Origin of the sequence: Dyadobacter frigoris, assembly GCF_005280585.1 — a bacterium.
GTDB lineage: Bacteria > Bacteroidota > Bacteroidia > Cytophagales > Spirosomataceae > Dyadobacter > Dyadobacter frigoris.
The window spans coordinates 1-115,343 of sequence record NZ_SZVO01000004.1 but is presented as its reverse complement, the minus strand read 5'-3'; the positions used below and the strand labels follow the sequence as shown (position 1 = coordinate 115,343).

The following is a 115,343-nucleotide window of genomic DNA, read 5'->3' as shown; positions in this document are numbered from 1 at the left end:
CACTTTTGCATAGTTACCGCTGTTCAGATAAACTCTCGTTTTTAAAGCGATCGCCGTATTTCTGTGCGCTCTTGTGGTATTAAGCAGCGACGTCGAATAAGTTAGCGGAAGATTTGCTTCTGCCTCATCAAGATCTTTGATAATTTGTGCATAAATTTCCGCTACCGTGCTCCTTTTCAGATCATTATTCGCTGTCGTGGTTTCCGCCAGTAAACGTAAAGGCAAACCTTTTGATGCACCTTTGTCTTCATTGAAAGGACGCGCATACAAAGTTACCAGATCAAAATAACTCAAAGCCCTCAAAAATTTCGCTTCTGCAACATATTGTTTTCCAACTACATCCGTAACTTTTCCCGGATTATCAGCAATTCCTTTGATCAGAATATTGGAATTGTTGATCGTTGTATATGCCGCAGCCCAGAAACCAGCGACAAAATTCGATCCCGCGTTCAGTGTTTGGCTCCATGCTTCAAAAGCAGTGAAGGTATTGCTCGTCCGGTTTATGAATTCTTCACCCCTTGCTTCGGTATAGGTGTAATAATTCCCGCCATAAAAGTTGGCATTTTTAGCCGCTTTGTAGATTCCATTTACCAAAGCGAGAATTCTGTCCGCCGTGTCAAAAGCATTGGCTCCGCTAATGGATACTTCGGGTGCCGGGTTTAAAAGTTCTTCTTTATCGCAGGCGGTTGTACCCAGAAATAAAGCTAAACCCAAATAAACTGCGATTCGGCGTGATGATATATTTGTTTTTTTCATAATAATCTTTTCTTTAAATCGCTTTTGTTAAAACCCTACATTAAGACCAACAGTGAATGTCCTGGCCTGGCCGATCGAGTTTTTTTCAACTCCCGGTGTGGTATTTGAATTTCCGTTCACAGAAGATTCCGGATCGGTTCCCTTGTATTTAGTCCATAAAAACCCGTTGGAAACCTGCGCATAAACTCTGACAGAACTAATTCCTGTTTTGATCAAAATTGATGCAGGCAAACGGTATCCCAGCGAAGCATTTTGCAAACGAATAAAATCCGCTTTCTCTGCATTGGTGGAAACAGGGAAAGAAGAACCACTCGAAAGCTGATCATTGTAAACCACTTTTGGAACATCGGTAATATCACCCGGTTTTTGCCAGCGAGTCAAAACCTCCGTGGAATTATTGTAGGCACGCTGATCCAGCAGCGTTGCCCGGGTGCCGTTCATGACAAGATTACCACCCGAATAGGACAGGTTAATTCCCAGATCAAAGTTTCGGTATTTGAAATTATTGATAAATCCTCCATACCACCTTGGCAAGGCATTACCCAGCAGGTAATAATCTGCACCCGTAATAGCAGCGGCTTTCGTACCATCCAGATAAGACCACTGATTATCTCCGGCTCCGACAACCTGGCTGTATTGTACTTTTTCACCTTTTGCATTAATGAAAATTCTACGGCCATTTTCCGGATTTACTCCGGCTGTTTTTGCTCCGTACAAGCTACCAACCGAATTTCCAACACGAGTAACATTGGTTGTTTCATAGGATACGTGGGTCGTACCAACAATGTCCGTATTTCCATCTGCAAGGGCTGTTACCTTGTTATTCAGATTGGTATAATTTAAAGAAGCGTTCCATGAAAAATCTCCTTTACGGATCAGATTTGCATTGATACCTATTTCAATTCCGCGGTTGTACATAGAGCCTACGTTTCCAAGAATGGCATTGCCCGGTATCCCTTTTGAAACGGCCTGTGGTGCGCTCAAAATAAGACCATTTACATCATTATTGAAATACGTCAGTTCAACCTGAACGCGATCATTCAAAAAGCCCAAATCTGCGCCGATGTTGGTTTGCTCACTCGTTTCCCAGCCCAGCGCCGCATTTCCTGCCTGAGAAATCGCTGATGTTGGTACACTCCCATATAACGAACCGCTGTATAGTTCAAGCGAACTGTAAGAATTACTCAAATTACCATTTCCAACGCGTCCCCAGCTTGCCCGTAATTTAATGTTGTTCAACACAGAAGCAACCCTCGAATTCTTGTAAAATTCTTCTTCCGACAGTGCCCAGCCTCCCGAAACACCTCCAAAATTTCCGTATTTTTTCCCGGCACCCAATGCTGAGTTTCCGTCGCGTCGGAAGTTAAATGTCAGGAAATATTTTTTACTTAGATCATACGTGATCCTTGAAAAATAAGACAGATAAGCGCGCTCATTAAGATCATTATCCGAAGCAGTGATCGAACCCCAGTTTCCCTGGTAATTCTGATAAAAAGGATCAGAAGTTTGCGTTCGGGTGGCCCCCCAAGAGGAATTGTTGAATTTCTGAATGTCATAACCTGCAAGAACGGTTACCCCGTGTTTGCCCCCAAAGGTTTCTGAATAATTTAATGTATTAGTCCAGTTCCAGCTATCACGAATTGCGGAGACATTGGCTACCGAACCTTTGCTTGAATAACCATTTCCCTGAACAGGACTATCGAAACTTACATTATCGGTACGCAGACGATCCACTGCATAAGAAGTATTAAAATCCAGGTTTTTAAGAAGCTTTGCCGTAGCTCCGAAACTTGCAATCACACGATCATTTTCTGATGTATACCGATTCAGTTCCAGAAGCGCTACGGGGTTTCCAAAATTACTAACTACCTTATTGTTACCCATTCCGATAGTATTCGGACTCGCTGTGCTGATGTTGTAGCTTCCATCTTCATTGAAAGCGGGTACATTCGGCGGCAATGAAATGGCCAGACGTGCAGCACCTACCAGAAAGAAATTTGATCCTGGCAGAGACCCGTTATAGGGTGATTTATTGTAGCTGGTATTGTAAGAAACACTTCCTTTCAGCTTCAACCAGCTGTTAACGGTCTGGTCTATGTTGAAGCGTACTGCTTTCCTTTTAAATTCATTCTCTTCCAAAAATCCATTTTGTTTGGTATAATTTGCCGAGAAATAATATTTGGTCGTTTCTGTTCCACCTGAAACATTTACGTTATGATTTTGGGAAACCCCTTTCCGGTAAACGTAATCATACCAGCGGGTATCTATCGGCGAGCCGTCAGAACGGGTATTAGGGAAAAACAATGCCGAAGCTACATTATCATTATTTGCATTTCCGCCTAAAACTTTGGCATTCAAAACCGCCTCATTTTTAATGTCAATATATTGTTCTGCATTCAAAAGCTTGGGCAATCTGACCACATCTGAAACACCTGCCCAGGTTTCATACGAAATCCGTGGCTTACCGGCTTTACCTCTTTTAGTCGTAATCAACAAAACTCCGGCTGCTGCACGGGATCCATAAATGGAAGTAGAGGCAGCATCTTTCAATACGTCAATTGACTCAATATCAGCCGGATTAATATCACCCAACGGATTATTAGGCACAGCCGTGCTGGCTGAAACGTTACCGGTATTGATCGGAATTCCATCGACAACCACCAGCGGATAAGAGCTCAGTGAAATAGAATTCACACCACGGATCCTGATCACCGGCGGATTATTTAACACGCCGTTTGGCTGAGCGATGCTTACCCCGGCCGCACGGCCCGCCAGCGCCTGGTCAAAACTTTGAACGGGTTGCTCCTTTATAGCTTCTCCCGATATGCGCACGGCTGAGCCTGTAAATTCGGCTTTCGTTTGCGTTCCATACCCAACCACCATCACCTCGCTCAATTGTTTGGCATCCGTAAGCAGTTCAATATTAAAACCTGCCTTATCATTGGCCGAACGCTCAATAGGGCTATATCCGATAAAGGAGAAAACCAGCGTTGCATTTTCACTAACCGTTATCGTATACTTTCCGTTTTGATCCGTGATTGTGCCATTGGAAGTACCTTTTTCCAATACCGAAACACCGGGTAAAATATCACCGGATTCCTTGTCTTTTATGGTTCCTGAAATAACTCTCTCAGCCGCATCCTGTGAAATTGTATGATTGAAAGTTGAATTATTCCCCTTTCTGTTTTCGGAAAAAACCGGGTTAGCGGCTAGTAAAACGGCAAGCGGGACGAGTGCGTGGACAGACCTTATCTTCCAGGACTTCCGCAGTAAAGCGTAGTATTTTTTTTGCATTCTAATAGGTATAAATGATGGGTAATTTTTACGATCAAAAACAGTATAAGCGGCCATGCTCTGTCTGGTCAGGACAGATGCAGACATAGGAATTCCTACTCCGAAGTTTTCAACTCAGGAAGGAGAAAAGGCAATCGGATCAGAACTAGCGATGACTTGATTGTGAATTAAGCAAACAATTCGCAAAGCCCGGATCTAATTACAGCAACATGAATTGAGATGGAGAAATGACGTGGCGCGGTTGGCACAAAAAGGAACTGCCGAGAGTAAATGTTTTGGTTTCATAACTGCTATGATTGAAAAATTGACTCCTTACCCACAGGTGGTTTACAAGTAAAGATTATTAGTATACTTAAATGATAGACAAAGTAAATTAAAAAAAATTAAAAATACAACAATCATAGCTTTTTAATATTCATGACTTTGGGGCGAATTATTCATTCCCGCCTCTTATTAAAACATAAATATCTAACTAAAAGCTATTTAAATAATAAAATTTCTTTATTTTTAATTACAGAAGTTAATTCTTCGTTGGCGCTCATTCTTCTAATAATCGTATTAAATTCAAGTTTATCGAAGGCTTCAATGATCGATGTTCTCTCGAAATCCTTTCCTTTACAGATAAATGTAAGATGTTTTTACTTATTGTATCAATGCTCTGAAATTGCCGGCTTCTTTTTAGAACCAAAATTTAAAACAGATTTCGCAGCAGAAAATTCTTCTCCGGTATCAGGCGTTTTTGAACCTAAAAAACCTGTTCGTTCTTCCTTATTTTCATCGAGCCGTATCTCATAACGCCAGCCGCTTCCAACGATTATTTCTTTGCTTTTAAAAAAGCGCGATGAAGCCTCAATCGTATCTCCTTCCGATACTGTCAAATCAAAATACCCATCGTTTTCTGTTACTAATCCTTGATTTGAGCCTTTCACCCAAACGACAATGCCTGATAAAAGATCACGGTTTTCTGACGAAGTGATAATACCAACAACCTCTTTTTTCTGAGCCGAAACCTGAAAAGACAGTACAAGAAGCACGGCTGCGATTAGATATTTTCCGGTCATGTTGATGAATGATTAAATTGAATAAATTTTATTTTTTGAGACGGATAATAAAAACCTCATCGCTCCATTATTTTTTCCTGAACCGGTCATCGGTTAAGGCTTCGAGAAATGCGACAACATCATCAATTTCTCCGTCTGACAAATTCAGTGAACTTCCCAATGACAAGTCACGGTTAATACTGTTGGTAACAAACTTATCCGGCGTATTATAATATTCAACAACCTGACGCAATGTTTTGAACATGGCGTTATGCATATAGGGCGCCGTGACAGCTACATTTCTCAGTCCCGGAATTTTAAATACACCAATATGCGAACTATCAGAAGTTATTTTGAATCTTCCGGGATCTTTAAACTCTTTTCCGTTGAACAAACCGATGCTTTTAAAACGGTCTGCTGTAAAGTCTTCACCTGAATGACAAGTAGCACAATTGGCCTTACCGATAAACAATATACGTCCACGAATTGCAGCTTCGGTCATCGCCTTTTCATCTCCGTCCAGAAAACGGTCGTAAGGCGTGTCCGTGGTTTCCAGCGTTCTTTCAAAAGCCGCGATTGCGCTCAGAACATTTTTATTATTTACTTCGGTTTTAAATATTTTTTGAAAGGCAGTACTGTAAAACACATTCTTTTTTAGTCTTTCCACTGCTGCTTCCACAGGTAGATCCATCTCGTCGTGTGCTGACAGCGGGCCTAATATCTGTTCTTCCAGTGATTGGGCTCTTCCATCCCAAAAGAATCCGGTTCTTCCGGAAAGATTTGTCAGGGATGGACTGTTTCGCGTCAAAACTGTTCCTTTATCTCCTATACTAAAAGCGGCAGTATCCGCAAAAGCAAAAGCCGGAATGTGGCAAGAGGCACAGCTGATAGCCATACCTTTTGAAAGAATAGGGTCAAAAAAAAGTTTTTCACCGAGCTCTTCTTTTGTTAAAACTTCATTTCCCTCCCGTTGAGGTTGAAAAGCAACAGTAAAAACAAATGCTACCGCACCCAGTATTACCATACCGTATTTTCGTATCCTGAACATTGTTTTATCGGAGATTAATTAACCTGAAAAGATTCCTCAAAAGGCACACAGATACCATCTTTACTGCTGCATAAAAGTCCTTTAATGGTTCCTTTGACGATATAGTCCTTTTTTACCAACTTAATTTTCTGTCTGAATTCTGCCTTTTCAGTGAAATAAGTATAAGCCACATCCCAGGTCGGGTCGATTGTTTTTTTAGGTTTAACAGGAGTGATTTCACCTACAAGTTTGTAGGCTTCGTTTTTTTCAAAACCGAATTTTGTAGGTAGCGGGCCAATATCGCCCTTAAAATCTGAGGAATAAAGTTTCCAGTTTTCATTGATATCGGCAGAAAATATTAATTCGAGCTCCTGCCCGGGTATCGCTGTCGTATTTGAAACGGTAACTTTCCATCTGGAAATATCTTTGTCCTTTTGCCCAAGCGCAAAAGTTGATACAAAGACAAAAATGGTAATCAAAATACGGAACTTCATGGTTGTAAATTTTTAGTCTGCTTACTGATTTAACCTAATTTTGATAAGGTTAGCGATCTGTCTGCGAATTTTGATAACGTGTTAAACAACTGCAAAGAACATTGCTGTCTTCGCAGTTGTCTCAAAATACCGCGTACTTATTAGTAACCTATGGATTATTTAGAGCCCTTAGTCTCACTGGTATTCAGTGAAGTAAATGTAGCCGGTACCGGTTCTGCAAGAAGTTCATCAAGATCCTTATTCCATTTTGCTACATAGTCCTTGAAGTATTGGCCCGTGATTTCTCCGGTATATCCTGTGTGTATCTGGCGAACATCACCTTTACGATCAATCAAAATCGTCGTTGGAAAAGCCATCATGCGGTTTAGTGCCGGAAGTTTTTCAGATGCTACTTTTTTATCAGCAATACCTCCAAAAAGAATATCGTATTCGATACCATATTTCTTTTTCAGCGTGCCCAATGTATATTTTGCATATTCCAGATCATCCTTTTGTTCAAAGCCAATGGCGATTGCTTCTACCCCACGCGTCTTATTTGCTTTGTACCAAGGCGACAGAAAAGCGGTCTGATCTGTGCAGTTCGGGCACCAGGTACCAACGATCTCGACGATAACTACTTTCCCTTTGTATTTATCATCGCTTAATGAAACCTGTTTTCCATCCAGATCCGGGAGCGTAAAATCAAGTTTGCTATACCCTTCTTTCAAATGTGTCAGTTTGTAAGGATCAGGTAAAGCTGCCTGGTCATTTTTGCTTCCCTCAAATTTCGTATTGTCATAAATCCCGGAACTGATCACGCCGGTGATGGATCCATCTTCATTTATCTTTCCTTTGTAAACTCTTGGGTTAGGACCGGAAAAATGTGACAGCACAAATTCATCGCCCTGCACTACACCTTCCAGCTCGCGGCTGTCTCCAACGGTCGACATCACCACACCAGTCAGTCTGTTACCTTCCTGTTTTAGCAGGGCAACGTTGTCGGGCATTTTTGCTTTGCTGAAAACCTGTAAATCCCATTTCCCTGATAAATTATGTTTTGTAGGCTGTTCCTTACCTTTTTCTACAAAGCGGTAATCTTTTCCATATTCAGCAGAAAAAGGAAGCGAACTTCCACGGAAGCCCGGAACCAGACTTCTGTATTCTCCTGTGATCTTTCCATCTGATTCCACATTGGCAACCAGAGCGGCGTCATAGGTATTCATTTTTACAAAAATAGAATCTCCTGAAAGTTTAGTAACCTTAAAATCATCCCTGCGAGATCCGTTTAAAAGTGTAAGAACCGGATGTTCTTTATCCTTTGCGTTGTATTCAAAATTGAAAGGAATGTGGGTTTCGCTGATTACAAATTCTCCGCGCCAGATTCCTTGTTTCGGTGCTTTCGCTCCGGGGTTTTCGGCTGCATTTGCATAGCTGCTCAAAATAGTGACACCTGCCAAAGCCACCGCCTTCATCTGATTGTTGATTTTCATACAAATCGTTTTGTTAAAATAAAAAATAGTTAAAATAACCGGAAACATTTGCAGGATTTTTTCCGGTGTAAAAGTTAACTAATCAAAGGTGGTTTTTAATCAGTCGTTGTTTAAACGTGCTGCAAATATAAAACAGGAAAACATGATAACAATAATTTGTCTATTAATTTTATAGACTTTATAGATTTAATCCGTTTTCGTACCACCAGATTCCTTGCAGGGAAGTTTTATCAGGTATACTTTTGCCCAAACTCTAAATTATAATTATGTCTTTACAAGATTCTTCGCATACATCTTCCGGCTGGAAGGCGTATGAAAAAATTGCGCTCCGAACTGCCCTGATCTACGCAGTTATCAGCACCATTCCCTTCACACCTGATTTCTACACACAGGATTTCGATGCAGGCTTCAATGTAAATTCCTACACTTTTCGCTGGTTTGATGCCATTTCGCAAAACAAACCCTGGTTCTTTGCAAGTCAGGAAGGGAAAAATTATACGGGCTGGTTTATCACAGTTTTAGTTTGTGCGCTCGCCGGTTTTCTCTGGAATATTCTTGACAAAAAACGCAAAGACTATGAGCGTTTGTACTACTGGTTTTATGTGGCGGCCCGTTATGGAATCGCGTTGAGAATGTCCTGGTTTGCGTGGGCGAAAGTATTTCCGGTGCAAATGCCCTTTCCTACTATAAGCCAGCTAAATACCAATCTTGGGGATTTCACTCCGGGAAAACTTTACTGGCTCACAACAGGAGTTTCTCCCTTTTTCGAGGTATTTGCCGGCGTGTTCGAACTATTGGCCACCATCCTGATTTTGTACAGAAGAACAACCACAACGGGCGCCCTGATGATGATTGCAATTCTGGTGCCGATCTGGTTTGTAAACATTGGTTATGACGCCGGTGTTGAGCTTACGAGCATGCATATTTTAAGTCTTTCCCTGCTTCTTCTTGTACCTGACAGCAAGAAATTTTACGAAATTCTTATTGAGCATAAACCGGTTGCTTTAACTTACATTCCAAAAATTGAATTCTCAGACCGCTGGAAAAATAATGCCCGACTGGTCTTTAAATATGGTTTTATATTGATCTTTATCGTTTACCGCGGCTTTGGTTATGGCAATCTTTATGCCAACGGAAAATCCTTTAAACTTCCACTTGACGATGGTATTCCTGGCGTTAGTGGTATTTACAACGTCTCTGAATTTAAAATAAATAATCAAACCATCCCCTATTCAGCTGGTGATACAGTGCGCTGGCAAAATGTAATTTTTGAGAAATTCAACAGCATCAGCGTCAAAATTGATAAGCCATTTCAGGTTAATACTAAAAATTCCATCCGCACAACTGAGTTTTACGGCAGCATCGGCAGGTATTATTATGGCTATAAAGCAGATACGTTAAAACATGTTTTCACGCTCTCCAATCGGGCCGATACCGCGAGCAAGCTTGTGTTACATTACCAGCATCCTGACGATAATCATTTTATTTTATACGGATTAAACGAGCGTAAAGACTCTGTTTATGTGGTTTTGACCAAAATTGACAAGAAATATCCTTTGGAGCAAAAGCGTAAATAGACAGCACAAAACAAAATGATTTGGTGGCATTCTCCCCGATTCATTTCAAAATAGTTCAGGAAATCTTTCACAATCCGGAAATCTTACCCTTACCTTTGCATCGTCCCACAATGACACTCCGCTGGTAAATCAGGAAAAAAGATTGACGATTGCTCTTTTCCTGACTATAATAAAAGTCCGATAACCACCTATCCGGCTTTAATAAAAATAAATGCTGGTCACCAATGGGAAAAATGCTCCCGGGATTAAACCGATATTCTAAATCATTAATCATCTAAAATATTATTACCGCTCAGTGTACTCATTATTATAATTTATTAGTATACTAAAACTATAGATTTAATATAATTAATAATCACCTCTCAAAAAAACATAGTTATGAAAACGATTTTATTATCACTGATCTCATTAACGGCTTACAGCCTATCTTTTAGCAATCCTATCGATAAGAAAGTAAAAGAAACTTCCTATGCAGTTGATACACAACAAAGTAAACTCATCTGGAATGCCAAAAAAGTGACCGGAGAACATGCAGGAACGGCACCAATTAAAAGTGGATCACTTATTTTAAACGCTGGTAAATTAACGGGTGGAAATGTGGAAATTAATCTGAAAGATCTCCTCGTAACGGACATTAAAGATCCTGAATATAATGCTAAACTTGTTACGCATTTAAAAAATGATGACTTTTTCGCTGTTGAAAAATATCCGGTGGCAAAGTTAGAAATTGTATCTGCCAGTCCAACAGGCGCAAACAAATACACCATAAAAGGAAAGCTGACGATCAAGGGAATTACCAAAGAAATAACGTTCCCGACAGAAATTACTACCGACAGCAAAAAACTTACAGCAAATGCCAAAGCTGTTGTTGACCGAACCCAATACGGTATTAAATATAATTCAAAAAGTTTCTTTTCGTCCATCGGAGATAAAGCGATTGATGACACTTTTGACCTGAATGTAACGCTTGTTGCCTCTACATCACAATCGCCAGCCAAAGCAAGTGTCAAAGGAAAATAATTCAACACTTCATTTATTACAACACTACGCTATCGATTCGGCGATGTGCCGGCAAAGGGCAAATGCCTGATGTTTTACTGAAAGGTGTTGGCTGCTCCCGGGACTGCAGGCTCTCCGGCGTACTTTCACCAACCAGTATTAACAAGTCGGCGCATCGCCGAATTAAGACAATTCAAGCTACGTATATCTATTACCGGAATAAGGGAAATATGACCTTTTAGCGCTCAGTATTACTTTAAGGTTAATCTTTTCCTGCCGCCATCCGGCTTCCGGCTCACCCTGAATAATATTCATGTTTATGAAAAAATTTATCCTGTTATTTTATCTGCTGGCATCTTTTTCCTCATTTGCGCAGCAGCGAATTCTTTCCGGCTCAGTCCACACCTCCGAAGATGGCAGTCCGTTGCCCGGCGTTAACGTTTCCATCAAAGGCAGCAGACAAGGAACCATCACGGACGTAAACGGGCAATTCAGCCTTAATCTTGTCAAAGGAGAAACACTTGTGTTTTCTTTCATCGGTTTCACGGCGCAGGAAGTCCGCATCGGATCTGTCAATGAATATAATGTCTCGCTGGCCCCAGGCACACACACGCTGGGAGAAGTTCAGGTTGTAGGATCCAGAAATGCGAACCGTACGAAACTCGACTCACCTGTTCCGGTTGATGTAATTGACATAAAATCACTGCTCGAATCCGCTCCTCAGGTAAGTATCACACAGTTATTGCAGTATGTATCGCCCTCTTTCCATTCTGTTAATGGAAGCAATGCCGGAGATGCGGGTTCTGCTTTGAATTTATCACAGCTTCGCGGGCTGGGCGTTGACCAGGTTCTGGTTTTAGTCAATGGAAAACGAAGACACAAAAGTTCGAATATTAACTGGGGTGGATTAGGAAATGGTGCTACGGGTTATGATTTAAATTCCGTCCCGACCGCTTCAATACAACGGGTAGAAATCCTGCGGGACGGCGCAGCGGCCCAGTATGGTTCGGATGCGATTGCTGGCGTTATAAATATCGTTTTAAATAAAAATGTGGATCAGCTTACCCTTAGTTCAACGGCCAGCACCAGGCGTCGCGGTGATGGTACCACCACAAGAACGAATGCAAATTATGGATTTTCATTAGGCAAAACCGGGGGATATCTGAATACTACCGCAGAATTTGCTACGCAAGCCGTGGCACTTTTACCCGGAAATGATCAGGCAGGACTTTACCTGGGACCGATTTACGGAGGCGGCGCCAACACCAGAAGTTATGACGCAATTTACACCAAAGAAATCGATGAGAAAATTTTGGCCGACCGCGGTATAGACCGCCATTATTTCGACAGGCGCGGCGGCGGCTCCAACAAGGCAAAAGATGCGCTGTTGTTTTTTAATGCCGCCATTCCGCTGGCACAAAATGCAGAAGTTTACGCCTTTGGAGGTATAAGCCATCGTAATTCACAATTTACCGCAGTTTACCGTCTTCCCGGCTGGACTGAGCGCAATAATGCATTCTTGTATCCGGATGGCTTTTTGCCTGAAATGGAAAACGTTATCACCGATAAATCTCTTGCTGTTGGTATTAAAGGAAAAATACGAGACTGGTCGGTTGATATCTCCAATGTGTATGGAAAGAATAATTTTGGCAATGTTATTACCAATTCTTTAAACGCAAGTCTGGGTTTAAAAACGCCAACTACATTTGATGCAGGAAGTTACAACGCGAGCCAAAATACGGGCAGTATTGACATCAGCCGGTATTTTGATAAAGCACTGAAAGGAATCAATGTTGCATTTGGAGCACAGTATCGCGTTGAAACGTACCAAATTGTCGCCGGAGAAGAAGCGTCTTATTCGAAAGCTGATTTACGGACCGTTTTTGGCCTGGACACAACAGCCAGCGGAATTATTTATACTACGAAAGAAGGAAGTATCGGACTTAACGGACTTTCGCCCGGATCTCAGATTCACGCTGGTTTCCGACCGGAAAATGCTGTGAACGTGAACCGTTCTGTTTTGGCAGGTTATGCGGATGTGGAAGTGAATTTCACCCAGAACTGGCTTGTCTCCGGAGCATTAAGACTGGAAAGTTTCTCGGGTTTGGGTAATGTTACAACTTACAAAGTCGCTTCAAAATACAGCATTACGGACTGGTTGGGTATCAGAGGATCACATAATACGGGTTTCCGTGCGCCGGATCTGGCTCAGTATTACTACACCGAAACGTCGACCAGTTTTCAGCAGGGACGGGCGATTGATCAGGTAACGGCGTCCAATCAGAGTGCAGCAACACGTGCGCTTGGCATTCCGACTTTAATACCGGAAAAATCAAAAGGTTATACTCTGGGCATCACAACGCAGCCTTTCAGAAATTTTGAATTTACAGCCGATGCTTATCTTGTCGATGTCAATAATCGTGTTGGAAATACAGGAAATTTTTCTGCAACAGATGTTAATTTACCCCAGGAAGTAAGGAGCCTATTTGTACAAACCGGAACTACGCAGGCGAAATTTTTCTATAACTCATTCAGTACCCGCACAAAAGGTCTGGAATTAACGGGAAGCTACAAAACACCATTCCGCCGCGGCGCGCTTACCTTACTTTTTGGAGCGAATTTTGTAAAAACTGAAGTTACCAAAGTGAACACGCCCAAAGGACTGGAAGCATATCAATACATTATTTTTAATGATGGAGAAAAAGCAAGGGTAACGTCGAATATTCCGGGCAAAAAGATCAATCTGCAAGGAACCTATAAGATTGGGAAACTAACCTACATGGCACGGGCAATTTATTTCGGATCGGTCACCAATGCTTCCGCTTTAAATGCAACTTTCCCGAAGCCGGACTATTTCTACCAAAAACTGAAACCGATCTGGGTTGTCGATGCTTCTGTGGCTTATTCTTTCTCAAAAATATTGCAGGGCTCTATTGGTGTTAACAATGCCTTCAATCAGCTGGGAGACTATTCAGACCCGAAACTTAATGCACTTAGTAAACCCTCCATTATCGGAATCCAGAATGGAAGTGCAGGTATTCAGCCTTTCATCAGAATTACGGCGAGACTTTAATAACAAATCCCATTAACAACAATCCCAATGAATTTATATAAAACCATTCGGTCAGGTTCGCTCCTGAAACAGACCATAATCGCCGCCGTTCTGCTTACCGGATTTTCTTCCTGCAAAGACGCAGACTATCTCGATGTTGATGCGGCAGATCGTCCGCCATTGAGCGCATTCATCAGTTTTGTTAATGCAAGACCGATTAATACAGCGCTTAATTTCTGGACATTTACAGATAAAATCACCCCTGCTGCCGTCGCAATTAATGAAGCGTCGGCCTATTATCCAACTGTTTTTGGTAATGTACAGATCAATTTTACCGAAGGCACCAACACAAGTTATAAAGCTTCCTATCAGTTTGGAAACAGCGCAACATTTTCTGCCACCGGAAGGCCAAATGGCCCTATTGCAACTTTTTACCATACCGTTGTGGCGGCCAGAACAAGTAATAACAAATCGGATTCACTGATCCTTTTCTATGATGATTTGGAAGCTCCGGATGCCCAGAAAGCCAAGCTTCGTTTTGTTAATCTTTCGCCTGAAAACGGAACAATAAACGTTTTCAACGGCAAAACAGCCTTGTTCAGCAATGTTGCTTATGGCAGGGCAGCAAACTCATCTCTTGCTGGAGAGACGCTGAGTGCATGGTCTCTCGGACCGTTTCAAAATGTTAGTCCGGGTATTTACGATTTAAATTTTACCAAAGCAGACAACGGCAACACTACCGGCAGCGCAACCTCTGTAACATTGGAAGCAGGTAAAATTTATACCGTTTTTACACATGGACTTATCAGCGGCTCTCCCGGTTTTGGAGTTAAAGTGCTGGAACATCCGGTTAAGTAAAATGGCGACGGATTATGGCTGGTATCTTTTTTGCAGGAAGTGTTACGGGGCATCTGACATTGATGCATTTTTCAAAATAAAATATTGTAACTATGAAAAAGATAATTGGATTAGGCGTCGTAACCGGAATAGTTGTGTTTGCATTTCTTAGATCACTGAGCGGAAAAGTCAATCGCAGATTATACGATGGCAAAAAAGAAAATACACAGCTGACATAAGCAAAAAAGCTTACATCATCCCGTAATATTTATAGAGATTTTTATCTCACCTGCGGGCCGTTTTCTGAAATACAGAAACGGCCCGCAGGTCTAAAATTTATCAAACCTGTTATCTGCTCAATGCTTGAAAGGAAATAAAAAATTAGAATTACATGATAAATGCGGCTTAATCATTGCCGTTAATTTTATAATTGTAAATCTGGCTGGCCAATTGAGTGGCTTCTTCTATAACTTCGTTAGGGTAATCATTTAATTCTAAAATCCTTATCGCATTCGTATTGGTTAAATTACCCGGTTTGATCTTATAATCAAACACAATATTGCCATCCCGGACTATCTCGGTGAAATGAAACATAGAAAAAGTATCTTTTAATAATTCAGCCAGTTCCATATCATGCGTGGCTACAAAAGTGATATTATTTCCCTTGTTCAGGTATGTCAAAACTGCCTTACCGGCTGCGATTCGTTCAACCGTGTTTGTCCCTTTAAATATCTCATCCAGCAAGAATAAATTTCCAAAACCAGAGTTACTTTCTTTCAGTAAGTCTTTGATTGTCAACACTTCTTCAAAATAATAACTTTTATCATTTAAGAGGTCATCAGAAATCCGGATTGCAGAATGTATTTTAAAAACAGGAGTCACAAATTCCTTTGAAAAGCAAGTATTAATCGTTTGAGCAGCGATTGTATTTATACCTATTGTACGAATGAAGGTCGTCTTTCCAGACATGTTTGATCCGGTCAGCAAGGCTGATTTTTCATTTAGATCTATCGAATTCGGAACGGATTGGTAGATCAGCGGATGATAAACCCCTACTGCTGTTACTTGTTTTTTATCCGGGATCATCGTTGGGAAGCAAAAGTATGGCAAGTCTTCACGTAAAAAATTGATAGACATAGCTGCATCTATTTCTCCTATATATTCGTAGACCTGCTGTATCTGCACCCTTTTTGAATCAAGTTCTTTTAAGACATTATAAAGCACTAACGGCTCTATCAGAAATAATGCTTTTACTAATTCAACCAAATATTCTACGGCCTGGCCAACCTCACTTTGTAGTTTTACTTCAAGCTTAAATAGTGACATTTGTATCCCCAGACTATCTATTGCCTTAATCGATTCACTGATACCGGGATGCAAATCCTTCATACCTTTGAACGTTACAATTTTTTTAGCTGCCTGGTTTAATCTTAATAATTGCGGGATTGAGCTACTATACTGATACAAATTAAGCTTATTCCAGTAATGTATCCCAAAGTTAACGGCCAGTAACAAAACAAGAAAAATAAGTACCTGCGGAAAAATAAATGATAATAAAACCGAAGATACACTCACCAGAGAAAGGAGCGGAATAATCGAAAACCACTTTGGTTTTTGGATATGGTTTTCAAGAAAGAGTGACGGGATGTAGTAAGCATCTTTTTTGTTTAATGCAGATATTTCAAGTAAGACATTATCCCGGACCTCAGGATTTTCTTTCAGACTCTGGTTGATCTTTTCAAACTTTTCAGTTCTGTCATTACTGCCTGGAATAGTTCTCAGCACCTGGTACAAAAATTGCTGCCCGACTTTTGAAGTCGTTCGGTCCATGAACATAAATATCTCATTCATGTCAAGGTCCTGAAAAGTCCGGTCTGAAATGACCTGATAAAAATCCTTTTTATCACTCAAAATAAAAAACCGCTCTATTTTATTAAAGTCGAGAATTTCCTGTTTTATCTTCCCCGAATTGGCTTTTAGCAGAGCAAGCAGTTTCTTTTTTGAAATAAACATTGGGATATTTTTTTCCTTTCCAATAAAAGATATAGTTGGCTGGAAAGCCAGAGATATGTTTATTTTGGAATAAAAGATAATTTATTGATAGCCTTTTATTTTGGCTAAACTTCGGACGGATATCCAGTACAAAACAATAGAAAACGGCACCAATATGAATAGACTATTAGTAACGAACTTTGCTACCAGGCAGGCTGGTATAGCAACTATCCAAATGCCGAATAAATATTTTGCCCAGGGAAGTTTTGACATAAGTTAATCTTTTTGAACTATTAAAAGGAATTATATAAAAATATTAAAATCTTGATAGAATACCAAACCATAATAACAAATCATTGAATGTTATAAGCCAATTAGAGCCTGAAATTCTCGGTAAAGCTTTGGCGGAGAATTTAAAATCCGTCGGATAGTTATCACGGAATAGAAATCAACGCAGCAAAATCAGAAAATTTAATAAGTGTATATTTCAAAAGAGACGTTACGAAATAACTTTCACTCAGAAAAACAAAAGTATTCTTTCCGTTTTAGCCTAACAATTCGATATTGCAATACATTTTCAGAAAATTAATTGCATATCTAAATAACCAGGGCATTATCCATGAATATTGGCAAAGAACTTTTATTCTTTTTTAGTGCGTTAGGCGCTTTCAACGGACTGGTGCTAAGCCTGTATTTCTTCTTTTTTACACAAAAAAATACCTGGTTAATTATTTTCCGGGAACTTTGCTTTTTGCACTAGGCATACGTATCCTCAAATCCGTTTTTCTCTATTTTGATGGCAAACTCTCTAAAATTTATTTGCAGATCGGGCTTTCGGCCTGCTTCGGGCGCTGTGGCCAAAGATATTATCAGGATAACTCTTTATCCGCTCTTATAATGGATAATTCTTTGTGTTGTTGAGGTTTACCGAACGTTTTTTTAGTCAAAAAAATAACCTGAAAAAGGTATACAAGTTAAGTGTCGTATATGATGATAGGTTATCGACCTCACCTGGTTAAGTTCGTTTGTGAACCATGGACTCCGATGTATTGACGCATTCGCGCTCTGTGATCAAGAAAAAGACAGTCAAGGTTGGAGATAAAGCTAAAAATTGAAATAGTATAAATTATTATTTATAAAAGACTAAATTTCAGCATCAAAAATCAACAAATTAAATAAAAATTATTAGCTTTTTCAAAGTAATATTTACCTAATTAAATATTACTTTGAAAAAAAATACAAAATCCATTACCAGTTCACAATGAAAATGGCCAAATAAAATCGCTGTTTCACAAAAAATCCGTAAACGCCTATGCCCTAAACCCTCTACATCCAATCCCCACCACGAAAAGAGACCTCAGAGTTAGTACTTACCGGTTTGATAGCTTTTTAATTATCCTTCCTGGATGAACAGAGTCTCTATGTCCAAATTTTCCAACAATTAACTATCCGAAACAATGAAAAGAAAGCAGGAAGTAAAATGTCTCTTGTGGATGAAACTTGCCTTTTACCAAATTGTCGTTTTTACAGCTTCCATAAGTATATCGCTTGCAGCAGCACCGATGAAATCGGGAGGTATTTCCAGTCGTACGGTCAAATCTAAAACCGCGGTGAGACCTGTTACAGGTAAAGTAACCGACGGCAAAGGTGAGGCGATACCAGGGTCTACCGTGATTGTGAAAGGTAGCGAGACCGGTACGATCACTGATTCAGACGGCAAGTTTTCGATCGAGATTACCAATGACGCGGCCATTTTAACTATTTCATCCATTGGCTATGAAACCAAAGAGGTATCTGTCGGATCACAAAGTATATTTAATATAGTTTTGGAAACATCCTCTGCTGTCCTTAGCGAAGTAGTAGTAACTGCTCTTGGTATCCAAAGAGACAAAAAAGCACTTACCTATGCAACGCAGCAGATTGGGGCGACGAATTGCGACGTGCCTCCAACACAAACTTTGTTGACGCCCTTAACGGTAAGGCAGCAGGTATTGATATAAAAGTAAGCAGCTCGGGCGCAGGTGGTTCTACAAGGGCTGTCCTGGGATGATACAAGAATGGGTGCGCCTATGGAATCGTTTTTGATCGGCTTAAAGGACGGACGGATTTCGCAATATTATGCACCTATGGTTTCTTCGAATGCGGCATTATATGCAGATCACCCATCGATGCCTTACAAAGGTGTACGAAATGGTGCCTACATTAAAGCAAAAGCGGATCACGTACCATTCTCAAAAGTTGCCGAAAGTTTCCAGACTATTCGGACCAGAAGGAATTTTACAGCAGCGGAAGTAGCTTTTCTTAAAGCAGAAGCGGGGCTTAGAGGCTGGGCAGGAGCAGGTGACCCAAAAACCAATTATGAAAATGGTATAAAGTTGTCCTTCGCTGATTGGGGAGCCGGTGGCGTAGATGCCTATATTGCCGACGCTACAAGCAAGCCAATTAACTATGTAGATCCAATTGACGCCCGCAACAATTTTACTGCGGCTTCAACCATTACTGTGGCATGGAACGACGCAGATTCGAATGAATTGAAACTAGAGAAGATCATTACACAGAAATACCTTAACACATTCACCAATACGGTAGAAGCCTGGGTAGATTTCAGACGTACGCGCTACCCAAAAATACCGTTTGTGGCCAAGAATGACAGTAATGGCGATTGGGGGGTTATTCCAGCGAATGACTGGATCAAAAGAATGCCGTTTATAAATGCGGAGAGAACCGGCAATACGGCTGCTGTTACAGACGCTGTATCAAAAATGGGTACAGGGGCAAAAGATGATATTGCAACTCGCCTATGGTGGGATACAGGAAAAGCTTCAAACTTTTGACATCTAAGCCGACAGATCTTTTTAGAAGATAATGCTTGTATTAGCGCTTCGATTCTGTCCGAAAGCGTATAGGAAAAAGCCGCCACGATGGAAATTCGTAGCGGCTTTTTCTTTTGTGTATGTCCCGTCATGAAATCTTTAGACTGTAAAAAAGCAGTTGAATAAGAACAATAACTGGGGAGGGGCGCCTATACCGCTCCTGCCGGAATTGATGGTAATGTAGTCCACAGAAACCCAAGGTGCATTTGGCGGATTACAAGGTGCATTCTGAACATTGACTGTCCTTCCATCACTGCTGATACTGCTGCCGCAATCATTACGGACCGTGCAGGTAACCCTATAATATCCGCCCTGGTTTACGCCAATGCTTCGGTCGAAACTGTCCGTCCTTTGACACCGTTACTTCAAAAATTCTCATTCCTTATGTACGAATATTCGTACGTTTTTGCTCGGATTGTTCGTGGAATGCGCACCGTGGACAATTGGTATCGAAAGCAAGCAAAGTATTGATCAATATTTTTTAATTAATATATTGATAACCAGTGGTGTGTCATATTTAAAAGCGCCATATTGCTTTTAGATTAATAGGTACACATTAATTGGTTTTAACATCTGGATTTAAATGTTATGATAAATAGATTTTACCTTACGATTCTCTTTATCCTTCCAGGAGAAATTACATATGGACAGAGTCCTAAAATAGGGGATAAGTTACCCTATTTTACTTTGGATAGAGTTATTAATAGTAAACAGAATATAATAAAAGCAGAAGATTTACGTGGAAAGATTGCTATTATTGAATTCTGGGGTACTTGGTGTGCCCCATGCATCCCTGCTATGACTCATCTTGATGTACTTCAAAAGCATTTTTCAAATGATTTAGTTGTCATTGCAGTTTCTGATGATTCAAAAGAACGGTTACAAAAGTTTCTAACCAAAAATCCAATTTCAATACCTCTTGCATAAGATGTAGAACACACAATGCAAGCATTATTTAAATACCAGATGGTTCCACATACCATTTTAATAGATAAAGACCAAAATATTGTCGCTATCACAACTCCTGATCAAATTAATGAGACAACTATTCAATCATTATTAAATGGGCAGAATGTAAATATTGAGGTGAAAATCGATTCTGAGTTTGATCCCGAAAAGGATTATTTTTTTGCCAATCCGAATATTCAGTTTTCTGTTATGATAAAGCCATATATGCAAGGGTTTCCTTCTATGGCTAAGATTGGCCAAGGAACCTTTAAGGGCCGCAGAATAAGTTTCATTAATGTACTGCCTAGTATGATTATCCGGCGTGGTTATAATTTAACAAGTGAGGTTACAATAAATGAACAACCCAAAGAGCTCACCGAATTTGTTCCTGAAAACCTGATCTGTTTTGACATAATTGTACCCGAAAGTAAAAAAGCTGACCTGGATAAAATGATGATTATCGAAGTAGAGAAGCAATTCCCAATCCAATCAAGGTTTGTAAAACACAAATCTTCTGTTTATGTTCTTACACGAAATACAACTTATCCGGAAATTTGTGTCTCAAATTTAAAGGAGGCGATCAGTTTTAGCGGGCGTGGTATCGAAGCTACTGGTGCAAAGGTCGATGTATTGAAAAGTTATATTGAGAACATTTTGGGGCGTCCGGTAATTGACGAATCCGGTCTAGAAAAACATTATGATTTTATTTTCGAAATTTTACAAGAAGATCGTGATAATTCTATGAAAGAATCTTTAAGTAAACTAGGGTTAAAGTTGGTAGAGTCCGAACGCGATATTGATTTTTTAACTATTTCGTCCAAGTAAAGCAAGTATATAGGCAACTTGCGATGTTGCCTTTCTGTACCGTTTTATTGACGTCTTAGAGCTGTAAATTACAATCTTTGTGATGGTAAAAGATAGTTTCATTAGATAGATATTTAGAATATCCAAGGGGTAAAAAAGATTCAGAGAGTAGTTGGATGCGACAAATTTATGTTAAAGCTTTTCTTCTTTTTTAACATCATTTATTCTTAATTCACGCGTGTTTTTCTGACCTTGTTTAGTCTTCCCAAAGCTTAAAAAATAGGCAATTGAAGCAGCTCTTCCATAATAGTGTCCGACAACAGATTATACTATTAAGATGGCGCCTGTCGAACACCTTTTTTGACGGATTCACTATTGGGTAATAACTTAAATATCAATAAGTTAACTGGTATAATTTTGAAAAAAAAGGAGAAAACAATGATGTTTTCTCCTTGCGTGCACCTAGTGAGAGCCAAATCGAACAATTGACGCCACTTCTAAAGCTTTTTCGAGAGATAAAATAACTTCCGGTTAATACTAATTTGGATAAAACAATAATCAGCTTGCGTGGAGCTAAGGGGAGTGAAATCGAACAATTGACCAAGCTTTTAAAACTAATTCAGGCGATAAAGTTAGAGGAATGATAAGGGTTCAAATCCCACTCTCGGCGGAGTAAAAAAGGCCCAATTATATATGTCCTAAAAGAAATGGGGATGAATTTTGAAAAGAAGCAATGATTCGTAGAACTATGAAAGTTTAATCTATTTGTGCGTTTTCACCATAAGTGACAAAGAACCCTCATTGGTCCAGAACATCCAGCATGTCAGCGTAAAATGGATAAACATGCTATACTCACTAGCTATGGGCCTCCTCCAAAACAAAGGTATACAAATAAAGTTTTTATAGGTAAATAACACAGAATCTAGTAAATTCTTCCAACAAAAGGTTGCAATTACAGTTTACGAAAATCAGGACTTTAGAAGTTTAGACTAGTATGGCTAGGCCTAACTTCCTTCACTGATAAAATCCTTTTTCAATATTGTTAAGGCTAATTAGAATTTAACGATTCTCCATACGAAAGTTTCAGCATTTTCCAGGGTCACTTCAATATAATACGTGCCTGCTGCACCCTGCATTTCAATTTCAAGTGGACCGGTAATGTTCTTGTAGTCAGACGTCTTCACTACTTGCCCAAGGGTGTTTGTTATTTTTACAGACGCACTGCTGATAGGTTGGCGGACCATTTCCAGGTATATGTGCCCCCCGGTCAGCGGATTTGGATACAATTTACTGGTCAACTCCACTTCATTTGTAATTTTGACACTCCGTAGCCTGGAGTAGGTAAAGCTATCATCCATATCAATTATCTTCAAACGAAAATAAGACACTCCGGCGGACAAATTGGTCAACTGGCTCTGGTAATGATGATTAGCCCCCGTTGTTCCATTGCCCATAACAAAACCGACCTTTTGAAAAGTTTTACCCGTGCTTGACATTTCTATTTCAAATCCTTTATTGTTTAGCTCCGATGCGGTGCTCCATTGCAGCAACACATTGTTCTCTCCCTGCAAAGAAGCGGTAAAGCTGATGAGTGTAACCGGCAATACGCTTTGTGGTGCCTCAAAAGCACCCATGTCTATACTGGAACCTACCAGACGGGGATTGCCCGCGATATCTTTGTCTGTAGTAATACTGCCCGAATATGATTCATATAGGGCGTCACTCCCTGCATTTAAGGCCACACTGCCCGCTTTTAGTGTATAGTCTCCAAGGCTGGGATTGGTAAAAATGTCGCCAGGTGCATACTTTGAAGCGTTGATGTTGTGGGGGAAAGTCGAACCCAGCATCAGACTATAACTTGCCTCAATGCCGGTCAAAGATTCAAGGACAACTGCATTTTCTTCAGAACCAATAAGAATGCTGTTGTAAACGTGTAGTGAGCCATCTGACAAATACAGTTCGCTGGCACCGCTTGCTGCCACATTACCACTTATGGTCGTATTTCCAAGCGAGATCCCGGAAGAGTAACTATATATTCCGCCTCCATCCCCCGAGGAATTGTTTCCGCTGATAAACAAGTTGTTAAGTACGGACTGGGAATTATCATCAGCCATTCCACCTCCATGAGATACAGCATAATTGTTATTCAGCGTCGAGTTGTAAAGCCTCGGATATGCAGAATAATTCATCATTCCGCCTCCCACAATAGCGCTGTTCTGCTTGATGATCAGGTTGGCTTCTCTTGAACCCGAATTGACATTGGCCAAACCACCTCCAATGCCGCCACTAACATTTCGTCCATTCACGATGATCGAGCTAGCGAGATTGGCATTTCCACCAGTAATTGTGAATCCGTCCAGTTCCGCCGAGCCTTCATCTCCTGCGGAAACAACTACATGATAAGCGTTTTCCGTGTTTCCTGAAAAACTCAGGGTGGCACCAGATCCGGTTACCACATCATCTCCATTGAAATCGCCTCTCAAGATGCTCTTGTTGGCCGCCAGGGTTAAGTCCCTTTGGTCTAGCGTAGTTTCTTTCCCTGCAAAGCCGCCATAGACTGGTATATAGCTAACCAGCGAAAAGCTGTTGTTTCTCCCGTCGGGTTACCAAAGTTATCGTCCGCCGGGCTGTACAACGGTCTAAAAACACCGCCTGCCACCCAGATCTGGGTAACGGCAGGATTGGTTTTTGCAGCTACCAGCACATCCGCGAGTTCCGCAGACGCATTTGCCCAGTTGTTGCCCTTCACATTACCTGCGCCAGGCTGTTTTACGTAAACAATCCCATTGGCATCAGGCAAAACCGTCACATAGGGGCTTTCCTTAGCGCCCAGATCCACCGAGCCTTTGATACGTGGGTTTCCGGCCAGATCGGTTTTTACGGCTGAAAGGTCTGGTGATTGTCCGGCTGCAAAAAAAGCATTGCTGCCCGCATGGATGGCAGGGCTGCCGGCTCTAAGTGCATAACTCACCAAGGGATTGATCAAAAATATTGTTGGCATCTCCGCCGTAAACCACCATGTTGATGCCCGCAGGGTTATCCTGGACCAAACTATTCCTGTAAACAGGGTTGGATTTATCAATATTCCTGACCCCGTTGTCGGCATTGATACCTGAGACGTTGCGATAGATGATGCTATTATTGATTTTTGGTGAGGAACCACTGTTAAACATCCCACCACCGGGCCAGTCCGACACGTTATCGATGACGGTGACATTGGTCAGCACAGGCGAAGAGCCCACGTTGAACATCCCGCCACCATAAAATGCGGCGTTATTGCTAATGATCACATTGGTAAGCACCGGAGAAGAGGAGTCATTATTAGACATACCACCGGCGTAATTGGCAATATTTCCGCTGATTATCAAATTGGTAAGTATCGGTGACGAAGCGGCCAAAAACACGCCACCGCCAAAGTCAACTTCTACGGTCCTTCCGTTTATGGTTCTATATGCACCGTAGCTAAACTGGCCCTGGTTGTAATAATAATCGAAGGCCCTACCCCCGCTGATCATAAAACCGTTCAACTCGGCCGAGCCTACATTCCCCGCGGAGACGACAACGTGGTAGGCATCGCCGTCCGATGCGGAATTGTTATTATCCAGATCACCGCTTAAAGTGCATTTGTTGGCGGCCAGGGTTAAGTTGCGTTCTGCCAGGGTGTTTTCATTGCCCGCGAACCCACCGTAGATTTTCAGATTATTTACCATCAGAAATGCATTGCTTTTGTGATAGCTGACATTGGGGCTGTTGTTACCAAAATTATCATCTAGTGCGCTGTAAAGAGGTTTATAAACACCGCCTGCCACCCAAATCTGCCCAATTGCAGAATTTCGTTTGGCTGCAACCAGCGCATCGGCCAGCTCGCCTACGGCACTTGCCCAGCTACTTCCGTTGCCTGCTGACCCTTTTTTAACATACACGATGCCATTGGCAGGCGTAATTTGTGCGATGATCTGATGCGAAAAAGCTATTGCAAATAGCATTCCGATAACACGCAATTTTTTCATTGGAACGTTGAGTTGAAATTGTTAGAGTAACCTGGATGAATGAATATATTCCAGGTTGGATAAGAATTTACCAGAATGACGGACCTATGCCATTGCTGGCAGTAGCTGAGTCAAGTCCCAATATTTTATCATAAAAAAAGCCGTAGGCAATTTCTATTGTAAATAGGGGGGTGGTAAGAGGAAATTCACAAAAAGAATTGGCCTGAGGCGGCGCGGCGTTTACCTGGATACCACGAAATGGGCAAGTCCTGTTGAAAGTCATCATGAATCGTTGAGAATAGAGGGTAGTTAAGCTAAAGGTACAAAAATACTGGCAGCTTTAAAGCTCCTTTGTAATGATTGTCAGAAAAACCTGCAAGAAGTTCTTGGGCGTAACCGATTCTTGCTACGAAAGCAAATAGGAGAAAACAAATGGTTTTGCCCTGTGCAAAAAAATGTGAAAGGTCATTCTATGTTCTGATGTTTCCATTAAAAACTGACTTTTTCTCTAATTTTAGAGTCTTTTGGCCGACACACCGAAAGTGCCCTGATCAGTGCAACCCCATCCAATTCAAGAATATCACATTCACCGAAACATGTCCGTATAGTGCCCGGAAGGCAATAATACTCCTCCGCTACTGGCATAATAATGGTCATCCAGATTAAAAACGCCGTTACGAACTTGTATCCACGTTGCCCCCGCCATAGGATGATATTGCATCATAGCCTGCCAGTTTGTATAATTCATATCTCCGTTGGTCTCGATCATACCCATTCCCAGGCCCGGAAAGGGTTGCAACCGGGCTGCAAGATTTTTGTTCCAGTCAACCAGGATTGGGTTGACCGTCAGATCTGCACAAATGCAGGGGACATTACGTTCAGCAGCCAGTTTGGCTATTCTCATGGATAGGCTTAATGTTTTGGCAATTCCTTTAAGCACGAAAGCCTGATACCCCTGATCCAGCCGCTTGAGCGCATCTGCTTCAGTATGGATACTTTCGTCCGAAGCCATTCGAACGCCGATGCCTGCAACACTTTCATTATTGCGTTCCGAGAGCGGCTCTTCTACAAACAAAATCTGAGACAAAGCCCCTATTTTGTCTGCATGGTCGAGCAGCCTCAGCAGCGTTTCCTTCTTTTCGTACCTTCCATTGGAATCGAGTGTATAAATCAATTTCCCATTGGATGTCTGCCCGGTAGTCCTGTATTTTAACAACCCATGGATCTGCGTTATTCTTGCCTTATCCTTTTCCAGCATCTGTTCCTGGCTGCCGGCTTGCCCGGTTTTTATTTTGACAATAAAATAGCCCCGGTCAACGGCATGAAGTATTTCCTTTGCCGCCATCCCATAAGAAACCTGATACATCACGCCTACCCTGCTATTATGCGTTGAAAGGGCCTCTTTATAGGATCCGGGTATCATTTCATCAAAATTCCGGAAACCGTTTTCGGCTGCATAAAGCAGCCATGCCGCATTGTCGACACTGATGAGCGCATTAAAAATAAAATTAGGATTGAGCTGCCTGCTACCGGTTATTTTCACTGCCTCCATCTTTAGTTCCGGCAAAATACTTTCCAATAAATCCAGCGGTGACTCAAAACTTGTTTGCTTTACCAATTCCAGTGCTCGTTGCGTTACGGCAAACATGAACGCGTTCCCTCCTGCCTCCGAATAACGGGAGAACAGGTCGGCATCGCCATAAAGCACACTTTGAGTAGCGATGCCAACGTGGCCGCCACTTCCCGACCGTAGCAGAGAAGCGGTTTGCCAGAGCTCGGTAAGGTAGCCGCCCTTAAAACCGAAAGGTTTTGCCAGTGGCTCCCGCTCAAAATCCGAACCTGTCGTTTCTACCTGAATCTTTTTTAACGCTTTATCAGGTGAAAAAATCTGTTTATCATTCATCTTACTCGTCGCAAAACCTGTAATAAGTGCCGCTTTTGTTATAAATTCACGTCTGTTCATTATCCTTCCTGCCGTTATCGGTCCAGTCGGCGCAGAGCCACCATTGTATTTTCCGGCAGAAGTATTTCAGCAGGCTGCATTAAAATTGATTTGGAAATGTTAAAGCTAAACCTTTGGCGCCCAATAGGTACAATGCCCTTCCGGCAAAACCGGGCCGGCAAACAACAGGCAACCGCCGCAGTCCTTCCCTTCTTTTTGCGGAATCCAAAGCTTGCAACTGTCGCATTGTTTATCGGGAATGGGTGACAGGGTTACGTACCCCAGTGCTTTCCTTTTTTCAATATCAACCGGATCGACACCTGAAAGGTCTTCGCATGGATTTCCCTGTTTTTCGGGAGATGGTTTCTTTGCCACTACCGCTTTTTTGGTACCTGCACAGCCTGAGACCATCATTCCGATGCCCGAAGCACCTGAACATAAAATCAGGCATTTTTGTAAAAACACCCTTCTGCTATTTCCGTTTTCCATTATTGATTCATTTCTGCGGGAAAGAAATTAAGCCCGCCCGCCGGTGACTAACCTTTTAGTAAGCGTTTGTTAAATCGACAGGACCTTCCTTAATCCGGCAATAGCCCTTTTTAGGTCTTCTGACCCGGCTCCTTCTAACTTCTCTAAACTTTTTACAAGATTTTTATCCATGTTTACTTTATTTTTGGATCGTCTTGTCCCCTTCGTCAAACCGGTTAAAGCTGCGATCTGGTAGTCATTTCCTGTCTTCAGTATCACACCTAACAAACCGCTGATATCGTCCTTTCCATTCCGTGAGCCGGCTACGAAAGCATAATCTTCAATAAACTTAATTTTACCTGCCGAAGGGGTTGCAAAAAAAACACCGTTTTTCAAAAGAAGCTTTACCAGCTCAGGCGAACAACCACGCAAAGAGCTTAAAACCGAAAGCCGGTAAGAACTGTTCTCTGCATTTTTTTCAATAATTTCGGACAAAGCAGAAACAACTTCCTCGCTCTGAAATTGCCCCAGACTTAATGTTGCCTGGAAAGCAACCTGTGGGGAAGCGTCTTTTGTAAGATTTAAAATCTCAGGCAGAAACCCCGGATATCTTTCTGAAAGTAACAATCCATGTTCACGTACGCCCGCTTCCCTATCAGCCAACGCTTTTTTGACGAGTTCGGCTTCTAACATATTAAGGCCTTCCAGCGTATACAGCGCATGAAGCCGTCCCCGGGCATCTTTACTTTCTAAAAACATGTTCTTTAATAATGGAGCAATACTTTTGTCTTGTTTTTCCAGCAAAATCCTCTGGGCAGTTAGCCTCCACCATTGATCCGGCGATTCCAGGAAAGCCACGAGTTCTTCCGGCCTTTTTGTTGACCAGTCAGGAAATACCGTTGGACGTCTTTTACCTTCTTTAGGAGATATTTGCCAGATACGTCCATACTGCACTCCATTTGAGAAGTCCATATCCGCTTTCAGGTCTTCGGGGATGGAAACAGGTGTTTCGATATGCTGACGATAAATATCCGTTACATAGAGGTTCCCATCGGGTCCTACATAAAAATTTGCGGGACGGAACCAGGGGTCTGTTGTTGCAAGAAATTCACGATCCTTTTCCTTTTCGTCACGGGAAGCAACGAAAGCTGGCTGACCCTGAACCGATTTAAGCACATCTCTGTGAACCAGATTACCTGCGACTTCGCCGGTAAAGATCGAGCCATAAAAGGAGCGGGGGAAAACATCGCTACCATAAAATGTACCACCCGATGCCGCCGTAAAATGGTCTCTTGCATATTCTTTATAACCACTTTTGATAGAATCATAAGCAGCCTGACGGCGATCACTCCGAAGCTGCCGCCAATAAGGCGTAGCGGACTTCTGATACATTTCCAGCTCATGATCGGAAATGTTCAGCTCTGACGAATAGGTCGGCATAAACTCATGCCGATGGATGTAGCGATAGGGAATGGGTGACTGCTGAATATGTAAAGTGTTCTGTGTATAGAAACGGTGTCCCCAGTCGTCAATTGCCAGACCAAACTGCCCTGTGCCCGATTCTACCTCAAACAATCCCCTGTCCGGACGAAAACGAAAATCTCCGCCCGAAACATTTAGAGCCGGTGCTCCGGGGTTTTGTTTATAGATAATCATCCCACCCTGGCCATGGTTATTGGCATAAATCCAGTTGTCAACACCGTAACGCATACAGGTAATCTGAGCTTCCGAGTTTTTTGCAAAAAAACCGGTAAACACAACCTCTTTGATGTCTGCCTTAAAATCGCCGTCCGTATCTTTCATAAACAGGATATCAGGTGCAGCAGCAACGAGCACCCCATCTTTCCAGGGCAGCACACTTGTTGCACTGGGAAGCGACTCGGCAAAAACATAGGACTTATCCGGCTTGCCGTCCCCGTCTGTGTCTCTCAGAAGCCTGATCCTTCCCTTGTAGTTTCCAGGTTTTGCTTCGTAAGGATAGTCCCCCATTTCAATGACAAACACATTTCCATGTGTATCGAAAGCCATGTCCACCGGTGACAGCACATTGGGCTCTACGGCGAAAGGTTCGATCCGGAACTCTTCCCTGAGTTGGAAACTTTTCATCGCTTCGGTGGGAGAAAGAGCCTTGTTATACCTTTGAGCAATACCCTGCGTGCCAGCCAGAGTCAGCAAAAGCCCGATGCTAATGTTCCTGGCGTAAGAATGCATGAATAAACCAATTGTGAATCTGTTCATTTTATATTTTTTCAAATAAGATGTTCTCTTAACTTTTCTTTTCACAAAACCTTTTATTAACAAAATATCCTCTCTTATTGAGCCTGCAGCCACTTCCTCACTTTATCATTAAACGCCAGTTCGTAAACATGCATCCAGTCACTGGTATTGGTTCCGTTGGCCAGCATGTGATCATTGTTCTGATCGAGGATATAACCTTCCGGATTTCTTATAAACCGGGTTTCAGAAAACACATCCTCATATTCGGCCCTTATTTTCGAAAAGTGCTCAACATACCGGCTAATTTTTTGCCGGGCCTCCTGCTTGCCTGTCGGGGAAGCTTTATCAAACTCCTCAAGAAGCAGTAAAAGTTTTGCAGGATAGATCTGCAGTTCATTCATCTGAAAAAGATAGTCCACGGCAAAATGATTTCTCCGGGCAGCCTTTCTTGTAAGATCAATCCGCATTTTTATAACTTCGTACCTGGCTGTTTCTACTTTTGCGCGCTGTAATTTCACACTGTAAAGTTCGCTCCATGTGCTACCAACTTTGTTTTCTGCCGGCAAACCAATCAGATCTATATCCTTGGGGTAATGGCTCCGGTTTCCACTATCTTCTATCAATGCGGTATCCCAGAAATATAATGCTGTTTCCAGTGTATCCTGAAACTCATACGAAGCATCGCTGACAGCGGGTGCGTAAAACCGATGCCTGAAAACCTGATGAGATTCTTCTGCACTGATATTCTGATAATTCCAGGTGAGTGATGCAAAATCATGAAAACCCCGCATGTAGGTCTCGAAATGTGGAGACGAATCATCCCAGGCCGTGGTCAGTATTCCTTCCAGTTTCTTTTCTGTTGTTATCTCAGAGAAATCTTTGGTCGGCCCAAAAATAGAGCTTCTTCGCGGCAGCATGGCATTCATATCCTGAGAAGCCGAAGCGGCCATCACCTTAAAGTTATGCGATTTGAACCAGTCTATCGCCTTTATGTTACCGTGTAACTTTGGATTTGCATAATGCCAGCGCATATAGATACAATCCTTTGGAAAGAGATGAACGTTTTCGTCCATGATATGCTGCTTCTCTTTCCATTGCCTGTCCACTTCCTCCTTTGAAAGTGCCGGATCATGGAGTGTCATGTACAGGCCGGCCAGAGAAAAAACCATGTCATCCCAAAAAACAGGCGTCCGGTTATGCAAACGGGCAAACTCACAGACTTTATTAAGCCAGTACATCTGGAGCTCAAACGTTTTCATCCCCGATTTTTTCGACAATTCCGAACGGCCGAGGTTATATACCTCGTCGCCTCCCACATGCAGATATTTTCCGCCCGGTGTTGCTTCAATGGCATCTTCGTATAACTTGAACTGAAGCTGGTATACGTCAGGATTGAGCGGATCAAACACCCAGTCGGAAGACGGATCGTCACGTAATTTTTTATACTGATCGTGTTTTAATATAAATGAAACATGTCCAAGACCCTGAACCAGCGGGCTTATTTCTATGTGACGCTCGCTGGCATACCGACATAAGGCAGCAAATTCTTCGACCGAAACCGCATTGCCTGCGCCCACAGCGGGTGCTTTCCGGTATCTGAGTTTATCTTCAAACTCAACGATCACCGCATTAATCTTTATTTTCGCGAGCCTGTCGATCAAGTCATAATAATAGTTCTGATTATCAAGATGATATTTAAGATCCCAGTGAACCGACCTGTAAGGAACACCCGGAAAATCTGTAATCTTTAAAGCCGGGATGCCTAGATTCTGGTCATGGGCGTCTTCAAGTAGCTGGGCCAAAGTCTGACACCCATAAAACAGCCCTGCTTCTCCACGTGATCGGATCCGGACCTGTCCGTTACCTGCTTCCAGTGTGTAACCTTCCAAAGATTCGGGCACTGTATTATCCTTCACAATTTCCAGGCTCAGGATTCCTTCACCGGGAGCTGATGCCACCGGCAGAAGCGAGACAACCGGCACCTTTGGCCTTTTGATACCGCCTTTCAGATTTACGAATTTCAATTCATCATATTTCAATTCCTTTCCCTTTATCAATTCCGTTGTCTGCGGTTTTGGCAGAAGTTTGAAATTTTGCTCGAAAGCTCTTTTGTCCATTCCAAGGGTGGTTCGAAAACTACTCAGATAAAAAATGGCCAGAATTAAAAAATACCGTTTCATTATTAAAGGTTTAGGAATTTGTCATTTTTTCTTGCTTCACTCGCCCCATTTCAAAATACGCGTATTCATCGCCAGTTCAAAAACGTGCATCCAGTCACTGTGGATGGTACCGCTGGCCAGCATCGGATCGTTGTTCTGATCCGGGATGTATCCTTCGGGATTTGAAATGAATCGCGTTTGTGAAAACACGTCCTCATATTGTTTCCTGAGTTCGGGAAAAGCCTTCTGAAACATTACAACAGAATCTGAGAAAATGATGATAATATAAATAGCTGAAATACCGCCCGGAGGAACACAATAACTAACTTTCGGTTCCTTAATAGGTAGCCCTGCCCCCGGTAAGGTCAAACGTAAAACCTGTTGTAAAACTATTCTCATCCGAGACAATATACGCCGCCAGATTGGCCGCCTCCTCAAGAGTTCCGCAGCGCTTCATCGGAATTTTATCAGCCATATATTTTACCTGAGCCTCTGGCATAGCCTCGACGAGGGCTGTCCGAATAACAGCAGGGGCCATGGCATTAACCGTTATTCCGGTTTCCGCATACTCCTTGCCCTGTACCTTTGTCATCCCAATAACCGCTGCCTTGGAAGCCGAATACGCGAGCATTCCCGCATTACCCTCTTTGCCTGCGATGGAAGCGATGTGAAGTATCCGCCCATAATTCTCTTTTAACATATAAGGAATTACCGCTTTCGAAGTATAAAAGCTCCCCATAAAGTTGATTTCGAACACTTTTCTCAGGTTTTCGTCATTTACTTCATGACTTTTTATATTGGTAATGCCGGTAATACCTGCACAGTTAACAAGGATATCAATCCTGCCAAATGTCTGAAAAACCGTCTCTACGCTTGCATTTACGCTTTTTGACTTCGTGATATCAAGTGGCATAATCTGCGCGTTTGCTTCGCTCCCAAACCAGGTGTGCAGTGCATTTTTATTCAAATCGAAAAGAGCGACAAAACATCCTTCCGCCAATAATTTGAGAGAAATTGTCAAACCCAACCCAGAAGCAGCACCCGTTACAATAGCTACCTTACCTTTAAATGTACTCATACTCTATCTTATTAAGGAACCATTCAAATAACTGCATCCAGCTCTCCAACAAGCAGAAGGACCCTTTCATTGAGCTCTTTGATGTATCTTTTTGTATTAGCATCAGGAACATAAGCAGCCGAACGCACTATACTGTTGCCCAAAATGCCTCTTGCCATCAACAGTTCTTTCTCAGCATAATGGAAAAGCTCCATATTCTGTAAGGAAAAGAATATTTGCGGCATAACTTTCTCAAACATTTCAAAAGCATCACTGTTTTGGCCGCGCTTTCTAAGCAGGAATATTTTTTGAAGAATATCAGAAACAGCCAGACCGGGCATTACTCCGGTTATACCAACCGGAATAAGCTCAAGCATATACAAACCTCCCCATCCCTCAAGTAGTCCCACAGAACCCTCGGTCGTTTTAATGATGTCTTCAAATTTGGGCGAACACAAGGGTTCTTCCAGTTTAAGATATTTAAAATTTGCATGTTCGAGTCTTAATTCATTAATCAGGTTTACACTAATGGAAGATCCTCCTGGGTTGAAATCCTGTATCAGAACGGGTGTATCCGGGATTGACCTGAAAAATTCAGACAAATACGCTTTAATTGAGTCTTCCGGAAGGCTGAAAATACGCGGAACGGCAAGTGAGATAATGTCAGCGCCCGCTTGCACATTAGCCTGCGCCAACCTGATGGCGATTTTCAGCGAGGCATGGTTGGACTGCGCTACCACAGGGACTCTGCCAGCGGCGTGCTCCACTGCTACTTTTACGACATGTAGTTTTTCTTCGTCTGTGAGCTTATAAAACTCACTTGCATAGGCGGGCAGGCAAATTGCACTGACTTCACTTTTGATCGCAAAGTCAACTAATCTTCTCAGCGCATTGTCATCTATTTCTTCATCTTCTGTGAAAGGTGTGGGTATAATAGGTACGACACCGTAGAGTTCTTTGGTCTTTTTCATTTTTTAACGTTTTTATGAATTACTTTTTAGAGCTGCCGACTGATTCATCCGATAGTCCACAACGGTGATAATAAGGGTAGAGACAAGAACAAGGATGCCTCCAAATATGGCGTTTACACTCAGTTTTTCACCCAGCCATATCGCCGCGATCGGCAATCCGAAGAAGGTAATCAGGTAATTCGACAGCGCTACCTGGGTAGCATCCAACACCTTTAAAGCTTTGAAAAACAACAGCATGGACAAAAAGTTATGAAAGAATGTCAATAACAGAATGCCAGTCCAGGTTTGTGTTGTGAAGGATGGAATACGGGCAAAAACATCCGGTTCGTAAAAAATCACAAGTGGAGTCAGCAACGTTACCATGACCAGATAGGTGTAAAATACCATCTCCATTTCTGTAAACTTCTCTGCTATTTTTTTACAACCGGTGTTATAATATGCATTGCCGACAATGGCCAGAAAAATCAATAGATTTCCAACCGCATATTTCGAACCAAAGTCCATCTGTTTGAGATCATTGGCAGAACATAATACGACGCCGACCACCGCTATGACAAAACTGATCCACCGGGTCAGTGTCATTTTCTCCTTAAGTATCAAAAATGCAAATACCGCGGTAATGACTGGCAAGGCAAGCGAGATAATGGCTGCGTTATTTGCAAGGGAATATTGTGTTCCCCAGGTCATCAGAACCTGGGCAGGAAATGCGCCAAGCAGCGCAAGCTGACCAAAAACCAGCAGATCTTTAAAACTCTTTTTACTTTTTCCAAAATCCCTGATCACAAACGGAAAGAGAAAAATGGCAGCAAACAGCATTGGCCCCCAAACAGTAAAATAAGGCCCTGCCTGATCCTGCGTGAGCTTTATACAGGTGAACTGAAGCGCCCACATCAGGTTGCAGGCGATAAGCAATCCCCAGGACAAGATGGTGTTTTTCATAGCTGACCTAGTTGCATGCCCGTTTTATAGCGCGAAATGGCCTCATAATCCAGCTCGATCCCTAACCCGTTTCCGGCAGGAACAAGGGCTGCTCCGCTTTCAAATTTTATGGGATCTACTATCAAATCGTCCTCCCGTACCAACTCTCCGAAAAGATCTGATGGGATCGTACAGTTAATGCTTGCTGCTGCAATGTGCAATCCCACGGTCTCGGAAATTCCCAAATCCACCTCGGAACCTCTCCAGCATGACTTTCCTTCCATATGTGCCATTTCTGCAAGCAGTACCGAATTGTATGCCGATCCGTTGAAATTGTATCCATCCACGGCATCCGCTCGGATGAACGCGATCATATCACGGATGTCCTGAGTATAAGGAAGTGAGATGTGTCTGTACATCGAAATCCCCAGCTTTTCCTTCAGAAACCGGAAGCCTGCAATATCACCATGCAGGATAGGGTCTTCCAGGCCCAGCATGATTTCCTTTTCAACTCCCTCCATCAATTCCAGTGTTTTTTCAACAGTTGTCCACCTCTGATTCGGATCGAGAATTATTTTGATACCGTCGCCGCATCGCTTTGCTATTTCTTCGGTCCACAGGCTCACTTTATCTTCATCAGAGCATTTAAATTTGAATGCCTTGTGGCCTTTTTCCATGGCTTCAAAAGCTTTCTGAGTTGCTTCCTCCGGAGTACGCCGGCCTGTCCATCCCAGACAATCGACGCGGTCGCGATACGCTCCCCCGAGAATCTGGTAAACAGGAACCCCCAACAGTTTCCCTACCAGATCAAGGATAGCCGATTCAAAAGCTTCGTATATCCGCTGATCATTTACCGGTAGTCTCCGCCAGTTCAAACGAAGTACATCTTTTCCTATCAGTTCTTTACAGGCCGCGCCAATCAGTTCCGGGGAGGCGCTCCGGTACGTTTCGCCAAGCCCGATCAGCCCGTTTGCTAATTTTATTTCAATAATCCATTTAGGCTGATTTGCAAATTCTGTCCAGCTTTCACCCGTCATGAATTTTTTGGCAAATGATTTATCTGTGTCCAGTACCGTATCCGAGTTAAGGCTTCCAGGTTTGGCCGGCACGATCACTTCGGTTGCTCTGATATATTTTATATTGGTGTCTTTCATGTATTTAGAAGCTATTAGCAGCCAGCATTTAGCCTGATTCTCTGTCTTTCAAAAGTTATATTAGGATACTTTCTCATTCAAAATGATTTTACATCACTTTGTTGTTCCCCGATATTCTGAGAATATTTTTCGGCCAGCTTTCTAATATCATAACTGAATTCGATGAACCGCTTCTCCCACGCTTTGGCAGAATCCTCGGTGTAGGAATAAAATCCTTTGGCATTACTGACGCCACGCGCTCCCTGATCCACCAGCTTTTCAATCAACTCAGGTGCTTTGGCAGAATTGCTTAGCTCAGGAAACAAATCCTGCATAACGGTCAAATACGCAGGAATACCCGTTAAGTCCATAAAACGGAATGGTCCCGCAAACGTGATCCAGTAACCCAGGTCATTGCGAAGCGAACGATCAACGTCCTCTACGGTTGCATAGCCGTTTTCAACCAGATAAAAAGCTTCCCGCATCATGGCGTACATCACACGGTTGGTAATAAATCCTCTGATATCCTTTTTCAGAAGTGACGGTTCCTTTCCCCAGGTTTCTGCCAGTTTTATCATTTTTTCTGCATAAACCAGATCGGACTTACTTCCGCAGATGATCTCCATAAACCTGGTAATGTGGGCAGGTTCAGCCCAGTGAATTCCTAAAAAACGCTCAGGATGCTTCAAATCACTTTGTAATAAAGAAACCGGAATAGCGGATGTATTACTGCCAATGATTGCATCTGCCGCCAGTACTTCCTCAAGTTGCCGGTAAACCCGCTTTTTTTCATCTACATGCTCAATAATGGACTCTATCACCACAGAGTGCCCTGCAAGCAAAGCTATGTTATCCGTTATAGTGATGTTTTTAATGATTTCCTCAGCCGTTGCACTGAGTATTCCCTCCTGATGCAATTCTGTAAGAAAAGACAAAATACGTTCAAGCGCAGGAGCCGATTCAGAAATATCCCTCACTACCGAAGTTACCTGATGACCAGAAGCCAGTATGCAGGTAGCAATACTACTTCCCATAAGTCCCAGTCCAACCGTTCCGATTCGTATTTTTTCGCTCATATATTTTTAATGATGGCAATGGCATCTATTTCTACTTTGATTCCATCTGATAATACCGACTGAACGGTCGTCCTGGCCGGCATCACACCTGTAAAAAATGACTTGTAAACCGTATTGTAGCGATCAAAATCATTGATATCACTCAGATGCGCCGTGCATTTTACAATGTCGTCCATCTTTCCACCAGCTGCCTCCACTATCTTTTGGATATGTAATAAAGTCAGGCGGGTTTCTTCTTCAATGCTTCCCGGTACCACTTCGCCCGTTACGAGGTCTAGTGGCCCCTGCCCGCTTACAAACAGCAGCTCACCCGCCAACACCCCAGCCGAATACGCACCGGTATCTGCTATTTTGTCAGGATGACTGATCTCTTTTTTTTCCATTGTTTCGTTTTTCATACACGCACAAACCAATCAGATTTTAAATTCACTATTCCCTCAGATCCGCCATAAGCGGCCAGGATTTAAAGTCGTTCAGGAAGTTAACTACGCTTTCAACGGCATGTTCAAAAAGATACTGACCCTTTTCGGCCGTTGCAAGCTGAGGCTCTCCGCTACTGCCATTTCCGGAAACGAATTGTGTTTTTTTCACCATCGTCACGCCCCGATAAGGTTCATCATCCTCCCAGGGAATGTATCCGTTGCTCTCAGGACGCGTAGCACGCTCTATCTCATTCCTGAACACCTTATAAGGAAACAGGTGAAGCATTAGGCTTGTTTCGTATTCACAGGCGTGGCTGAGCGCAGGACTTTCCATCGGAGGCAAGCCCGCAAACACTTTTCCTGCAACCTCCCAGTAGGTCGCCAGAGCAATATTCGGAGCGACCGTATCATCATATTTGTTACTCAGTACTGCCAGAGCCTGCTTTACAGGTGTAATATTTCCGCCGTGACCGTTTAATAATACAATACGGCGGAAGCCGTTTTGCAGCAAAGATTCTACCAGTTCTACAATCACCTGCGTATAAGTGGTGATCGAAATGCTCAACGTTCCTCCAAAAGCCAAATGATGATGACTTGAACCAAAAGGCATTGTCGGGCACAAAAGAATGCGATCGGCCATCTTTCCTTCTGCGGCATAGGCGATGGCCGAAACGATATCCGTGTCAGTGGCAACAGCCAGGTGCGGCCCGTGCTGCTCGATAGCGCCAAGAGGCAATAGTACAACTATATTTTGCACTACCTCATTAAGCGCTAGATAATTTGACTCTGATAATATCATGACAACAGTAATCTCTATAATTTAGAATATTAAAGCGAGGACCAGCTTGTAATTATGTTTACAAAAATACTAAATATTTGTAAACATTAATAAGAAACTTTCTTTTAATTGGCTTAACAATACGTAATCGGTTTAATCAGTTGATTATCAGCAATAAACATCTTAACAGATCAATTCACTCGTTAACAAAGCAGGAACGAGATTTAGTAAAATGCTTTACATCAGCTTTGCAAAAAAAAATTAGATCTTCATCAGAGCAAATTCAGCTTATCTCTGTTATCATAAACCTTCATAATGGCATCAATAATATGATCTATATCCCGTCTCGATCCCAGCAGTGTTCCCGATGCCCAAAGCGATACCATTCTTGAACAAGCCAGATCACACTGAGGCAGGTGCATATCTTCTTTGTATTTTTTAAGCCTTTTGGCGGTATACATTTCTTTGTAAGAGCGCAGGCCAAGAATATGATCCACCCAGGGCTCACGATGTAAACCTTGTTCTATATAACCTCCAAATCCGATTCCTTCGGCATTGATTGCCTTAAGAAACTTACTTCTGTCTGCATTATTGAAATGCTCTTTATGATAGGTCAGCGCATAAATGTACAAACCGGCACTTTCTGTTCCCACATACCGCTTCTGAGGAACAAGACCAGGGAAATCTTTTAATCTGGCATTAAGGTAACTGGCATTTTCATTTCTTAACGCAAACCTTTCTTTTACGCCTGGCAGCTGACCCATCAAAACAGATCCTTCAAATTCGTTCATCCGGTACTTTGCACCAATCGTTTCATGTTTTCCCTCGCGTGAAGTCCCATGATTTTGCACGGTGTAACATTGCTCCATAAGCGCCTGATCATTTCCGATAATTGCACCTCCCTCACCGCAGGCTATTTGTTTGCTTGCCTGAAAACTGAAGCAACCCAGATCCCCGATAGTACCGAGTTTTTTCCCATTGTAAGAAGCCAGATGTGCCTGGCAGGAATCTTCTATCACTTTAAGACGATGCTTTTTTGCAATGGCCATAATAGCGTCCATATCACAAGGCACACCACCGATATATACCGGAATGATGGCTTTTGTATTTGGTGTAATTTTCTGTTCTACGTCAGCGGCGTCAAATTGATAGGAATCTGCATCCAGATCGGCCAGCACAGGTAACGCCCGGCTTGTAATAATAGCAGAGACCGTCCCCATATCAGTATAGGGAGAAGTGATGACCTCATCACCCGGCCCGATCCCCAGCGCTTCCACGCAAGTACTTAGTGCCTGCGTACCGGATCCTGTCGCAACACAATAAGATGCACCAAACAGCTTTGCGTATTCTTTTTCAAATGTGCCTACTGTTCCATCCGGATCGTCAATTCGGCTCCATATGCCACTTCGGGTAGTTTTTACGATCCCTTCCACCATTTTTTCGTCTATGTAAGGCCATTTCGGCCAGCTCACATTCTTTCTTACAGGTGTGCCTCCAAGGGCAGCCAGTTTATCAATTCCTCCGCCTGCACTAATACTGTAAGACGGTATCGCATAAGCCGCCATCATAGCCGCCGAACCGGCACCTAACTTACCTATAAATTTACGCCTGCTTAAATCGTTCGTATCCATTTCTCCCTGAAAAATTAACTTAAAACTCCGAAACCGACACCCAAGATGACCAGTTTCCTTTACCCAGATTCTGATGCCCCCCTCTGATTAAAGGCGGGGTTACACCGATTATATCAACAGCTAAATGTCACCATTTAACCAAATTAATTTCAATGGAAAGAATTTTCTACCCTTTCGTCAGTTTTGGCCGGTTATACGCCGGCAGATCCGCCAGACAAGGTTCAATCACTTTTAGTGCATTCCCGGCCAATATCTTTTTTTTGACTGGTAATGATAATCTGGAAAAAATAACCCATCCCAGCTGCTGCCGCGGATCGCGCATAGGGAGATCCGAACCATAAAGGATCCTGTCTTCTCCTGCACCGGCAACAAGGTATTCGATAATACCCAGATGAACCGGCGTCAGCGTAATTTCTGCATATATATTGGGAAACTTTTTCATGGCTGCAATGGCCATGTCAGCCATCTGATAACTTCCACCTGCATGGGCAATGACCCAGCGTACGTCGGGATATTTTTTTGCCAGACTTTCTGCTTCAAAAAGATCGGATCTTGAATTATGAAGTAACCCATAAAATTTTCGCTTGTTGCCATATTCCCACCATATATCATAAGACGGATCCTGATATTCCACGCCGTAATAATGATAGGGCTTCATGCCAATGAATCTCTTATCTTCATACATTTTCGGAATCATTATTTTCAACTCTTCCTGAGAGTAATGTGTCGGGTCAAAATTTGCAAGCCCCCAATATCCCGGAGGGGCCAGATCCAAAGACTTTTTTGCCGATATATTACCCCCTGCTGCATCGTGACTTACCACCCCGTTCCAGCTCATAATTCCACCGCCATCGTATCCAAGTCGCTTTAAAAGCCTGAAAACTTTATCAGGGCCACCATTTTCCATTCTGTAACCCCAGCCGGCTCCGTTCAACCCCTCATTAAGCATGTGCATGTGCATATCAATGAGCGGCACAGGAATTGGTTTCCCGTTTTTTACAGCCTCCATCAGGATGTCATCATTGGGATTATTTTTGGTTTCGGGTGGTTTTAATCCGTGTAGTAAACGCGTCAGGTTTCCACCGGTTGCTTTTGCTCTGGCTTCCGCTGGGATGTCCGCATAGTCCATGTAAGCACGATGCGCACCTGCAGACATTGTCGGGCTATTGGATCCAAAAATAGCCTGATCTATATAACCCTTCCTGTAAAAATACTCTATCCCTTCGTTGATCTGAAAATTATCGAAACCCACATGCAGGTTTCGATGACTGGCGACCATCGGAAGCACATAGCGCTGATCCGACCAGCTGGCGTTAATCAAATAGACCGGTAATGAAGGGTATTTCGTCAGGAATTCGTTGAATGGCGACATGCCGCCAAACTCACCTGCATTGACAATCGTCAGGATTTTATTTTTGGACAGCCAGTTGAGCAATTCATGGCTGGCTTGATCCTTCCAGTCCCATTCATTGGTGTGAGGGAATAAACTAACCGCGCGGACATTGTGCAGTTTCATTTGTTTTCCGAGCTCAACCGGATCTGGGAATTCGCCTGTTTGATGCGGCATGACATTCCAGATCGCGAATAAATTGGCATGGGCCCTGATTTGCCCGCTAAGTTCCAGATTTGAAAACATGGCATCGTAATTCACCGATAATGTTGAAGCTACCAGTGCTCCTGAAATTGAACAGTGGTTCATCTCCTCCTGTAAATGCCCTAGGCTCCAGCGTTCTGCCGGATGTTTGTATTTGCGGGGTCCAATACGGGTATAACCATCAAAATACACCGAATTTCCAGCATTTTCCTGAATGTCGGCCTCCGCTCCAAAAAGCGGGTTGAGATGACCTGCTGCAGCCAGCGCCAGACCAGCCAGGGTGTTTTTTTTAATAAAATCTCGCCTTGAAACAGACATAACAGAACTTTGCTAAGTTTTCAGTTTTGAACAGCTTAAAAAATAAAGTTGTCACAAGGCCTTAATGAATAAAGTTCCAGGGACCTTGCGACTATTATTTACAATCCGCAGAAAGGGCTAGATATTCTGAATGATCTCATCGACATAGGCCTCTCCGGTTGGTGAATTCATCGACTTGATTTTCAAAAGGCCCTTTTTCCCATTTTTACTTTTAAAAAAAACTACATCGCCAGGCAGAATCGGTATAACCTCCAGAGTCGGTTCCAGGTTGGCAAATGACTTGTCATCAGTGAGGATATCAAACTGATCCGCGGTTATCTCGGTTTTTGCAAACCGGATTCCGGTATCCGGCAGCCTGTTCAGGCCAGCTCCGTCGATATTCCACAGCTGACCATGATCAAAGAAAAGATCAATCATCGGTAATATATCCGGATCTGCCATCTGGCCGGATCCGTAAACATACGCTTTATCCACATCATAGCAACTTCCATAGTCGCTGTCCCAGCCGCCAAGTATCAGATCAGAAGCTCTGTTGATAGATCTTTTTGAAACATTTTCTTCCTGCTTGTCACAACTGTAAAGTCCTGTGGACAATATCAGACAAACAATGATTGCCAGCACATTTATCTTCTTCATTGGATGATTAATTTAAAAGTTGACATTATACCCTATTCCCAAAGCCTCACCACTCCGGATTCTGTTTCAATGACGGATTCAATGCCAGCTCATTCACGGGAAACGGCCACAGATAATCTCTTTTGGGATTAAAGCTTCTGACACTTGCACTCTCAGCTATAAAACAATTATCGGCCGTAAGATTAGGATTAATCACCTCACCGGTTGCGTCAAATTCTGCCTTAAAATAATAGGTGCCCAATACAGGTTTCGGCAATTCGGTTTCGGCCGTCTTCCACCGGATCAAATCCCAATATCTGAACCCTTCCATGGCCAGCTCGACACGCCGTTCTCTGCGGATCTCGTCACGCATATTAAGGTTGTTGGTTTTAACAAATGAATTGGTCAACGGAACGACCTTACCTCTGGTCCGCAGCAGATTGATTGTCTGATCCAGGTCTCCGTCGGAAATATTCCCATCCAGTTCGTATTTTGCCTCCGCGTAAGTCAGCAGTACCTCTGCGTAGCGGATAATGGGCAGATCTATATAAGAAAGACTGCTTGGCATATCCTCAATAATCACATATTTCCGGAAGCAATAACCGGTTGGCTGATAGTAAAGCGATGGATTTACATAATTTCCGGTAATACTGTACGGGTCACCCTTTTTCATCACAGAAGCACTTAACCGCGCGTCCCGGTTGTTGAATACTTCGAGTGAAGTTTTTGGTTTTTTGTATAGAGGTGACTGATCAATAGGCAAACCATCCTTCATCAGGTAAGCATCTACCAGAACTTTTGTTGGATTTATCGCACCGTTGATGATCTGCCTTGGCGCGTTATGCGCATCAACAGATTGTGTAAGATTGATACCATATTGGTGAACCATGATATTTTCCGGATTTTTTCGTCCCTCACCCGGGTAACGGAAAAGCTCATAGTAGTCCGGAAACAGGCTGTGCTCCTTGCTATCGATTACGGCTTTGGCCGCAGCGACGGCAAGGTTAAGGTGCTTCTTATAATCGCCATAATTATGAAATTTCGATCTGGTCCCTTCAAACAATGCAATTCTTGCTTTAAAAGACAATGCCGCCGTTTTTGAAATACGTCCGTAGCCCGCGTCCCCGAGGACACTCGGTGTAGAAAGTTTGGCGATTGCAAAATCCAGGTCCTGATAAATGGCATCATATACGAGCTCACGTGAACTGGCCGGCGCTGTGAGCATAGGGTCATTGTCACTCAGTGTATTCAATATAAGCGGTACATCACCATATCGCTGAACGAGCCTGTAATAACCCCAGGCACGGAAATATCTGGCCTCGCCAATGTAGCTGTCAACAGTGGACACAGCAACGCCATTGCTGGCTGCCTTAGGTGCCTTTTCTATGATATTATTTGCCGCACGGATCAGCTGATACGGATAGTTATAATCAAAATCGGTGGAGGTTGCCTGCCTGGAACCACTGCTTATGGCATTATTCTCACTCCCAAAACCATCATCCGACCAATTGTCGTCGGTGAAAGGCTGAGAAGGTAAAAATATATAAAGATAATTGGCAGCGGCTTTCAGATCACTTTCGCTCCTCCAGAAAGATTCATCGCTTAGCTGCGTTTCCGGAATCCTGTCCACATCACAGGCTGTCGCCAGGAAGAGACTCGCAAATACAAAATACTTAATATATCTCATCATTTTTATCGATTTAATGTATCTGAATATGGTTAAAATGAAATATTCAAACCCAGAGAAGCCGTCGATGCGATCGGATAATCATGGCCACCACCGGTTGCGTACTCCGGATTCAACAGCTGTTTAAAAACACCCAAAGAGCTGAGCGTAAGCAAATCCTGACCACTGAAGAAGATTCTGGCCCTGGAAATCTTAATTTTCGAAAGCATCGCTGACGGAAGAGAATAACCAACCTGAATATTCTTCAGCCTGACATACCGGCCATTAAAAATCCATTTATCGGAGGGAAGATAGTTATGGGTATCGCGCAGATAAGGCCGGGGAAATCTAGCGTTAGGATTTTCCGGAGTCCAGTAATCCATGTGCAGCTTCAAAGGCATGATCCAGCTGTCGGGCTGCGGTGCAACAGCATAATAAGTTGGAAATAGCGTACGCTTTCCTACACCCTGCAGGAAAAACGAAAAGTCAAATCCTTTGTACTCCATGCTGCCATTAAACCCAAAAGTATACCGTGGCTGATCTGTTCCCATGTACACAAGGTCGCCATGATTTTCAGGCGTTCCGTTTCCAGAGTTGATCCTGCCGTCACCGTTTACATCAATATATTTCACATCACCAGGACCGGTACGGGTATCCTGGAAAGTCCATGAATCCCTGACCTCCTCTTTGGATTTGAAATATCCATCGGTTTTATAACCCCAAATCGAATTGCGCCCATATCCTTCCAGCGTACCTATTGTGCCTGGATAAATTACCTTTTCGCCATTGTAGCTTATCAACTTATTGTTATTGTCTGATACGTTGAAACCAACCGAATAAATCAAATTGCCCGCCCGGTCATTGTATTTCGCTTCGAGCTCCCAGCCCCAGGATTTGAGCTCACCGTTATTCTTCCTTGGTGTGCTGACACCAAAAGTGGCGGGCAAAATCTGGGGAGTCAGCATATTTTTATTGTACTTGACGTAATAGTCAGCACTGACCTGCAACTTATTTTTCAGAAAGCCAAAGTCCGCCCCCCAGTTTGTTGTCTGAACTGTTTCCCAGGTCAAGTTAGCGGAGGGAACCTGGCTTTGATAAAAGTATGTACTGCGCGTTTCGGGATTACCCAATACCAGCCCCGATCCACTCGACAATACATTCATGTAGTCATAATAGCCAATCGCACCGCCGAGTGCACTACCCAGCTGGCCCCAGGATCCACGTAGTTTAAATTCAGAAAACAAAGGCAGCACATTGGCAAACCAGTCTTCCTTTTGTAAGTTCCAACCTGCTGATACGGCCGGAAATGTCTTCCTTCTCAGGTCAGGAGAAAGCCGGGAGCTTTCATCCATCCGCAGCGTAGCCTCAAACAAATACTTATCGGCAAAGCTGTAATTCAGTCTTCCGAAGTAGGATTGGTTTGCATAAGTGTAGATGGTTTCACTATTTGTTTTGGTGGTGTTGTCACCCAGGTTTAACGATGGCAGATCGTTACTGATCAGATTCTGGGCCGCCGCATAAACGGATGAGTAGCGGCTGTCTTCCCACTGATAACCCGCGAGCGCGTGAATTTTATGTCTTGTACCTAACACGACGTCATAGTCGGCAAGGAACTGAACATTCTTATTCGATGTAAGCGCCCTGTCCAGACCATAACTGTTAGGGCTGTTGAGCAGCAATCCGGGTGTGTAGCGATACCAAGTGGTTACCGTACGGTTAAAGACAGCATTGTCGCTCCGCTGATACTGCGCCCCATACACTCCTCTGAGCTGGAGACCCTTGATGGGAGTGGCCACCTTTAATGTAAACACCCCGTCAAAATTATTGTTGTTGGTATTATTGTATCCGCCCTCTTTCAGGTATGCGTACGTATCGATGCCGGATCCCACACCCGCGCCATTCAGCCGCCCTTCGGGTGTAAGTAAAGGCCAGCGCTGACGAAAACGATAAAGCTGATTAAGCAGATCGACACTTCCCACGCCACCCGCCGAGCGCGAAGAAGACTTTATTTCCTGATGGGTGTAGGCTATTCTGGTGTCGAAAGAAATGCTTTTGGTAAGCTGAACGCCCATGTTTATACGCGCATTGATACGATCAAGTTTATCAGGACCAACTTTGAAAATACCCTGCTGCCCAAAATAACCCAGAGAAGTAGCATAGTTAATCTTATCGGTACCGCCACGAGCACTGAAATTATGACTTCTTGTTGAGGAATGGTTCCGTAGGATCTGCTTCATCGGATTTTCCTGGTTGTAAAAAATATACCTGTTTGTATCGGAAGGATTGACAACATACGGAACATTATTTCTTATTCTTTCCAGATCCACGTCCGTGTATCCTCTGGCAAAACCTGCGTTGGTCTGCGAGAGGTTTACGTATTCCGCCTCCTGAAGCAGCGACAGCCTTTCGGGCAGGTTCATTGGCTTGGTCATTCCGTAAAGTGTGGAATATTCAAAAACGGTCTTACCGGATTTACCTTTTTTTGTAGTAACCAAAATCACCCCTCCGGCTGCCTGCGCTCCATAAATTGCAGCCGCAGCAGCGTCTTTAAGAATGGTTACATTCTCAACGTCATTCGGGTTCAGGGCAGTAAGGGTACCAATTGGCGCCGCAACACCATCGACAATAAGAAGTGGATTGACACCTCCGTTTGCGGAAGTCTGCCCGCGGATCTGAATCCGAATGTCTTCATTACCAGGCTGGCCTGAGCTCCGGGTTACGATAAGTCCTGCCGCGGCGCCCTGCAAAGCACTCGCCAAATTGTTGACGGGCCTGTTTTGAATCGTTTTTGAATCTACGGAAGATACGGCTCCAGTCAGATTTGCCTTCTTCTGGGTACCATAGCCAACCACAACCACCTCATCCAGATTGGCCTGGCCGGGCTCCAGCAATATTTTTAAAGAGGAACGATTTGATACTCTTACTTCATAAGCATCATAACCGACAAAAGATGCAGTGATGATACTCTCGTCACTCACCTGGATGGAAAAATTCCCATCCTTATCGGTTGAAGTGCCCGTAGTCGTTCCTTTCAGGACGATATTGGCCCCCGGAATGGGTTCCTTTGTTTTTGCGTCTGTAACAGAACCTTTCAGCTCCCTTAAATTCTGAGCCAGAACAATGTCCGGATCAATAAGTAAAAAACTGAACATTAAAAGAAGCGCTATACCGATTTGCAGACAGCTATGCTTTTTCATAGTGATTTTTTTAGATAATGTTTTTTCAAAATGGTAATGTATTGAGGTCAAAAAAATGAATACATGGAAATACTTCCCACGTAGGTCTCAAAGGAATGCTGGCAAACCAGAATGTATGCATCTGCGGCACTCCACCGACACCAAGCATTTGTATTTTAATTCACACAAAAAAGTTCCCTGAATTAAGAGGAAAAGATGAACGGATTTAAAAAAGGCAAAAAAGGGATTGACCAGCGGAAAGTTGCCGGATTAAGACGGATAGAGGCAATCAATTGTTTAATTCCTTTTCATAGGCGATACTTGTCAAGTGGAAAATATACGGTTTAGAAATTTTATGTATACAAATATATGCTATAAATGTTTATAAAAAAAGAATAACATTTTTATATAACTTAAATTTCAAAAATTTTCTTGGGGTTAAATTGAAATATGCAATCATTTACTTCGAATGAATATCATTTGGCGATAGAAAATTGACATTCAATGATGAATTTACTTTACGCAAGCACAACCCAAAGCCTTGACAATACTGGCATCGATCCCACGACCACTGCGTCCTAAGCAGGATTTACAGTTGTCGTGCAAGAAGTTTTTAAAGCATTTAAAATTACATCTTACATTTTGTATACAATTTTCATTTCAAAACTTCTGATATCGCATTCATCAAAACAGCTTCTGCGTCACCGGACACACCAGAATTCAGGTCACTGGTTTCATACCCGCCCTGGGCGTAAGATAACTTTGTACCGATGTAACCCGGACCATATTCATCGTATGCGGCTGTGCAGACATGCCCGCCCGGCTTCATTTTCTGCGCAGCCAGCTGGTATTCCACAAAACACTCCCCGGGTAGGTTCAAGAGCCACACATTCCCAATCCGCAAAGCTGAAACACTGGCTTTGAAACCTTGCTGTGTTCGCAACAACCAGGCGAGTTTTTCTGCCGCTCCGTATTTATCCAGTGGCAGCATCTTAGGATCTGACAATATCGCCCTCAGATCTTTTTCCACAATATTTTGGCCCAGAGGCAAGGAAACCTGTATACTTTTCCATGACAGATCACTCATCCTGACCGGTTTCTTTTTTGTCGCTATCCAGGCATTTTGCATGGCTGTTTCTATCCTTCCGGCCAAAACATAGCGGGTAGTATCGGCGCCATTGTTATACTTCCCAGCAGCCACATTTCCACTTGCGCCAGTAAGATAAATATTGGGAACGCCGTGCATTTTTTTTTGCCTTTCATTTCTGGCAATCCCCACAAATTCACAGCTCACATCCCCTTTTCCATAGTGGCTTTGCGGGTGTGTCGCGTAGAAACTCAACACAACGAGCGGTATATTTCCGTTCCAAAAACTTACAGATTTCAGCAGCGGATCAATCAATCCCTCAGGAGCGGTCATGGATGCAGAATCCGTTGCGCTGCTCCAGCGGACAAAGGCCACCTTGCCATCCGCCCCCATCACTCTGCGTGTGGATGCAACTTTTTCAACTTTTGCTTCTCCAAATCCTACATGGCTCACGGGCCGGGCATTCTCTTTGGCATATTTTACAGCCTTTGCTACCTGATCTATAGTTCTGTATAAAAATGAATTATCGAAATAAACCCCTCCCAGCCCGTAGTCCGCCAGGATTTTGGCAATTGTAAAGTCACTGGCCGGCCCGTCGTGCTGGTGAAGTGCATGGATAGAAACCCGGTCAGATGTTGTACCGGCTGCTTTGGCCAATGCATTTTTAAATAAATCCTGCCCTTCATTAGATATACCGATCCAGTCAACCGCACAAATAACGACCGGTTTTTCTTCCGAAAGAATTACAATACCCCTTGCGCTCAACGAATCCTGAATGGACCGCACGGCAGAGTAAGCCACGGGACTGCCGATGAGCGGTGTAACATTTGCATAAAAAACACCGACGCGCACACTCTGAGCGCTGATTTTGAATACCAAAATTAAGAGCGGGAACAGTAGAATTGTCTTTTTTATCATGGCGGGATAATTTTGTGCTTTTTTAAAAGCGATGGATCAGTTTTGAACTGGACATAGGTATCCTGAACTTATCACCCTCGGCTATGTCGTAAATATACCAGGAACTGGTTTGGTGATCATCTGCAAATCTTTGAATTAAGGTTACATTTCCTAGTGCAAGTTCAAGTTTCCGGCTGCCCGTTTTACTGACAGCCTCAATCCTATAAGTGGCATTTCTCTTGCCCTCGTTATTGATGTATATGGTTCGACCTTTAAGCGATTCGGGCAACAAAATTTTTCTATCTAGGCTAACAATCAGACAATTATCGCCCCTTAACTCTTTTGTAAAACCGGTTACTGTTCCCGTAACGGCAGGAACAGCATTCTTTACAAAGACGCCGGCCGGCTTACCGATAAAACCACCATCACTTATAAAACCCTTAACAATCTTCCCATTCCGTTCTGCCAATGCACCAAAAAATCCCTGGAAAACGTATTTTCCGTCTACCCACAGCCTCATGGCAGGATTTGTCGACTGTACCAGATAATCAGTCCGGCCATTTTTAAGGCATACCTTTACCGCCACCGCAATCGTGTCGGCAACAGGCAGATTATTGCATCTGACTGACACTTTTTCGCAGGAATTAATTTGAGAATGGTTTAGATACGGCTCCAGAACAGATATAAAGACACTTTGAAGGTCAACGCCTTTCCGATGTGCTACCATGTACCGAAGACTAGCGGGATTACGTCCGTTTACCGGAGGAATACCATCAGCAAGCGCAACATCATCGACACAATTAAGCATCGTCAGCTTTAAATGGGGCTCTTGTTGTTGTACTGATTCCCTATTCCCGACCAACAGCCAGTCCACCGAAAACGGACAAGCCGGATCAGTATCCCGTTCTGCGTTTTTCAAATAATGAAACCCACTTCCCTTATAATCCCAGCCGCCTTTACTGTCTTTACGGGTCGCATAACTTACATCGGCCCCTGCATAAGTACCTCCGGACTGAGGTGTCAGCCGGATACCAGAAGTGCTGACCGACAAGCTTTCGCCTCCGTGAAAGCTAAAATGATGGTGATTCCCTCCTGAAATCCGGAACAGATCAAGATAATAGACCTGTTCATCATCTACACTGACCATGGCAACGGTGCGGCGGTACTCGGATGTTTGCGGATAAGCCTTACTGGCATCTACGTCGATCAGCCTGATGAAATCATGGTTCTCAAAATGAAGTGGTGTACCTTCCCAGCTATCCGTTTGCATGCACTCATCAACAACTACGGTATTATGACTTATCGTGTTCCGGGTCCATTCCAGCCTGGAAGGCCACTCCCCCGTTCTTTCCGGGTAACCAAGATCAGGTGCAAGATCAAGACCAAAAGCATGCAGACCGATATTAAGTTTGTCGCTGTGCCCATGACCGCCACTTCTGCCGAAATAAAGCCACAGATCATGTTGTTCTTTTTGTATTCCACCCCGAACTTCACTTTCAGGAAACGTCTTCCGGAGCGCCGCGAATCCATAACCGGATAAATTTACACTTTCATAACTGAACGCTCCTTCTTTAAGAATCACCCTGTCTATTTCCGCACTGATCTCTAATGGATTTCGTGAAAAAATATCTCCACGCATACCCTGGCTGGTATTACCATTGAAATAATAGGCTAGCCTGGCAAGCAGCGGATCTTTGTAGACCTGGTATCCACAGGCGAAATCTTTGGGATCTACAATAATACCACGATTTCCTGTCGCGCCGGAATCTCCGATCTGCGCAGTGAAGTGATCGGACAGGATCAGATTGAAAAAGGAATAGAACATTTTACGGAACTTTGGATTTTTATACAGATCCGCCCCCGTATATCCCTTGTAATCAAGCAAAATATCTGCTACCAGCTTCAGATGGACGAACCAAAGATTATTGTAATCCGGAGAAGCCTCATAACCAAAGCCGTCCCTGTCCAGGTCATTGACAAGCACTGCCAGTAAATTTCCGCCTGTGACATGCCAGTTCGGGCTACTGAGCCTTTCCCCCGCCTGAAAATTAAAGTTAAGCCACTCTTTTGTATCGGGAAATGTATCATAAGCAACCGCTGCCAGCGCAAGTACCATCTGGTGCATACCTGTGTTTCCGTGGATCTGCGCCTTTTTTATCGCAGGAAAAATCTGTTTTATAAATCCTTCCTCGATATGAAGTTGTATGGCAGCAGCTGAATCCAACGGAATTTTCCGGTTTGCTGTAAAGGATTGGCTACGTAAAAAAGTGAGGACTGCTTCATCCTTGAAAGATAAAAAAAAAGCATCATAGGCTCGAATCATATCGGGTAAGTATTCTGTTTCCCAAATACAACCCAGGACCTTTCCCTGCCCGGTTCCGCCATGCGAATTCCGAAAGCCATCCTCCCATTTGTAGCACAACGAATCCATATCCGGGTAAACGTCCGCAATACGAACGAGCATGACGATGCCGGCTTGGGCATAAACGGGATTTCCTGTAAACACAAAAGCTTGCCTGAAAGCACTCAGAGCCCTGGAAATAAGCCCTTTGTGATCCCATAAAGCCCAGTGAACATAATACGCTACGAAGGTAAACCGGTTACCATTTTCATCCACCCATCCAAAACCATCATCTACGCCCCAGTTGACTGGTTTGTCAGGATAAAGTGTGTTTTTTAGCAGGGAACGGTCTGCCAGGGCGGGTGTAAAAATTCCGTTTACGTCGAGCCCGCTGGTGTAGTAACCGGCAAAATCATTGGAAGGATATTGTAAACCGGTACTGGGATCGGTAATTTTCCAGGGATGGGCAAAGGCATTGTAAGTATAAGGATACGTTCCGAATTCATTGATCTTCAATCCGGTTGTGGGACTTCCCCCGACTTCATTCACTGCATAACTTCTGGGTAAAGACTGGGGCGTTATCAGGCCCCACCAGTAATGCAGCCCTCGGGTAAGATAATGGTCTGCCTCCGCGACAACGCGGTCCTTCTCGCTTTTTGCCCAGTCATATCGTGCTATATTTTCACGGGCATTACTGATTTTCTCCGGCGTGTAAATCGTAGGCTTCTGTTTACCTTTAACAGTTTTTTGCGGCTCCTGTGTTGTGAAATTGCATAAAGAGGATACATTGGCAGTAGTGACAACCGTTAAAGCAGCACCTTTTACGAAATTTCGCCTGGATAATCTAACTGATCTCATTCTTTCAAATCCATAAATTCGACCTCATTTTCTATTACAAAACAATCTAAATACGACCCAATGGGGTTATCCCCGATCTCAGCCCGGAGTAAGTTCCGGACCGTGACCGGCTCCGAAAGACAGGAATGAACCAGTGAAGGATCACCCCTAAAACAGACTAACGGTTAAACATATACGGATGCGAACGTTAAACGACAGGGTTGGGTAAGGATCACTCGAACGGATTCTCAATTTTTACCAGATCCTGGATCTCTCTTCCCATTTGTGTCTGTCTTGCCAACGTATAAATATCTCCCCCGGCAGTGACCGCAATGGAATTTACATAGGTTGGCCTGGAACCGTCTTCATAAAAAACCGGCCCATGATCGCAATACAGGTGATCAGTGATATTATAAGTCACCAAATGTAAATTCTCCAAGCCTTTTGCTGCACCTTTGGCAATTTGCTGCTGACCTATAATCCTTTTTCCATCGATGTAGACTGGCCCGCCGGTAAGGTAATAGATTGTATTCTGATCAGGTCCCAGCTGAAAACCCAGGTAACCGTAGCTGAACTGATCGAACATACCACTTTTCCTGGAAGCCTCTGAGGTAATCCGGTCAATGATTTCAATCGTCTCATTCCTTGGATCAAACCGAAACAGATAACCAGAATTACCATGTACACCATAAGCTACTTCCTCCGTTGGATGCCAGAAAACCTTCCGCCAGTTATAGCTCATACTCCCGGGCTGGGTCGGGTCATATTTGCCAAAATAATCAAGGCGTAAATCAACGTTTTCCAGTTTTTTAAGCGTTTCATTTTCAAGCTTATAGCAAAATATATCACCCTCTGCAACAGAAAAGCAGACTCCACCCGTAAGCGTATCGACAAATAAGGAGCGACAAAGCGACCTGAAATCGATCCCCGGTATGCCACCTTCTCCACCTGCCGAAACCGGGCCAAGGTTTTTCAAAATGCCCGTTTCAAGATTGTAATGAATAAAATTGCCGCCGGGCCAGGAAATGCCGTACAGCTGGGCGCGTTCCACGTCCATTGTCATCGAAACCATCCCTTCTCCGCCGGGTATGGTGGCCAGGTCTTCAAATTCCCCTGTACCAAGATCGTAGGACAAAAAATGACCACCCGGGTATAAGCCGTAACCCTCCGGAGCCGTTTCGGGCAATCTGTCCATTCCATCGATCAACTGGTAGTAACCTACATGGGTAGAAAAATACAGTTTTCCTTTTCTTTCATAAAAGCGCACATGGCTTTTACCCTGGGGTATGGCATGCAGATACTTCTCACCGCAAATGGTAGTAAGGTCGCCCAGAAACTTTATACTGGCTGCCTGCGGATCAAAAACATACATTTGGCCACCGACCTCATAGCTGTCCGAGGAAAGCACATAATATATCTTCCCGTCGCTTGCAACGGATATAGCATTATAAGTATCATGGGCCTGTTCAAATCCTGAAAAAAAAGTCCTGGCTGTAAGTACTCCGTGCAGAGCTTTTTTGTCAGACACAGCTGGTCTGTCATTCATTATTCCCTGTTCCATAAAAATTATCTTTTCAAGTAAAATTTTTAGTCTACGTTTTTAACCCAGCTTAAAAAGCTTTTTTGCATTTTCATAAAATATCATTCGCTCAATCTCCCTTGACGGAGCAAGCTTTCGGATCACAGCGATGGTCTGAGCCCCCTGGCAGGCATCGCCGGACCCGGCAGAGTCGTTACAATCGCTTCCATAAAGTAGTTTTTGCTGGTGACGTTTTAAAAACGCACGGGCGTGGTCTTCGTCACGGGTCAAAGACAACAATCCCGAACCTGCCGAAAGATCACCGTACATATTGGGATAATCACTGAGCAAACGATCGGTAAGCCCCCCGGGAGTAACCTTTGTTGTTGGATACAGAACTGTCTGATCCGTATGGTTCCTGTCAATATTTGCCCACCAGGATTGTGCGTGTCCTATAAAATTGACCTTTGGGAATTTTTCCAGCATTTTATAAAATCTGTCATAACCATAGGTATACATCTGAAACTGCCAGTGAAGCAGGATTGGAACATCATATTCCTGGGCGATCCGGTACAACTGCTGCATGGGAGCGGAATCGCACTCAAGGCCAAATTTAACCTCCCCTATTACCTTGGCGCCGCGTTTTAAATATTTTTCAATTTCCTGCCCTGCTCCGGGCAGGTCGGGTACTTCGTTGGCACCGAAAGTAAATTCGCCGGGATACCTGCAGGAAAATTCATAACATACCTCATTGCCTGTACACATTGCCTGCAATCCGTTAGACACCCCTTTGTGGGTAGAAGAGCCAAACGCAGGCGTACCGGCTGGCAGCAGAATCGTGGTTGTAATGCCCATTTTGCGTTGATGAAGAAGCAAATCATCATTTAACCTGCCCGAATAATTGGTATGCTGATGGATGTCAATAATCGGCTCCGCCTTTGGTTCACCGGTTGCATCCTGGGTTATACCCAGCCAGGCACCCACAGCCAGTGCGCCAGTGGCAGCTAAGAAATCACGACGGGAATGTGTTGTGGACTTGTTCTGCATGATCAAGGGTTTAACTTTTTAATCTGCTCGGCGTTTTTAGCAATTTTTTCAATCGCATTCGCTATGGACTTCATATCATCTCTGGTACCTAAAAGAACGTTCTGAGTAAACCAAACCGCTTCCTCGTTGCACAACTTGTCATTTAAAGGACACTTGTTGTTTTCATTGTACTGATTGATATCCAGTGCACTTTTCGGATACATCTTCTGATAATTCGCTGATTTGAATGTTTCATGCAAAAAGGGCTGCGTATTCAGCGGTGTATAGCCACTTGAACACGGAAGACCTTCAGCGCTTAATGCGTTCAGAAATTGATCCCGTGAAAGCCCTTTGAAGTGCTCTTTATGATACCGGAAAGCAAACAAATGAAAAGCACCCCGGGTAACGCTTTCATAAACCCTGTATGGTAAAATACCCGGAATATCTTTGATCTGAGATTTGAGATACTCCGCATTCAGGTTCCTTGTAGTTGTTTCACTGTCGAGTCGTTTCAATTGGGCTATACCGATGGCCGCCTGATATTCCGTCATCCTGACCTTCGTGCTTTGCATAATACTTCCGTCAGAAACTGAGCCTATGGCAGTTCCATGCGGCGTGCCCAGATTATGATAGGAATAACAGCGGTCCATAAACTTTTCATCGTTGCTCACAATAGCACCGCCCTCCCCGATAGGCAGGTTTTTGGAATTCTGAAAACTAAAACAACCGGCATGCCCAAACGTGCCCACTTTTTGGTTATTAACTTCGGCAAGATGCGCCTGACAGGCATCTTCAATCACAATGAGATTGTGTTTTTTGGCAATTTCCATAATCGAAACAAGATCAGAAGGCAGTCCCAGAATATGAACAACCATGATGGCCTTTGTCCGGTTTGTGATTTTTGCCTCTATTTTGGCAGGATCCATCTGGAATGTTTCCGGATCGATATCAACAAAAACGGGCATGGCTCCATTGGACAGAATTGAAGATACCGTAGAAATAAAAGTGTACGGAGGAACCAGAACTTCGTCTCCTCCATGGATGCCAAGCTGATTAGTGGCAACTACCAGTGCATTGGTACCATTTACAACGGCCAGAGAACGCTTCGCTCCTACTGCATTTGCCCATTCTTTTTCAAATTGTGTAACCATTTTTGATCGTGACCAGACGCCGCTTCTCAGCACTTCCAAAACAAGCTTTTCATCCGTTTCAGGGTCCCAAATCGGCCATTTAGGCCATTTAGTCACATTCCAGGCCGCTGTCCCACCCAGTATGGCCGGCGCTTGCACACCATTCGAACCGAGCGCAATGAGAGGTTGTACGGCCCCGGTCGCCAGAACAGCACCCATCCCGATCACCGAATTCTTTTTTATAAACTCACGCCTCGAATAAAGTTTGAATTGTTTCATGAAATATGCTTAACAAATGAGGTAGTATGATATCTAATTACAGCTTTTCTTTTTCCATTGCCCAATCAATTCCATTGACCAGAAGGTTTTTGAAAAATGAGCTTTTAAAATCCGTCGGATAACCTAATGAAGTGTAAAACACACGACTCTTTCCTGAAAATCGCAACCAGGCGACGGGCTCGGTTTCACTTCCTGAATTACCTTTTAAAAGCACGGTTGCCAGATCATCCAGTAAGGGTGCCACCCGATATAAATTGCCCTCACTGTGAAATTTCAATCCATAGAGATTACTCAATACAGGATGAGGACTCCCCTGTACTGCTACGTCTATTCCGATATTCACCGGGCCATATCCACGGTTTTGACAACCTAATATTTCCGGCACGAACCCATCCCAGGATTCGAAACCTTCGGACAACTTTTCCCTCACAGAGAATGCATGATTGGCTGTGCGTATGGCAACAAGGGGTTTTCCCTCTTTAAAATAACGCTTAACAATGGCCATCTGATGATGTGACAGGGCGACTCGTCTCGCGAATATGACCAATAGATCAGCCCCGGAAATAACTTCAAGACCGGGAAAATGAAATGCAGTATTCTTACCATTCCCCAAAATCACGGTAACTTTATATTTCTTTGTATCCCTAAGTTCCTTTGCGAAGACCGGAATGGTTTTATGGGCCTCATAGTTCAGAGAATCCTGATTGACCAAAAAAACGATGTGAGGCTTAACTTTGGCACAGTCGGTGTTCTCATATCCCGGATTCAAGGCGAAACCGCACGTGGACATCAATAATAAGCCAAGTATACAAATACCGCTGAGGCCACATATTGCAAACGTCCTAAGTTTTTTCTTCCCAGCCATATCATCCGGATGAAGCCCGTTATTTCGTGATTAAAACAATTGCCACTAATCATACAATTCGGTAAGTACATTCTCTTCATTTGGATCCTGAATAACGCTCATCGTCCGAGATTCATTACCGTTTCGGGTACGTACCCGATAAAATCAAAATAAAAACGGCACCCTAATAATTGTATACAAAAAATATTGTTTTTATATGCAATTATATTAAAAATTAGGATACAAAACTAACATATAAATTAATTAACGAGAATAAAAAATAAAATTTGTTGAATACTCGGCAAATATAAAAAGCCTCATCCCCAATTACAGGGGATAAGGGCAACCACTTACTCAAGAAAAAAAACAAAAGCACGCTCAAAAATTAATCGAAGCGTGCTCACCTCTGATCAAATGCCTGGAAAGAGCTTCTTCTGCGCTGGGGAGGTCATTGCTTTTCAGCGCCTCAACGATTTGCCTGTGCTCGGCATCCGTTAGTTCATAATCATCCATGTGCGTCTGAGTCTGGCCAAGCTTCTGGTGAAATAACGGGATATTGCTTGTGCGGTAAAGCTCTTTTAATTTTTCATTTTTGGAACAATCGATAAGCATTTCGTGAAACTTCACATCGGCCTCGCAAGCGCCGCCAAAATAACCCCCGCGAACCATCGCGGAAAAATCATCACAAATCTCTTCGAGCTTTTTTATCTTCTCTTTGTCAATACTTTGAAAAGCAAGCCTGAGCGCACCCAGTTCCAGTACTTCCCTCAGCTGCCTGATCTCCTTTATATCATCCGCGTTTAAAGATTTCACAAAAAAACCGCCCTTTTCACCAAACACAATGAGCCCCTCACCCATTAGCCTCGTGAGTGCTTCCCTCACAGTGATACGACTAACTTCCATCTTCTGAGCCCATGTATCCTCTTTTAACCTCGAACCTGACACCAGCTGATTGGAAAGAATTTTTCTCCTTAATTCGTTATATGCCTTGCTGGCTAGCGAATCTTCTTTCATAATCAATGTAAACTAAATAGAACTCTTTTCGTAATAATTATTAAACATCAAAGTTAGAAATTTTGATGCAATAAAAATAAACGAAAAATATCGGAGAATCACAGCCGATACAAGGATTATCCTGATGGTTCCAGAACAAAGTGTAATCAATGCTTTCAAATGGCCGATCGAGTCATTTTCCGGGAAATTTCACGATGTAAAATGACGAATCCCGCCTGCTCCGCCCGGCATGAAACTGCTGGCAAATTTATCATCTACAAGATCAGGATAGGCGGCAACCACCCGGTCTATTTCCTCCGCCTGCCCGGCGGATAGCCCCTCAGTAGGATTCAGACACCATGTCCCCTCTAAAAAACCCTGCCTTCGCAACACCTCATGGATGCCGGCAATGCAACCATGAAATCCATGACCAGGATCGAATATGGCAGCGTTCATGTCAGTCACTTCAATGTTTTTAGCAAGCAGTTCTTCAATACCTTGGTAATCGTTTTGAAGACACTCCCGAATTTGTCCGAAGAGGCCTACCGCCTTACTGGTCCACACCGCCCAATGGCCTAACAATCCTCCGACAAATCTTTTTTCAATCCAATTTCCATCCACCATGAAGCGATAGGGCGTAAGCAAATCAGCCACGATGTTATCATCGTTGCCGGTATAGAGTGCTATCTCGTTTCTTCTGCCGGAAGAACAAACTGCACGGACGACATCCAGCGTCTGATAGCGATTAAAGGAAGCAATTTTAATAGCCATAACATAAGGTATTTCTGCAAATTGTTTCCAGAAATCAAAACTGAATTTTCGCCCTCCTATCGCTGTCTGCAGATAAAACCCGAAAACCGGAATAGTCTCTGAGACGATACGGATGTGTTCGATAACCTGCTCCTCGGAAAGGTGGTTTAAAGCAGCCATACTCACCAACCCAAGATCGTAACCATATTTGCGCGCAAGCGTGGCTTCATTTACGGCCTGGGTTGTCAGCCCGCAAACCCCTGCAACCTTGATAAAAGCTCCTGGCATATCAGCTTCACCTATTTCATCAGCCGTCACACGCAGTACGGTTTCATAAAGATTCACATCCGGATCACGTATCTCAAACTGGGTGGTGTGAACACCAATGGCGATACCGCCAACACCACTCGCTATATAATATCGGGTCAATGCACGATGCCGGTTCTCGTCAAATTTAAGATCTGCGTTTAACGCCAGTGGGTGAGCTGGAATAACCGTCCCCTTCTGTAAAAAAGACTGGATATCAGTTTTTAACAAATTATTTTTCATCATTAAAATTGTCCTTTCCGTTCCTGAAAATGCGTCGGTTTATTAATTGTCTCTCCGCCACCCAAAAGCCAAAGAGCTGTAATTTCGATCATCTCTCTGAGGGTTACCTTCGGATATCCGAAAAGTCGGAATGATTCCGCAGCGTTACTTAGCAATGCCGAAGATTGCTCATCGTTCACAAATTCGGGTGTTTTACCCAATAATTTCCCAAATTCATTGGCCAGCCAGCGAAGTGACACAGTTTCCGGCCCTGTTACATTCAGAAGTTTTGAGGGAGCTTCGCAATGCAGCAGCGAGCGAATAGCTATCTCGTTGGCATCACCCTGCCAGATCACATTCACATGCCCGGTACTGAGGTCGATCGGCTTGTTGTCCAAAACTGATTTCGCTACTTCCAATAACACACCATACCGGAAATCAATGGCGTAGTTCAGCCTGTAGATCAGCAGCGGTGTATTATGCAGTGCGGAAAAATACTGGAATATCCGCTCTCTTCCGAGGCATGATTGCCCATATTCACCGACTGGCCCCGGAGCAATATCCTCCGTAGCTCCCCCGGAAACCAACGAAGAAAAAGGATACACATTACCCGTGGAATAGACCACGATCCGGGAATGCTTAAATTTTTCCGCAACCCTTCCAGGTAAATAGGCATTCATCGCCCAGGTGTTGGGCTCATTATTAGACGTACCAAATTTGGTCCCGACCAGGTAGAGAACATTTTTTACATCGGGCAAAGCCTGGAGCTCCCTGTCGTTCATAATATCGGCCGATATTGTTTCAATACCTGCACTCCGAAGTTGCTCGGCCAGGCCTTCTTCGGTAAATCTGGATACACCGATCACCCTTTTGTCCAGCCCGGCTTTGGTGACGGCCAGCTTTGTTAGCTTTGCAATACTTGGTCCTATTTTCCCACCAGCACCAAGGATCAGAATATCGCCTTCTAATTTCGCGAGGTCACTGACAAGGGCTTCGGATGGTTTAAGGTACTTTTCTTCCAATAAGATCTGCGATATCATGTTATTTGAAAAGGGGATTATTAAAAAATAGTTCTTTAAAATTGACAAGGGCAAGGACGAAAATCAGGAGCAGGCCGATTCCGGCGAAAATTTTAACGAAAATACCGTTCACTCTGACGCCCATGATTTTTGCATCATTGGCAACAAAATATAGTGCCGTACCAATAAAAGGAACGATAAAAATGGTGACACTCTGAGCAAAGACGATCAGTTCGAGAGGAAGTTTTCCAAACTTAATTGCGATAGAAGCACCGACGATCATCACGGTCGCCACCAGGAAGCGAACCGCCTTGACATTGAATGAACTGCCATAGCCCAGAGCGTCTCCCAGTAATGTGCCGCCCACCGAAGCATTACCAATAAGAGATGAGAATGCAGCACCAAACAACCCGATTAGAAAAAGCGTTGACGCACCGCTCCCAAAAATGGGTTCGAGCGCTTTGGCCATATCCGTCGCCGAATTGACAGAGATACCCTTTGGATGCAAAATCGCAGCCGCGCAAATGATAACAATACTACACATCACGCCCAAAAGCACAATACCTGTGACGCTGTCTGTTTTCTCGTTTTTGATTTCGGGGCGAATACGGATACGCTCCTGGATAAGGTACGACTGATACAATGCCCCTACAATTGAAAAACATGACGCCACAAATGCAATAATCAGAAGCTGAGAGCCTTCAGGGATTGCCGGAGTGGTAAAACCTTTGGCAATTTGGGAGAAATCCGGCTTGGCCCAGAAAAATGTGGTTACAAAGGAAATTAACATGATAAAAATCAAGGCAATCATGATCTTTTCCAAAACCGGATAGAAGCTTCTGAAAAAGAGAAGGCTTATCCCAATTAGATTAAAGACGATAATCCAGGGCACAGCAGATGTATGGTATAATTCACCGATAGCTATACCAACTCCGATGGAATTCCCAGCCTGAAAAGAAGTGGTTACCAGGAAAACGCCACCGCCCATTAACAAAGAGGCCCACTTACCCCATTTTTGTTTTACCGAACCAAGTAACGACTGCTCGGTAGCAACACCAATGCGGGTAGCCATCGATGTAAAAATGGCCATAAAAAAGATAGCCACCACCACGATCCACAATAAGGAATACCCATATAAGGCACCCAGTTTCGAGGTGATGGTCAGTTTGCTCGGACCAAATACCAGAGCAGCTGTGATGATGCCCGGGCCCAATGAGCCAAGCCAACGATACAGAGGTAATTTAAGATTTTTCAAACGCCGGTTTTGAATTAAAGTACAGAAGCAAATATAATAGCAATTATTTATGTATACAAAATTAATAATTTTATGTATACTTATTTTTGCAATTAATTCGTCTGTTACATTTAATACGGCGTTTGTTTTATTCGGCAAGTCTAGTTCCTCACTGCCACAGATCAGTAAGCCATTTCAACCACAGCACCCTTGCGCTTTTTACTTTCCTGGGCGGCATTAATAAATTTAAAGATCTCTAAGATTATGTTTTGGAAACTTCTTTTGTGATTCTGTTCAAAAAGATTGATAAATAAGCAATTTCAAGAATCGATTCAGAAGATTCTATCGTTTTTTCAACATCTCTGAAGAGTCTACGCTTAAAATTGAGCCACCCAAATGACCTTTCGACTTGCCATCGATTCTTTTGTGGGACAAACCCTTGTGCAGATTCTGGTTTTTGTGCAATTTCTACTTCCCATTCGAAGTTATTTTTTATGTGTTCAACAAATGTAGTTTTATAACCGTTATCAGCAGTAATCTTTTGCAAACGCGGCACCTTTCCTTTCAGTTGTTCAAGTGCTTGGATACCTGCCTGATTATCAGAGATATTAGCAGATGTAACCTTGATTGACCATGGAATTCCGATTGTATCAACAAGGATAGTTCTTTTACGTCCATTAATCTTTTTATTGCCGTCAATACCAGAATCTAAATTAATAAACTGCATTTTCTTAACACTTTGACTATCAATTGCTAGTAGGCTTGGGGTTTGGTCTTTTTCCTGTCTTTCTCGTTCTTTAATAGCTATACTTTCAAGTAATTGAGTCCAGATTCCACGAAGTTTGAACTGCCGAAAATGATAGTAAACTGTCTGCCAGGCAGGGTATTTACTTTCCATATTACGCCATTGAGCTCCGGTTTCAACAAGCCAAAAAATAGAGTTTACAATGGTTCTTAAAGAATGTTGCCTTGCCCTTTTGTTGTCAATTATTTTTTCTACAAATTGCCATTGGGAGTCAGTCATTTCTGTGAAATTCGTTTTCATAAAACTTGTTTGAGGTGAGATTCAACAAGTTTAACGACTGGCTCTCATTATTAGTTTAATACAATTCAAAACATACTCTAAGGTCTCCGCGGGAGATACAGGAGGATTTCCCGTTTCAAAAAATGTGATAATTTTTTCTACCAGAGGCTCATAACTCGAAAATGGCCCGAGCTGACCGATTCCCTTTTCGCCAAAAGCAACTCCGGCGATATTGGATGCTCCTTTACGTATGGCTCTGACCGTACCGATGCGGCCGTCGTTCCAGACACCCACGATCAGGTCGGTACCCTCTGTATGGGTTCTGGTTACTGTCCTGCAGCCCGTACCCATCACAGTGAAAAGCATTTCTATTCCATGAATCGCGTACCAGGCCAGATCCAGGTGGTTTTTATCCATATCACCCGGCGTATAAACATCTGCACCTGTCACCGATCCTATCGAACCCAATACTACTTTCTGCACGTTGGCGTCAAATCGCAACGCCGAGGAAGAAAAAACCGGCGTATTGTATTTTTCGGCGGCCTTAAAGATCGCCTGCGCATCAGCCAGGGAACTGGCAACAGGTTTATCGATAAAGACCTTTTTACCCGCTTTGAAAACCTTCAGTGCTTGCTCAGGATGCACACGGCCATCGTTGGATTCCAGCAAAATTACATCCACTTTGTCGAGAAGTTCTTCAATGGAACCTACCAGCTCAACGCCCATTGCCTGCACGGCCTTTATGATGTCGGGCTTCATTTTAAGGGCAGATTCAATGTCCTTACTGCCGTGCGGGTAAGCGGCTATCACCTTGTAACCCTTCATGTCAGCCCCTCCGGTGTTGATCATTTTGGTAAAAACCTCACTGTGTCCCGTATCCAGACCGATAATTCCCACCCGTTTTCCGGTGTCCGAAAATTCTGCCGCAAAACTACTTTCTGGCACAAGCAACCCTGCCGCCGACAAAAGGGCGGTCTGCTGTATAAAATGGCGTCTGTTCATTATTTACGATTCAATTACATTCATTTATTTTTGAAATTTCATAAGGTCCACATGGAATAACCCCCACTGGGATGTTGGATTTTTGAAAACAATATACAGATCATGCATACCCTTTTCTGGTGATAATATAGCGATCCGCTGTTCCCATTCGCTTTTAGGATCTTTTACTTTTCCGGCTTCTACTTCCACCGATCCGACCACAGGTCCCTGCGGATTATCCAGCCTCACTTCAATCGTCCCGCCCTGGCCCTCACGCTGCACACGGAAGTCGATTTGACCGATACCGTTCAGGTCAATCTGATTGAAGCGGACAAATTTCCCGTTCGTAATGTTGCTGATATAGGAAACAAACCCAGTATTTTGGGTGGCAATCGTTACGCCTACATTACCTTCGTCATAATCTTCCATCTGGATAACGGGACTTCTGAGGACGATTTGGTCACTCGCCTGCAAAGGTTCAATCCCGTTTGCACCCTTGTCGATATACGAACCCAGGAGAACATAAGCTCCAGCATCTCCTTTCCCTATGTGGTCTGTAAGATAAAACTGTCCTTTTAAAGGAATATTGACTTGCTCTTCTGCCAGCGAGAGAATGTATTCTGAAATCTGCCGGGCATCTGCAATGGCCAGATCCTGATGAGGCGGCATCGGGTATGTTCCCCAGTTGCCGCTGCCACCTTTGATTATTTTCTCACTCAACGGATCAGCCGCATCCTTTTTACCTTTGTAGCGCATGGAAATCGCTTTAAAAGCTGGTCCGATGGATTTGGTCGCGACCGTATGGCAGGCCTTGCAGTCAAGGGAAGCGACCAGTTTTTCGGTCTGCCCAAACTGAACATTTTCGGACGACGACATAACACTTGCCAAATCCTTTCCAAAGGGAAGATAATGAAAACTGGCCTTTGTTCTTTTGGCGTCAGCTACTTTATCTTCCCGGTCTTTAATTTGAATCTGGTAGTCCAGCTTTTGATTATCCCAATAAAAACTCCTGTTCGCAGCGGTCTGAATCTTCACCTCCGGAGGCGTGTTACCCACCTTCACCTGCGTGGTCGCAGAGCCCTTTCCTCCCAGCTGATCCGTTACGGTAAGCACCACGTTGTATATTCCGGGTCTGGTAAATACATGCCCAATTCGCTCACCTTTGATCTTTTTACTCCCAATACTCCATTCGTATGTGAGCTTATCACCGGGATCATAATCTTTGGATTCACCGGCGGACAAGCTAACGCTGAGGGGAGCGGCACCAACAAGTTTACTGATTTTCAAAGACGCGATCGGGTTGCGGTTTCCTTCAGCATACTCCACGCGTATAATACCCGAATCCGTATTACGGGCAAACCAGTTGGTTCCGTAAGCCAGAAGGTAAATGGCTCCGTCAGGGGCGATCTGCATATCTATTGGTGCTACTACCTTCAGCTGAGGTAAAAATGGCTCCATCGATACGTAGTTCCCGTTCACATCCAGGGTTACGGCCATAATCCATTTCCTGATCCAGTCGTAGATAAATAATTTACCATCGTAATAATCCGGTAACTTGTAAGGCGAATCCGCAAACAAATCGCTGTAATAAACAGGCCCTGCCATGGCACTCGCTCCGCCTTTTCCAACAAGCGGCCAGCGCTTGGAAGGCCCTTTGCCGTACCAGATAAAAGCAGGCTGGGCGGCGGGCAATTCCCTGATACCGGTATTATGCGGCGATTCATTCAACGGATGAAGCGGATCTTTCCCAGGCCCTTCTTTTTTAGTCACAAAATCATATTTGGGAAACACCTCATTAGCACCTAAAAAATAAGGATAACCAAAAAAGCCCGGTTTACGAGCCTGATTAATTTCATCATAATTCAGCTTTCCTTCACTCGCATTAATTTCGGTATCCGGCCCCACATCCCCCCAGTATACGTAATTGTTTTTTGCATCAACCGAAAACCGAAATGGATTTCTAACGCCCATTACATAAATTTCGGGTTTACCCTGCGAGCCGTCCTTTGGGAAGAGATTCCCATCCGGGATACTGAAAGTACCATCAGACTCGGGCTTGATTCTCAAAATTTTACCTTTAAAACTGTTGCTGTTTGCCGTAGCCGCCTGATCATCGGACAACTCCCGCCCTGGCCTCTCGTCTGTCGGATTGTGACCCTCGATTTCCTCAGCGTTGGTGTTGTCTCCAATCGACAGATAGAGCAATCCTTTTGAGTCAAAAGTAAGATAACCAGCGGAATGGCAACAGTATTTCCGCTGGGTTGGCACTTCCAGAAGCACCTTTCTGGAAGATTCAATGAGCTTCTCCCCATCCATTTCAAACCGCGCCAGCTGACTTACCGATTTCTCACCGGCCAGGCCATAATAAAAGTAGATCCAGTGATTAATACTGAATTGCGGATCAGCGGCCACGCCTAAAAGTCCGTCCTCAATTCCGCTGAAAACATTAAAATGTGCAATGGTTTTCAGCTGCTTTGAACTTTGGCTGTAATAACGAACAGCTCCCTTTCTTTCCGCCACAACTACGTCATAACTGGGAAGGATGGCCATCTCCATCGGTTCGTCGAGCCCTGAAACCAGAGACGAATAAGTAAAACGACTTGAATCGGGACGCACAATGGAATCGCTTTTATAGCCGGATTCAAGTGTTTTTTCATTGAAGCCCCCCTTTAAAGGCAAGACTGAAGATTTGAGCGGAACTACAAAAGCAAAAGAAATTACCCCTGCTATGCATAGCCATAAAATTGTTCGTGTTTTATTCACCACGGTTCAGTATTAAAGGTTATTTTTTTATTATTTTAAGCAGTAGTTCCGGCTCATCGGTTGTAATATAATCCAGTTTTTTCCAAATGAGGTAATCCATTAAATTCTGACTGTTCACAAGCCAGACATTGGTTGTCAGTTTCAGACCCTGAGCCCTTTTGACAAGATCAATGTCGTTTACATACGTGTCTGCAATATAGTCGACTTCACTGATTTTGTCAGCCTGTATCTGCTCAGGGGTTTTATCCGAACCTACGTAGGATACTTTTGCAGCAGGCACAAGCTGTCTGATCAGCTTGCAAACGTCATAATCAAGGCTGCTATAATCTGCAATGGTCTGTAACCCCTGCGCCTGTACGGCAGAAACCGCTTTCCTGGCTAATTGTAACGAACGTTGCTTGCTAACCCTGGAAGGTTTTATTTTAAGGATCAGCCTCGTAGTGGCCTGCACTTTGCCTGCACCCAGGTAGGTTTCAATGGTAGGCAACAATTCTGAATTCGATAACTTTATTTTTGCCAGTGAATCGAAAGGTGCCTGTTCAATCAACATTTTATTTCCTTTGGGATCCTTACTGCCCAGGGTTATGGAATCAGCGGCGCTCACAAATAAAACGGAGTCTGCGGACATTTGCACATCAAATTCGCTTGCGTAAACACCCAATTTTATGGCCGCATTCAGCGAGGCCAGCGAATTCTGGGGAGCACCAGTCCTGAGCCATGCACCACGATGTGCGATCACTTTGGTAGTGACGGGCGTAGGAGCAATCGGAGTTTGGTCTTTATCCTTACAAGACCATGTCAGCAAAGCAAGAATGCCCAATGCTGCGCAGACCGTTTTTTTTATATTTTTCATAAAATTATTGATTTTGAATTCTTAAGTGAACAAATGTTTTTAATCAAACTTAGTGCTTACTGGCCTGTCTGCATATTCGAGATAATCTACCGAGACCAGTTCATAACCAGGATCGGGATTTAAAACCTTTACTTCAACCTGGTGCTTACCTGGCGGCAGCTGATACCGCCAGCACAATTCGGTTCTTCGCTGACTATAAGCAGTGGGCAGATTTATCTCTTCAATTTTTGCCCCATCGATCCACAGCGCGGCTCTGACCACCGCATCAGGTTGCTGCAATGAGGTTTTGCGCGAATGCCCGCGCAGCACAAACCCTACACCTTCCACTGTAAATTTGATCCCTGTATGGCTTACCTGGCTTAACGGCACGCGCTGCTTTGGATAATGCTGAGGAAAACTCTCTTCGAATAAAACCGGCTTTACCGGCTCGGATACGATCTCTACCATATCCCCGTTCACCCGGCCTCCGTGTCTTTGCACGTTTTCGAGCGCATGTTTCAGACCCAGCTCGTACACCTTATGCAAAGACAGGTTCGTAAAACTAAAATGGTCATTTTCCGCCTTCCTGACGGGCTCGAGCCAGTAGGCAGGAATTTTGCTATAGCCGATCATCGTACCCAAAATACCTCCGGCACTTGATGGATTGCAATCCGAATCCTGTCCGGCACGGGTAGATATCTGCATCGTCCGGGTAAAATCGCCAGCGCCATACAACAGTCCCAGCACTACGTAGGCAGCATTCAGTTTGGCATCAATATCCAGCGGATGAAAAACCCCATCCGGACAACCTACTTCCTGCGACCACTTTCTCTGGATCTCAAACCAGGTCTGCTTCCAGCCCTGCGGATACTTTTTATGCCACTGAATCACATCGGCTATACATTTATAAAACTGGCTACGGGCGGGTATGGCTTTCAAAGATTCGTTGACAATATAACTTATGTCATTACTTTTAAAGGCGTTGGCATACATGTTCGAAATAAAAACACCACCATACCAGCCATCCCCATAGTTCATAATGTGGCCTACGCGGTCGCAAATTTCGGACGAAGCATTGGGCATAGCCGGGCTCATCAGTCCGGCAAAATCGGATTCAATCTGAAAATCAATATCATCCGCATGAGGATTATTGAGCCAATGTCCGGATTTCGAAGCAGGAATACCTTGCAAAACGTTGTATCGCCCCGCCTGATTGGCATGCCACAACTCATAACCGCGATGGGCGTAAGCCTGGGCAAAAGAATCCGCTGGCGCTGAAAGTCCATTACGCTCGAAAACCTCCATGAATGTCAGATCCATATAAATATCATCGAACAAGCCCGGGAAAACGCGCATGGCCTCCGTTACATAGTCCGGATGCCATTTGATAGGCTGATAATCCTGTATGAAAGTCCCCTGGTAGACAAACTCGGTGGGCCAGCCAAAGGTGACACCAATCGTTTGTCCTGCCCAGCCACCTTTGATTTTATCCTTTAAATTTTCTTTTGAAATGGTAAAATAATCAGCCTTTACGTTTTTAGGCTGCGTAAGCTGTCCCCATGCCCCAATCGTAAGAAGCAGGCTAAGGATCGTTGAAAAAGCCAACGCTTTTCTATATTTTGTTTCTTTTAACAAATTCATAAACAAAGGCAAAACATGTTATAAAATGCTGATCTCCGAAATGCTGGTTTCTATTTCTTCTCAATCGAGCCCAATGCTCCCGGGTAAATATTTCCAGAGAAGTCATAAGGTTTGAGCGAATAGGCATATAGTCCCTTTTGATGCGTTGTCGTATCAAGCGCCGTTTGCGGAAGTCCCTTTCTCCGCCCCTGAATGTTGCCGATCAGAATATCATTCCGAAACAAATAGTATCCGGCAATGCGACTGGTATCTTTGGAAGCCTGCCATTTTAAAGTCACCTTTCCATCCTTGTTCCAACCAATTTCGAGGTTTTTGCCGGGGGCAACAGCAGATGGCCCCGGTAGTTTACCGGTATCCACATACGCTTTATAAGCTTCATGAAAACCTTTTCGCACGGTGACAGGACTGTAATAATGGCTGTATGCAAAGGATATAATCGTGCTTACATACGGCTCTGCAATGCGTAACTGTTCTACAAAGCGGTTTAAAGGCGCGCTGGTCCAGAATCTTTGCTCAAAGGTTTCAGCATCTGACCAGAACAGCAGCCCGGGTTTGGTTTTTACAGCTTGAGCAAGGTTAGCGAACCAGTCATCGAGCTGGTCCATTTCCAAACCACCCGCACCGATACAATCCTGAGGAGCGAAAATATCGCCGGGATTAAGATGAGTTTGCGCGAAAACATATTCCCAAAACTGTCGGTACTGTGCCGCTGTGCCCACCCTGTAATTCATAAAAGGACAGAACATAAAGGGCATCCCGGGTGAGAGCATGTGCAGATGGTCAAGATTTACGTTCAGCGCATGGGTCAGCATATCCATTTGCGCCGGCGTATTGAATCTGAGATTATCAATTTCCCAAACCCAGTACCATCCATAAAACGTACCTGCGTACCTCGGCCCATAGTTTTTATAAACTTCCGTAGCGACGTCATTTCCAATAAGCATCTGTTTTTCCAGCCATTCATGCGAGAAATTAGTCCACCATTTTTCATGCATATTCAGCCCGATAAAAACCTTAAATCCTGCCTTCTTCGCATTTCTAAGGCAATTCTCAACAATGTCGGACCCGGACTTACTGGTAATCCCTGCCAGTTTTGAAGGATAAACCGCCTGATAAATACCGGATCCTCCCGCTTCTGCAACGGGCGCAATGATCAGGTATTCCATTCCTACTTCCTTCAACGCACCCAGTTCTTTCTGCCAGGTGACATCGTCCCAGCCGGCAACGAGGCTATTCTGGATAAAAGTACCTTTGGCTATGGGGTGCTCAACCGGCTTCTTCGCGCCTGCTGCGCTGATCAGCAGCGCAGCAGGTGCAAGCAAAACAAATTTCAACAAATAGAAATACTTCTTCATTAGCACCTACCAGCCAGGGTTGTTGACACCAATCAATTTATTGGAATTGATCTCATCCTGGGGAATCGGAAACAGCAGATTTTTATCAGAACGGGTTTTGATCACGTTTTCGTCGGTTCCCAGATCGTTCATTACCTGAAGATATACACCCCACCTGATCAGGTCATGGCGACGGTTAACTTCCTGATAAAGCTCCTTGCCCCGCTCCTCAAAAACCAGCGACCGAAACTCCTGTTTATTGAGCCCCGAAGCGGCAGCCAGCTTGCTCCGCTCCCTGATTTTATTCAGCTGCGCATAGGCGGCCTGTGTGGGCCCGTTGATCTCGTTTTCCGCTTCTGCATAAATCAACAGAAGGTCAGCATAGCGAAGCAGTGGAAAATCGCAGTCCCTGTTTCCGGCCCGCACCGTCGTTCCAGTGGCACCAATTTCGGTGGATGCACCAAGCCAGTACTTTTTTGTAAACGGGTGCGAGTAGGCCGGATAAAATTTGGCGGTAAAGCCTCCTGAAACAGATTTGTAAAGCGTTGTATCTCGCTCCGGGTAAAGCATCCAGGCTCCGTACATATAGTATTGGTGAAAAACGCCATCCACAGCCCTTGTATCTTTGGCTGTGTAACTGTCATACAATTTGGCGGACATCCACTGATACGATGTCCCGCCATACCAGGGCGCCGAGTAATAATACTGAAGAAGGGTTCCGTAGGTATCGTTATCCTGTGTCTGCAATTCCCAGATCATTTCCGGATTATTCTTGTTGGCCCGTCCCCATACCTGCATGAAAGTCGGCATCAGGTTGAATTCTCCTCCTTGTATCACCTCCAGCGCCTTATCTCTTGCCTTTGTATATAACGCTTTACTGTCTAGGCTTTCATAGCCCTTTACGACATCCTTGGTGTAGGTTTTTCCACGCACCGTCAATTGTTCTGCATTCAATGCCGAGGATGCCATCGTTGCGTAGGTTTTAGCAAGAAGTGTTTTTGCTGCTCCCCGGTTCACCTTTCCGGCAGCACCTGCATTGGGACTGAAGCGTAGCGGAAGAAGCTGTTCGGCTTTCTGTAAATCGGCGATCACCTGATTGTACACTTCGGTAACCGGAGCACGTGCGAGGTCAATCGGAGCACCACTGGAAACGTTTTCAAGGCGTAAAGGAACAGGCCCCCAAAGGCGTGTCAGGTTATAATATGACCAGGCTCTGAAAAAATAAGCTTCTCCTAAAATACGGTTTTTCACCGAATCCGACGCCATTTTAATTCCCGGCACCTTTTCCAGTGTAATATTTGACTGGGAAACCAGACTATACCAGCCCACCCATAAAGCGGATGTACCCCAGTAATTGTTAAAATTTCCGGCCCCCATGTCACTCATGATCCACTGCGGCCCTACCACATGATCGTGGTCTACATCTTCACCAAAAAGATAAGGAGCTTTAAAGAAATTCCAGGAATGTAGATATCCGTACATGCCCGTAATAGCCGATTCAGCGTCCTCCTGGGTTTTGTAAAGGTTATTGGGTGAATAAAAGTCGTAGACCTTTTCTTCAAGCTCGTTTTTACAGCCCCATAATGCGCTGGCGAGCGTAAGCAGTATAAGTAAATATTTTATAGTCTTCATGTTCAGCAATAGGTTTTGGAATTAAAATGTACAGTTGACACCCAGAGAGAAGGTCCTGGAATTTGGATAGTTACCCAGATCGATGCCCCGGCGCGAAGGATCCTGCCCGTAAGCGTTCACTTCGGGATCATAACCGCTGTATTTGGTAAATGTCAGCACGTTATTGATACTGGTATACAACCTGATGGCCTGTACGATTTTCTTACTTTTAAAATTGAAGTTATAGCCCATATTGATATTTTTTATTCTTAGATAAGACCCATTTTCTACGAAACGGTCGGAGAATTTGAGATCCCTGAAAGAATTCAGAATCGCCTTGGGATTTACCCCTGTTGAACCAGGGCCGGTCCAGCGGTTATCATAAGCCTGCTGGGTGGTATTTGAGAAGTCCCCCAAATTGTCTGTCACGTACCGAAGCGTATTGATAATTTGCCCACCCTGAACACCCTGAAAAAAGACACTCATGTCAAATCTTTTGTAAGTGACATTGGTTGAAAAACCGTAATAGAAATCCGGATTTACATTTCCGATCACAGTACGGTCTTTATCATCTATAACCTGATCGCCGTTCAGATCTTTATACCGGATTTCACCAGGCATACGTTTGATCACCGCCGCCGGCTGTCCTTTAAAGAATCCGCTGGCTGCCACTTCTTCCTCATTTTGAAAGATCCCATCTTCCTGGTAGCCGACCACAATCCCGATTGGCTGCCCGACCCGCTGCACAAAGGGCTTATAGTTGATTGGCTCTGTACCGATCTGCGCAGCCCATTGTTCGGTCACATCACCAAGATCAAGAATCTTGTTTTTGTTGAAGGAAATGTTCCCGCTCACGCCTATGGTGAAATCCTTACGGTCAACAAGCCGTGCATTTACCGTTGCTTCGAAACCCCTGTTTTCAATTTCACCGATATTCCTGACCTGGGTGGTGTATCCTGTGCTCGAAGGAAGCGTTACATTTTGTAGTAGATCATGGGTACGTTTGTAATAATAATCAAAAACAAAGGATAATCTGTCTTTGAAAAAACCAAGATCCAGACCACCGTCAACCTGCGCGGTTGTTTCCCACTTCAAATTGTCATTACCAAGGCTGGTAACCAGATAGCCGTTGGTCAACACACCGCCGTAAGGATAATTGGCAGCAGAAATATGCGAGAGCGAGCCATAGGATCCGATTCCCTGGTTGCCGGATTGTCCGTAACTCAGCCGGAGCTTTCCGTTGCTGAGCCAGGGGCTGTTTTTTAGGAATTGTTCCTGTGAGAACCGCCATGCAAATGCGCCTGAAAGGAATCCTGCCCATTTGTTGTTTTTTGCAAACTTGCTGGATCCGTCCCGGCGGTAGGTAATCGTGGCAAGATACCGGTCGTCAAAAATGTAATTTAAACGTCCATAATACGACAAAAGCGACCACTCGGATTTTGCCGAGGATGGTGGATCCACAATTGTGCCTGCTCCCAGGTTATTGTTCTGCAGCGCATCATTCATAAATCCGCTCACTCCGATATACTTGTACTGCCAGACGCCACTTCCGTAGGACATTCCCGCAGTGGCATTTACAGCATGTTGTCCCCACTTATGATCATAGGTAAAATAACTCTCAGAGCTGACGTTCTGAGAATTATTATCGGACACATAGGCTCTGCCCTTGGCTGTGGCTCCTTCGTTGATCGACTGAGGAAAATACTGGTCTCTTCTGTCAAAAGAGGTGTTCCACCCGAATATGCTCCGAAATCTGAATCCGGGCATGAAGGTGACATCTGCAAACGCCGATGACGTAAGCCTTGAGCCGGTCACCTGATTCAGGGACTGCTTAACATACTGATAGGGATTTGACGTAATGTAAAGTTGCGAGAACTGATCTGTCAGTGTATCGCGCATGGGGATGGTTGGGTGAAAAGTCATCGCAGATTTAACCACACCGCCCTCCGGCCCGACAATACTCGCACCAGTCGAAACCATTTTATTGATTGTATTTGAATAGTTCAGCGTTGCACCTGCCTGAAGCCAGTTTTTCACCTGCCTGTTGATGTTCACTCTGAGGCTGTAACGTTTGAATTTCGAATTACTAATAATCCCGTTCTGATCGATGAGGTTTCCACCGATCAGGTAAGTATTACCCCCCGATCCCCCTGAAAAATTTAGCGTATAATCCTGTTTCAGTGCTGTACGATAAATGGCATCCTGCCAGTCGGTTGAGCGTCCACGGAAATCGGCCGGTGCTTTCAGGTAACTGTTCTGAACCAGGTCAAAGCGGCCGGGATAAGGAATAGTCTTGTCTTTACCATAAGTCGTTCCCAGATACGTGTCTGAATTCAGGTAAGCCTCGTTCTGATAAGTTGCAAATTGCTCTGCATCGAGCATATCATATTTTTTAGAGATCTGCGAAAGACTTGTCACCAGATTCAGCTCAATCCGGTCCTTTCCTTTCCCTCCTTTTTTAGTTGTAATCAGCACAACCCCGTTTGCTCCTCTTGATCCGTAGATGGCAGTCGAAGAAGCATCCTTTAATATTTCAATGGATTCGATATCACTCGTATTGAGGAATGAAAGCATATTGGTTTTCTGCTGATCGAAAGAAGAACCGGACTTAGGCGTAGCGCTCGCGTTGTCGTCTACCAGCGGTACCCCGTCCACCACATACAATGGTTCGGTTCCACCCATAAATGAGCTTGCGCCACGAATTTGAATACTCATGCCTGCGCCTGGCGCTCCGTCGGTCTGTGTTACAAAAACACCGGCTGCTTTCCCCTGAATACCCTGTTCCAGGGTTACCGGATTAGATTTCACCAGCTCATCCGACTTTATTGAAATAACCGATCCTGTAAGGTCTTTCTTTCTGGTGGTTCCATAACCTACCACTACCACTTCGTCAAAGGACTTATCATCGGTCTTCATTGAGATACTCAAATCCGTTTTTCTGCCGATAAGCACTTCCTGTGACTGGTAGCCTACAAATGAAAATATCAAACGGGTATTTTCACTTTCCACGTCTAGCTTAAAGGTTCCATCCGCGTTGCTGGTTGTGCCTCGCTGCGTACCTTTGACCAAAATACTAACGCCGGGAAGTCCGTATCCATTTTCATCGGTAACCTTGCCCCTGATATTTACAGGCGGCGGAATTACCTTATCCTCATGGTCAGGAGCAGATCCCCGGGAAACTACGATCATCTTTTCCTCAATGGTAAAGACCAGCCCCTGCTTGTGCAGCACTTTTGCCAGCACTTCTTCCAAAGATGCATTTTCCGCATTAACAGACACTCTTTCCGCTCTTTTAAGTATGCTCGAATTGCAGAATACCGTGTAACCCGTCTGTTTTTTAATGGTAGTAAAAAAGGTTTGCAGGGTGATATTGTTCCCGGCATAAGAGACAGTTTGACCATAAGTGCCCGCACTCACGCGCAGGCAGATCATCAGGATAAAAATCGCCGTAATCTTCATAATCCGGGACAGGGTCTTTACTTTCCACCCGGATATTCCGGGTGGATTACAAATGGTTTTAAAAGTTAAATACATAACTTTGCGTTTGGGTTAAATTGAATAAAACAGTTTTGAACGATTGTATTTATAATGCAGACCCGAAATTCCGCCGCTTCGTCTTCGACCACGAAGCGGTTTTTGTTTCTGCAAAATCTTGGCTATTTACTATTGTATCTCTTATCTTGGCGGCGGCAAAACCTGTAAGACTCTAACTTTTTTGCCGTCAATTGTGAACTTTACACCGGATTTTTCAAGGACTTTAAGTACACTCGACAAATTGGCATTTCTCTGCAAATCTCCCCAAAAAGTTTCCGTTGGTATCTCCCCCTCAAAATACACCTCCATATCATACCACCTGGCCAGCTGACGCATGACCGTCTCAATATCGGCATCATCAAATGTAAAAAGGCCGTTTCGCCAGGCTAACGCCTCGTCCAGATTCGCACCCGAATAAACCTTCATCGTACTATTGCCACTAATTATGGCTTGCTGCCCCGGGCTGAGCAAGCTGGTTTTGCCATTTTTCATCAATTGAACCGAACCTTCCAACAGCGTGGTTTTTATAGATGCTTCATCGGGATAGGCATTAATATTAAACCGGGTCCCCAGAACCTTTATTTCCAGATCGCCTACCAGGACCGTGAAAGGAATGTTGCGCTCAGAAGCGTTCTGTGTAACATCGGGCAGGTGGGCAACCTCCAGATATGCCTCTCCGGTAATCGTCACCCGCCGGTCGTTCTTTTTAAACACGGTGGGATAGGTAATGGATGACCCCGCGTTAAGCCACACCCGGGTACCGTCAGACAGTATCAAAGCATATTGCCGTCCTTTCGGTGTGGTCATCGTATTGTACAAATTCTCTGAGGCTAGCGCTCCTTGCCCATCATATTGAATCTGCCCATTGTTATTACGTATAACTGTGGAACCTTCCATGGCAAGATTCCCATTACCGGCGCTATCCAGCAAAATCTGCCTGCCATCCGCAAGTGTCAGTATCGCTCCGTCCCTGCCCGGCGCAATATCCTCCTTATCGGGTTGCATCTTCACGCTGACCGCACTGGGTTCCCGTTTTTGCAGCACCAGGAAATAGGCGCCTAATCCAATAGTAAAGAGAATGATCGCGGCGGAAGCATAACGCAGAAAGGGAAACACTTTATTTTTACCTGCCGAAACGACTGGCGCATCCTGGCGCACTGCCTTCATCACATTACTTCTCAAAGAGTCGCCAAACTGCATTTTTTCCAGCTCAGTCCAGTTGACCTCCTGCTGACTAGCCAAAGTATCGAACCAGGCTTCAACGGCCTTTTTTTCGGAGTCAGAGCAAAGCCCCATCCGGTAGCGTTGCAGGAGTAGTTTTGCCTCTTCTGAATTCATAAGCTTTCGATTTGTGTAAGCAACATGCGCCTTACCCAAATACATATTCCGAAAACAGCATGGTGGTAGTAGATGAAGCTTAAAAAAAATAGATATTTTTTCCTAAACCACTGTTTCAGAAGAAGAACGCCAACATAAAAGACGTGGCTGAAAGCGTTTCGATTTCAGAACGGATCTGTTTCAGTGCGTTGCTTACTTGTTTCTTTACGGTTGTTTCCGCAATGCCCAACTGAGCGGCTATATCCTTGTAAGACAGATTTTCACGACGACTAAGGTGATACACCTGCTGCATTTTCGCAGGTAATTTTGCAATCGCCTGATCAACTTTTGCTTCCAGCTCCTGCAATTCCAGCGCAGATATAGCAGAGAGGTCCACAGACTGCATTTGCTCTGAAAGGCTTTCAACAAAATTTTCCCTGTTTATATTTTTTTCGATATACCGGATGGAAAGATTTCGGGCGCTTTTTAATAAATAAGCCAGAAAAGTACTTTTTAAGGAAATGTCTCCTCGACGACGCCAGATTGAAATAAATATCTCCTGAACAATATCCTGAGCATCATCCCGGCATTTGATCACTCTGGACACGTACATAGATATACGCTCCCAGTGCCTGTCGAACAGTTCCGTAAATGCCTCTTCATCACTGTTTTTCAGTAACTCCAGTAACTCCTCATCAGTTTGGCAATCATAACGAGTCATTTGGCGTCAGGTATCAAATTTCATAAACGAATAAATCGAATTTAGTAAACAAATATATCAACTTTCACTTAAAGTCTATGTTAAGAAAATGTGATTAACCTGCTGTCAAAGGAAAATAATCCGAAAACATAATAATTGACCACAGCAAGGGTCACAAACCTGCAACGGTATTCTTGGTTTGTTAACTTTAAATAGAATCAGCTGCCTTCTGATTAACGTTCGGTGGAAATAGTGAAGGAATTAAATTGCGTCCAGTTGAAAAGATTGAGTCGGATGGAAATGATGTAAACTTTGACCAGCGCACACTTTTCAATCTGACTGTCCGAAATCGGACAATAAAATAGTAAACAAACACCATTTTGAATAAATGAAGCCATGTTTTGGATTCTGGTACAATAGTTGAAAACAGTCAGTTAAACAAACCTGGACTAGATCAACTTGAAAACAATTCTAACTGCATGCGCCATGGCGCTCTGCTTTTTCAATTCAATATCCGCGCAGTCCCAGGGCGGTACCCGGGAAATTCATGGTAATGGCAACATCGTAACCAGGACTTACCCCGTTCCTGCTTTTGATGCGGTCGAAACAGAACAATTTCCGGCAGATGTCCGGATAGAAGTGTCAGATAAAACTCCTTCTGTGATCATCTCGCTGGATGAAAACCTGGTTTCTCTTCTTAACGTCAAAAGTGAAAATGGGATCTTAAAACTGGCGTTGAAAAATCCTGACAATAAAGACTTCTGGATTAGCAAAGCAGCGATTAACGTTAGCATTTCGACAAGAAACCTGAAAAGTCTCCGCAATGGATCAAACGGAAATGTGATTGTGAATGGCCTGAACGGTACGGCTTTTGACCTGATCAACGATGCAAACGGCAACATCACCTTGCAAGGCAAATCTGGTACGCTCAGCCTGGTCAGCCATGCAAACGGTAGGATTAACGCTGAAAAATTTGAAGTGAAAACCGCATACGTAGTGGCTAACGCCAATGCCACCATCCGGTTGAATACCCAGAAAATTCAGGCAGCTACCCAGGCTTTTGCGCACATAGAAAATGTCAGTGATCACCAAACACAATCTAAAACAAAAGCTGAAACCTTCTCTGCTAATCGCTCAAAGCTTATAACACTGCACTTTGTAAATGGCAATGCATCACCGCAGCAGGTCACCCTGATTTCTTATGCTCCCGGAGAGATAGCCAATGAAACGAATGGATTTATTTTGGCACCGAACCAGAAAAAGCAGAAGCAATACGTGGTCGGAACGAAAGTGTACATTGCTACCAAAGAACAGGTAGACCTTGTCATGAGTGGTAAAATTTTGCAGGACAAGCCCTTCCTAACCGTCCAACCAGATGATGAAGGCCGCAAAGTAATCTTGCCAGGCAAATAAAATTTTTTACTACTATGCTGCAATCCTATATAAAAATCGCCATGCGCAGCCTTTATAAAAACAGGCTGTTTTCAATCATCAATGTGGCCGGCCTTGGCCTTGGTATCGCCGCCTTTATTTTTATCTTCGAATATGTAGCCTTTGAAAAAAGCGTCAACATGTTCCATAAAACCTGCCGGTCCAGTACCGCATGCTGGAAAGCCGGCCTACCGGAGATGTTTTTGTACAAATGGCCCCGGCCATAGCACCCCTGATCAAAAAGGAATTCAGTGAAGTGAAGGCCTATTGCCGTGTAGCGGAAGGTTCGGCGAACGGAATCATAACGATTGAAAATCCAGGCAAGAAAGGCTCCGTCCAAACATTCCGGGAAGATGCCCTGGCTTATGCTGACGGCAGTTTCTTTACGCTATTTACTTTTCCACTGCTTTCAGGCAGCCCCCAAACGGCTCTTTCAGAAACCAACACCATTGCACTGTCAGCTTTACGGGCTAAAAAGTATTTTGGGAGCGAAAAGGTCCTTGGAAAGACGCTGACCATTAATAACCAGTTTGGTAAAACGTTATATACCGTCACCGCTGTTTATAAGGATATGCCCGAGAACTCTGATCTTAAATTTAGTGCAATCCTTTCACTGCAGACACTGGCCAACCCGGCCAATCTCAACGGAAACGGCTGGGCACGCCTGGACGGTTTTGATGGCTCTTACGTCTCCAATTTTTTTCAGCTGGAAGATCATAGCGATAAGATCGCATTGGAAAAGAAAATCAATACACTAAAACAAAAACTGGATTCACAGGATAAAAGCAAATTTCTACTGCAGCCGATGTCACAGATCCACCTCGGCTCTTCCATCGATGACCCCTACCAAACCAGCGGCAGCCTCTCGTTCGTCTACCTTTTGAGCGGTATTGCAGTCCTGATTTTGGTAATTGCGTGGTTCAATTACATTAACCTTTCTACGGCGGCTTCACTTAACAGGGCCAAAGAAGTAGGCATCCGAAAAGTGGTCGGGGCTGGCAGGTTCCAGCTTATTAATCAGTTCCTGGGCGAATCTTCTCTTTTGAACATCATCGGCTTCGCCGTAGCATTGCTGCTGGTTTATTCAGTGCAAAAAAGCTTCAATGATTTTACCCAAAAGGATTTTTCATTGGAGGGGTTGCTTGCAGACCCCTCCTGGATCGCAGCAGCCACACTGCTGGTGCTGGGTGCATTTTTGTCAGGCGGTTATGTGGCTTTTTCAGTCACTTCTTTGCAACCAGTTCAAATACTGAAAGGGGGCTCAGGCTTGAAACCGAATGCTGGCAAGGACAGCTGGCTCCGCAAAGTGTTGGTGGTCGCCCAGTTTAGCGTTTCCATTATCCTCATTATTGCCACACTGGTTCTGTACAGGCAGCTTCAGTACATGCAGAATAAAGACCTCGGTTTTAAAGCTGAGCAGCGGCTGGTAATTAATGGCCCGCAATTAGGTGATGGGAAATTGCTCGAGACGAGTTCGGTACTGCTTGACAACCAGGTCAGTGCACTGCCTTATATCAAAAATATTTGCCACACAGGTATCGTGCCGGGTACATACTATTCGTTCAATGCGGCCGGTATTGTCAGACAGGGCGAAAAGCCGGATGATGCAAAAAAAGGGTATGCAATGGGTATCATCGACGACCGATACCTTTCCGTATTTCAGATTGGGCTCGTGGCAGGCCGGAATTTCACAGTACAGGAAGCAGAGCAGGCCTGGGAGAAAAGCGGGAAATTAATGATCAACGAGTCTGCAGCCCGTCAGCTTGGGTTTGAAACGTCTCAAAAAGCGGCCGGATCTATCGTCAGCTGGGGCCAGCCATTTGAGATCGTCGGTGTAGTAAAAGATTACAATCACCAGGGATTACAAAAGGCCGTTGATCCGATCATTTTCATGCCGCGCAGATCAGGTGGAAAGCTCGTTTTGCAGCTTTCGACTTCCAATATGCAGCGGCAACTGAAAGAGCTGGAAGCGCTCTACAAAGCAGCATACCCGGGAAATCCTTTCGAATACTTCTTTGTCGATCAAAAATATAACGAGCAATACAACACTGAAAAACAATATAGCCAGGTTTTTGCATTGGCGTCAATGCTGGCCATATTCATCGCCTGCCTGGGTTTGTTCGGACTGGCCAGTTACATGACCGAGCAGCGCACCAAGGAAATTGGTGTCAGGAAAGTACTTGGTGCCAGCATCGCCGACATTCTTGCATTGGTTTCAAAAGATTTTTTACAGCTGGTCCTGATATCTATTGTAATTGCCTGTCCGGTCGCTGGTTATCTAATGAAGCAGTGGCTGCAGGACTTTGCTTACCAGATCGATCTTGCCTGGTGGATGTTTGCTGGTGCAGCAGGACTGGTAATCGTCATCGCGGTGCTCACAGTTGGCTTTCAAAGCTTGAAAGCGGCACTGATGAACCCGGTCCAGTCACTTCGAAATGAATAGTTAACAACCATTAAAATACCAGTTGAATTTGAAAGTCCGGAAAATAAATGTAGTGTCTGGTTCGAATTCGGTGATGTCGCTCACTACCCGATTTACTTTCCCGGCTTTTTCTCCCAGACGAATTCTGGCTTTTTCTAGTGCTTTTTCAGAAATGTCTAAAACAGTTATATGTTCAAAACCGTTGTCAAGCAAAATAGTCCACAAGTTTGCTATCGCCACCACCAACATCAATAATTTTAACATCTTTCGTCAGACCAAATGAAGAAATGAAGTCAAGCGAAGTTTGGGGGATTTGTTGTGTCCAACTCACCTGGTCCGGGTTTTTAGTTTCATAAACTTTTTCCCAATGATTTTTACTATCTGTGTTTTTCATTATTTCTCTAAAAATACAGCATTTCTACCCTCACCTTCGGCAGGCAAAAGTAAACTGCCCGGGCTGAGCAAACTCAAATTCTCCTTAAACCACAAATTTGGCGTTGTACCATAGATATATTTCTCGCTACCGTACCGCTCGTCCCACAACTGATTCATACGTTTTTATTACAAATAGTGAACAATAGTCAGAGGCTTCTACTGCTTTCAAAATGTCTGCGGTATGCAAGGCTGCGATCAATGTTTTTCACTACGGTTCTTCTTTTCATTGGTCACAGCCTTGGATTATCTATAAATATCACTCTCCGGTTAAATTGATTTTACCGCCAGATACCAGTCAACCATCTCCAGATCAGATTCCTTTCTTTCGAGTAATGACTCAACGGTTTTAGGGGCACCTATTATTACCTTCTCACCGGGCTTCCAGTCAAGCGGCATAGCCACTTTATATTCGTCAGAAGTTTGAAGAGCAAGCAGTGACCGTTTGATCTCTTCCATATTACGGCCTACGTTCAGAGGATAATACATAACGAATCTGACCTTACCCAACGGATCTATCATAAAAACCGCACGTACGGCGGCTGTTTCGCTCTCACCAGGCTGCAGCATACCATAAAGTTTTGCTACTTTCATATCAATATCAGCGATAATCGGAAATTCAAATAAAACGCCTGTTTTATCATAAACCGCATTAACCCAGGCAATGTGTGCGTGGATGCTGTCAATGCTAAGGCCCATCAATTTTGTATTATGCGCCGCAAAAAACTCCTTCTCTTTGGCAAAACCTGTCATTTCGGTTGTACACACCGGGGTGAAATCTGCCGGGTGTGAAAACAGGATCACCCAGCTGCCTCTGTTATATTCAGAAAAAACAAGTTTCCCTGTGGTGGTTACAGATTCAAAATCAGGTGCCTGATCGCCAATACGGGGCATACGAAATTCCTTTTCGAGATTTTCCATTTGATTAATTGTTGTAAAATGTCAACCATGCCAGGCAATGATTACTGCCAGCATCAGCATGTACAAATCTCGGATATTAAAGGGGCTTGATTTGTGACAAATGTCACCCACTTCAAAATAATCGAATATCAGCCTTGTAAAGTGGCGTAGCCTTGATTCATGTGACAAGCCTGTTGGTTCAGGCCCAGTACCCTCATAGAACCTCCTTATGTCCTGATAGAGACACTTGATCATGTATGGCCACCAACAGAACAAACCATATTACCAGCTTCACAGCATTTTTGAACGATTTGGAAGGGAATAAATTTATGTCACAGAAAAAATAATAAATTGCTGAGAAAGAAAGACAGCCGTTGCTAGCAACTAATTTTCCTTTCAGCAAAATACCGCCAAACAAAGAAGAACGATGGCAAAAAAACAGAAAAGAATGCGTCCGGTTGTCCTATTTTTGCTGTATGACAGAACAAAGAAAATTTGTAAAGAGCATTGGGTGAGATTTTGGGGCATCTGTCTTGCCAACATCAACATTTATAATTTAATCAATTTTTTTACAATGCTAAATTTAACAACAATGAAAAGATCTATCCTGTTTGTACTTGTAATTGTACTGATCAATACATCTTCCTGGGGACAATCTGCCAGTCCTAAGCCATCGAGGTTTAAGTCTTTCCAAACGCATGTTGCCTCCAAAGCTATCTACCCACTTATCAAAAGCAGCCGGTATTCAGGGGTTGTACCAGTACCAAATGTGGATGAATTACCGGATCCAAATATGCAATACAAGCTGTTGATGGATGTAAGTACCGGTATGAAAGACAGTGCTTCTGCAAATGAAATAAACGACGGCCTGGCAGAGGTTGCCAGAGCCATTAATACCCATATTGCTGCCGGGGTTCCTAAAAATAAGATTGACGTGATCGTGGTGGTACACGGCGGTGCCATGAAAGCTTTTTATACTAATGCTGTATATAAATCGCAGTATCATGTTGATAATCCAAACATGGCTTTATTTGATGAGCTGTTAGCATTACCGGTTAAGTTTGTCGCCTGTGGGCAGTCTATAAGTTTTCAAAATATCACCAAGGGCCAATTGGTCCCTTGGATGAAAATTGCCTTATCGGCGCAAATACCCATTTCCACTTACCAGCTAAAAGGGTTTGTTTATAAAAAAGTTGAAACAGAATAAAAAAACTAATCTCTAAGGGGATTGTATGCATACGTGATGTTATAAGGTGGATATCTCGCCATTATAAAGTGAGATTTCCACCTCATGACATGCATAGATGATTTTACATTTGAGTAGCATAAAGTCAAAAGAGAAACCAAATACAACTAACTAACAATCAGATATATAAAATAAATCTTTATAACTTAATCTCCAATAATTCCATCCACCATAGCCTGCGCTTCTGCTAGGATCTGTTTCAAATTCGTTTTACTTACAAAACTCTCCGCATAGATCTGGTAAATTTGCTCCGTACCAGAAGGCCTTCACTCAAATTCTCTTAATACCATAACTCGGCTCCACTACCATATATTTTTTCATCTGCTGCATGAACATCATCCAAGGACAGGTTCCTACTTTTCTATTTACTGAATTTAGCTTAAACAAATAACCAGAATATCAAAGACAATATTCCATTCAGGATGTAAGAACATAATAAACAGCCCAGCCAAAAAAAACGATCAATCCCGCCCAAAGCCAGGAAGGGATACTGGTCGGTGTCTCGCTGCCATCAATTAAAAACTGGGTTTGGTTCCCTTTTCCGTAGGCATTGATCATAATGGGCTGAATTCCGTCAATGATATCATTGTCCTTTAACCCTTCAATGGCAATAGCGGGTCCATTTCTTACAATAAAAGGAATGTGTTTGATCCCCTCATTGCCGACAGGATCCTTCCCAACAATTTTAAGCGTATGTTTACCATCTACAAGTTTACGTGTATCGAGTTCAAAACGGACCGGCGTCTCAAACTCACCGACCGGTACAACCTGATCATCTAAAAAAATATAGACTTTACTTTTGTATTCCATGTTATTCAAAAGTTAGAAAGGCCCGTTTAATATGATCGGTTTCGGTCTCACCTGGTTTAAAAAGATATTTAACCGCATAAACAAACGACACCACAGTGATGATGACAGTCACCCAGACGATGGCATAATCCCACTGGCTTTCCGGTCCTGCCCCGTGCGCAATTCCTCTTAATATTTTAGGCTGTTTCTGCTCACAAAGCGGGCAGGCATTTAACACCTGCGCAGCCAGAAATAAAACGATCAATAAGATTCCCTTTTTCATGTTAATTCTGTTTAATACTGGTTCATTGCACTGCATTCTGCTTTTGAATGGCTTCCAAAAGTTTTTCTACTTCCTGAGCAGTAACCTTTTTTGCATTGTTTCCCCAGCTGGTGCGTTCGTGGTTCATAATGGCGGCTATTTCCTGCGGCTTTAAATTATTATTTTTCCCTACTGCCGGCATCACTGCATACTCTTCCCGCGCATCATAACCGTTCATAATGATATTTACCAGATCCTGAGGATTTTCGTTAAGCACAATTTCACTTCCCTTTAATGGAGGGAAGGCACCTTTCAATCCTTCGCCGGTCTGCTGGTGACAGCTCTGGCAATTAGATGCATAGAGTGCTGCTCCATCCGGCCCGTTGTCAGCAGTCAGTGCAGTTTCACTTTCTTTTTTGCTGGTCTGATATAAAAATTCCGGCTTTGCAGTGCCGTCCGGCAGTGGGACCTGGCTTAAAGATTTCAGGTATGCAACAAGCTGCAGGACTTCCTGCGAAGCTATAATAACATTTTTTCGCCCGCCCTTGAATTTTTCAGGTACAGTGACGACCACATCTGCGGAGTCTGCTGCATCTTTGTCTTCAAAAAGCCAGGCATAAGAAGGCATAATTGATTCGGCTACTACCGCTCTTGGATTGAATAAATGAAGCAGATGCCATTCCTTGCTCGGTTGCCTTTGCCCGATATTTGTCAGGTCCGGGCCTGTACGTTCCGTGCCCATTAGCGTGGCAGTATTTTGCCAGAAACTGATCCGGTGCATCCCGGCATAATCTGCCGCTATACCGGGCCTGCTTCCCCACACCTTATCCATGTCAACGTTCCGCACCTGCTGGGAATGACATCCTACGCAGCCCTCACTAATATATAGTTTTTTGCCGGCCTGTTCGTCCTCCGTCAGTAGCAGACTGCCGGGCAAAGGTGCATTATTCATTTGATTGTTAACTGCCGGCATAATTGCCACAAAAAGCATCAGCAGAACAAATAATCCGGATGAGGCCCAAAAAAGTTTTTTATGGTCGTTAAATAGGTTCATGATCCGTTTTAATTAATGGGGTATTTAAATCAGCCTTCTGTTTAAGAATTTTAAAAACCTCTTCTTTTACAGTAAACTCCTCAGAAGGATAAACCATCTTGTAAAGATTGTAGGCTAAAACCAAATGCGACAGCCACATCATCGAACCACCGATTGCACGCCACAGTCAGTATGGGCCCATCAGAACCACGCTTTCAATAAAAGGTTTGGCATCTCCCCAGGAAAGACCTTTAAGTGTACCGCCGATCATTAAGGGAATTGTATAAAACTGAAGGCCGATCAGAGCCAGCCAAAAATGAGCTCCTACCATAATCTGTGGTGGCTCCTTCCCGGTAAGACGGGGAACAATGGCATATATTCCGGCAAAGATGATAAAGCTTATGATTCCATACATGGTAATATGGGAGTGGGCAATGGTGAAATCCGTAAAATGCCAGATCAGGTTGGTCGAACGAAACGCTTCAGCTGTTCCCTGATAAGATCCTGTAAAATAATAAATGACCCCTACCAAAAAGAAAGGCAAGGAATAACTGTTGGTTACTTTGTCCCAGCCCCCTTTAAAGGTCATCAGAAAATTAATAGTCCCCGATGTTACCGGGATCAGCATACCAACACTACCGACAATGGCAGTAGTCTGAAGCCACCAGGGCAAGGCACTGAAAACGAAATGATGGGTACCGATAAGCGTATAAAAAAGTATCTGCGTCCAAAAAGCCAGTACTCCCAGACTATAGGAGTAAATCGGCTTATTAAACTGCTGCGGTAAAAAATAATACAGCAGCCCCAGGCAAAACATCATAAACCATAAACCGACTGCCTGGTGCATGTAAAAACCCTGCAATATGACTTCACCTATACCATTTTGCCAGAAAGGCAGATAGGATACCAGGGCAATAATCGGAAGAAAAATGACAGCTGCACTGATATACCAGTTGGAAATGTAGATCTCTTTTGTTTTACGCTGTGCAATCGTTTTCAGATAATTAGTTGTGCTAAGCCCCAGTCCGATTGCGAACAGAAGCATGATTGGCCAAATATATTCCCGGTATTCCCCGCCACCGTTATTAATTCCGGCCATTAGTGAGACCGTTCCCAAAACATGGGATAAGTTGATGAAATGCAACGAAGCCCAGCCCATTTTTATGCTGGCCAGTTTGCCATTCCCAACCATTGGGACGACATAATAACCTAGCCCCAGCATACCCAAAGTAGCCCAGCCCCAGAAAACCAGATTGGTGTGCACGGGCCTTAGCCGTCCAAAACTCAGCCAGCTGATCGCATCGGCATCCGGCGCAACGAATTTAATCCCGACATACTCACCAATTGTTGTTCCAATAACCAGCCAAAGCACCGCCGAAGCGATAAAAGCTAAAATCAGCTGTGTAAGTTTCGGATCAATTTTGGGTCGTGGAATGGGCTTTTTCTTAACCGGGAATATATCTGTTCCATGCTGAATTTTTATGTTATTTAAAAGGCCTTTTTCATCTGATGCCCGATTTTTCCCAGCCAGTTCATGCTGTGATAACTGAAAACGCAAGGCCCTTTTCCGATCATTCAGCACCGATACTTCATCATCAAACAGGTCATTACCCAGGTTATTGGCGATGGATTGCAGCTCAACCTGGATTTTGGACTGCTGGTATTTTTTAAGCAGTGTACTAATTTTGCTAATTAACAGTAAAAACCCCGCTAAAAGGGGAATAAAGAGCAGAACGAAGGTAATCAGTACACCTGGCTGTGTCAAAATATTTTCGCGCGTTGCGGCTTGTACCGTTGTTTGTGCATTTGAAAAATGGGGCCATATCCATAAGATCACGGCCGGCAAAATGATTTTTACAGCCGAGGCCGGACCAGGCGTTTGAGGAACGATTTTTAACATGATATCAATTTGGTCAGCTGTCAATCCGCTAATTTGATTTTTATCCACCGTAAACGATGGCTTTTTTAACATAGCACTGCCTGCCCGGCTCAGCGAAATGATTATTTTTATGATATATGCCAAAAATAATCCCAGCAATACCAAAACCAGTAATTTTATTCCTACATCAGTACCCTTATACAGGACTGGATTTTCCGGTGTCTGGGCTACGGTTTGCCAGGCTGAAAAAGACAATAAAGTGACCAACGGCCACCTGTTTTTACGAAAGAACCACATACATAGCTTCATTTATTTAAATTGTACAAAATACCTGTGACAGAAATACCCAAGTCAGCATTACGCTTCGGTCATGTATTAAGAAATTTAATCATAACCAGAAAGGGCTGTAATGAACAACAGTTATTGCATCACAGCCCCTAACAGCTAACGAAAATATTTATACGTCAGCCTATAAAGTCTTCATGGCCAGATACCAGTCAACCATGTCCAGATTGGATGCTTTTCTTTCCAGTAAGGACTCAACGGTCCTGGGTGCACCGATGATGACCTTGTCACCGGGCTTCCAGTCCAGCGGAAGGGACACTTTGTATTCGTCCGAAGTCTGAAGGGCCAGCAACGACCGTTTGATCTCTTCCATATTACGGCCTACACTTAAAGGGTAATACATCACCAGTCTGACCTTTCCCATCGGATCAATGATAAACACGGCACGTACGGCTGCAGTTTCGCTCTCACCGGGCTGCAGCATACCATATAGTTTGGCTACCTTCATATCAATATCTGCAATAATCGGAAATTCAAATAACACGCCTGTTTTATCATAAACTGCATTAACCCAGGCGATATGTGAATGAATAGAGTCAATACTCAGGCCCATCAGCTTAGTTTGATGTGCTGCAAAAAAATCTTTTTCGTTGGCAAAACCGGTCATTTCGGTTGTACACACCGGGGTAAAATCCGCCGGATGTGAAAACAGGATCACCCAGCTGCCTTTATTATATTCAGAAAAAACAAGTTTTCCTGTGGTGGTTATAGATTCAAAATCAGGTGCCTGATCGCCGATGCGAGGCATATAACTTTCCTTTTCCTGGTTTTCCATTTGATATTAAATAATTAGTATTTCAGTTGTACCCAACCAGCAATTTGCTGCCGACATCAACCTTTTCAAATGTAATTGATTAAAAGATTCGGTTATGTGATATTGGTCACATTCATTGTAAAATAGACCGAAAGTTTTATACAGGCTTTGGATAAAAACAATAAATCAGTCCGGCCAAGATGCCGAACTGATTTATGCTCAACTAAAATTACATATTATGGATGCACCATCGCCCATCCCTGCTGCTGACGGATGATAAGCTCCCCGTTGCCGCTGGGAACAAATGATATGAAATCAAAGAGCTCGTCTTTGCTGATTTTGCGCTCCCGGAGCGTGTTTTCGCATTCTGCCAAAATAACCCCTTTCGCCTGCAATGCCTTTAACTGCTCCTCATAAGGACCATCTTTTTTGAATACTGCAACGCCTCCCCCATGGACAACGAGTTCTGCTTCCAGTTTCCCTTTCAGGCGCGGATCTTCTAATGCGTTCATCATGTTTTTCATTGTGGCTTTAATGACTTTCTCATCGTCACTATTGAGCTGGTAAACAACTTTGTACAACTTTTTATCAGCCACAGCTCCGTGAAATTCGGCTGGGTTAATTGCCTTAATCTGAGCACGGACACCAACTGAAAATAGTATGGAGGCTGCAAATAAAACGGATGCGATCTTTTTCATTTTGGATAATTTTAAATTGAAATGTTTGTTATTTAACTGTTCTGGCCGAAACAATGGGCTTGAAGGGACCATATTTATGCTGCTTTTCGGGGAAGGTATCTGCGTAAGGCCCAAATGGAAAATCTATTGGTTTCTCAGACACGTTCTTCCAGTCGTTTACCTGATCTTTATGGGGCCGCGGCTGAGCGTTTACAAATGCTGCCAGATCCCAGGCCTGCTCATCGGTCAGAATGGGATTTTCATGACTTGCACCAAACGGCATATTGTCTTTCACAAAACCAGCAAAGGTAGAAATTCTATATAGCCCTGCCCCGTCGTTGTAACTTTGGTTTCCCCAAAGAGGCGGATAAATAAACGACCTTCCATCCGTATTAATGATGCCCTGCCCTTTGGCCCCATGGCAAACCGCACACTTTTCTTTATAAAGCACGCTACCTGTATTGGGGGCAGCGGCCCGGTCAAGATAAGCTAGTTTACTGATTCCTGCACCTTTGGGTACAACGCCTTTCGGCACGTCCTTTCCTATCCATTTCATATAAGCCACCATTGCCTTCATTTCTCTACTGGAGCTATCAGGCTTTTTTCCGTTCAGGCTTCTTTCAAAGCAGTCCGATATCCGCTTCACGATTGTCTCCTTACTCGCGGATCTAGCCCGGTACTTGGGATAAGTTGAGTAAACTGCCCAGTAGTTATTGCCCATTGGCCTTGTTCCTGCATCCAGATGACAATTCTGGCAGTTCATCCCATTCGATATATGCATGACACTGCCCTTCGGGCCCAGATAACCGGACGTATTGGCAATCAAATCTTTACCATATAAGATCAATTTCATCTCATCTGTATCGGCTGTATGCTTAATAACCTTCGTCTGCGCACCTGCCAGCGTGTCAGCTTTCAGATGATTTGCCCCAAACTTATCTGAACTGAACACAGCCGGAGACATCACAACCAAAACAGCGCTACCTAAAAAAGACGTGATCAGTATCATCAGCGTGCGGTTCATCCTATTGGCGACGGGCGATCTACTTTTTCGTAAATTATTCATAATCTACAATTTTATCTAAGATATGATGGGAATCAATCGTTTCAAAGTGGTTCTCAAATTTCATCCAATCAGTTAAGAAAATTAGTGATATTTGTCACAGAACACTAATTAGCCAATTTACTGATCATGTCCACCAGCTTCGGACTATTATAATCGGCTGCGCCTTCCTGCCGGTAAACCATTTTCCCTTCTTTGTCCAGGATCACCGTGGTGGGAACAGCCCCCTGCATAAACACGGGTGGTATCTCGACAGCCGGGCTAACGACTTCCAAACCGTAATGGTGCTTTTTCATAAAACTGTCCGACTTCTGATAATTCCCGTCCACATCAACCATTAAAAAGACGACATTTTCATTATCCTTGAATTTGCCATACAGCGCATTGATTGAGGGCATTTCGGCGATACAGGGCGGGCACCAGGTGGCCCAGAAATTAATAAATATGACTTTTCCTTTCAGTGAGGCCAGATCAACCGTTTTACCATCGCCCTTCCGGAAGAAAACATTTGGTAAAGCTTCCGCCGAAGCTGCATCGGGCTGCTTATCGATTTTGGGCTGGAACAGGCCTACCTTCATCAGCGTCTGAATTGTCCATGCTTTTACCTCTGGGCTTATGACCATGGCAGCTAAAAATACCACCATCACTGCCGTAGTGATATTAGATACTGAAAACCATTTCTTTTTCATATTTTAGATTTGTTTGAAAAGGTACATTAATTGACTTTAACTTTCCCGTTATTCAGCAGCTCTTCATTCCCGCTTTTGACAACCTTATCTGTTTTCGTCAGGGAACCAAAAACTTCCTGAAGTGAATCTTTTCGGGTCCCTTCTGAAACATCTACTTTTTTTACGCTGTCGTCTTCTACAACAAGTACAAATGTACCCGACTGCGCATGAACTACGCTACTGGCAGGAACCCATAAGGTTGAATCCGGCCGTCGCAGGGTCATGGTCACCTGTGCATATTCTCCACCGTCTAGCGATCCATCTTTATTATCTACATCAAATTCTGCTGTCACTGAGCGGTTCTTCTGCTCTAAAACCTGGCTTTTTCTGGACAAAACCGAATTGAATACCTTTCCTGGGAGATTAGAAACCATAAAGGTGATACTGGTATTCTTCCCAAGCGACTGTGCATGTTTTTCCGGGATCGCCACGGTTAATCTCAGCTTTTTGTTCTGGGCAATCACCAGCAGTGGCATTGTATTATTTTCCCCGACAAGCGCTCCGACCGATACATTCCTTTCCACAACGACCCCGTCAAATGGCGAGATGATCTTTAAGTATTGTGCAAGCTGTCCAAATGACTGCGCGCTTGATATAGCCGACCGGTAAGCAGCACTGTCGCTCTTTAATTTGCTTTTAGCCCTGTCGAGCTCAATGGCTGCAACCGACCCATCCTTACGGGTAGCTTTTAAGATCCTTTCATACATTTGACGGCTTAACATATAATCTTCGTAAAACTTCTGCTGGTCCGATCTGGCAGACTGAAAACGTTGTGAGACTTCCGGCGCTTCCAAAACGGCCAATACCTGTCCCTTTCTGACAAGACTTCCGCGATCCACAGAAATAGTTTTAACAAACCCTTTTATTTTTGGAAATAAACTAACCTGTTCATACGGTTTGAGCTCGCCGGGCAGTGTCAGCTTGTAATCGGGCTGGTCTTCTATGGGCATGATAACCTGTACCGTCGCAGGCCCTTTCACTTCTGGTTTAGTCTGATTTTCGGTTTCCGGTTTACTGCCACAGCCATTTATACCCATGCTGAGCAGCACACCGAGCATAAGAACCAGTGAATTTTTATTTATACGCATCATTTTGATTGGTTCATTTAGAAAGTTCAATTAATTGGGCATCCACATCGTCCGGGTCCAGCGATGGACTATCCCTGCCTGCTTTGCGCATCACGCTTGTAAACAGGTGCGGCATTACCAGAAGCACCGTTAGTGTTGATAGAAGCAGACCTCCTATAACAGCCTGTCCCAATGGGGCTACCTGCTCCCCGCCTTCTCCCATTCCGGAAGCCATCGGCACCATACCGGCAATCATAGCAAGGGTCGTCATCACGATCGGTCGTAGGCGAGAAGAAGCTGCGGCAAGACTCGCCTGCCGGGCCTGCATACCCAGGGTCAGCCTGTTGTATTCGGCCTGGTTGATCAAAAGGACCGCATTGGAAACCGACACACCCACCGACATAATAATGCCCATATAAGATTGCAAATTGAGTGTGCTGCCAAATAAAAGAAGCATCAGAATACTTCCGCCAATCACAGCTGGTACCACCGCAAGGATCAGCGCAGATATTTTAAAGGACTGGTAGTAGGCCGTCAGCATCAGGAAAATAACAACGACCGCGACCACCAGACCCGTTTGAAGTCCTGACATCGTCTCATCTAGCAGCTGCATAAGCCCTTCGGTAGAAACGATCACGCCACGGGGTGCATCGCCTGCATCTGTCAGGACTTTTCTGACCGCCGCGGACGCACTGCCCAGATCTTTGTGGTCCGTATTGGCCAGGATCGTCACATACCGGTTGGCTCCCTGACGGTTCACCTGGCCTGCTTGCTTTACCATTTCCAGACTGGCAACATCTTCCAGCACCGGACGCGGCTCACCTGCTTTAAGCGGCAATGAGCGCAGTTTGTCCAGCGAGCCCATATCTGATTCGGGTATCTGCACCTGGACCTGGAAAACCAGACCGGATTTGGGATCGACCCAAAGGTTTTTATTTGTAAAACGGGTCGATGACGTGGCAATGGCAAGTGCCCGTGAAACATCTTCCATGGTAAGACCAAACTGCGCTGCAAGCTGTCTGTTCACGTTGATTTTGACACTCGGATAATTGACCGGTTCCGCAATGCGTACATCCCTCAGAAAATGTATCTTATCCATTTCACGTTTCAGTTTCATAGCATACTGATTCGCCGCTTTCAACTGACCGGCTGCTACTTTAATCTGTATCGGTGTCATAGCACCCTGGCTCATGATCTTTTCAACCAGTTCCATGGGTTCAAAATTAATTTTAAGCTCGGGCAACTGCTTTTTTACCTGATTCCTGATTTTTTCCTTCAAGCCGGCAATGGGTTCTTCGAAAATATTTTGATCAATGGAAAGCTGCAAAACAGCCTCATGCGACCCACTTGTAAAAAGAAAGATGGGGTTAATGGCCGTGGCTGACGGTTGAAGTCCTACGAAGGCAGAACTGATTTTAATGGCACTTTCAGGAAGCTCATCTTTGATAATGCTAGTCACTTTTTTCAGGTAAGTTTCCGTATTTTCAAGCCTGCTACCTTCGGGAGCTACAATCCTGAGCTGGATATCACCACTGTTACTTGCCGGCAGAATATCAGTACCGACAGTCAAAAAAGATCCTGTCACCATAATTCCAACGATAATCACATACGCGATAATAACCGCCGTTGGTCTTTTTTGCAAACGCCGGGTCAGCGATAAATAATGGGTCTTAAAAGAGTCAAACCGTGCCCGCTTTGCTCCTCTTACCTTTTTATGGCTTTTTAAATTTTCCGGTTTCATCAGCCAGTTTGCCATGATCGGCACAAAGGTTTGAGAAGCCACAAAGGATGCAACCATTGCAAAAGCGACAGCGAGGGAAAGCGGCATAAACATGTCCTTTGGAATGCCGCTCATCATAAAAGAAGGTATCAGAACCGCCAGGATACATAACAGGATCAGAAGCTTTGGAACCGATATTTCCAGCAGCGCATCAAGAATTGCCCTTTTCTTAGGTTTGTGCATTTCAAAATGCTGGTGAATGTTCTCGATGGTCACCGTGGCTTCATCCACCAGGATGCCGATAGCCAGTGCAAGCCCGCTCAGTGTCATCACATTAATGGTCTGCCCGAGCATGTAAAGCATGATCACAGCCGAAAGGATTGCAATCGGTATGGTCATCACCACGATCAGCGAGCCGCGGGAATCCCCCAGAAAAAGAAACACCATCAGTCCGGTCAGCAGCGCTCCCAGTATGCCTTCATGGATCAGATTTTCCAGTGAACGCTCAATGTAACCCGACTGGTCAAAAACGTAACGAATGTCTACATCTTCCGGCAACGCGGCTTTAAGCATGGGTATGGCAGCTTTCAGGTTTTCCACCACTTTCAGCGTTGAAGCGTCGGCTTTTTTAATCACAGGTAAATACACAGAACGCTTTCCATTGATGATGGCATAACCCGTCGTGATATCAGCTGCATCTTCTACGCTGGCAATATCTTTGACATACACATTGGTTCCTGAACCCTTCCGGATCGGGATATCCAAAAACTCCTGCGGATCATTGGCAATTGAGTTGAGTGGGCTCATTAAATTTTGATTGCCGATCCGGATATTACCTGCCGGGGCAGGGAAATTATTCTTTGCAATGGCTGTTGTCACCTCTTCCGCAGAAAGACCATAAGACTGCATCAGATCCGCATTGACTTTCACGACCATTGTCCGGATATTCCCTCCGAATGGCGCGGGGGCGGTTACGCCCGGAATGGAAACAAACATGGGCCTGATCTTAGTCAGGGCCATAGTTTGAAGTTCAGTAATCGATCTTTGCGGACTTTCAAAAACCAGCTGTCCGATCGGGATTGAGCTGCCATCGAAGCGCACCACCTGAGGAGGAACCGCGCCCGGCGGCAGAAACCCCATGGCCCTGGAAACCTGTGTGGAAACCTCACCGGAGGCCTGTGCCATATCCGTACCTGGGTAAAAAGTGAGCTTCATGAGCGTGAAACCCTGAATACTTTTAAAGTCAATATCCTTTACCCCACTGACAAAAATCAGGACCTTCTGAAATTCATTAGCCATAAAGCCATCCATATAGGCTGGCGACAGCCCTCCATAGGGCATGGCAATGTATATCACCGGAAGTTCGACGCTCGGGAAAATATCTACGTTGATCTTCCTGATCGCCGTGAAGGAAAAATAGGCAATACCAATAACAGCTACCATTATTGATAAAGGTCTTCGCAAAGCAAGCCTTATAAGGTTCATAGTATCTAATTAAATTGGTTTTGCAGATAGGAAAAATCGCCAGTTGCCTCAGATTCCACCAGGATCTGTTCCCATAATTGCTGATGGGCATCGATATTGGTTTTTTCGGCCTGCTGTAAAATGGACTGTATCTGTAATAATTCTGTCAGGCTGATCAGTCCGCTTTCGTATCTTGACATATACAGATCATACGCAAGCCGGGCATTTTTGACAGCTGCTGTAACGTTTGTAATCTGCTTTTTTTGCCCCGCGATACGCTTGGTTACCGAGCTCAGATTTGTTTCCAGATCCAGTTTCTGCATGGCATAATTTGCCTGATCAGCCCTGACTCTCTGCGTTATACGTTTATTTTCTAAACCGCTGTTAAATGCATCTGTAATATTAAAAGTTACGGCAATTCCGACCAGATAATTCGCAGACCCATTGTTATAGCCCGCCGCCAGGCGGTTGTCGACGAGCCCGTCAGGCCCGATACCACTACCTCTAAGCGCAAGTCCTCCGATTGCTGAAACCGTTGGAAATGCCCGGCGACCCGCCAGTGCTGCCTGGGTCTGGCCATATTCTATGGTACTTTCCAGCACCTGCAAATATGGGTGATTCATGATAATCTGAACCTGGTCATCCCTGATAGTCGCAGCATTTAAGTAGGGCCCGTAAGCCAGCCCCTGCGCTGTATCGGCTTTCAGGGCCAGCGCTTTCAAATCCGTCAGATCTGATCCAAGCTTTGCCGTCCACAACTCCTGGGCGGAAAGTGTCTGGAGATAGGACGAGAGAGCCAGAGAACTATCCGCCCCCGGTTTTAAGCCGGCAGCCGATAAACTGGCGGACAATTCAAAGATCTGCTTTGTCCTCGCTGCGTTTTCTAAGGCCCAGAGCAAATTTATTTTACTGTTTAGTATATTCAGATACAGCCGGGTAGACCGGGTCCTGAGTTTCAGTTGCTGCGCATCCAGATCACTCGTTGCACGCTCAATTCCCTGATCAGCGGCCTTCATGACTAATGTTTTGCGGCCAAACTCAAAAAATTTCCAGTCGGCCACTACCGAACCGAAAGTATTAAACGCCGCTGAAGGTTGTCCGGCGACCGTGGAAGCCCTGCCATTGGTGTTGATCACGCCCGGCAATGGGAAAAAGGAGCCGCTGCTGCTCTGGTAGCTCCCCATCGAATTCTGGAGCTGCAATTGCACGGAGGGAAAATAATTATTATTTCTGGTAAGCTTCTTTACAATCCGGGACTCCTCCAGCTGCGCCTTTTTCAAGTCTATCCCCGGGTAATCCGAAAGGGTCATGTCCCAGATTTCGGAAAGTCTCAGACCGGTTTGTGCATGCAAAGAAGGACTGACAAGCACTAATAAAAGGCCTGACAGACAAAGCTTATGCTTTATCATATTTAATCTGTTTAAAATGTAACAACCACAAACACAGGCTTATACAACCCGGACGTGCATATTAAAATCAGAAAAAACAAGAAGGCTCAAATCAGAAGATATCTGTTTTTGATGTAGATAGGACTGCCGCTTACGGCAGGTAAAACTTTAAACAGATTTGTCAAAGGGAAATGGTCGTCACCCGAAAATCCGTCAAAAATCAGCAGAAATGGTAAATAGGAAAGTAAAAAAAGTGAAGCGGACGGCAGCGTGACAGTCTCTGATACAGTATGAAGATCCGGATCAGAATAGGCTGAGCTTTTTTGATAAGCACAGGGCTCATTTTCAATAACTTTTGCCGAAACCGGCAATCCCTTGTCAATTCTTTCCGCTGTGTGCCCTGCACCGGACTGATCCAGAAGCGCCTCGCTCAGCGATTTCTTGACCTGACAGTTAGACAATAAAAACAAAGCAAAAAACAAGAAGACTACGGCCCTGACAGGCTTGCATCCTTGAATTTCATGTTTTTGACGGTATTGTTTCACTGTAAATATTATCAAGGCAAAGTATAAAAGAATCAGATTACAATTCCTAACCGCTTGCTGTAATCATACTAACGCAAACGATCAGGGTTTTAGTGAATCAACAGGATGTTTATTTTGAAAAAAAATATGCCATCAGATTTTATCCTTAGTGAACAGCCAGCTGCTGATCAAATTCTTTGATGTGCTCGCCGATGTCAAATACGGCTTTGTCCTCACCGATCAAAGAAGCGATCAGTGAACTGCCAATAGCACTCCGGTATCCGCCCGCACAATGTACAGCAATCGGTTTATCAAGAGGTATTTCGTTAATCCTGCTTCTTAAATCAGCCAGCGGGATTGCGATACTGCTTTTGAAAATTTTATTCGCCGATACTTCCGAGGTGTTCCGTATATCAACAATCGTATACTGGTCCTGGTTTTCTTTAAAATCTTCCAGATCCAAAGGCTGCATGGTCTGTTCCCCACTTTTTAACACAAAAGCTTCCCTGATCTTGGTTTCGTATCCAATGGATGCAGTGCGCCTGATAAGCCTCTCCAAAGTTTCGATATCCTGGGCAGCCAGATAAAATTCCTCCGAAGGATTGATCACACTTCCAAGCCAGGTCTCAAACTTGGTTCCATCCATGATATTGATCGATCCGGCCAGATGTCCCTTTTTAAAATCCTGCTGGCTACGGCTGTCTACAATCCAAATACCGGTAGCCAGCTGACCCGTTATTGAATCCGACACCTTCACCTTGGCGGTACTTTCCACAAATCCGGATGCGCCTTTTTTATTGAGCTGAACATCGAAAGGAAAATAGGCCGGGATAAAAGGCTGGTCAGATGTCAGCTCCTTTACAAAAGCCTCTTCGCTCATGGGTTGAAGTGACCAGTTTTCTGCCTTTTGCTCTCCCATCGTGCTGCTTGCCGCATCACTCAGCGCTTTTCCGCATAAAGTGCCCGCGCCATGGGCCGGATACAGGATCACATCATCAGGCAAAAGCATCAGTTTGTCTCGAAGTGAATAATACATTTTGGCCGCCAGCTTTTCTCTTTGCGCGTCCATATTTCCGCCAGACTCTCTCAAATCCGGTCGGCCACAATCTCCAATGAACAGTGTGTCCCCGCTGAACAAATATTTAGGCTTACCATCATGCTCTAAAAGAACCGATATGCTGTCATCCGAATGGCCGGGCGTGTTGATGGCCTTCAAGACAATCTTTCCAAAGGCCAGCACATCTCCCTGGTCAAAAGGCGTCAGCTTATATGCAGCCTCAATTTTTTTACTCGCATAAACGGCAGCACCGGTCGTCTGCGCAATCTCCAGATGACTGCTGACAAAATCGGCATGGGAATGCGTTTCTATCACGGCGATAATCTCTGCCTGATGCTCTTTTGCAAAATCATAATACGGCTCCGGATTGCGTCCCGGATCGATCAATACCACTTTGGATTCACACTCGCTCAGAATGGCATAACTGTAATGCGCCAGAAATTTATCTTCAAACTGTTGGATCTTCATAAAATACTTTTTTTTGCAATTAAGCTGTTCCTTTTAAAATTTTATTCCAGTAAAGCCATGGGAGCACTTTGGTCTTAAGAAGCCACATACTATATCTTTCCCTGGCCTGATTAAATGGAAAGGTTTCCATGGGATTGTTATTATAATCAAATTCGGCCAGCACCAGCTTGCCGTAACCCGTAACAAGCGGGCAAGAACCGTACCCTGTATAAACCTCACCAATGGTCTGTCCCTTCATCAGCGCGAGCAGGTTCTTGACCACTACTGGTGCCTGCTTACGAATGGCTGCGCCCGTTTTGGAATTGGGGGTACTACCTGCATCGCCCAGGCCAAAAACATTCCTGTATCGGTTGTGCTGCAAAGTATCCTTATTCAGGTCAACCCAGCCAAGGGGGTTACCAATAACTGCCAAAGGACTGTTTTTTATGAAATCAGGTGCTGATTGCGGGGGCGTTACGTGCAGCATATCAAATTTCTGGACCACCTGCCGGATTTCTCCGTCCTGATCCCTGGTTTCAAAAAAAGCCATCTGGTTGCGGCCGTCTATTTCAGTCAGGTTGTGATTAAAATGCGTGTGTATTCCGTAATTTGCCACCACCTGATTTAGCACATCAGCGTATTTTTTCACACCGAATATTACCCCACCGCCACTGTAAAAGTGCACCTCAGACTTTGATAGAAGACCCTGTTTTTTAAGGTAATCCGCGGCCAGGTACATAATTTTTTGCGGAGCTCCGCCGCATTTTACCGGCGTGTTGGGTGCCGTAAATATGGCTTTAACCGGGCGCTTGATACTGCGTAATGTCTGCCAGGTGTAGGGTGCAGACGCAAAAGTATAATTGCTGCATACACCAAACTGACCCAGATTCTCCCTGAGCCCCTTGATTTTGCCCCAGTCCAGCTGAATACCGGGTGCTACCACCAGATAATCGTAGGTAATTCTACCATTTCCCGCACAGTTAAGTGCGTTCTGGTCCGGCTCAAAAGTCACGACCCGGTCTTTGATCCAGTGCGCTTTCTGTGGCATGCATTCTGCCTGATCCCGGACCGTTTTGTCTATATCGTACGCACCCCCACCCACCAGGGTCCACGCAGGCTGGTAATAATGTTTATCCGACGGTTCAATGATGCCAATATCAAGCTTACTATCATGGTTCAATAACCGGGCTGCAACTGAAATCCCCCCGTTACCGCCTCCGACAACCAAAATCTGAAAGTGATTTTTCATTATGTTATTGATTTGTTTGTGTGAAGACCGAATGTTCTATACAATGGGCAAAAACCGATAAAGCTTGTGAGGATAAAAATGCCAGTCACAACCAGAAGAACCACCGCTACGGTACCCGAAATGAAATGGGTGAAATAAAGGATCACAATAGCGACTGCAATCAGCATCCGCAAAACCCGGTCAAATATTCCCATGTTCGTTTTCATTGTCGTTGGTTTAATTTATATACCAAATCTACCAACAGTCTGATCGCCTGACGGTGACTTATGTCACATAAGCCAATATAAATTTTTCAAAGTATAATGCTATAAAAACCACATTTCACTATGCTATTTTTAGTGCGGAAGCCATGTTTTAACTATTCCATAGGCATAAGTTCCGCCAAGGGCCCCTGCAATAACAATGAGCATCGGCCAGTAACCATAACCCAGATTGACAAACATGGGCCCCGGGCATGCGCCTGTCAACGCCCAGCCCAATCCGAATATCGATCCGCCAATCAAATAACGCAACCAGTTTTTGTCTTTATCCTTAAATTCAATCGGTTCCCCGCTGAAATCTTTGATGTTGAATTTTTTGATCATATATACAAAAATGGTTCCTAGTACGACTGCCGTTCCGATGATTCCATACATTTGAAAAGATTGGAACCTGAACATTTCCTGGATGCGGTACCAGGAAACAGCCTCGGATTTGGCCATGATCACACCGAAAAGAATACCAGTCAAAATAAATTTTAAACCTTTCATAATCTTAAAAAATTAACGGGAAAAGAAAATGAGTCATCACAAGGCCACCAATAAAAAACCCTATCACAGCAACAAGGGAAGGAACCTGTAAATTGGAAAGCCCGCTGATGGCGTGTCCAGACGTGCAGCCGCCAGCATACCGTGAGCCAAAACCAACGAGTGCTCCTCCGGTCAATAAGATGAAAAATCCTTTTGGAGAAGTGGCGAAATCTTTGCCAAAAAGCTGTGAGGGATTAAGGCCTCCGTCAACATGGATGCCCAGCCCTTTCAGATCATTTATCGTGGAAGCCGACAATTGCAGCGGATAAGGACTGCTTAACCATTGGGAAACAATGTAGCCCCCGATTATTGATCCCACTAAAAACAACAGGTTCCATATTTCCTTGCGCCAGTTAAAATCAAAAAATTTAACTTTATGCCCCGCTCCGGAAATGGCACAGATCGTTCTGAGGTTGGACGAAAACCCGAAGGATTTTCCAAAATATAAAAGCATGACCATGATCAGACTGATGGCAAAGCCTGAGAAATACCACGGCCAGGGTTGTCTTATCAATTCTAACATATTGTTTTTGGTTTCTTGAAAGTTGTTTATAAAAATGGGAAAAATCGGTAGGTACGGCTGCTGTACCGACTGTAATCGTCATAAAAAGCCATCAGCATTCTTTCTTCATATTTTGATTTTAAATAAAAAAGCAGCCAAAGAACCAGGGCAATGATAAGTTTAATTGTATCGGCAGTATGAAGACCATAACCGGCCGAAGCCAGAATGATACCTGAGTAAATCGGGTGGCGTATGTACCGGTACAATCCCGAGGTGATGAGTTGCCCGTTTTTTACAGGAGATGGAAAAGGGGTCAGGCTCCTTCTGATCTGATATACCGCTGTCAATATTATGACCAGACCGGTAAGCGCCAGAAGCCCGCCTGCAATTTCGCCAAACCTGTTCACTGAAAATATCAGTATTGACGGCATGAAAGCATACAGGCCAAACAACACAAGCTGAACACCGACAAATACCATATCTTTGAGTTTTCTCATTCAGATTACAGCGCTATGATCTCATGAGTAATAATATAGATTCCCATCACCAGTATGAACCACCCGAACCCCTTTTTCAACTGATCTGAATTGATATGCTTACCTATCATGCCTCCAAATACGATGCCGGCAATAGCAATTCCGGTGATTCTCAAAAGAAAAGGCCAGTCAATTTCAAAATGTCCTATATCTCCTGCAAAGCCGATTAAGGAATTCAAGGCGATGATCAGAAGTGAGGTGCCCACGGCCTTTTTCATGGGCATTCCCAAAAGCAGGACAAGTGTGGGGATCAATAAAAAACCACCACCTGCACCAAGAAGGCCTGTTGTCAAGCCGATTCCGACACCAAACACAAAAAGTTTGATATGATTATCTCCTGCTTTTTCCGGATTCTCTGTTTTCTGTGAATCGCTTTTGATCATACCAAATGAGGCTGCCATCATCAACAATGCAAACAGGATCATCGTTAAAATCGGTTCGGTTACCTGGAAATCACCAATTTTAAACAGCTGTTTTGGAATCAACGGGATCAGAAATTTTCTGGTCACAAACACAGTCGTTATAGAAGACACGCCAAATAAAAGCGCGGTACGCACACTGACAGCCCCATTTTTATAACTGCTGAATGCACCAATCAGACTTGTTGAACCTACAATAAACAGCGAATAAGATGTCGACAAAAGTGGCGAGATCCCGAACATATACACCAGCACAGGTACGGTCAGAATAGACCCTCCCCCGCCGATCAGACCAAGTGAAATACCAATAAGTACAGAGGCTATGTAAGCTAAAATTTCCATAGTAATATTTTAATCATGCAAAGCACGTACTTTCACCGCTTCGATAAAGTGACTTTTGTCACATAGTTCATTTCTTATGGCCGGAAAGCCTAAACTCCTGATAAAACCAAAATATCCGAAGGCAACAAAAGTGCTCTCCGGATATATAAATAAAATACAAACTTGACTTTTAATGTTCTTCTTTGATTACAAAATTGGTAATCAATTGCTCCTCTGTCTTGATCAACTCGTTTTCATGAGGAAAGTTTGAGCTTGGCGTCTGAGAGTAAGGAATGTTTTGCGGAATAAAATCTTTTTCGGCACCAGGCTTACTATAATCATACGGCCAGCGGTAAATAAAAGGGATTTTCCCAGGCCAGTTTCCATGACCGGGCACCAACGGCGTTGTCCATTCCAGGGTGTTTGAGTTCCATGGATTTAGCGATGCCCTTTTTCCGTAAAAAATGCTTTTGATAAAATTGTACAGAAAAATAAACTGCGCTATAAAAGTCAGAATGGCCGCAACACTGATAAAGGCATTCATATCAACAAATTTCGTTGTAAAATCATAGCTGGTAAATGCATAATAACGGCGCGGGAATCCGGCAATTCCCAAATAATGCATCGGGATAAATGTCATATATACGCCGGCGAAAGTGATCCAGAAATGAATCTGGCCTAATGTTCTGTTCATCATCCGCCCAAACATCTTTGGAAACCAGTGATAGATACCTGCCATCATGCCAAAGAAAGATGCAGACCCCATAATCAGGTGAAAGTGAGCTACGACAAAATAAGTATCGTGCAGCTGTATGTCCAGTGCCGAGTTTCCAAGTATCGCGCCTGTGACACCTCCCGAAAACAGGAATGATACCATGCCTATTGAAAAAAGCATCGCTGGCGTAAAAATGATATTTCCCCGCCATAGCGTAGTAATGTAATTGAATCCCTTAACTGCGGATGGAACCGCAATGATAAGGGTCAGAAACATGAATACGGATCCAAGGAACGGGTTCATTCCGGTTACAAACATATGGTGGGCCCAGACAATAAATGATAAAAACATGATGGCCATCATCGAGGCGATCATTGCCCTGTAACCAAAAATCGGCTTTCGCGAATTGGTAGCAATGATATCCGAGGTAAGGCCAAGTGCAGGCAGGAAAATAATATAAACCTCGGGGTGACCAAGAAACCAGAATAAATGCTGATACAGAATCGGAGATCCACCAACGTTAGGTAGTGCCTGCCCGTTTATATATATATCCGAAAGAAAAAAACTGGTCCCAAAACTTCGGTCCATGAAAAGAAGCAAAAATGCGGATAACAAAACAGGAAAGGACATTAACCCGATGACAGCCGTAATTAAAAATGACCATATTGTCAGCGGTAACCGATTAAAAGACATCCCCCTGGTTCTCAGGTTTATGACGGTCGTAATATAATTAATGGATCCTAAAAGAGTTGAAATCACAAACAGAGCGAACGATAGAAGATACAGAGACATTCCCATGCCTGAGCCTGAAATGGCCTGCGGCATCGCGCTTAAAGGCGGGTAAACCGTCCAACCGCCCATAGCAGGACCTGTTTGAAGAAAAAAGGAAGAAAATAAAACAACGCTGGCCGCAAAGAAAAACCAGTAGGAAAGCATGTTCATAAAACCGGAAGCCATGTCACGTGCTCCGATTTGAAGCGGGATAAGCAGATTACTGAATGTCCCGCTCAACCCTGCTGTCAGCACGAAAAACATCATAATCGCCCCGTGCATGGTAACAAGGCCCAGATACATTGATGGGTCAAGTTTTCCCCCGTCGCTAATCCATTTCCCTAAAACTGGTCTTAGCCACCCCAGATTCATTGTAGGAAATCCTAACTGAAGTCTGATGATCATAGAAGCAGCCCCTCCAGTCAGTGCCCAGAAAATTCCAGAAAAAAGGAATTGTTTGGCGATTACTTTATGATCTGTACTAAAAATATACCTGGACCAGAAGCTCTGTGAATGATGAGCACTCTCACCCAATGCTTCAGATGTTGTAATAATGTTTTCTTGGTTCTGCATCTTAATCTGTGTCTTTGATAGCGATATCAAAATTATCTGCTATAACGGCCAGATCATATAGCCAAATAATGCCATCTTCGGCACATATCAACGATTACAACAAAACATGTCTGAATTCAGACGGGGATATTCCGAACTGTTTTTTAAAAAAGCGGTTAAAGTAGGATGAATCCTCAAAATTAAGATCCGTAGCAATTTCTTTGATACTTGCAGTTGTGTGGCTTAACAAACGCTGCGCTTCTGCCCCTACCCGTTCATAAATCAGCTGACTTGCCGTTTTGTCCAGGATGCTCTTGCAAAGGAAATTTAGATGATTGGGGGTGATGCTTAGAAGATTTGCATAGTACTTTACATCTTTGTGGTTCAAAAAATGGCGATTGATCTCCTGTTCATAACGCCGCACAAGTGCATGCCCCGGAAGATTTACATGAGCCGAAAATTGTTTAAGATAGATACGGTCCGCCTTTTCCAGGAGTATGTTCAGAAACGATAAAATAACTTGATTTCTACGCGCCTGATGGTTTTCAAATTCTCTGTAAGCCTGCTGAAACAATAGTGAAACCAATTCCGTTTCTTCTTTCAGCTTTATAAGCGGTGACTGGCCATTTGAATTAAAAAACGAATAGGTATAAAGGCGTTCAGGATACTGGTTGGTAAGAAAATTGCTTTCAAAAAAGAGGCTGTATCCAACAATATCATCACTCAGTTCCCAGCTATGAACCTGGCCCGGGCTAAGAAAGTAAACCTGACCTTTTTCAATATAATATGTATGAAGATCAATATGATGCTTACCAGAACCATTCAGGACAATCATCAGCATATAAAAAGAATGTGAATGTGGACGATCTACACCATCAACTGTTTTTGCTAATTCTTCAAGCCTGATCATATAAAATGGCTCATTCTGCCTGCTGGCAGGATACATACCGAGACAAAACACCGGTAACTTATTTTTTAATTTTTCCATATCCTATTCTGAGATGCCGTTTGAAGCTCTTATTTGTGAAAGGACAAATTATCGTATCTGAGATGATATTGTTCGTGACTTTTGTCACATTGAATTCTTTTATCAGTCTGATCATCGGAAAAGAACAAGTTATAACCTGCTTCCAATAATGAATGAGCAATTAGCTCATTTGAGCTTCACCTAGCGATAAAACAAACATATTCATTTACAGTAACAAAAAACTTTTTCCATACGTGACAAATATCACTGATCGGGCTCATAGTACTTGCGAAATTTGTATTGTTCATTTAGAAAATCAAAATCAAAAAGGCTATGCGAATCGAACAAATTTATACAGGCTGCCTGGCACAAGGCGCATATTATATTGAAAGCAATGGAGAGGCAGTCGTGATTGACCCGCTTCGCGAAGTAGAACCTTATATTACCCGTGCCGAAAAAGATGGGGCCACAATCAAGTATGTGCTCGAAACGCACTTCCATGCCGATTTTGTCTCTGGCCACATTGATCTGGCTGAGAAAACCGGTGCCGAGATTGTCTTTGGACCAACTGCCAAACCAGCTTTTGCAGCTCATGTGGCCCAGGATGGCGAAATACTGAAAGTTGGGAATATTTCGCTTAAAGTCCTGCATACACCCGGACACACGATGGAGAGCACCTGCTTTTTGCTCACTGATGAGAACGGAAAAGATACAGCAATTTTCACAGGCGATACTTTGTTTATCGGGGATGTAGGACGCCCGGATCTGGCACAAAAAGTAGTGGCAGAGCTCACCCAAGACAAACTGGCCAGGCATTTGTTTACGTCCCTACGGACCAAAATCATGCCTCTGCAAGACGATATCATTGTATATCCTGCACATGGAGCCGGTAGTGCATGTGGTAAAAATATGAGCAAAGAAACAACCGATACGCTGGGCAACCAAAAGTTGTTTAACTATGCTTTACGTGCTGATATGACTGAGGAAGAGTTTGTAAAAGAAATAACCGATGGGCTGATGCCCCCGCCAGCATATTTTCCGGAAAACGTAATGATGAACATCCGGGGATATGACAGTATTGACACAGTACTCGAACGCGGAAACCATGCGCTTGATCCCGAGGCCTTTGAAGCAGCCGCTAACGAAACCGATGCGGTCATGCTCGATACCCGTGAAGCCCGGATTTTCGCCCAGGGTTTTATCCCAAATTCAATCAATATCGGGATTGACGGAAATTTTGCTCCCTGGGTTGGTGCCATGATTCCTGATATAAAACAAAAAATATTGGTAATTACCGACAAAGGCCGGGAAGAAGAGGTGGTAACCAGGCTGGCGCGCGTCGGGTACGATTACACGATCGGGCATCTGAAAGGCGGTTTTGAAGCATGGAAAAAGGCAGGGAAGGAAATTGATCAAATCGAGTCCATCACTACGAATGAAATGGCAGAGCGGATAAAAGACAACCCTTCCCTGACAGTGCTTGATGTACGCAAGGCAAGCGAGCATTTTTCTGAGCATGTGGTAGGCTCGGAAAACATCCCACTGGATTATCTGAATGATTACCTCGCCGAGATCAGCAAAGACAAAACCTACCTGGTCCATTGTGCAGGAGGCTACCGGTCAATGATATTCAATTCCATTCTCAAATCCAGAGGATACGACAATCTGATTGATGTGCAGGGCGGTTTTAAAGCCATTAAAAACTCCGGTCTTGTTCAGATAAGGGAGTATGTGTGTCCAAGTACCATGTTGTAAAAAATCGTTATTGAAATCATTAAACCCGGTTGTCATGAAATCGAACTTAGGAAATACGGATAAAATAGTACGTGTGTTATTGGCGGTAGGTGCTACGGTGTTATATTTTACAGGTGTAACATCCGGCATAATGGGAATCGCGCTGATTGCCGTTGGGGCGGTGTTGCTTTTGACTTCATTGATAAATTATTGTCCGCTTTACACCATTCTGGGCATATCTACAAAAAGAAAAAAATAACTTATGGGAATCCTGTCATCATTATTCGGATTAAAAGGTTTTTACTTACTCGAATTGAGGTAAGCTTATTTACAAAAGTAGAGTTGTAATAAGTTAGTAATGATTCTTTTTAGAACTGTGGGGATTTATTTACAACTTTGGGTAAAATAAAACTGGATGGAAATCGGAGAAAAAATTAAGAAAATTCGTGAGCTGAAAAACTATACCCAAGAGTACATGGCTCAAAAACTAGAAATGACTCAAGCCGGATATGTATAAGATTGAACGGAATGAGTGAGAAATAACTTATCCAAGATTGGAAAAAATAGCCGAAATTCTTAAAGTGACCGTTGAAGATATTATCAATTTCAATGAGAAAATGATCTTCAACGGAATGCATAACCAGACAGGTAACGGATATGTTGTCAATAATGGGATTCCAAGCCAGGAAACAAAATTATACGAACAGATCATTTCTCAACAAAAAGACAAAATCCTGTTCTTAACTATTAGGAGGTAAGATATCAAAATGCCCGCCCCGTCAGCAGCCAGTTTACTGACAAGTAAACACTCAACAACCATAGGTACAACACGTCTATTGTGGATTGGTAAACATCTTTTTAGCCATGGTTTTATCATGTCGATAAATGTCATTGGCAAAATGAAGTGAGCCATTTTTATCAACCCAGGCGGTATAATAAGTGATAATGACCGGTACAGTCGGTTTCAGCTTAACAAATCTTTCATGCCCGCTATCCATGGCTTTATCTATCTTTTCGGGTGTCCATTCCGGGTAATTATGTAAAAGGTAAATGGCCATTTTCCGCGCATCACTAAGCCGTATACAGCCATGACTCAGACTTCTTTTGTCCCGGTCAAAAAAACCTTTTTGCGGCGTATCGTGCATGTAGATATTAAAACTGTTCGGGAATAAAAATTTTACTTTCCCAAGCGCATTCCTTGGCCCTGGTTTCTGCCTGAAACTGGAACTGCCAACACGCTCCATGTTTCTATTCTTTAAATAATTCTTGTCCCGGCGCAGTCCGGGTATAATTTCCTTTCGGACGATGCTGGGTGGGATATTCCAATAAGGACTAAAAACAACCTGATTGATATTTCCCGAAAACATCGTCGTGTTATGACCTTGTACACCAACAACAACATCCATCTTAAACAAAGTCTTTTGTGCACTGTCCACATAAACAACGAACTCGGGAATATTCACTTTGATGAGCAGGGCTTCCGATTGGTCTGGCATCCACCGCATACGCTGCATATTGAGGATGATTTGCTGAATTCGGGCCTCAACGGGGATATTCAGATTTTTAAGCAGATTTAAGCTTATTTGTCCGGTTAGTTTCTCTCCTTGGTTTGACTGGTAGATATTGATCGCACTTTCTAATTCCGGGCTGAATATTCCAGTGGTGTCAGTCGCGACCAATTCACCAGATATTTGAAGTCTTTTTTTCAAAACCCTAACTTCGTCGTTATTGGTCCCTAAACGGTATTTCTTTACATCGGTGCCTAAGACCGGCCAGCCCCCATTGTTTTTAATCGCTCTGTATTGTCCCAGTTTAACTTTCAACAGACCGTAAGATATATTGAAGGCCGCGTAATTTTTATTGTCAGTGTTGCCCGAATCAAGTATTTCGTCGGCGAACTCTAAAACCTGCTTTTTTCTGACGGGGATAAAAGTAGCTAAGGAAGATGGACTGATGCCCATGTCCCTAAAATGAACAAGTGCATAACGGATGAATTGCAAGCTCAGTTGTAACTCCGTCTTAATCGTTAACGGGTCATCAGCACTAACCGAATTATCTTTACTAACCCTTAAACGGTCCAGCCTTGTCTCCAGCGACTTATTAAGGGAATCAGGATCGTCTTCTGTTTTGTACAAACTCCGGAAGCTGAGCGACTGCTCAATGAGCCCGTCAGTGCAAAACCAGGCATATTCAAAGTTACGGGCATTGTAAAAACCACGAAGGACGAAGGAAACAGAGTCATTAAGTTGCTGGCTTTGGATGAATTTCTCAACAGCACTGCTATCTAAAAACAAATCATTATATGCGTTACCGATGTTTATCGTCGTATCCCTTTTAACTAATTCCTCCCCGATGGATAAGTCGGTATTTTTTTCAGTCTTTGTGTTATTATTACGCTCGCAACCTTGTGACAACAGGCTTCCGATCATAAAAAATGGGATTGTTAATCGCAGCATGGTTTTGGTTTTATTAGATGGTGAAGTTTTTTTATTTTCGATTCAGGATTCCGATAGCCATTGTAAATACTCTGGCGAGTGATACGGCAATACTCAACCAGGGCGACCATTCTAACAGATGATCATTTTCGCGGGCTATTTTTAGATTACCAACATGGATAATCTTGCCGGAAGTCACAAAGTCGTACTGATTAAAAATGAATAGCAGAACTCCTAACGGTAATAAAAGGACCCCGAGAATGATTGTTTTCATTACTTAATTATTAGGTACAATTATTCATAACGTAAAGCCTCAATCGGGTTCAGCGCCGCTGCTTTCCGGGCAGGGTACCAACCAAAAAAAAGACCAATTGCCGAAGAAAAGGTGACAGCTAAAATGACGGACGAACTGGTGACCACAACGGGCCAGCCGCCGAACACTGATACCGCTTAAGAAACAGATTTAAAAAATTGTTATTCATTATGTCGGGTTACCAAAATTTTAAGATTATTTTTTTATGACAAAGTATTTTGTCGTGCTAATCAGTCATTAAATAAAGATCGCTGATAAGATCTTGTAGCTGTTGAGCTCACCCCAGCATTAAATCCTCACTTTTCGAAGGCATTAATAATGTTTGTAAAGTTCATTTTATAAAGCTGTTCGATTGTTACAAACAAAATACGGATCCTTGCATGATTCACTGATTTAAATAATTCATCAACGCAGTTTTGTTGCATTTACTTTAAAACAGTTCGATTAAGTGTATTTCAAGTGTTAAAAGATCACCATCCAACGTGTGAATAAGGTTAACTGACAGAATTATTTAATGTAAAATCATAATCCGTGGCGATGATCGATATATGAAACTAAATGCGCGAACGATCTGAACACCCGGAAAGCTGAGAAAAGACGGCTATCCAACTGCGGTGATTCTGCCGAATTCCTGAAATATGTGATTGGTATAACTATTACCATTTTCGGTGTAACATCCGGGCTTCGACAGTAACTATCTTTATATACGAAAGCCAGAGTTGTTTTTCAACCACCCGACATCCGCTCAAATTGGTCCTATATACCTGATCGCCATTTATATACGAATTAGTCAAACAGAATATAACGGAAAACATAATAGAGGCTGCTCGGTAATCACACAAGAAAAATACTACCTTGCCATTAAAACAACTGAAATGGAGAGCAATTTTGTTGAAAAACACTATGTCACACGAATGGGATGGTTAAGAGCTTCTGTATTAGGAGCTAATGACGGAATCCTGTCTACAACCAGTATCGTTATCGGCGTTGCGGCAGCTAATCCGGAACGAAATGCTATCATCCTGGCCGCCCTTGCAGGTCTTATGGCGGGAGCAATGTCTATGGCGGCAGGAGAATATGTGTCGGTGAGCTCACAGGCAGATACGGAAAGTTCAGATCTTACAAGAGAGAAGCGTGAATTACTGGAGATGCCAGAATCGGAGCTTGCAGAGCTTGCGGCCATATACGTCGCACGCGGTATTGATCCTGACCTGGCCCTTAAAGTCGCTTCGCAACTTACCAAACATGACGCGCTTGCAGCCCATACACGGGACGAATTGGGCATAAATGAAATTACTGCCGCAAAACCCCTTCAGGCTGCTTTTGCATCTTTCGGCTCGTTTACCTTCGGGGCTTTGTTGCCATTTCTTGTTTCTATGCTGGCGCCATTACCCTTCATGGTATACTATCAATATGGCTTCTCCATTATTTTCCTGATGGTTTTAGGGGCTCTTGCGGCCAAAACAGGAGGATCTAGGGTCGGCATAGCAGTAGCCCGGATCGCGTTCTGGGGAACCGCAGCCATGGGCATAACTGCTTTGGTCGGGCATTTCTTTGGAGTCAGCACGGTTTAAGCCAATGGATAACCAGGTTACCTTCTCAAGGCTAAGATTAGCTAATGGAAAACGACTTCAAAGACAATCAATGATTATTTACCAATTCCTTATAAACGGTTACTTATTATCTAAAATTTGGATCCAGCAACATCAAATCTATACTTATTTTAAAAATACACAACAACGACTCCATCAAGTCTAAGCTCCCACCATTGCAACCTCCTCCGGCGTCAGATCGTAAAGCTGATAAATGAGATGATCGATCCGCGGTTCGAGGTCGGTAGTAGAATCCAATGATTTATTTTCCCTGGCTTCAAGTATGGCATTGACTGTAAAGGAAATGTCTGCATTATTTATCAAGGCTTCCGCAACAGGTAACCCAAGAATATATGGACTTTGCAGAGCCAAAGCTCCCCTTAATCCATTTGCTGTGTTATTTAGATAGAACCATACCAGTTTACTGTTCAAAAAACCCAGTAAAGAAACATCATCCGTAGGAATCAGAAACAACTTATTGTTTGTGTAAAGTCCTTGTCTGTCGTAAACAAAAGTAGAATATGCCGCAATTTCCTGATACAGTATTTTAGGCTTTTCAAATTCATTGTAGTAATCGCAGGGGCGCAACTCCCACCAATAATCTCCTTTGTCTCCTCTCGCTTTTGCCTTTAATTCATGTACCTGCAAAAAACTGAAAATGGCGGGGAATGCTGAACTCATTTCACGAAAAGCTTCCGCCTCTGGCAACTTTCCAACGATTTTTTTTGTAAATCCAAATGGAATCAGAATCAGCCACTTATCATTAACAGGCTGCTGATATCTTTTGATATCTCTCCCTGCCAAAAACGGCTTGATAATCTCAGCACTTTTAGGGTCCTCGCTGATTAACCTGTCTTTTGTACCGGTATCAATCACAAAAGCTTCATTAAGCCTGTCAAAACGCCACGATAAATTTTACCATTCAGATAATCACCCAAGGGCTTCCCGGCCGCTTTGATTTTTCCAATCAAATTTTGCAGACGACTGTCCACCAGATTCCAGCCTTCCGCAGAAAGACTCTCACCGCTTACAGAAATCCAGCGATCTGTCAGATAGGAACTAATGCCATTGGGATAACTCAAAGTATCTACCACAGCAGCCTGGAATCGATTCTCCGTAATTTCTTCCCTTTGCATCAGCCAGACGCTGGGATAGGTTGTCGCTTCATCAAAAACCGGCAAGTCGCCAAAATCAACCATCTGAATCGTCTTTTGCATACCGGCATAATTCCGCAAAGCCTTCCCGTAACCGCCTTTCATCCATTTATTTGGCAGGATATAGCAAAAAAATCCTGCTTGTTTTAAGAGCTTCATTCCTTTTTCTACAAAAAATACATAGAGATCTGCTGTGCCCGCGAATGTTTCGTAATTGGCTTGCAAATAAGGTTTCTGATCCCTGATCTCCTCCTGCCTGATATAAGGCGGGTTTCCGACCACGACATCGAAGCCCATAAAATCACCTTCGTCATTGAGCACATCCGGAAACTCGAACCGCCATTCGAAGGCATTTTCATAAATTTTGTTGCTTTTTATTTCCTCAACGCCGGTGCTCAGCAGTGTTATCTCCTTTTCAAGTTTTTCCTGCTGCTGTTTTTTAAGCTTTTTCTCCGCCCGTCCGGGTTCAAACAACTGGCTCTGGTTGAGCAGATTATACAGCTCACCTGAAAGACGGCTTAACCGCCTCACTTTCGGGTCATTGTTATGGATCTCGCTTCTGAAATTGCCCTTGATATCGTCGATCAGCCGTTCCATTTCGCGTTTTTCCTCCTTGCTTTGCGCATTCCGGTACGTTTGTACAGCCAACTTATAGGTTTCGATATTCCATTTCGTCTTTTTTAAAGCCAGTTTCAAGTCTGCATCCAGTCCAAACCGGCTGATCAGGCTATTGCCACACTTGATATTGATATCTATGTTAGGCAATGTTTCAAGTTCCTTAAATTGGCTGTCCGCCCTGTAATAGGCGTTTTTTAACAATTCGATCCATAAGCGCAGCCGACAGATCTTTACTGAGTTAGGATTGATATCCACACCAAAAAGGCAATTTTCAATGATCATCTGCTTTTCGTGGAAAAGTGTTTCCTGGATCCGCTGGCTTTCCTTATTGTGTGGTTTGTAGACAAAAGCATTTCCCTCGTCGTCCGCCACGGTCAGCTCATCGTTTTCCACTTCGATATGATAATCTCTCAGCAAAAGTCCATCTTTGTCCTGCAACACTTTCAGGTAACTTTTGACCGCAATAATTTCATTAAGTGCCGACACGAGAAAATGACCAGAGCCCACAGCCGGATCACAAACCCTGATGCTGTTAATCACTTCGTTAACAGCATTTTTAGAAATCTTCTCACCGATCTGATTATATACGTCATCAAGCGTTTGCAACGGCTGCATGTTCGGATAACCGTCGGCGATGATCCTTTCATTTATTTTCTGAACAACCGTGCGGCGGATCGTTTCACGGCACATGTACATGGTGATAAAACCAGGGGTAAAAAAGGAACCATCTTTGTACCCGTTTATTTTTTCAAATATCAACCCCAAAACAGAAGCATTGATCAGCGTTTTGTTCTCCTCCTGAATATCTTCACTTCCTTCACTACTAAAATCGTAGGATTCCATAAAAGCGAACAGGTACTCAATGGTGTTGAGTGAACCGGTCCTTTTCTTGCCCGAATCCTGTTTCAAAACTGTTGCACTAATGACAGGAAGCGTGCGTTCGTCCCGCAAATTACTGATCACGATGGCCTGGTTTTCAAGGCCCGTCACTTCAAAAAGTGAGCTATTCAGATACGGTATTTTTTCAAATTGTTTCCTGACTTCCTCCACCCGGCTGTCCTGCCGCCGCGCCAGTACCGAAAAGAAAAGACTATTCAGGTCATCATAATTTTTAATTTTCCTGAAATTCAGGAAAGCGTATGTTTCGTCGCCTTTGTGATAACTTACAAGCTGGGCTTCAAGCAGTTTTAAAAACAAGATCCTGTTCACCCAGGTGATCACCAGTTCGAGCCCCACATTAATTAGAGTCTGTCCATACAGTAAGGTTTTCGAGCTAATGTGATGATTTCGCACGGTTAAACAGATTTGACAGGTGGCTTATTAGATGTTTGGCTGCTTTTTTTACGAGCTGTGCGCAAAATATATATTTCTGATGCTCGTTTTCGCTTTGCAGGACGTAGTTATCCCTTGGGCCTCATTAAAGGCTCAAGTTAGCTGGTTTTATAGTTGCAAAATTAACTTCGATGTCATCACCCTCACATTGTAGGCAATGGCACTCCATAGTACCTTAGCCTTAAAATGTGCATCTCCCTTCCA

At 43.7% G+C, this 115,343-nt stretch carries 95 protein-coding genes (1 of these 95 running past the window's edge); 18 read left to right on the top strand and 77 right to left on the bottom strand.

The window, feature by feature from the left end; genetic code table 11:
* The 6 genes from FDK13_RS09710 to FDK13_RS09685 form a co-directional block, all read right to left on the bottom strand.
* On the bottom strand, positions 1-756 hold the 5' portion of the coding sequence (locus FDK13_RS09710; protein WP_137339794.1) for a RagB/SusD family nutrient uptake outer membrane protein. It extends 696 nt beyond the left edge of the window; 756 of the gene's 1,452 nt are visible here — the first part of the coding sequence; it begins with the start codon at positions 754-756; its stop codon lies beyond the left edge, outside the window.
* 27 nt (positions 757-783) lie between these two features.
* Positions 784-4,050 (bottom strand): SusC/RagA family TonB-linked outer membrane protein, encoded by a 3,267-nt coding sequence (locus FDK13_RS09705; RefSeq protein WP_137339793.1) that lies wholly within the window; start codon positions 4,048-4,050, stop codon positions 784-786.
* Between the two features lie 650 nt (positions 4,051-4,700).
* Entirely contained in the window at positions 4,701-5,111 is a 411-nt protein-coding gene (locus tag FDK13_RS09700; RefSeq protein ID WP_137339792.1) for a carboxypeptidase-like regulatory domain-containing protein, read from the bottom strand.
* 67 nt (positions 5,112-5,178) lie between these two features.
* Positions 5,179-6,138 (bottom strand): cytochrome-c peroxidase, encoded by a 960-nt coding sequence (locus FDK13_RS09695; protein WP_229215994.1) that lies wholly within the window; start codon positions 6,136-6,138, stop codon positions 5,179-5,181.
* Positions 6,139-6,152: 14 nt separating this feature from the next.
* Complete coding sequence (locus FDK13_RS09690) at positions 6,153-6,611, bottom strand: protein-disulfide reductase DsbD domain-containing protein (protein WP_137339791.1); 459 nt, start codon at positions 6,609-6,611, stop codon at positions 6,153-6,155.
* 155 nt (positions 6,612-6,766) lie between these two features.
* Positions 6,767-8,080, bottom strand: a complete 1,314-nt coding sequence (locus FDK13_RS09685) for a peroxiredoxin family protein (protein WP_137339790.1) — start codon at positions 8,078-8,080, stop codon at positions 6,767-6,769.
* Between the two features lie 266 nt (positions 8,081-8,346).
* Between FDK13_RS09685 and FDK13_RS09680 the strand changes: the two genes are divergently transcribed.
* From FDK13_RS09680 to FDK13_RS36400, 5 genes are all read left to right on the top strand, one after another.
* Positions 8,347-9,657 carry a hypothetical protein gene (locus tag FDK13_RS09680; RefSeq protein WP_137339789.1) on the top strand — a complete coding sequence of 437 codons (1,311 nt, stop codon included), beginning with the start codon at positions 8,347-8,349 and terminating at the stop codon, positions 9,655-9,657.
* A gap of 378 nt (positions 9,658-10,035) precedes the next feature.
* Complete coding sequence (locus tag FDK13_RS09675) at positions 10,036-10,677, top strand: YceI family protein (RefSeq protein ID WP_137339788.1); 642 nt, start codon at positions 10,036-10,038, stop codon at positions 10,675-10,677.
* Between the two features lie 298 nt (positions 10,678-10,975).
* The gene (locus FDK13_RS09670; RefSeq protein ID WP_229215993.1) at positions 10,976-13,729 is read left to right on the top strand and encodes a TonB-dependent receptor; all 2,754 of its coding nucleotides are present in this window, start codon (positions 10,976-10,978) and stop codon (positions 13,727-13,729) included.
* Between the two features lie 27 nt (positions 13,730-13,756).
* Positions 13,757-14,566, top strand: coding sequence for a DUF4397 domain-containing protein (locus FDK13_RS09665; RefSeq protein ID WP_137339786.1), 810 nt, complete (start codon positions 13,757-13,759; stop codon positions 14,564-14,566).
* 92 nt (positions 14,567-14,658) lie between these two features.
* Complete coding sequence (locus FDK13_RS36400) at positions 14,659-14,784, top strand: hypothetical protein (protein ID WP_262711815.1); 126 nt, start codon at positions 14,659-14,661, stop codon at positions 14,782-14,784.
* A gap of 166 nt (positions 14,785-14,950) precedes the next feature.
* Here FDK13_RS36400 and FDK13_RS09660 read toward each other — a convergent pair whose 3' ends face one another.
* Positions 14,951-16,558: a MutS-related protein gene (locus tag FDK13_RS09660; RefSeq protein WP_137339785.1), complete on the bottom strand. Its 1,608-nt coding sequence runs from the start codon at positions 16,556-16,558 to the stop codon at positions 14,951-14,953.
* Positions 16,559-17,994: 1,436 nt separating this feature from the next.
* Here FDK13_RS09660 and FDK13_RS09650 point away from each other — a divergent pair.
* From FDK13_RS09650 to FDK13_RS09635, 4 genes are all read left to right on the top strand, one after another.
* Complete coding sequence (locus tag FDK13_RS09650) at positions 17,995-18,537, top strand: carboxypeptidase-like regulatory domain-containing protein (RefSeq protein WP_137339784.1); 543 nt, start codon at positions 17,995-17,997, stop codon at positions 18,535-18,537.
* Between the two features lie 57 nt (positions 18,538-18,594).
* On the top strand, positions 18,595-19,371 hold the full coding sequence (locus FDK13_RS09645; protein ID WP_262711814.1) for a SusD/RagB family nutrient-binding outer membrane lipoprotein: 777 nt from the start codon (positions 18,595-18,597) through the stop codon (positions 19,369-19,371).
* 627 nt (positions 19,372-19,998) lie between these two features.
* The gene (locus tag FDK13_RS09640; RefSeq protein WP_137339783.1) at positions 19,999-20,337 is read left to right on the top strand and encodes a TlpA family protein disulfide reductase; all 339 of its coding nucleotides are present in this window, start codon (positions 19,999-20,001) and stop codon (positions 20,335-20,337) included.
* Positions 20,338-20,352: 15 nt separating this feature from the next.
* Positions 20,353-21,183, top strand: coding sequence for a DUF3738 domain-containing protein (locus FDK13_RS09635; protein ID WP_137339782.1), 831 nt, complete (start codon positions 20,353-20,355; stop codon positions 21,181-21,183).
* Positions 21,184-22,214: 1,031 nt separating this feature from the next.
* Here FDK13_RS09635 and FDK13_RS09630 read toward each other — a convergent pair.
* The 41 genes from FDK13_RS09630 to FDK13_RS09430 form a co-directional block, all read right to left on the bottom strand.
* Positions 22,215-23,645, bottom strand: a complete 1,431-nt coding sequence (locus tag FDK13_RS09630) for a T9SS type A sorting domain-containing protein (protein WP_137339781.1) — start codon at positions 23,643-23,645, stop codon at positions 22,215-22,217.
* A 38-nt stretch (positions 23,646-23,683) separates the two neighbouring features.
* On the bottom strand, positions 23,684-24,133 hold the full coding sequence (locus FDK13_RS09625) for a choice-of-anchor Q domain-containing protein (RefSeq protein WP_137339780.1): 450 nt from the start codon (positions 24,131-24,133) through the stop codon (positions 23,684-23,686).
* The gene (locus FDK13_RS09620) at positions 24,117-25,148 is read right to left on the bottom strand and encodes a hypothetical protein (protein WP_137339779.1); all 1,032 of its coding nucleotides are present in this window, start codon (positions 25,146-25,148) and stop codon (positions 24,117-24,119) included. The genes FDK13_RS09625 and FDK13_RS09620 overlap by 17 nt, the downstream gene beginning before the upstream one ends.
* A gap of 91 nt (positions 25,149-25,239) precedes the next feature.
* Positions 25,240-25,437, bottom strand: coding sequence for a hypothetical protein (locus FDK13_RS09615; RefSeq protein ID WP_137339778.1), 198 nt, complete (start codon positions 25,435-25,437; stop codon positions 25,240-25,242).
* Between the two features lie 300 nt (positions 25,438-25,737).
* Positions 25,738-27,114: an enolase C-terminal domain-like protein gene (locus tag FDK13_RS09610; RefSeq protein ID WP_137339777.1), complete on the bottom strand. Its 1,377-nt coding sequence runs from the start codon at positions 27,112-27,114 to the stop codon at positions 25,738-25,740.
* A 105-nt stretch (positions 27,115-27,219) separates the two neighbouring features.
* Positions 27,220-27,582: a hypothetical protein gene (locus tag FDK13_RS09605; protein ID WP_137339776.1), complete on the bottom strand. Its 363-nt coding sequence runs from the start codon at positions 27,580-27,582 to the stop codon at positions 27,220-27,222.
* A gap of 69 nt (positions 27,583-27,651) precedes the next feature.
* Entirely contained in the window at positions 27,652-29,799 is a 2,148-nt protein-coding gene (locus FDK13_RS09600) for a PVC-type heme-binding CxxCH protein (RefSeq protein ID WP_229215991.1), read from the bottom strand.
* 74 nt (positions 29,800-29,873) lie between these two features.
* The gene (locus tag FDK13_RS09595; RefSeq protein ID WP_137339775.1) at positions 29,874-31,958 is read right to left on the bottom strand and encodes a glycoside hydrolase family 20 zincin-like fold domain-containing protein; all 2,085 of its coding nucleotides are present in this window, start codon (positions 31,956-31,958) and stop codon (positions 29,874-29,876) included.
* Positions 31,959-31,994: 36 nt separating this feature from the next.
* The gene (locus FDK13_RS09590; protein WP_137339774.1) at positions 31,995-32,192 is read right to left on the bottom strand and encodes a hypothetical protein; all 198 of its coding nucleotides are present in this window, start codon (positions 32,190-32,192) and stop codon (positions 31,995-31,997) included.
* An 82-nt stretch (positions 32,193-32,274) separates the two neighbouring features.
* A complete protein-coding gene (locus tag FDK13_RS09585; protein ID WP_137339773.1) occupies positions 32,275-33,015 on the bottom strand; it encodes an SDR family NAD(P)-dependent oxidoreductase in 741 nt (246 codons plus the stop codon).
* 23 nt (positions 33,016-33,038) lie between these two features.
* Positions 33,039-33,965: a dihydrodipicolinate synthase family protein gene (locus tag FDK13_RS09580; RefSeq protein WP_137339772.1), complete on the bottom strand. Its 927-nt coding sequence runs from the start codon at positions 33,963-33,965 to the stop codon at positions 33,039-33,041.
* A 12-nt stretch (positions 33,966-33,977) separates the two neighbouring features.
* On the bottom strand, positions 33,978-34,904 hold the full coding sequence (locus FDK13_RS09575) for a DMT family transporter (RefSeq protein ID WP_137339771.1): 927 nt from the start codon (positions 34,902-34,904) through the stop codon (positions 33,978-33,980).
* On the bottom strand, positions 34,901-36,037 hold the full coding sequence (locus FDK13_RS09570) for a mandelate racemase/muconate lactonizing enzyme family protein (RefSeq protein ID WP_137339770.1): 1,137 nt from the start codon (positions 36,035-36,037) through the stop codon (positions 34,901-34,903). Before FDK13_RS09570 ends, FDK13_RS09575 begins: the two co-directional genes overlap by 4 nt.
* A gap of 77 nt (positions 36,038-36,114) precedes the next feature.
* Complete coding sequence (locus FDK13_RS09565; protein WP_137339769.1) at positions 36,115-37,092, bottom strand: 3-hydroxyacyl-CoA dehydrogenase family protein; 978 nt, start codon at positions 37,090-37,092, stop codon at positions 36,115-36,117.
* Complete coding sequence (locus FDK13_RS09560) at positions 37,089-37,475, bottom strand: RidA family protein (RefSeq protein WP_137340109.1); 387 nt, start codon at positions 37,473-37,475, stop codon at positions 37,089-37,091. The genes FDK13_RS09565 and FDK13_RS09560 overlap by 4 nt, the downstream gene beginning before the upstream one ends.
* 46 nt (positions 37,476-37,521) lie before the next feature.
* Entirely contained in the window at positions 37,522-38,313 is a 792-nt protein-coding gene (locus FDK13_RS09555; protein WP_137339768.1) for a creatininase family protein, read from the bottom strand.
* A 251-nt stretch (positions 38,314-38,564) separates the two neighbouring features.
* Positions 38,565-39,923 (bottom strand): DegT/DnrJ/EryC1/StrS family aminotransferase, encoded by a 1,359-nt coding sequence (locus FDK13_RS09550; protein WP_137339767.1) that lies wholly within the window; start codon positions 39,921-39,923, stop codon positions 38,565-38,567.
* 166 nt (positions 39,924-40,089) lie between these two features.
* On the bottom strand, positions 40,090-41,835 hold the full coding sequence (locus tag FDK13_RS09545) for an amidohydrolase family protein (RefSeq protein WP_137340108.1): 1,746 nt from the start codon (positions 41,833-41,835) through the stop codon (positions 40,090-40,092).
* A 117-nt stretch (positions 41,836-41,952) separates the two neighbouring features.
* Positions 41,953-42,471 carry a hypothetical protein gene (locus tag FDK13_RS09540; RefSeq protein ID WP_137339766.1) on the bottom strand — a complete coding sequence of 173 codons (519 nt, stop codon included), beginning with the start codon at positions 42,469-42,471 and terminating at the stop codon, positions 41,953-41,955.
* Positions 42,472-42,517: 46 nt separating this feature from the next.
* A complete protein-coding gene (locus FDK13_RS09535) occupies positions 42,518-44,140 on the bottom strand; it encodes a RagB/SusD family nutrient uptake outer membrane protein (RefSeq protein ID WP_137339765.1) in 1,623 nt (540 codons plus the stop codon).
* 29 nt (positions 44,141-44,169) lie between these two features.
* A complete protein-coding gene (locus FDK13_RS09530) occupies positions 44,170-47,313 on the bottom strand; it encodes a SusC/RagA family TonB-linked outer membrane protein (protein WP_229215990.1) in 3,144 nt (1,047 codons plus the stop codon).
* A 634-nt stretch (positions 47,314-47,947) separates the two neighbouring features.
* Complete coding sequence (locus FDK13_RS09525) at positions 47,948-49,297, bottom strand: hypothetical protein (protein WP_137339764.1); 1,350 nt, start codon at positions 49,295-49,297, stop codon at positions 47,948-47,950.
* A 22-nt stretch (positions 49,298-49,319) separates the two neighbouring features.
* Positions 49,320-52,475, bottom strand: a complete 3,156-nt coding sequence (locus tag FDK13_RS09520) for a heparinase II/III domain-containing protein (protein WP_137339763.1) — start codon at positions 52,473-52,475, stop codon at positions 49,320-49,322.
* 211 nt (positions 52,476-52,686) lie between these two features.
* Positions 52,687-54,015, bottom strand: a complete 1,329-nt coding sequence (locus FDK13_RS09515) for a hypothetical protein (RefSeq protein WP_374756092.1) — start codon at positions 54,013-54,015, stop codon at positions 52,687-52,689.
* Between the two features lie 39 nt (positions 54,016-54,054).
* Entirely contained in the window at positions 54,055-55,020 is a 966-nt protein-coding gene (locus FDK13_RS09510; RefSeq protein ID WP_137339762.1) for an amidohydrolase family protein, read from the bottom strand.
* Between the two features lie 2 nt (positions 55,021-55,022).
* Positions 55,023-56,408: a DegT/DnrJ/EryC1/StrS family aminotransferase gene (locus tag FDK13_RS09505; RefSeq protein WP_137339761.1), complete on the bottom strand. Its 1,386-nt coding sequence runs from the start codon at positions 56,406-56,408 to the stop codon at positions 55,023-55,025.
* Positions 56,409-56,445: 37 nt separating this feature from the next.
* Positions 56,446-57,198: a ThuA domain-containing protein gene (locus FDK13_RS09500; protein ID WP_170982758.1), complete on the bottom strand. Its 753-nt coding sequence runs from the start codon at positions 57,196-57,198 to the stop codon at positions 56,446-56,448.
* A 432-nt stretch (positions 57,199-57,630) separates the two neighbouring features.
* Complete coding sequence (locus FDK13_RS09495) at positions 57,631-58,266, bottom strand: GntR family transcriptional regulator (protein ID WP_137339759.1); 636 nt, start codon at positions 58,264-58,266, stop codon at positions 57,631-57,633.
* Between the two features lie 189 nt (positions 58,267-58,455).
* Complete coding sequence (locus FDK13_RS09490) at positions 58,456-59,547, bottom strand: dihydrodipicolinate synthase family protein (RefSeq protein ID WP_229215989.1); 1,092 nt, start codon at positions 59,545-59,547, stop codon at positions 58,456-58,458.
* Entirely contained in the window at positions 59,547-60,563 is a 1,017-nt protein-coding gene (locus FDK13_RS09485; protein WP_137339758.1) for an NAD-dependent epimerase/dehydratase family protein, read from the bottom strand. Before FDK13_RS09485 ends, FDK13_RS09490 begins: the two co-directional genes overlap by 1 nt.
* A gap of 1 nt (position 60,564) precedes the next feature.
* Positions 60,565-61,797, bottom strand: coding sequence for an Nramp family divalent metal transporter (locus FDK13_RS09480; RefSeq protein ID WP_229215988.1), 1,233 nt, complete (start codon positions 61,795-61,797; stop codon positions 60,565-60,567).
* 241 nt (positions 61,798-62,038) lie between these two features.
* Positions 62,039-62,821: an IS5 family transposase gene (locus FDK13_RS09475; RefSeq protein ID WP_137339757.1), complete on the bottom strand. Its 783-nt coding sequence runs from the start codon at positions 62,819-62,821 to the stop codon at positions 62,039-62,041.
* Positions 62,822-62,851: 30 nt separating this feature from the next.
* On the bottom strand, positions 62,852-63,802 hold the full coding sequence (locus FDK13_RS09470; protein WP_137339756.1) for a Gfo/Idh/MocA family protein: 951 nt from the start codon (positions 63,800-63,802) through the stop codon (positions 62,852-62,854).
* Positions 63,803-63,826: 24 nt separating this feature from the next.
* A complete protein-coding gene (locus FDK13_RS09465) occupies positions 63,827-66,544 on the bottom strand; it encodes a PQQ-dependent sugar dehydrogenase (RefSeq protein WP_229215987.1) in 2,718 nt (905 codons plus the stop codon).
* A gap of 19 nt (positions 66,545-66,563) precedes the next feature.
* A complete protein-coding gene (locus FDK13_RS09460) occupies positions 66,564-67,397 on the bottom strand; it encodes a glycerophosphodiester phosphodiesterase (RefSeq protein WP_137339755.1) in 834 nt (277 codons plus the stop codon).
* Between the two features lie 39 nt (positions 67,398-67,436).
* Positions 67,437-69,017 carry an ADP-ribosylglycohydrolase family protein gene (locus FDK13_RS09455; RefSeq protein WP_137339754.1) on the bottom strand — a complete coding sequence of 527 codons (1,581 nt, stop codon included), beginning with the start codon at positions 69,015-69,017 and terminating at the stop codon, positions 67,437-67,439.
* A 50-nt stretch (positions 69,018-69,067) separates the two neighbouring features.
* A complete protein-coding gene (locus FDK13_RS09450; protein ID WP_137339753.1) occupies positions 69,068-70,372 on the bottom strand; it encodes a DUF4434 domain-containing protein in 1,305 nt (434 codons plus the stop codon).
* A gap of 6 nt (positions 70,373-70,378) precedes the next feature.
* Positions 70,379-71,983 carry a RagB/SusD family nutrient uptake outer membrane protein gene (locus tag FDK13_RS09445; protein WP_137339752.1) on the bottom strand — a complete coding sequence of 535 codons (1,605 nt, stop codon included), beginning with the start codon at positions 71,981-71,983 and terminating at the stop codon, positions 70,379-70,381.
* Positions 71,984-72,004: 21 nt separating this feature from the next.
* Complete coding sequence (locus FDK13_RS09440) at positions 72,005-75,496, bottom strand: TonB-dependent receptor (RefSeq protein ID WP_137339751.1); 3,492 nt, start codon at positions 75,494-75,496, stop codon at positions 72,005-72,007.
* 141 nt (positions 75,497-75,637) lie between these two features.
* A complete protein-coding gene (locus FDK13_RS09435; protein ID WP_170982757.1) occupies positions 75,638-76,834 on the bottom strand; it encodes a FecR family protein in 1,197 nt (398 codons plus the stop codon).
* A gap of 115 nt (positions 76,835-76,949) precedes the next feature.
* A complete protein-coding gene (locus FDK13_RS09430; protein ID WP_137339749.1) occupies positions 76,950-77,534 on the bottom strand; it encodes an RNA polymerase sigma factor in 585 nt (194 codons plus the stop codon).
* A 465-nt stretch (positions 77,535-77,999) separates the two neighbouring features.
* Between FDK13_RS09430 and FDK13_RS09425 the strand changes: the two genes are divergently transcribed.
* From FDK13_RS09425 to FDK13_RS09420, 3 genes are read left to right on the top strand one after another with little or no spacing between them, the layout of a single operon-like run.
* Positions 78,000-78,926: a GIN domain-containing protein gene (locus FDK13_RS09425; protein WP_137339748.1), complete on the top strand. Its 927-nt coding sequence runs from the start codon at positions 78,000-78,002 to the stop codon at positions 78,924-78,926.
* Positions 78,927-78,940: 14 nt separating this feature from the next.
* Positions 78,941-79,171, top strand: a complete 231-nt coding sequence (locus FDK13_RS36075) for a hypothetical protein (RefSeq protein WP_229215986.1) — start codon at positions 78,941-78,943, stop codon at positions 79,169-79,171.
* Positions 79,117-81,387: an ABC transporter permease gene (locus FDK13_RS09420; RefSeq protein WP_229215985.1), complete on the top strand. Its 2,271-nt coding sequence runs from the start codon at positions 79,117-79,119 to the stop codon at positions 81,385-81,387. Before FDK13_RS36075 ends, FDK13_RS09420 begins: the two co-directional genes overlap by 55 nt.
* On the opposite strand, the gene FDK13_RS35805 is transcribed toward FDK13_RS09420, so the two are convergent.
* From FDK13_RS35805 to FDK13_RS09410, 4 genes are all read right to left on the bottom strand, one after another.
* Positions 81,388-81,579, bottom strand: a complete 192-nt coding sequence (locus tag FDK13_RS35805; RefSeq protein WP_220417344.1) for a class I SAM-dependent methyltransferase — start codon at positions 81,577-81,579, stop codon at positions 81,388-81,390. It lies immediately after the preceding gene.
* Positions 81,572-81,760, bottom strand: a complete 189-nt coding sequence (locus tag FDK13_RS35800) for a hypothetical protein (RefSeq protein WP_220417343.1) — start codon at positions 81,758-81,760, stop codon at positions 81,572-81,574. Before FDK13_RS35800 ends, FDK13_RS35805 begins: the two co-directional genes overlap by 8 nt.
* Positions 81,760-81,918 carry a hypothetical protein gene (locus FDK13_RS35345; RefSeq protein WP_170982756.1) on the bottom strand — a complete coding sequence of 53 codons (159 nt, stop codon included), beginning with the start codon at positions 81,916-81,918 and terminating at the stop codon, positions 81,760-81,762. Before FDK13_RS35345 ends, FDK13_RS35800 begins: the two co-directional genes overlap by 1 nt.
* 150 nt (positions 81,919-82,068) lie before the next feature.
* Entirely contained in the window at positions 82,069-82,719 is a 651-nt protein-coding gene (locus FDK13_RS09410; RefSeq protein WP_137339747.1) for a peroxiredoxin, read from the bottom strand.
* A 571-nt stretch (positions 82,720-83,290) separates the two neighbouring features.
* On the opposite strand from FDK13_RS09410, the gene FDK13_RS09405 reads away from it, so the two are divergent.
* Positions 83,291-83,905, top strand: a complete 615-nt coding sequence (locus FDK13_RS09405) for a DsrE family protein (RefSeq protein ID WP_170982755.1) — start codon at positions 83,291-83,293, stop codon at positions 83,903-83,905.
* A 456-nt stretch (positions 83,906-84,361) separates the two neighbouring features.
* Here the strand turns inward: FDK13_RS09405 and FDK13_RS09400 are convergent, their stop codons facing one another.
* From FDK13_RS09400 to FDK13_RS09300, 21 genes are all read right to left on the bottom strand, one after another.
* Entirely contained in the window at positions 84,362-84,754 is a 393-nt protein-coding gene (locus FDK13_RS09400; RefSeq protein WP_137339745.1) for a cytochrome C, read from the bottom strand.
* Position 84,755: 1 nt separating this feature from the next.
* Positions 84,756-85,016, bottom strand: coding sequence for a hypothetical protein (locus FDK13_RS09395; RefSeq protein ID WP_131962310.1), 261 nt, complete (start codon positions 85,014-85,016; stop codon positions 84,756-84,758).
* Positions 85,017-85,038: 22 nt separating this feature from the next.
* A complete protein-coding gene (locus tag FDK13_RS09390) occupies positions 85,039-86,049 on the bottom strand; it encodes a cytochrome c (RefSeq protein ID WP_137339744.1) in 1,011 nt (336 codons plus the stop codon).
* Between the two features lie 166 nt (positions 86,050-86,215).
* Positions 86,216-88,204 (bottom strand): cbb3-type cytochrome c oxidase subunit I, encoded by a 1,989-nt coding sequence (locus FDK13_RS09385; RefSeq protein WP_229215984.1) that lies wholly within the window; start codon positions 88,202-88,204, stop codon positions 86,216-86,218.
* Between the two features lie 172 nt (positions 88,205-88,376).
* Entirely contained in the window at positions 88,377-89,027 is a 651-nt protein-coding gene (locus tag FDK13_RS09380) for a peroxiredoxin (RefSeq protein WP_137339743.1), read from the bottom strand.
* A gap of 215 nt (positions 89,028-89,242) precedes the next feature.
* Positions 89,243-89,704, bottom strand: a complete 462-nt coding sequence (locus tag FDK13_RS09375; protein ID WP_137339742.1) for a DsrE family protein — start codon at positions 89,702-89,704, stop codon at positions 89,243-89,245.
* Between the two features lie 28 nt (positions 89,705-89,732).
* The gene (locus FDK13_RS09370) at positions 89,733-90,749 is read right to left on the bottom strand and encodes a c-type cytochrome (protein WP_229215983.1); all 1,017 of its coding nucleotides are present in this window, start codon (positions 90,747-90,749) and stop codon (positions 89,733-89,735) included.
* A 104-nt stretch (positions 90,750-90,853) separates the two neighbouring features.
* A complete protein-coding gene (locus FDK13_RS09365; protein ID WP_137339741.1) occupies positions 90,854-91,435 on the bottom strand; it encodes a TlpA family protein disulfide reductase in 582 nt (193 codons plus the stop codon).
* Positions 91,436-91,461: 26 nt separating this feature from the next.
* Positions 91,462-92,565, bottom strand: coding sequence for an efflux RND transporter periplasmic adaptor subunit (locus FDK13_RS09360; protein ID WP_137339740.1), 1,104 nt, complete (start codon positions 92,563-92,565; stop codon positions 91,462-91,464).
* Between the two features lie 10 nt (positions 92,566-92,575).
* The gene (locus FDK13_RS09355; RefSeq protein ID WP_137339739.1) at positions 92,576-95,746 is read right to left on the bottom strand and encodes an efflux RND transporter permease subunit; all 3,171 of its coding nucleotides are present in this window, start codon (positions 95,744-95,746) and stop codon (positions 92,576-92,578) included.
* A 5-nt stretch (positions 95,747-95,751) separates the two neighbouring features.
* Positions 95,752-97,134, bottom strand: a complete 1,383-nt coding sequence (locus FDK13_RS09350) for a TolC family protein (RefSeq protein WP_137339738.1) — start codon at positions 97,132-97,134, stop codon at positions 95,752-95,754.
* Positions 97,135-97,220: 86 nt separating this feature from the next.
* Positions 97,221-97,658 (bottom strand): hypothetical protein, encoded by a 438-nt coding sequence (locus tag FDK13_RS09345; RefSeq protein WP_137339737.1) that lies wholly within the window; start codon positions 97,656-97,658, stop codon positions 97,221-97,223.
* Between the two features lie 145 nt (positions 97,659-97,803).
* Positions 97,804-99,162: an MBL fold metallo-hydrolase gene (locus tag FDK13_RS09340; protein ID WP_137339736.1), complete on the bottom strand. Its 1,359-nt coding sequence runs from the start codon at positions 99,160-99,162 to the stop codon at positions 97,804-97,806.
* Between the two features lie 19 nt (positions 99,163-99,181).
* A complete protein-coding gene (locus FDK13_RS09335) occupies positions 99,182-100,390 on the bottom strand; it encodes an NAD(P)/FAD-dependent oxidoreductase (RefSeq protein WP_137339735.1) in 1,209 nt (402 codons plus the stop codon).
* Complete coding sequence (locus FDK13_RS09330) at positions 100,390-100,596, bottom strand: YgaP family membrane protein (protein ID WP_137339734.1); 207 nt, start codon at positions 100,594-100,596, stop codon at positions 100,390-100,392. The genes FDK13_RS09335 and FDK13_RS09330 overlap by 1 nt, the downstream gene beginning before the upstream one ends.
* Positions 100,597-100,725: 129 nt before the next feature.
* Entirely contained in the window at positions 100,726-101,139 is a 414-nt protein-coding gene (locus tag FDK13_RS09325) for a DUF6691 family protein (RefSeq protein ID WP_137339733.1), read from the bottom strand.
* A 4-nt stretch (positions 101,140-101,143) separates the two neighbouring features.
* A complete protein-coding gene (locus tag FDK13_RS09320) occupies positions 101,144-101,701 on the bottom strand; it encodes a YeeE/YedE family protein (RefSeq protein WP_137339732.1) in 558 nt (185 codons plus the stop codon).
* 26 nt (positions 101,702-101,727) lie between these two features.
* On the bottom strand, positions 101,728-102,177 hold the full coding sequence (locus FDK13_RS09315) for a methyltransferase family protein (RefSeq protein WP_137339731.1): 450 nt from the start codon (positions 102,175-102,177) through the stop codon (positions 101,728-101,730).
* Between the two features lie 5 nt (positions 102,178-102,182).
* On the bottom strand, positions 102,183-102,977 hold the full coding sequence (locus FDK13_RS09310) for a sulfite exporter TauE/SafE family protein (RefSeq protein WP_137339730.1): 795 nt from the start codon (positions 102,975-102,977) through the stop codon (positions 102,183-102,185).
* Between the two features lie 169 nt (positions 102,978-103,146).
* Complete coding sequence (locus tag FDK13_RS09305; RefSeq protein WP_137339729.1) at positions 103,147-105,015, bottom strand: cytochrome c oxidase subunit I; 1,869 nt, start codon at positions 105,013-105,015, stop codon at positions 103,147-103,149.
* Positions 105,016-105,109: 94 nt separating this feature from the next.
* Positions 105,110-105,982 (bottom strand): AraC family transcriptional regulator, encoded by an 873-nt coding sequence (locus FDK13_RS09300; protein WP_137339728.1) that lies wholly within the window; start codon positions 105,980-105,982, stop codon positions 105,110-105,112.
* A gap of 312 nt (positions 105,983-106,294) precedes the next feature.
* On the opposite strand from FDK13_RS09300, the gene FDK13_RS09295 reads away from it, so the two are divergent.
* The 4 genes from FDK13_RS09295 (at position 106,295) to FDK13_RS36065 (ending at position 108,453) form a co-directional block, all read left to right on the top strand.
* Positions 106,295-107,716 (top strand): MBL fold metallo-hydrolase, encoded by a 1,422-nt coding sequence (locus FDK13_RS09295; protein ID WP_137339727.1) that lies wholly within the window; start codon positions 106,295-106,297, stop codon positions 107,714-107,716.
* Positions 107,717-107,750: 34 nt separating this feature from the next.
* Complete coding sequence (locus FDK13_RS09290; RefSeq protein WP_137339726.1) at positions 107,751-107,954, top strand: YgaP family membrane protein; 204 nt, start codon at positions 107,751-107,753, stop codon at positions 107,952-107,954.
* 156 nt (positions 107,955-108,110) lie between these two features.
* On the top strand, positions 108,111-108,212 hold the full coding sequence (locus FDK13_RS36070) for a helix-turn-helix domain-containing protein (RefSeq protein ID WP_229215982.1): 102 nt from the start codon (positions 108,111-108,113) through the stop codon (positions 108,210-108,212).
* A gap of 37 nt (positions 108,213-108,249) precedes the next feature.
* Positions 108,250-108,453 carry a hypothetical protein gene (locus FDK13_RS36065; protein ID WP_229215981.1) on the top strand — a complete coding sequence of 68 codons (204 nt, stop codon included), beginning with the start codon at positions 108,250-108,252 and terminating at the stop codon, positions 108,451-108,453.
* A 75-nt stretch (positions 108,454-108,528) separates the two neighbouring features.
* On the opposite strand, the gene FDK13_RS09280 is transcribed toward FDK13_RS36065, so the two are convergent.
* Together FDK13_RS09280 and FDK13_RS09275 are read right to left on the bottom strand one after the other, a co-directional pair.
* Positions 108,529-110,151, bottom strand: coding sequence for a L,D-transpeptidase family protein (locus tag FDK13_RS09280; protein WP_137339725.1), 1,623 nt, complete (start codon positions 110,149-110,151; stop codon positions 108,529-108,531).
* 31 nt (positions 110,152-110,182) lie between these two features.
* The gene (locus tag FDK13_RS09275; RefSeq protein WP_137339724.1) at positions 110,183-110,404 is read right to left on the bottom strand and encodes a hypothetical protein; all 222 of its coding nucleotides are present in this window, start codon (positions 110,402-110,404) and stop codon (positions 110,183-110,185) included.
* Between the two features lie 953 nt (positions 110,405-111,357).
* On the opposite strand from FDK13_RS09275, the gene FDK13_RS09265 reads away from it, so the two are divergent.
* Positions 111,358-112,017, top strand: coding sequence for a VIT1/CCC1 transporter family protein (locus tag FDK13_RS09265; protein ID WP_229215980.1), 660 nt, complete (start codon positions 111,358-111,360; stop codon positions 112,015-112,017).
* Positions 112,018-112,197: 180 nt separating this feature from the next.
* Here the strand turns inward: FDK13_RS09265 and FDK13_RS09260 are convergent, their stop codons facing one another.
* Both FDK13_RS09260 and FDK13_RS09255 read right to left on the bottom strand, forming a co-directional pair.
* Positions 112,198-112,911, bottom strand: a complete 714-nt coding sequence (locus tag FDK13_RS09260) for a TaqI-like C-terminal specificity domain-containing protein (RefSeq protein ID WP_137339723.1) — start codon at positions 112,909-112,911, stop codon at positions 112,198-112,200.
* Complete coding sequence (locus FDK13_RS09255; protein WP_137339722.1) at positions 112,908-115,100, bottom strand: type IIG restriction enzyme/methyltransferase; 2,193 nt, start codon at positions 115,098-115,100, stop codon at positions 112,908-112,910. Before FDK13_RS09255 ends, FDK13_RS09260 begins: the two co-directional genes overlap by 4 nt.
* Between the last annotated feature and the right edge of the window lie 243 nt (positions 115,101-115,343).

Excerpts from the sequence above, each read along its gene's own strand:
- FDK13_RS09425 (WP_137339748.1), top strand. The coding sequence starts at position 78,000 with ATGGCGCTCTGCTTTTTCAATTCAATATCCGCGCAGTCCCAGGGCGGT.
- FDK13_RS09660 (WP_137339785.1), bottom strand. The coding sequence starts at position 16,558 with ATGTTTATTTCAAAAAAGAAACTGCTTGCTCTGCTAAAAGCCAATTCG.
- FDK13_RS09460 (WP_137339755.1), bottom strand. The coding sequence starts at position 67,397 with ATGAAAAATATAAAAAAAACGGTCTGCGCAGCATTGGGCATTCTTGCT.
- FDK13_RS09515 (WP_374756092.1), bottom strand. The coding sequence starts at position 54,015 with ATGGAACAGGGAATAATGAATGACAGACCAGCTGTGTCTGACAAAAAA.
- FDK13_RS09360 (WP_137339740.1), bottom strand. The coding sequence starts at position 92,565 with ATGATGCGTATAAATAAAAATTCACTGGTTCTTATGCTCGGTGTGCTG.
- FDK13_RS09700 (WP_137339792.1), bottom strand. The coding sequence starts at position 5,111 with ATGACCGGAAAATATCTAATCGCAGCCGTGCTTCTTGTACTGTCTTTT.
- FDK13_RS09585 (WP_137339773.1), bottom strand. The coding sequence starts at position 33,015 with ATGAGTACATTTAAAGGTAAGGTAGCTATTGTAACGGGTGCTGCTTCT.
- FDK13_RS35800 (WP_220417343.1), bottom strand. The coding sequence starts at position 81,760 with ATGAAAAACACAGATAGTAAAAATCATTGGGAAAAAGTTTATGAAACT.
- FDK13_RS36075 (WP_229215986.1), top strand. The coding sequence starts at position 78,941 with ATGCTGCAATCCTATATAAAAATCGCCATGCGCAGCCTTTATAAAAAC.
- FDK13_RS09560 (WP_137340109.1), bottom strand. The coding sequence starts at position 37,475 with ATGGAAAAAAAAGAGATCAGTCATCCTGACAAAATAGCAGATACCGGT.
- FDK13_RS09450 (WP_137339753.1), bottom strand. The coding sequence starts at position 70,372 with ATGAAGAAGTATTTCTATTTGTTGAAATTTGTTTTGCTTGCACCTGCT.
- FDK13_RS09490 (WP_229215989.1), bottom strand. The coding sequence starts at position 59,547 with ATGATGAAAAATAATTTGTTAAAAACTGATATCCAGTCTTTTTTACAG.
- FDK13_RS09535 (WP_137339765.1), bottom strand. The coding sequence starts at position 44,140 with ATGATGAGATATATTAAGTATTTTGTATTTGCGAGTCTCTTCCTGGCG.
- FDK13_RS09675 (WP_137339788.1), top strand. The coding sequence starts at position 10,036 with ATGAAAACGATTTTATTATCACTGATCTCATTAACGGCTTACAGCCTA.
- FDK13_RS09510 (WP_137339762.1), bottom strand. The coding sequence starts at position 55,020 with ATGCAGAACAAGTCCACAACACATTCCCGTCGTGATTTCTTAGCTGCC.
- FDK13_RS36400 (WP_262711815.1), top strand. The coding sequence starts at position 14,659 with ATGAAAAAGATAATTGGATTAGGCGTCGTAACCGGAATAGTTGTGTTT.
- FDK13_RS09605 (WP_137339776.1), bottom strand. The coding sequence starts at position 27,582 with ATGGAAAACGGAAATAGCAGAAGGGTGTTTTTACAAAAATGCCTGATT.
- FDK13_RS09335 (WP_137339735.1), bottom strand. The coding sequence starts at position 100,390 with ATGAAAAATCACTTTCAGATTTTGGTTGTCGGAGGCGGTAACGGGGGG.
- FDK13_RS09340 (WP_137339736.1), bottom strand. The coding sequence starts at position 99,162 with ATGAAGATCCAACAGTTTGAAGATAAATTTCTGGCGCATTACAGTTAT.
- FDK13_RS09265 (WP_229215980.1), top strand. The coding sequence starts at position 111,358 with ATGGGATGGTTAAGAGCTTCTGTATTAGGAGCTAATGACGGAATCCTG.
- FDK13_RS35345 (WP_170982756.1), bottom strand. The coding sequence starts at position 81,918 with ATGAATCAGTTGTGGGACGAGCGGTACGGTAGCGAGAAATATATCTAT.
- FDK13_RS09495 (WP_137339759.1), bottom strand. The coding sequence starts at position 58,266 with ATGAAAGAAGATTCGCTAGCCAGCAAGGCATATAACGAATTAAGGAGA.
- FDK13_RS09295 (WP_137339727.1), top strand. The coding sequence starts at position 106,295 with ATGCGAATCGAACAAATTTATACAGGCTGCCTGGCACAAGGCGCATAT.
- FDK13_RS09680 (WP_137339789.1), top strand. The coding sequence starts at position 8,347 with ATGTCTTTACAAGATTCTTCGCATACATCTTCCGGCTGGAAGGCGTAT.
- FDK13_RS09440 (WP_137339751.1), bottom strand. The coding sequence starts at position 75,496 with ATGTATTTAACTTTTAAAACCATTTGTAATCCACCCGGAATATCCGGG.
- FDK13_RS09395 (WP_131962310.1), bottom strand. The coding sequence starts at position 85,016 with ATGAAAAAGGGAATCTTATTGATCGTTTTATTTCTGGCTGCGCAGGTG.
- FDK13_RS09385 (WP_229215984.1), bottom strand. The coding sequence starts at position 88,204 with ATGTGGTTCTTTCGTAAAAACAGGTGGCCGTTGGTCACTTTATTGTCT.
- FDK13_RS09525 (WP_137339764.1), bottom strand. The coding sequence starts at position 49,297 with ATGATAAAAAAGACAATTCTACTGTTCCCGCTCTTAATTTTGGTATTC.
- FDK13_RS09645 (WP_262711814.1), top strand. The coding sequence starts at position 18,595 with ATGGGTGCGCCTATGGAATCGTTTTTGATCGGCTTAAAGGACGGACGG.
- FDK13_RS09505 (WP_137339761.1), bottom strand. The coding sequence starts at position 56,408 with ATGAAACAATTCAAACTTTATTCGAGGCGTGAGTTTATAAAAAAGAAT.
- FDK13_RS09650 (WP_137339784.1), top strand. The coding sequence starts at position 17,995 with ATGAAAAGAAAGCAGGAAGTAAAATGTCTCTTGTGGATGAAACTTGCC.
- FDK13_RS09375 (WP_137339742.1), bottom strand. The coding sequence starts at position 89,704 with ATGAAAAAGATCGCATCCGTTTTATTTGCAGCCTCCATACTATTTTCA.
- FDK13_RS09685 (WP_137339790.1), bottom strand. The coding sequence starts at position 8,080 with ATGAAAATCAACAATCAGATGAAGGCGGTGGCTTTGGCAGGTGTCACT.
- FDK13_RS36070 (WP_229215982.1), top strand. The coding sequence starts at position 108,111 with ATGGAAATCGGAGAAAAAATTAAGAAAATTCGTGAGCTGAAAAACTAT.
- FDK13_RS09540 (WP_137339766.1), bottom strand. The coding sequence starts at position 42,471 with ATGAAGAAGATAAATGTGCTGGCAATCATTGTTTGTCTGATATTGTCC.
- FDK13_RS09320 (WP_137339732.1), bottom strand. The coding sequence starts at position 101,701 with ATGTTAGAATTGATAAGACAACCCTGGCCGTGGTATTTCTCAGGCTTT.
- FDK13_RS09290 (WP_137339726.1), top strand. The coding sequence starts at position 107,751 with ATGAAATCGAACTTAGGAAATACGGATAAAATAGTACGTGTGTTATTG.
- FDK13_RS09665 (WP_137339786.1), top strand. The coding sequence starts at position 13,757 with ATGAATTTATATAAAACCATTCGGTCAGGTTCGCTCCTGAAACAGACC.
- FDK13_RS09485 (WP_137339758.1), bottom strand. The coding sequence starts at position 60,563 with ATGATATCGCAGATCTTATTGGAAGAAAAGTACCTTAAACCATCCGAA.
- FDK13_RS09565 (WP_137339769.1), bottom strand. The coding sequence starts at position 37,092 with ATGAGCGAAAAAATACGAATCGGAACGGTTGGACTGGGACTTATGGGA.
- FDK13_RS09470 (WP_137339756.1), bottom strand. The coding sequence starts at position 63,802 with ATGAACAGACGCCATTTTATACAGCAGACCGCCCTTTTGTCGGCGGCA.
- FDK13_RS09455 (WP_137339754.1), bottom strand. The coding sequence starts at position 69,017 with ATGAATTTGTTAAAAGAAACAAAATATAGAAAAGCGTTGGCTTTTTCA.
- FDK13_RS09570 (WP_137339770.1), bottom strand. The coding sequence starts at position 36,037 with ATGAAAGACACCAATATAAAATATATCAGAGCAACCGAAGTGATCGTG.
- FDK13_RS09410 (WP_137339747.1), bottom strand. The coding sequence starts at position 82,719 with ATGGAAAATCTCGAAAAGGAATTTCGTATGCCCCGTATTGGCGATCAG.
- FDK13_RS09280 (WP_137339725.1), bottom strand. The coding sequence starts at position 110,151 with ATGCTGCGATTAACAATCCCATTTTTTATGATCGGAAGCCTGTTGTCA.
- FDK13_RS09350 (WP_137339738.1), bottom strand. The coding sequence starts at position 97,134 with ATGATAAAGCATAAGCTTTGTCTGTCAGGCCTTTTATTAGTGCTTGTC.
- FDK13_RS09545 (WP_137340108.1), bottom strand. The coding sequence starts at position 41,835 with ATGTCTGTTTCAAGGCGAGATTTTATTAAAAAAAACACCCTGGCTGGT.
- FDK13_RS09530 (WP_229215990.1), bottom strand. The coding sequence starts at position 47,313 with ATGAAAAAGCATAGCTGTCTGCAAATCGGTATAGCGCTTCTTTTAATG.
- FDK13_RS09400 (WP_137339745.1), bottom strand. The coding sequence starts at position 84,754 with ATGGAATACAAAAGTAAAGTCTATATTTTTTTAGATGATCAGGTTGTA.
- FDK13_RS09690 (WP_137339791.1), bottom strand. The coding sequence starts at position 6,611 with ATGAAGTTCCGTATTTTGATTACCATTTTTGTCTTTGTATCAACTTTT.
- FDK13_RS09520 (WP_137339763.1), bottom strand. The coding sequence starts at position 52,475 with ATGAGATCAGTTAGATTATCCAGGCGAAATTTCGTAAAAGGTGCTGCT.
- FDK13_RS09300 (WP_137339728.1), bottom strand. The coding sequence starts at position 105,982 with ATGGAAAAATTAAAAAATAAGTTACCGGTGTTTTGTCTCGGTATGTAT.
- FDK13_RS09695 (WP_229215994.1), bottom strand. The coding sequence starts at position 6,138 with ATGTTCAGGATACGAAAATACGGTATGGTAATACTGGGTGCGGTAGCA.
- FDK13_RS09705 (WP_137339793.1), bottom strand. The coding sequence starts at position 4,050 with ATGCAAAAAAAATACTACGCTTTACTGCGGAAGTCCTGGAAGATAAGG.
- FDK13_RS09310 (WP_137339730.1), bottom strand. The coding sequence starts at position 102,977 with ATGGAAATTTTAGCTTACATAGCCTCTGTACTTATTGGTATTTCACTT.
- FDK13_RS09445 (WP_137339752.1), bottom strand. The coding sequence starts at position 71,983 with ATGAAGACTATAAAATATTTACTTATACTGCTTACGCTCGCCAGCGCA.
- FDK13_RS09620 (WP_137339779.1), bottom strand. The coding sequence starts at position 25,148 with ATGCTATTTGCAATAGCTTTTTCGCATCAGATCATCGCACAAATTACG.
- FDK13_RS09305 (WP_137339729.1), bottom strand. The coding sequence starts at position 105,015 with ATGCAGAACCAAGAAAACATTATTACAACATCTGAAGCATTGGGTGAG.
- FDK13_RS09640 (WP_137339783.1), top strand. The coding sequence starts at position 19,999 with ATGATAAATAGATTTTACCTTACGATTCTCTTTATCCTTCCAGGAGAA.
- FDK13_RS09315 (WP_137339731.1), bottom strand. The coding sequence starts at position 102,177 with ATGAGAAAACTCAAAGATATGGTATTTGTCGGTGTTCAGCTTGTGTTG.
- FDK13_RS09580 (WP_137339772.1), bottom strand. The coding sequence starts at position 33,965 with ATGAAAAAGACCAAAGAACTCTACGGTGTCGTACCTATTATACCCACA.
- FDK13_RS09330 (WP_137339734.1), bottom strand. The coding sequence starts at position 100,596 with ATGAAAACGAACATGGGAATATTTGACCGGGTTTTGCGGATGCTGATT.
- FDK13_RS09550 (WP_137339767.1), bottom strand. The coding sequence starts at position 39,923 with ATGGATACGAACGATTTAAGCAGGCGTAAATTTATAGGTAAGTTAGGT.
- FDK13_RS09355 (WP_137339739.1), bottom strand. The coding sequence starts at position 95,746 with ATGAACCTTATAAGGCTTGCTTTGCGAAGACCTTTATCAATAATGGTA.
- FDK13_RS09595 (WP_137339775.1), bottom strand. The coding sequence starts at position 31,958 with ATGAAACGGTATTTTTTAATTCTGGCCATTTTTTATCTGAGTAGTTTT.
- FDK13_RS09575 (WP_137339771.1), bottom strand. The coding sequence starts at position 34,904 with ATGAAAAACACCATCTTGTCCTGGGGATTGCTTATCGCCTGCAACCTG.
- FDK13_RS09370 (WP_229215983.1), bottom strand. The coding sequence starts at position 90,749 with ATGAATAATTTACGAAAAAGTAGATCGCCCGTCGCCAATAGGATGAAC.
- FDK13_RS09610 (WP_137339777.1), bottom strand. The coding sequence starts at position 27,114 with ATGAACAGACGTGAATTTATAACAAAAGCGGCACTTATTACAGGTTTT.
- FDK13_RS09325 (WP_137339733.1), bottom strand. The coding sequence starts at position 101,139 with ATGAAAGGTTTAAAATTTATTTTGACTGGTATTCTTTTCGGTGTGATC.
- FDK13_RS09275 (WP_137339724.1), bottom strand. The coding sequence starts at position 110,404 with ATGAAAACAATCATTCTCGGGGTCCTTTTATTACCGTTAGGAGTTCTG.
- FDK13_RS09430 (WP_137339749.1), bottom strand. The coding sequence starts at position 77,534 with ATGACTCGTTATGATTGCCAAACTGATGAGGAGTTACTGGAGTTACTG.
- FDK13_RS09435 (WP_170982757.1), bottom strand. The coding sequence starts at position 76,834 with ATGAATTCAGAAGAGGCAAAACTACTCCTGCAACGCTACCGGATGGGG.
- FDK13_RS09405 (WP_170982755.1), top strand. The coding sequence starts at position 83,291 with ATGAAAAGATCTATCCTGTTTGTACTTGTAATTGTACTGATCAATACA.
- FDK13_RS09380 (WP_137339743.1), bottom strand. The coding sequence starts at position 89,027 with ATGGAAAACCAGGAAAAGGAAAGTTATATGCCTCGCATCGGCGATCAG.
- FDK13_RS09615 (WP_137339778.1), bottom strand. The coding sequence starts at position 25,437 with ATGATGACTTTCAACAGGACTTGCCCATTTCGTGGTATCCAGGTAAAC.
- FDK13_RS09670 (WP_229215993.1), top strand. The coding sequence starts at position 10,976 with ATGAAAAAATTTATCCTGTTATTTTATCTGCTGGCATCTTTTTCCTCA.
- FDK13_RS09475 (WP_137339757.1), bottom strand. The coding sequence starts at position 62,821 with ATGAAAACGAATTTCACAGAAATGACTGACTCCCAATGGCAATTTGTA.
- FDK13_RS09635 (WP_137339782.1), top strand. The coding sequence starts at position 20,353 with ATGCAAGCATTATTTAAATACCAGATGGTTCCACATACCATTTTAATA.
- FDK13_RS09555 (WP_137339768.1), bottom strand. The coding sequence starts at position 38,313 with ATGATATTATCAGAGTCAAATTATCTAGCGCTTAATGAGGTAGTGCAA.
- FDK13_RS09600 (WP_229215991.1), bottom strand. The coding sequence starts at position 29,799 with ATGAACAGATTCACAATTGGTTTATTCATGCATTCTTACGCCAGGAAC.
- FDK13_RS09420 (WP_229215985.1), top strand. The coding sequence starts at position 79,117 with ATGCTGGAAAGCCGGCCTACCGGAGATGTTTTTGTACAAATGGCCCCG.
- FDK13_RS09500 (WP_170982758.1), bottom strand. The coding sequence starts at position 57,198 with ATGTCCACGTGCGGTTTCGCCTTGAATCCGGGATATGAGAACACCGAC.
- FDK13_RS09590 (WP_137339774.1), bottom strand. The coding sequence starts at position 32,192 with ATGTTTCAGAAGGCTTTTCCCGAACTCAGGAAACAATATGAGGACGTG.
- FDK13_RS09390 (WP_137339744.1), bottom strand. The coding sequence starts at position 86,049 with ATGAACCTATTTAACGACCATAAAAAACTTTTTTGGGCCTCATCCGGA.
- FDK13_RS09365 (WP_137339741.1), bottom strand. The coding sequence starts at position 91,435 with ATGAAAAAGAAATGGTTTTCAGTATCTAATATCACTACGGCAGTGATG.